General features: G+C 50.2%; 95 protein-coding genes, 1 tRNA gene, 1 other RNA gene and 1 pseudogene. 70 read left to right on the forward strand and 28 right to left on the reverse strand.

Going from position 1 to position 100,796, the window contains the following annotated elements:
- Nucleotides 1-192 precede the first annotated feature (192 nt).
- From A3842_RS07685 to A3842_RS07755, 15 genes are all read left to right on the forward strand, one after another.
- Nucleotides 193-741, forward strand: a complete 549-nt coding sequence (locus A3842_RS07685; protein ID WP_083609516.1) for a hypothetical protein — start codon at nt 193-195, stop codon at nt 739-741.
- 614 nt (nt 742-1,355) lie between these two features.
- Nucleotides 1,356-2,555 (forward strand): saccharopine dehydrogenase family protein, encoded by a 1,200-nt coding sequence (locus A3842_RS07690; protein WP_074087477.1) that lies wholly within the window; start codon nt 1,356-1,358, stop codon nt 2,553-2,555.
- Between the two features lie 20 nt (nt 2,556-2,575).
- Entirely contained in the window at nt 2,576-3,712 is a 1,137-nt protein-coding gene (nspC, locus tag A3842_RS07695) for a carboxynorspermidine decarboxylase (protein ID WP_074087479.1), read from the forward strand.
- 265 nt (nt 3,713-3,977) lie between these two features.
- Nucleotides 3,978-4,958 carry a phosphotransferase enzyme family protein gene (locus A3842_RS07700; RefSeq protein ID WP_074100975.1) on the forward strand — a complete coding sequence of 327 codons (981 nt, stop codon included), beginning with the start codon at nt 3,978-3,980 and terminating at the stop codon, nt 4,956-4,958.
- 240 nt (nt 4,959-5,198) lie between these two features.
- Nucleotides 5,199-5,822, forward strand: a complete 624-nt coding sequence (locus tag A3842_RS07705) for a deoxynucleoside kinase (protein WP_074100976.1) — start codon at nt 5,199-5,201, stop codon at nt 5,820-5,822.
- Nucleotides 5,819-6,472, forward strand: coding sequence for a deoxynucleoside kinase (locus A3842_RS07710; protein WP_074086031.1), 654 nt, complete (start codon nt 5,819-5,821; stop codon nt 6,470-6,472). The genes A3842_RS07705 and A3842_RS07710 overlap by 4 nt, the downstream gene beginning before the upstream one ends.
- Nucleotides 6,473-6,728: 256 nt before the next feature.
- Nucleotides 6,729-8,054 carry a sensor histidine kinase gene (locus tag A3842_RS07715; protein ID WP_074100977.1) on the forward strand — a complete coding sequence of 442 codons (1,326 nt, stop codon included), beginning with the start codon at nt 6,729-6,731 and terminating at the stop codon, nt 8,052-8,054.
- A complete protein-coding gene (locus tag A3842_RS07720) occupies nt 8,051-8,794 on the forward strand; it encodes a response regulator transcription factor (protein WP_074086033.1) in 744 nt (247 codons plus the stop codon). The genes A3842_RS07715 and A3842_RS07720 overlap by 4 nt, the downstream gene beginning before the upstream one ends.
- Before the next feature lie 205 nt (nt 8,795-8,999).
- Complete coding sequence (locus A3842_RS07725) at nt 9,000-9,914, forward strand: ABC transporter ATP-binding protein (protein WP_074100978.1); 915 nt, start codon at nt 9,000-9,002, stop codon at nt 9,912-9,914.
- Between the two features lies 1 nt (nt 9,915).
- Nucleotides 9,916-10,620: an ABC transporter permease gene (locus tag A3842_RS07730; RefSeq protein WP_074100979.1), complete on the forward strand. Its 705-nt coding sequence runs from the start codon at nt 9,916-9,918 to the stop codon at nt 10,618-10,620.
- A 3-nt stretch (nt 10,621-10,623) separates the two neighbouring features.
- A complete protein-coding gene (locus A3842_RS07735; RefSeq protein WP_083609517.1) occupies nt 10,624-11,496 on the forward strand; it encodes a DUF4097 family beta strand repeat-containing protein in 873 nt (290 codons plus the stop codon).
- Nucleotides 11,497-11,577: 81 nt separating this feature from the next.
- A complete protein-coding gene (locus tag A3842_RS07740; RefSeq protein ID WP_074100981.1) occupies nt 11,578-12,756 on the forward strand; it encodes a MalY/PatB family protein in 1,179 nt (392 codons plus the stop codon).
- A 104-nt stretch (nt 12,757-12,860) separates the two neighbouring features.
- Nucleotides 12,861-13,811 (forward strand): nucleoside hydrolase, encoded by a 951-nt coding sequence (locus A3842_RS07745; RefSeq protein ID WP_074100982.1) that lies wholly within the window; start codon nt 12,861-12,863, stop codon nt 13,809-13,811.
- 115 nt (nt 13,812-13,926) lie between these two features.
- Nucleotides 13,927-15,171 (forward strand): stalk domain-containing protein, encoded by a 1,245-nt coding sequence (locus A3842_RS07750; protein WP_074100983.1) that lies wholly within the window; start codon nt 13,927-13,929, stop codon nt 15,169-15,171.
- A 213-nt stretch (nt 15,172-15,384) separates the two neighbouring features.
- A complete protein-coding gene (locus A3842_RS07755; protein ID WP_074100984.1) occupies nt 15,385-16,344 on the forward strand; it encodes a radical SAM protein in 960 nt (319 codons plus the stop codon).
- Nucleotides 16,345-16,497: 153 nt separating this feature from the next.
- Here the strand turns inward: A3842_RS07755 and A3842_RS07760 are convergent, their stop codons facing one another.
- A complete protein-coding gene (locus A3842_RS07760) occupies nt 16,498-18,057 on the reverse strand; it encodes an IS1182 family transposase (RefSeq protein ID WP_074100985.1) in 1,560 nt (519 codons plus the stop codon).
- A gap of 809 nt (nt 18,058-18,866) precedes the next feature.
- On the opposite strand from A3842_RS07760, the gene A3842_RS07765 reads away from it, so the two are divergent.
- The 4 genes from A3842_RS07765 (at nt 18,867) to A3842_RS07780 (ending at nt 24,303) form a co-directional block, all read left to right on the forward strand.
- Nucleotides 18,867-20,891 carry a methyl-accepting chemotaxis protein gene (locus tag A3842_RS07765; RefSeq protein WP_256701578.1) on the forward strand — a complete coding sequence of 675 codons (2,025 nt, stop codon included), beginning with the start codon at nt 18,867-18,869 and terminating at the stop codon, nt 20,889-20,891.
- Between the two features lie 205 nt (nt 20,892-21,096).
- Nucleotides 21,097-22,395 carry a helix-turn-helix domain-containing protein gene (locus tag A3842_RS07770; RefSeq protein ID WP_074100987.1) on the forward strand — a complete coding sequence of 433 codons (1,299 nt, stop codon included), beginning with the start codon at nt 21,097-21,099 and terminating at the stop codon, nt 22,393-22,395.
- A gap of 274 nt (nt 22,396-22,669) precedes the next feature.
- Nucleotides 22,670-22,936, forward strand: coding sequence for a CD3324 family protein (locus A3842_RS07775; protein ID WP_074086043.1), 267 nt, complete (start codon nt 22,670-22,672; stop codon nt 22,934-22,936).
- A 218-nt stretch (nt 22,937-23,154) separates the two neighbouring features.
- Nucleotides 23,155-24,303 (forward strand): amidohydrolase family protein, encoded by a 1,149-nt coding sequence (locus A3842_RS07780; RefSeq protein WP_074100988.1) that lies wholly within the window; start codon nt 23,155-23,157, stop codon nt 24,301-24,303.
- A gap of 20 nt (nt 24,304-24,323) precedes the next feature.
- Here A3842_RS07780 and A3842_RS33745 read toward each other — a convergent pair whose 3' ends face one another.
- Both A3842_RS33745 and A3842_RS07785 read right to left on the reverse strand, forming a co-directional pair.
- The gene (locus tag A3842_RS33745; protein WP_143186203.1) at nt 24,324-24,467 is read right to left on the reverse strand and encodes a GNAT family N-acetyltransferase; all 144 of its coding nucleotides are present in this window, start codon (nt 24,465-24,467) and stop codon (nt 24,324-24,326) included.
- Nucleotides 24,464-25,738, reverse strand: a complete 1,275-nt coding sequence (locus A3842_RS07785; protein ID WP_074100989.1) for a histidine--tRNA ligase — start codon at nt 25,736-25,738, stop codon at nt 24,464-24,466. The genes A3842_RS33745 and A3842_RS07785 overlap by 4 nt, the downstream gene beginning before the upstream one ends.
- A gap of 274 nt (nt 25,739-26,012) precedes the next feature.
- On the opposite strand from A3842_RS07785, the gene A3842_RS07790 reads away from it, so the two are divergent.
- Together A3842_RS07790 and A3842_RS07795 are read left to right on the forward strand one after the other, a co-directional pair.
- The gene (locus A3842_RS07790; RefSeq protein ID WP_074100990.1) at nt 26,013-26,675 is read left to right on the forward strand and encodes an HD domain-containing protein; all 663 of its coding nucleotides are present in this window, start codon (nt 26,013-26,015) and stop codon (nt 26,673-26,675) included.
- A 36-nt stretch (nt 26,676-26,711) separates the two neighbouring features.
- On the forward strand, nt 26,712-28,157 hold the full coding sequence (locus tag A3842_RS07795) for a DEAD/DEAH box helicase (RefSeq protein WP_074100991.1): 1,446 nt from the start codon (nt 26,712-26,714) through the stop codon (nt 28,155-28,157).
- A gap of 699 nt (nt 28,158-28,856) precedes the next feature.
- On the opposite strand, the gene A3842_RS07800 is transcribed toward A3842_RS07795, so the two are convergent.
- A complete protein-coding gene (locus A3842_RS07800; RefSeq protein ID WP_074100992.1) occupies nt 28,857-31,118 on the reverse strand; it encodes an FAD-dependent oxidoreductase in 2,262 nt (753 codons plus the stop codon).
- Nucleotides 31,119-31,248: 130 nt separating this feature from the next.
- Here A3842_RS07800 and A3842_RS07805 point away from each other — a divergent pair, with 130 nt between their 5' ends.
- Nucleotides 31,249-32,001: an AraC family transcriptional regulator gene (locus A3842_RS07805; RefSeq protein ID WP_074100993.1), complete on the forward strand. Its 753-nt coding sequence runs from the start codon at nt 31,249-31,251 to the stop codon at nt 31,999-32,001.
- A 310-nt stretch (nt 32,002-32,311) separates the two neighbouring features.
- Here the strand turns inward: A3842_RS07805 and A3842_RS07810 are convergent, their stop codons facing one another.
- Entirely contained in the window at nt 32,312-34,027 is a 1,716-nt protein-coding gene (locus tag A3842_RS07810) for an ABC transporter ATP-binding protein (RefSeq protein ID WP_074100994.1), read from the reverse strand.
- A 226-nt stretch (nt 34,028-34,253) separates the two neighbouring features.
- Here A3842_RS07810 and A3842_RS32900 point away from each other — a divergent pair, with 226 nt between their 5' ends.
- The 3 genes from A3842_RS32900 (at nt 34,254) to A3842_RS07820 (ending at nt 36,087) form a co-directional block, all read left to right on the forward strand.
- Nucleotides 34,254-34,355: a YjcZ family sporulation protein gene (locus tag A3842_RS32900; protein WP_208619463.1), complete on the forward strand. Its 102-nt coding sequence runs from the start codon at nt 34,254-34,256 to the stop codon at nt 34,353-34,355.
- Nucleotides 34,356-34,557: 202 nt separating this feature from the next.
- Nucleotides 34,558-35,787 (forward strand): CynX/NimT family MFS transporter, encoded by a 1,230-nt coding sequence (locus A3842_RS07815; RefSeq protein WP_074100995.1) that lies wholly within the window; start codon nt 34,558-34,560, stop codon nt 35,785-35,787.
- Between the two features lie 216 nt (nt 35,788-36,003).
- Nucleotides 36,004-36,087 (forward strand) — tRNA-Leu (locus A3842_RS07820).
- A gap of 110 nt (nt 36,088-36,197) precedes the next feature.
- On the opposite strand, the gene A3842_RS07825 is transcribed toward A3842_RS07820, so the two are convergent.
- Nucleotides 36,198-38,105, reverse strand: a complete 1,908-nt coding sequence (locus A3842_RS07825; RefSeq protein WP_178382313.1) for a serine hydrolase domain-containing protein — start codon at nt 38,103-38,105, stop codon at nt 36,198-36,200.
- Between the two features lie 167 nt (nt 38,106-38,272).
- Here A3842_RS07825 and A3842_RS07830 point away from each other — a divergent pair, with 167 nt between their 5' ends.
- The 4 genes from A3842_RS07830 (at nt 38,273) to A3842_RS07845 (ending at nt 43,849) form a co-directional block, all read left to right on the forward strand.
- Nucleotides 38,273-38,989: a response regulator transcription factor gene (locus A3842_RS07830; protein ID WP_074100996.1), complete on the forward strand. Its 717-nt coding sequence runs from the start codon at nt 38,273-38,275 to the stop codon at nt 38,987-38,989.
- A gap of 56 nt (nt 38,990-39,045) precedes the next feature.
- Nucleotides 39,046-40,050 carry a HAMP domain-containing sensor histidine kinase gene (locus A3842_RS07835; protein WP_256701579.1) on the forward strand — a complete coding sequence of 335 codons (1,005 nt, stop codon included), beginning with the start codon at nt 39,046-39,048 and terminating at the stop codon, nt 40,048-40,050.
- Nucleotides 40,051-40,157: 107 nt separating this feature from the next.
- The gene (locus tag A3842_RS07840) at nt 40,158-43,631 is read left to right on the forward strand and encodes a PAS domain S-box protein (protein ID WP_074100998.1); all 3,474 of its coding nucleotides are present in this window, start codon (nt 40,158-40,160) and stop codon (nt 43,629-43,631) included.
- Between the two features lie 29 nt (nt 43,632-43,660).
- Entirely contained in the window at nt 43,661-43,849 is a 189-nt protein-coding gene (locus A3842_RS07845; protein ID WP_074100999.1) for a DUF6954 family protein, read from the forward strand.
- A gap of 25 nt (nt 43,850-43,874) precedes the next feature.
- On the opposite strand, the gene A3842_RS07850 is transcribed toward A3842_RS07845, so the two are convergent.
- The 3 genes from A3842_RS07850 to A3842_RS07860 are packed head-to-tail and all read right to left on the reverse strand — an operon-like array spanning nt 43,875 to nt 46,807.
- Nucleotides 43,875-44,750, reverse strand: coding sequence for a TIGR03943 family putative permease subunit (locus A3842_RS07850; RefSeq protein ID WP_074101000.1), 876 nt, complete (start codon nt 44,748-44,750; stop codon nt 43,875-43,877).
- A gap of 30 nt (nt 44,751-44,780) precedes the next feature.
- A complete protein-coding gene (locus tag A3842_RS07855) occupies nt 44,781-45,770 on the reverse strand; it encodes a permease (RefSeq protein WP_143186201.1) in 990 nt (329 codons plus the stop codon).
- Nucleotides 45,767-46,807: a CobW family GTP-binding protein gene (locus A3842_RS07860; protein ID WP_074101001.1), complete on the reverse strand. Its 1,041-nt coding sequence runs from the start codon at nt 46,805-46,807 to the stop codon at nt 45,767-45,769. The genes A3842_RS07855 and A3842_RS07860 overlap by 4 nt, the downstream gene beginning before the upstream one ends.
- Nucleotides 46,808-47,006: 199 nt before the next feature.
- On the opposite strand from A3842_RS07860, the gene rpmG reads away from it, so the two are divergent.
- From rpmG to A3842_RS07905, 9 genes and pseudogenes are all read left to right on the forward strand, one after another.
- Nucleotides 47,007-47,156, forward strand: a complete 150-nt coding sequence (rpmG, locus tag A3842_RS07865) for a 50S ribosomal protein L33 (RefSeq protein ID WP_074086058.1) — start codon at nt 47,007-47,009, stop codon at nt 47,154-47,156.
- A gap of 66 nt (nt 47,157-47,222) precedes the next feature.
- Entirely contained in the window at nt 47,223-48,428 is a 1,206-nt protein-coding gene (locus tag A3842_RS07870; RefSeq protein WP_074101002.1) for a GTP-binding protein, read from the forward strand.
- A 306-nt stretch (nt 48,429-48,734) separates the two neighbouring features.
- Nucleotides 48,735-49,442 (forward strand): metal ABC transporter ATP-binding protein, encoded by a 708-nt coding sequence (locus A3842_RS07875; protein WP_074101003.1) that lies wholly within the window; start codon nt 48,735-48,737, stop codon nt 49,440-49,442.
- Nucleotides 49,388-50,221 (forward strand): metal ABC transporter permease, encoded by an 834-nt coding sequence (locus A3842_RS07880; protein ID WP_074101004.1) that lies wholly within the window; start codon nt 49,388-49,390, stop codon nt 50,219-50,221. Before A3842_RS07875 ends, A3842_RS07880 begins: the two co-directional genes overlap by 55 nt.
- A 20-nt stretch (nt 50,222-50,241) precedes the next feature.
- Complete coding sequence (locus A3842_RS07885; protein WP_074101005.1) at nt 50,242-51,315, forward strand: metal ABC transporter substrate-binding protein; 1,074 nt, start codon at nt 50,242-50,244, stop codon at nt 51,313-51,315.
- A gap of 42 nt (nt 51,316-51,357) precedes the next feature.
- The gene (rpsN, locus tag A3842_RS07890; RefSeq protein ID WP_074101006.1) at nt 51,358-51,627 is read left to right on the forward strand and encodes a 30S ribosomal protein S14; all 270 of its coding nucleotides are present in this window, start codon (nt 51,358-51,360) and stop codon (nt 51,625-51,627) included.
- A gap of 179 nt (nt 51,628-51,806) precedes the next feature.
- A pseudogene (locus tag A3842_RS07895) lies at nt 51,807-52,223 on the forward strand (DUF6157 family protein).
- 18 nt (nt 52,224-52,241) lie between these two features.
- Nucleotides 52,242-53,000: a GNAT family N-acetyltransferase gene (locus A3842_RS07900; protein WP_074101007.1), complete on the forward strand. Its 759-nt coding sequence runs from the start codon at nt 52,242-52,244 to the stop codon at nt 52,998-53,000.
- 14 nt (nt 53,001-53,014) lie between these two features.
- Nucleotides 53,015-53,641: a class I SAM-dependent methyltransferase gene (locus A3842_RS07905; protein WP_074101008.1), complete on the forward strand. Its 627-nt coding sequence runs from the start codon at nt 53,015-53,017 to the stop codon at nt 53,639-53,641.
- A 59-nt stretch (nt 53,642-53,700) separates the two neighbouring features.
- On the opposite strand, the gene A3842_RS07910 is transcribed toward A3842_RS07905, so the two are convergent.
- Both A3842_RS07910 and A3842_RS07915 read right to left on the reverse strand, forming a co-directional pair.
- Entirely contained in the window at nt 53,701-54,507 is an 807-nt protein-coding gene (locus A3842_RS07910) for an MBL fold metallo-hydrolase (RefSeq protein WP_143186202.1), read from the reverse strand.
- Between the two features lie 296 nt (nt 54,508-54,803).
- Nucleotides 54,804-55,388: a helix-turn-helix domain-containing protein gene (locus A3842_RS07915; protein WP_074086067.1), complete on the reverse strand. Its 585-nt coding sequence runs from the start codon at nt 55,386-55,388 to the stop codon at nt 54,804-54,806.
- Between the two features lie 201 nt (nt 55,389-55,589).
- Between A3842_RS07915 and A3842_RS07920 the strand changes: the two genes are divergently transcribed.
- The 10 genes from A3842_RS07920 (at nt 55,590) to A3842_RS07965 (ending at nt 62,387) form a co-directional block, all read left to right on the forward strand.
- Complete coding sequence (locus A3842_RS07920) at nt 55,590-55,877, forward strand: Dabb family protein (protein ID WP_074086068.1); 288 nt, start codon at nt 55,590-55,592, stop codon at nt 55,875-55,877.
- Nucleotides 55,878-56,098: 221 nt separating this feature from the next.
- Nucleotides 56,099-56,539 (forward strand): DUF86 domain-containing protein, encoded by a 441-nt coding sequence (locus tag A3842_RS07925; RefSeq protein WP_074086069.1) that lies wholly within the window; start codon nt 56,099-56,101, stop codon nt 56,537-56,539.
- A gap of 74 nt (nt 56,540-56,613) precedes the next feature.
- Complete coding sequence (locus tag A3842_RS07930) at nt 56,614-57,279, forward strand: helix-turn-helix transcriptional regulator (RefSeq protein ID WP_178382024.1); 666 nt, start codon at nt 56,614-56,616, stop codon at nt 57,277-57,279.
- A 103-nt stretch (nt 57,280-57,382) separates the two neighbouring features.
- Entirely contained in the window at nt 57,383-57,835 is a 453-nt protein-coding gene (locus A3842_RS07935; protein ID WP_074086070.1) for a YtxH domain-containing protein, read from the forward strand.
- A 223-nt stretch (nt 57,836-58,058) separates the two neighbouring features.
- Nucleotides 58,059-58,865, forward strand: coding sequence for a glutamate racemase (gene racE, locus A3842_RS07940; RefSeq protein WP_074086071.1), 807 nt, complete (start codon nt 58,059-58,061; stop codon nt 58,863-58,865).
- 242 nt (nt 58,866-59,107) lie between these two features.
- Entirely contained in the window at nt 59,108-60,316 is a 1,209-nt protein-coding gene (locus tag A3842_RS07945) for a M14 family metallopeptidase (RefSeq protein WP_074101009.1), read from the forward strand.
- A gap of 134 nt (nt 60,317-60,450) precedes the next feature.
- The gene (locus tag A3842_RS07950) at nt 60,451-60,702 is read left to right on the forward strand and encodes a hypothetical protein (RefSeq protein ID WP_074086073.1); all 252 of its coding nucleotides are present in this window, start codon (nt 60,451-60,453) and stop codon (nt 60,700-60,702) included.
- Nucleotides 60,703-60,827: 125 nt separating this feature from the next.
- Nucleotides 60,828-61,130 carry a HesB/IscA family protein gene (locus A3842_RS07955; RefSeq protein ID WP_074101010.1) on the forward strand — a complete coding sequence of 101 codons (303 nt, stop codon included), beginning with the start codon at nt 60,828-60,830 and terminating at the stop codon, nt 61,128-61,130.
- Between the two features lie 41 nt (nt 61,131-61,171).
- Nucleotides 61,172-61,411 (forward strand): YuzB family protein, encoded by a 240-nt coding sequence (locus tag A3842_RS07960; protein WP_074086075.1) that lies wholly within the window; start codon nt 61,172-61,174, stop codon nt 61,409-61,411.
- A gap of 151 nt (nt 61,412-61,562) precedes the next feature.
- Nucleotides 61,563-62,387, forward strand: coding sequence for an aldo/keto reductase (locus A3842_RS07965; RefSeq protein WP_074101011.1), 825 nt, complete (start codon nt 61,563-61,565; stop codon nt 62,385-62,387).
- 81 nt (nt 62,388-62,468) lie between these two features.
- Here the strand turns inward: A3842_RS07965 and A3842_RS07970 are convergent, their stop codons facing one another.
- Nucleotides 62,469-63,608, reverse strand: coding sequence for a THUMP domain-containing class I SAM-dependent RNA methyltransferase (locus A3842_RS07970; RefSeq protein ID WP_074101012.1), 1,140 nt, complete (start codon nt 63,606-63,608; stop codon nt 62,469-62,471).
- Between the two features lie 193 nt (nt 63,609-63,801).
- Between A3842_RS07970 and A3842_RS07975 the strand changes: the two genes are divergently transcribed.
- Nucleotides 63,802-64,431, forward strand: coding sequence for an O-methyltransferase (locus tag A3842_RS07975; protein ID WP_074101013.1), 630 nt, complete (start codon nt 63,802-63,804; stop codon nt 64,429-64,431).
- Between the two features lie 19 nt (nt 64,432-64,450).
- On the opposite strand, the gene A3842_RS07980 is transcribed toward A3842_RS07975, so the two are convergent.
- Nucleotides 64,451-65,668: an MFS transporter gene (locus A3842_RS07980; RefSeq protein ID WP_074101014.1), complete on the reverse strand. Its 1,218-nt coding sequence runs from the start codon at nt 65,666-65,668 to the stop codon at nt 64,451-64,453.
- A 223-nt stretch (nt 65,669-65,891) separates the two neighbouring features.
- Between A3842_RS07980 and hemE the strand changes: the two genes are divergently transcribed.
- The 10 genes from hemE to A3842_RS08030 all read left to right on the forward strand — a co-directional run bounded on the left by hemE (nt 65,892) and on the right by A3842_RS08030 (nt 76,560).
- Nucleotides 65,892-66,959 carry a uroporphyrinogen decarboxylase gene (hemE, locus tag A3842_RS07985; RefSeq protein WP_074086080.1) on the forward strand — a complete coding sequence of 356 codons (1,068 nt, stop codon included), beginning with the start codon at nt 65,892-65,894 and terminating at the stop codon, nt 66,957-66,959.
- A gap of 46 nt (nt 66,960-67,005) precedes the next feature.
- The gene (hemH, locus tag A3842_RS07990; RefSeq protein ID WP_074101015.1) at nt 67,006-67,962 is read left to right on the forward strand and encodes a ferrochelatase; all 957 of its coding nucleotides are present in this window, start codon (nt 67,006-67,008) and stop codon (nt 67,960-67,962) included.
- Nucleotides 67,959-69,449, forward strand: a complete 1,491-nt coding sequence (gene hemG, locus A3842_RS07995) for a protoporphyrinogen oxidase (RefSeq protein WP_074101016.1) — start codon at nt 67,959-67,961, stop codon at nt 69,447-69,449. Before hemH ends, hemG begins: the two co-directional genes overlap by 4 nt.
- A gap of 203 nt (nt 69,450-69,652) precedes the next feature.
- Nucleotides 69,653-70,975, forward strand: a complete 1,323-nt coding sequence (locus A3842_RS08000) for a CapA family protein (RefSeq protein WP_305953381.1) — start codon at nt 69,653-69,655, stop codon at nt 70,973-70,975.
- Between the two features lie 39 nt (nt 70,976-71,014).
- A complete protein-coding gene (locus A3842_RS08005) occupies nt 71,015-71,746 on the forward strand; it encodes a glycerophosphodiester phosphodiesterase (RefSeq protein WP_074101018.1) in 732 nt (243 codons plus the stop codon).
- A gap of 40 nt (nt 71,747-71,786) precedes the next feature.
- Nucleotides 71,787-72,410, forward strand: coding sequence for a fumarylacetoacetate hydrolase family protein (locus A3842_RS08010; protein ID WP_074086085.1), 624 nt, complete (start codon nt 71,787-71,789; stop codon nt 72,408-72,410).
- A gap of 24 nt (nt 72,411-72,434) precedes the next feature.
- Nucleotides 72,435-73,235, forward strand: coding sequence for a DUF92 domain-containing protein (locus A3842_RS08015; protein ID WP_074101032.1), 801 nt, complete (start codon nt 72,435-72,437; stop codon nt 73,233-73,235).
- A gap of 74 nt (nt 73,236-73,309) precedes the next feature.
- Entirely contained in the window at nt 73,310-73,915 is a 606-nt protein-coding gene (locus A3842_RS08020) for a TetR/AcrR family transcriptional regulator (protein WP_074086086.1), read from the forward strand.
- Between the two features lie 45 nt (nt 73,916-73,960).
- Nucleotides 73,961-75,886: an ABC-F family ATP-binding cassette domain-containing protein gene (locus A3842_RS08025; RefSeq protein ID WP_074101019.1), complete on the forward strand. Its 1,926-nt coding sequence runs from the start codon at nt 73,961-73,963 to the stop codon at nt 75,884-75,886.
- A 188-nt stretch (nt 75,887-76,074) separates the two neighbouring features.
- Nucleotides 76,075-76,560, forward strand: a complete 486-nt coding sequence (locus A3842_RS08030) for a tetratricopeptide repeat protein (protein ID WP_074101020.1) — start codon at nt 76,075-76,077, stop codon at nt 76,558-76,560.
- Nucleotides 76,561-76,755: 195 nt separating this feature from the next.
- Here A3842_RS08030 and A3842_RS08035 read toward each other — a convergent pair whose 3' ends face one another.
- From A3842_RS08035 to A3842_RS08055, 6 genes are all read right to left on the reverse strand, one after another.
- A complete protein-coding gene (locus A3842_RS08035; RefSeq protein ID WP_083609519.1) occupies nt 76,756-77,586 on the reverse strand; it encodes a hypothetical protein in 831 nt (276 codons plus the stop codon).
- Nucleotides 77,570-78,613 (reverse strand): M42 family metallopeptidase, encoded by a 1,044-nt coding sequence (locus A3842_RS08040; protein WP_074101021.1) that lies wholly within the window; start codon nt 78,611-78,613, stop codon nt 77,570-77,572. The genes A3842_RS08035 and A3842_RS08040 overlap by 17 nt, the downstream gene beginning before the upstream one ends.
- A 387-nt stretch (nt 78,614-79,000) precedes the next feature.
- Nucleotides 79,001-79,321: a LapA family protein gene (locus A3842_RS08045; RefSeq protein ID WP_074101022.1), complete on the reverse strand. Its 321-nt coding sequence runs from the start codon at nt 79,319-79,321 to the stop codon at nt 79,001-79,003.
- Between the two features lie 86 nt (nt 79,322-79,407).
- Nucleotides 79,408-81,198, reverse strand: a complete 1,791-nt coding sequence (gene pepF, locus A3842_RS08050; RefSeq protein ID WP_074101034.1) for an oligoendopeptidase F — start codon at nt 81,196-81,198, stop codon at nt 79,408-79,410.
- Between the two features lie 206 nt (nt 81,199-81,404).
- On the reverse strand, nt 81,405-81,575 hold the full coding sequence (locus A3842_RS32430) for a hypothetical protein (RefSeq protein ID WP_167374752.1): 171 nt from the start codon (nt 81,573-81,575) through the stop codon (nt 81,405-81,407).
- A gap of 6 nt (nt 81,576-81,581) precedes the next feature.
- The gene (locus A3842_RS08055) at nt 81,582-81,815 is read right to left on the reverse strand and encodes a hypothetical protein (RefSeq protein WP_074086091.1); all 234 of its coding nucleotides are present in this window, start codon (nt 81,813-81,815) and stop codon (nt 81,582-81,584) included.
- 172 nt (nt 81,816-81,987) lie between these two features.
- Here A3842_RS08055 and A3842_RS08060 point away from each other — a divergent pair, with 172 nt between their 5' ends.
- Nucleotides 81,988-82,185 carry a cold shock domain-containing protein gene (locus tag A3842_RS08060; RefSeq protein WP_019911834.1) on the forward strand — a complete coding sequence of 66 codons (198 nt, stop codon included), beginning with the start codon at nt 81,988-81,990 and terminating at the stop codon, nt 82,183-82,185.
- A gap of 179 nt (nt 82,186-82,364) precedes the next feature.
- Here the strand turns inward: A3842_RS08060 and A3842_RS08065 are convergent, their stop codons facing one another.
- Nucleotides 82,365-83,600 carry an MFS transporter gene (locus tag A3842_RS08065; RefSeq protein WP_074101023.1) on the reverse strand — a complete coding sequence of 412 codons (1,236 nt, stop codon included), beginning with the start codon at nt 83,598-83,600 and terminating at the stop codon, nt 82,365-82,367.
- Nucleotides 83,601-83,825: 225 nt separating this feature from the next.
- Here A3842_RS08065 and A3842_RS08070 point away from each other — a divergent pair, with 225 nt between their 5' ends.
- From A3842_RS08070 to A3842_RS08085, 4 genes are all read left to right on the forward strand, one after another.
- On the forward strand, nt 83,826-84,908 hold the full coding sequence (locus tag A3842_RS08070; RefSeq protein ID WP_074086142.1) for a tetraprenyl-beta-curcumene synthase family protein: 1,083 nt from the start codon (nt 83,826-83,828) through the stop codon (nt 84,906-84,908).
- A gap of 64 nt (nt 84,909-84,972) precedes the next feature.
- Nucleotides 84,973-85,944, forward strand: coding sequence for a 6-phosphofructokinase (gene pfkA / locus A3842_RS08075; RefSeq protein WP_074086093.1), 972 nt, complete (start codon nt 84,973-84,975; stop codon nt 85,942-85,944).
- Between the two features lie 119 nt (nt 85,945-86,063).
- The gene (locus A3842_RS08080) at nt 86,064-88,520 is read left to right on the forward strand and encodes a CoA-disulfide reductase (protein WP_074101024.1); all 2,457 of its coding nucleotides are present in this window, start codon (nt 86,064-86,066) and stop codon (nt 88,518-88,520) included.
- A 15-nt stretch (nt 88,521-88,535) separates the two neighbouring features.
- Nucleotides 88,536-88,796, forward strand: a complete 261-nt coding sequence (locus A3842_RS08085) for a metal-sensitive transcriptional regulator (protein WP_074086095.1) — start codon at nt 88,536-88,538, stop codon at nt 88,794-88,796.
- 44 nt (nt 88,797-88,840) lie between these two features.
- Here the strand turns inward: A3842_RS08085 and A3842_RS08090 are convergent, their stop codons facing one another.
- The 4 genes from A3842_RS08090 to A3842_RS08105 form a co-directional block, all read right to left on the reverse strand.
- Entirely contained in the window at nt 88,841-90,211 is a 1,371-nt protein-coding gene (locus tag A3842_RS08090; protein WP_074101025.1) for an MATE family efflux transporter, read from the reverse strand.
- A 127-nt stretch (nt 90,212-90,338) separates the two neighbouring features.
- Entirely contained in the window at nt 90,339-91,589 is a 1,251-nt protein-coding gene (locus tag A3842_RS08095; RefSeq protein WP_074101026.1) for a putative glycoside hydrolase, read from the reverse strand.
- A 282-nt stretch (nt 91,590-91,871) separates the two neighbouring features.
- Nucleotides 91,872-92,060: a hypothetical protein gene (locus A3842_RS08100; protein ID WP_178382026.1), complete on the reverse strand. Its 189-nt coding sequence runs from the start codon at nt 92,058-92,060 to the stop codon at nt 91,872-91,874.
- 172 nt (nt 92,061-92,232) lie between these two features.
- Nucleotides 92,233-93,060, reverse strand: a complete 828-nt coding sequence (locus A3842_RS08105) for a YitT family protein (RefSeq protein ID WP_074086099.1) — start codon at nt 93,058-93,060, stop codon at nt 92,233-92,235.
- A gap of 318 nt (nt 93,061-93,378) precedes the next feature.
- Between A3842_RS08105 and cshA the strand changes: the two genes are divergently transcribed.
- Entirely contained in the window at nt 93,379-95,043 is a 1,665-nt protein-coding gene (cshA, locus tag A3842_RS08110; protein ID WP_074086100.1) for a degradosome RNA helicase CshA, read from the forward strand.
- Nucleotides 95,044-95,126: 83 nt separating this feature from the next.
- Here cshA and A3842_RS08115 read toward each other — a convergent pair whose 3' ends face one another.
- Entirely contained in the window at nt 95,127-95,222 is a 96-nt protein-coding gene (locus A3842_RS08115) for a dihydroorotate dehydrogenase (RefSeq protein WP_074086101.1), read from the reverse strand.
- A 179-nt stretch (nt 95,223-95,401) separates the two neighbouring features.
- On the opposite strand from A3842_RS08115, the gene A3842_RS08120 reads away from it, so the two are divergent.
- From A3842_RS08120 to A3842_RS08130, 3 genes are all read left to right on the forward strand, one after another.
- Nucleotides 95,402-96,235, forward strand: a complete 834-nt coding sequence (locus tag A3842_RS08120) for a YesL family protein (protein ID WP_074086102.1) — start codon at nt 95,402-95,404, stop codon at nt 96,233-96,235.
- 93 nt (nt 96,236-96,328) lie between these two features.
- Nucleotides 96,329-96,520: non-coding RNA, 6S RNA (gene ssrS / locus A3842_RS08125), on the forward strand.
- Between the two features lie 164 nt (nt 96,521-96,684).
- Nucleotides 96,685-97,074 (forward strand): DUF1499 domain-containing protein, encoded by a 390-nt coding sequence (locus tag A3842_RS08130; protein WP_074086103.1) that lies wholly within the window; start codon nt 96,685-96,687, stop codon nt 97,072-97,074.
- 167 nt (nt 97,075-97,241) lie between these two features.
- Here A3842_RS08130 and tpx read toward each other — a convergent pair whose 3' ends face one another.
- Nucleotides 97,242-97,760, reverse strand: a complete 519-nt coding sequence (gene tpx, locus A3842_RS08135) for a thiol peroxidase (RefSeq protein WP_074086104.1) — start codon at nt 97,758-97,760, stop codon at nt 97,242-97,244.
- Nucleotides 97,761-97,876: 116 nt separating this feature from the next.
- Here tpx and A3842_RS08140 point away from each other — a divergent pair, with 116 nt between their 5' ends.
- Together A3842_RS08140 and gltC are read left to right on the forward strand one after the other, a co-directional pair.
- Complete coding sequence (locus tag A3842_RS08140; protein ID WP_074101027.1) at nt 97,877-98,503, forward strand: rhomboid family intramembrane serine protease; 627 nt, start codon at nt 97,877-97,879, stop codon at nt 98,501-98,503.
- A gap of 14 nt (nt 98,504-98,517) precedes the next feature.
- Nucleotides 98,518-99,432 carry a glutamate biosynthesis transcriptional regulator GltC gene (gene gltC / locus A3842_RS08145; protein ID WP_074086106.1) on the forward strand — a complete coding sequence of 305 codons (915 nt, stop codon included), beginning with the start codon at nt 98,518-98,520 and terminating at the stop codon, nt 99,430-99,432.
- A gap of 37 nt (nt 99,433-99,469) precedes the next feature.
- Here gltC and A3842_RS08150 read toward each other — a convergent pair whose 3' ends face one another.
- Entirely contained in the window at nt 99,470-100,147 is a 678-nt protein-coding gene (locus A3842_RS08150; protein ID WP_074086107.1) for a zinc metallopeptidase, read from the reverse strand.
- 37 nt (nt 100,148-100,184) lie between these two features.
- Entirely contained in the window at nt 100,185-100,616 is a 432-nt protein-coding gene (locus tag A3842_RS08155) for a MerR family transcriptional regulator (RefSeq protein WP_074101028.1), read from the reverse strand.
- Nucleotides 100,617-100,796 lie beyond the last annotated feature (180 nt).

Raw genomic sequence — 100,796 nt, forward strand, 5'->3', positions numbered from 1 at the left:
CTATTAATTGTATGGTCTAAAAGTATGAATTTATGAGATTATATGTAAGTTGGTGAAAACAAGAAAGGGGGCGATAGTTATAAGCATTAACACGGCTATGAATGCTTTTTCCAAAAGTAAGAAAGAAAAGCTGGTCATGACACCATTATCATTAGTCACAGCGGTCTGTTTTTTTATCATCGTATTAAATGGGTGAATACCACTTTCCAGGAGCCAAACGTTTCAAAGGAGCGGAACAATATCCAATACATAAAATCGTTTTTCGAAGATGAGATTTATTATTTTGAAGTAGATGATGAACAGACTTACCGGCAGATCGTTGCGAGACAAGGAGGCGCCTTCGAAATTTCGGGTAGCCCCGATTTTTTCTTAACGGACCAGGCTGTGGAGATGTTGGAAGAGGATATTTCTATTGAACGGGCTGAATTTGAAAAGGTTTGGATCACGGCTATGGCTTCCTATCAGGAAGAGTGGACCCGGATGAAGCAGAGATATTCAACAGGGCAGCATGTAGCTGGTTCAGTTATGTTTTTTTCGATCCATGGTATTCATATTGCCTTATCTGACGGGGGATTTGCAGTCACAGCTTATGAAGCGGTTCGTTCCCGGGTCGATCATAGCTTCCTGTATCCGCAACATCTCATCGAAGGCACAGTTCAAGGCTGGGATGATGTAAACTGCTGGCTGATTATTGAAAATTGCACGATGAGCGGGAAGAAAGACAACAAGCAGATCATTTAATCACCTGCTGAGCCGTGTGAACCGCAGATTCTGTTTGCTGCTATGGTTTTCCATGGATTTATTGCATATACATTTAGCATGATTTATCCACAACTAACGATCACGAGTATTGGATTACCAGGAATACATATAATAACCCCAACGAGGGGCCGGTTAGAGTAGTCAAGAACTCTGGTGGCGGGTTAACAGTTAATATAGGAAGGAAATCGGGTAAAAGAGAATATTGCGCGATGATGAACAGCCATTTCATAGCTTTTCAAAAAAAATTATGAAGCAGCCAGCTCCTGTGATACAATTATCTAGTTGTCCTGGTCCGTGGAGTCCCATTTCTTATAGTGCTTTTACACACACTGGAAGTTGGGGGAGAAAACGAAGGAAAACAGAGCATTTCAGTGTATTTTAATGTGTTCGTGAGTATTAACAGGGTAATTGTGAGATTTTACAGTCTTGGTATCAATTTTTGTCGTTATTTATTGATTTATTGCGTTGCTTTATGTATAATCAGCCTTGTTGATTTTTCAAATGGAATAGCGATTGCTTCCGAAGCAAGTTTTGTACGAAGCTATTCTTATGAAGCAACGCTAACAAAACTTTTTTTTGGGAGGTAATCAATTTTGGGAAAAGCGTTAATTATTGGCGCTGGCGGTGTAGCGAGCGTTGTTGTTCATAAATGCTGCCAGAACCCGGATGTATTTGAAGAGATCTGCATAGCGAGCAGAACTGTCGCGAAATGTGATGCTCTGAAAGATAAATTGGCCGGAGGCCAGACGAAGATTTCTACGGCTCAGCTTGATGCAGATAACACGGACGAGGTAATCGAACTGATCAAGAGCTTCCAGCCGGATGTCGTGATTAATGTCGCTCTCCCATATCAGGACCTGACCATTATGGATGCCTGCCTGGCAACGGGAGTGCACTATGTCGATACTGCGAACTACGAACCGCAGGATACTGCGAAATTCGAATATTCCTGGCAATGGGCTTACAAAGAAAGATTCGAAAAAGCCGGAATTACCGCGCTGCTCGGCAGTGGCTTTGACCCCGGGGTAACCGGAGTATTCACGGCCTATGCGCAAAAGCATTATTTTGACGAAATTCACACGATTGATATTGTTGACGCCAATGCGGGTGATCATGGTTATCCGTTCGCGACCAACTTCAATCCTGAAATCAACATTCGTGAAATCACGGCCAACGGGCGTTACTTTGAGAATGGCGAATGGATCGAAACCGCACCATTGTCCGAGAAGAAAGTCTACGATCTCCCGGAGATCGGCCCGAAGGATATTTACCTCTTGTATCATGAAGAGCTGGAATCTCTGGCTGCCAATATCCCTGGCGTGAAGAAAATCCGCTTCTGGATGACCTTCTCGCAGAACTATCTGACGCACCTGAAGGTGCTTGAGAATGTCGGAATGACTTCCATCGAGCCAATTGTCTATGAAGGTAAAGAAATAATTCCTTTGCAGTTCCTGAAGGCGATTCTGCCTGACCCGGCTTCCCTGGGACCAAGAACCAAGGGTAAGACCAACATTGGCTGTATCATTCAAGGCACTAAAGACGGCCAGCCCAAAACGTATTATGTGTACAATGTCTGCGATCATGAAGAATGCTACAGAGAAGTGGGCTCCCAAGCTATTTCCTACACTACCGGCGTTCCTGCTATGATCGGGGCTATGTTGATTATAAAAGGCATCTGGAAGAAACCGGGCGTATACAACGTGGAGGAATTTGATCCGGATCCATTCATGGATGCACTTAACAAACACGGGCTGCCTTGGCAAGAAGATTTCTCGCCGACGCTGCTGGATTAGGGCCTTAGATCATGAAGGATATAGATATCGATATCAGCAATCTGCCGTCACCTGCCTATCTAGTCGATGAACGGCTGCTAACGAAGAACCTGGAAACGTTGAATTACGTGCAGGAGCGTACAGGAGCGAAGATTCTTCTGGCGCAAAAGGGGTTCTCCATGCACGCGCTGTACCCGCTGGTCGGCAAGTACCTGCATGGTGTTACTTCCAGCTCTCTATTCGAAGCCCGGCTGGGCTTCGAGGAGATGGGCAAGGAAGTGCATGTCTACGCACCGGCTTACATGGACCGTGAATTCGACGAGCTGCTGCGCTACACCGATCACATTGTGTTCAACTCGTTTGACCAGTGGAACCGGTTCAAGGGGCGGGTACAATCCGCTCCCAAAGCCATCAGCTGCGGTATCCGCGTGAACCCGGAATATTCCGAGATTGAAGTGCCGCTGTATGATCCCTGCTACAACTATTCCCGCATGGGCGTGACGCTGCCGAATTTCCGGCCGGAAGAGCTTGAAGGTATTGATGGACTGCATTTCCATACGATGTGCGAACAGAACTCGGATACACTGGAGCGTACGCTCAAGGTAGTCGAAGAGAAGTTCGGTGAATATCTGCACGGCATGAAGTGGCTCAACTTCGGCGGCGGCCATCATATCACCCGTCCCGATTATGACCTGGAGACACTGATCAAGTGTATTCTCCATATGAAGGAAACCTATGATGTGCAGATCTACCTGGAGCCGGGTGAGGCGGTTGCGCTGAATACCGGGTACCTGGTAGCTACTGTACTGGATACCATGCGCAATGGCATGGATATTGCCATCCTGGACACCTCGGCGGAATGCCATATGCCCGATGTGCTGGCAATGCCCTACCGTCCTGGCATTATCGGTGCGGGAGAGCCAGGGGAATATCCGTACACGTATAGACTCGGCGGCATGACCTGTCTGGCGGGAGATATTATCGGGGATTATTCCTTCCCGGAACCACTTAAATACGGTGATAAGCTGGTCTTCCTGGACATGGCGCATTATTCCATGGTGAAGAACCATATGTTCAACGGTGTGAACCTGCCGGCCATCGCTTCGTATAATGAAGAAGAAGGCCTCAAGGTGATCCGCGAGTTTGAATATAACGATTTCAGCAACCGTTTGTCATAATTCATTTATAGTCAGGTGTTCTGTAAGCCATTGTGATGGCTTGCGGGACGCCTTTTTTGCTTTTTCCTATATCCATTATTCAGAAGTACGGCACGGAGAAAATGGTTATAACGATTCTGTACGTAGCTTCGCAGGATGCAGAGTGATAACCTAATCACAGTGTATAACCGGAAGGGAGTGATTGGCATGCAACGCCGGGCTAATCAAACTACTGCTGCAGTGAAGGTGAAAGAAACTTAAAAATCAAAAGGAGCTGCTGCAGAGCGTGCTAAAATTGAAATATTTGTTCAATAATGAAGAGTTGGCGGAAATGATGCTGCGGAATTGGGCGTATGACCAGGAATCGCTGCATTTGTTCCAGTATTACCGGATTTCCTCCAATGCAATATATCCTTTCGAGAACGGCGGGAAGAATCAGCTGCTCCGGTTCGCGCCACAGACAGAGAAGCTTAAAAGTAATCTGCTGGCGGAGCTTGAGTTCCTCTCGTACCTGCGTGAGCGTGGATATGGAGTGCTTGAGGCTGTGCCTTCCCGGAAAGGTTCAGAGCTTGTAGAAGCGCAGACGCCTTGGGGGACTTATTATGCAACGGTCTTTAAGCGTGTCCCCGGGGTGCGAATGGATGATGCTACTCTAGATGACCAGACCGTATTCCGCTACGGTCAGGCTTTGGGGGAGCTTCATCGGCTATCCAGTGACTACAGCCCTGTGCAGAGTAAAAGATGGACACACAGCGAGGTACTGGAGTGGATTCGCCGGATTCTGGAGCCATTCCCGGAACAAATGGCGGCAAGGGCGGAGACAGAGCTGCTTGCGGATTACTTTGCGGGGGTGTCTGCCACGTCGGGCAATTACGGACTGATTCATTATGATTTTGAGCTGGATAATATCTTTTATGATCAGACACAGGATACGGTTAACGTCATTGATTTTGACGATGCCATGTACCACTGGTATGCCGTGGATATCGAGCAAGCCCTGGACAGCCTGCTGGAAGCTGTTGCAACCGAGGAGCAGGCCCATAAGAAGGGTTGTTTTCTGAAGGGTTACGCCAGCCGGTATGATCTGCCGGAGGATGGACCGTCTTTGGCGGCTTGCAGACGGTTTGCTGATTTGTACAGGTATGCCCGGATCTTGAGGTCTACGGCGGAACAGTGGGAGCATGAGCCGGAATGGCTAACTATTCTGCGGAGCCGTCTGGACAGCTCGCTGAAAGTCGGCAGCAGCCGGTTCGGGGAGAAGCTGTAGCTGGAGAAAAAATGAATGTTGTACACATAAAGAGCCTCAGTCCCCACTGGAAGTGGGGGCTGAGGCTCTTTTGCAGCAGCAGGGAATGAAGAGTGACGAAAAATTAAAATCACTCCTGGCCTGCTCTCTGTGATACAATAATTTAGTCTGTTTTTTAAGGAACCTTGCAGACTTCGGAGTCATGCTCCATACCGGAGCCAGCTTCGGGATTGACCGTATTTGAGGAGGAAATCAGCGTTAATGAAACATGCACCCTTTATAGCAGTAGAGGGCCCGATCGGGGCCGGCAAAACAACCCTCGCCACGATGCTGGCCAGTGAACTGGAGCTACCAGTGATTAGAGAAATTGTGGAGGAGAATCCGTATCTGGATAAGTTCTATCAGAATATGGACGACTGGAGCTTTCAGCTTGAGATGTTTTTTCTCTGCAACCGTTACAAGCAGCTTGAAGATACCGTGAACCAGTACATAGATAGAGGTAAACCGGTCATTTCGGATTATCATATTTATAAGAATCTGATCTTTGGTGAGCGTACACTGAAGGGGACGAAGCGGGACAAATACCGGGAAATCTATCATGTGTTGACGGATGATCTGCCAAAGCCTGATATTATTCTTTATATCCGTGCTAATCTGGATACCCTTATGGCCAGAATCGCCAGACGCGGCCGTCCGTTCGAAGAGGAAATTTCACCTGCATACATGCAGCAATTAATAGAAGATTATGATGACGCTATGGCCTCACTCGCTGTCCGCGAGCCTTCGACAGTCATTGTGACCATCGATGGGAATCAGGTTGATTTTGTAGAGAACAAGGAAGACTTCACTGCGATCGCCGAACACTTAAAGGAGCTTATGACATGAACCCATACAACATCCCGGATAATGCCATTATTACAGTAGCCGGTACGGTAGGTGTCGGTAAATCGACGTTGACCGCAGCCCTGGCCGAGCGTCTGAACTTCCAGACGTCCCTGGAGCAGGTGGACCATAATCCATACCTGGAGAAGTTTTATCATGATTTTGAGAGATGGAGCTTCCATCTGCAGATTTATTTCCTGGCGGAACGCTTCAAGGAGCAGAAGAAGATGTTCGAACTCGGCGGCGGGTTTGTACAGGACCGTTCGATCTATGAGGATACCGGTATTTTTGCCAAAATGCATGCCGATCAGGGTACCATGTCCAAGACCGACTATGACACCTACACCAGCCTGTATGAGGCCATGGTCATGACACCGTATTTCCCGCATCCAGACGTGCTGATCTACATCGAAGGCAGCCTGCCCTCGATCCTGACCCGCATCAATGAACGAGGACGCGAGATGGAAATCCAGACCGATGTCTCCTACTGGGAGCATATGCACGGCCGCTATTCGCAGTGGATTGGCGAGTTCAGCGCCTGTCCGGTACTGCGCCTGAACATCGACGATTACGATGTGAAGGACCCGGGATCGATGGCGGAGATTCTCCGGAAGGTTGGCGCGGCAATTGGCCGGGCACCAGTGGGGAAGTAAGGAAGCGCAGGGATGAAGAGGAAGACACTGTTAGTAATGAGAAGATAATGTATAGTTCAATTGGAGCAGCGCCTTGGAGCGTTGCTTTTTTTTGAATGGATAAGATAATATATGCTTCGTGCAATAAATGATCCTTGTCTTTCTTGATGCTGTTGTTAATAAAAGTTTAGTGCTAGACTGGGGAGTGTCAATAAACTGATAAGGAAATTAGTGGGAACAGGTAACTTTTTTCTTGTAAAGACTGGTGGTGCACAAAATGATTAATTTGATTATGGCGATTCAAATATTAAGCTTCTTTTTTATTTTCCGATCCATCTCACGCTATCACTTTACAATCAAAGAAATAACAGTTTGGCTAGTGGTATTTTTAATGATTGGATTTATCTCTACATATTTTATAGGAGTATGGGGTGCGATTACGCTGTTTTTCTGTTTTGTGGGTATCTCCTACTTTAAAAATCATAGAACGTTTACCGCTTTAGGTGTTTTTTACGGAGCATATGCCTTAGTAATGAATTCATTTATCGGTTATCTGGCTGCAGATCCGATTACAAGCGTGGTTGAATGTATCTTCAAACAATCAACAGCGAATATAGATTATCTTCCGTATCTTTTTACAGCTATTGCACCGCCTGTTATCAATGAAATCGGCCTTAGATTAGTGCGTCATTATGTTCCACAGCTCAACAAAGAAATCCTGCAGGAATCCAGTAAAGTCATTCTTTTTCCAGTGATCGTTCTCTTCATTATCATCATTATCTCGGTGTATCCGATTTTAACCATTGGTAATGAAACGGGTGATTTCAATTCATTTCATAGAGCCTTACTTGTAGGAATGTGGCTGCTATTTATCATTGCGTTGCTGTATATGCAGTTTCAATACACTCATATTCATAAAAGAGAAATTGAAAAAGCTAAAAGTGAACAATTGGTGCAACTTAAGGATTATGCAGCACAGCTTGAAAAAATATACGATGAATTCAGAGGTTTTCGTCATGACTATGCCAACATCCTGTTGACCCTGGAGGATGGGATTTATCGGGAGGATTGGGAGCAAGTCAAACAGGTGTATGAACAAACCGTTAAGCCAACCGGGCAATTAATGCGTAAGAATGAGTATAGCTTTGTTAAGCTGCGAAACCTGCATGTATCAGAGGTCAAAAGCATCTTGGCTGCCAAAATTATAATGGCCCAGCAGATGAAAATTGATGTTGCATTAGAAATTGAAGAACCCATTCATTGGATACACATGGAATTGATTTCTTTCACCCGGATTCTCTCCATTTTATTGGATAATGCGATTGAAGCAGCGGCAAAGACGGAAAAAGCGAAGATTTCGATTGTGTTATTGGAGGACCCTATCATTCAACGAATTAAAATTGAAAATAGCAGCGGAGAGAAGGTCAGTTTACGACGGCTAGGAGAACGCGGATATTCATCCAAAGGCAAGGGGCGAGGTTTGGGTCTATATAATGTGCAGCAAATGTTAAAAGAAAATAACTTCGCGTCACTAGAGACGGAGGTCCAATCGAACTTATTCTCACAGACGCTTATTTTAAGAAAGACTGGAGAACGGAAATGAATATTTATATATTAGAGGATAACCTTATCCAGCAGCAGCGGTTGGAACGAATCATTAAATCATTGTCGATAAAGCATCAGATCCGTTACCGGAATCTATTCTCAACCGCAAAACCGGAGCTTTTATTATCGCAAATTGAAAATGTGGCCGACCATCAATTGTATTTTCTGGATTTGGAGATCAAGCATGAGGAGCATAAAGGACTGGCTGTCGCTAAGGAGATCAGAAAAAAAGATCCATACGGTACGATTGTTTTTGTGACCACACATTCTGAGCTTGCACCGATAACGTTTGAATATCGTGTGGCTGCTTTGGATTTTATTGAAAAAGAGTTACGGGAAGAAGAATTTATTCAAAAAGTTGAAGAGTGTCTATTGATTGCCGATTCGCGCCGGACGATTCCGGTAAGTCCCGATAATTTTTCTTTTGAGAATAAATACACCAGCTTTCAAATTCCTTTTTCAGATATTTTTTATTTTGAAACCATGGAAATTGCACATAAAATAAGATTAATTACTAAGTCTAAAGTTCTTGATTTTTATGCTGAATTAAATGAAATTGCAGGTTATGATGAACGCCTGTTCCGTTGCCATCGAGCGTTTGTAGTGAATTTAGCCAATATTAGATCCGTTGATAAAAAGAACAAATTAGTCTTGTTTGATCATAATGAAAGCTGTCCGGTTTCAAGAAGATTACAAAAGGAAACCATTGAAAAGATAGAAGCTTTAAGGCAACAATAATTTTTTGCTTACATATGAAATCTTAATATGAAGTGCTGGAAGCTATTTCTTAAATGGCGGCCGGCACTTCTTTTCTTTTACAAAGCGTACCGTCTATGAAGGTTAAAGGACTGTTGGTGATGTTACCATCTTGAATGGAGGGCCAAAGCCTTATGCTGGAAACGTAGCAGGGAGTTAGACCACACCGCATAAGGAGCGAGAAATCATGGAAACCATAATCCAAATCAATCACTTGTCAAAAGCTTATAAAGGAAACGAAATTGTTTCAGATGTAACCATGCATATTGAAAAAGGCGAAATTTACGGGTTCTTGGGACCCAATGGTGCGGGAAAAACAACAATAATGAAAATGATCCTTAATTTGGTGAAGCCAACATCAGGTGAGATTGTTGTGCTGAATCAGCCTCTATCACCAACCTCTTTTCAATACTTGCAGCATATAGGCAGTATCATTGAATATCCCGTTTTTTATGACCGGATAACAGCCATTGAAAACTTAAAATATCATTGTGAGTACACTCAGTATCATGGTGAGAATCGCATTCATGAAGTGCTGGAAACGGTTGGCTTAAAAGGAGTGGAGAACAAAAAAGTAGATGAGTTTTCTCTTGGGATGAAACAGCGCCTGGGAATTGCCAGAGCCATTCTTACCAAGCCGGAAATTTTGATTTTGGATGAGCCGATTAATGGTTTGGACCCTGTGGGGATCAAAGATATCCGTCTGCTTTTGCTGGAGCTGAAGAATGACTACGGTATGACAATTCTAGTCTCTAGTCATATTGTTTCAGAGATTGAATCCATTGCGGATACGATCGGAATCATTAATCATGGACAATTAATAAAGGAAGTTAAGATGAGTGAAATCAGAAAAGGAAATACCCAATACCTGGAAATAAAAGTGATTGACAGTAAGCGGGCTTCACTTGTGCTGGAGAGGAAATTGAACATTCAGGACTATGAAGCAATTGATCTGGAAACCATCCGGGTCTATCAACAAGATGTATCACAATCGGTCATAAATAAAGAGCTGGTGCTAAATGATATTGTTGTAAATCGCATCGAAACACAGCAAAGTAACCTGGAAGAATATTTCCTGAATCTTATTCATGGAGGCAAATAACATGTTCAGATTAATGAAGATCGAATGGAAGAGAAATCATCTGGCGGGGTATGGGATAAGGGCTGTGATTTGTATGGTTATTATTTTTGGAATGGTTGCCGGTATGGCTTTAATGTCAAATGCGCAGGATGAACCCATGTTTTTAGATTTTACAGCCTTCATGTCACTGGCTAACATCCTTGTTCGCATTACCTTTGTTGTTTTTTCAGGCATCATTATTTCCAGGCTAGTGATTGATGAATATAAAAATAAAACCATTCAATTGTTATTTTCATATCCCCTGCAGCGCAAAAAAGTGATTCAAGCAAAGCTAATGATTGTGCTTGGTTTCTGTTTCTTCAGTGTAGTGATCTCCACCTTCATCATTGAAGTATTGACCGTCTTATTAAATCCGACAGTACACTTTTTCGAAACAGCAGCGTCAAAGGAAGATGTGTTGGCTACCATTCCATCAATCCTTATTGCTTCAGTAATGACAGCCGGCTTAAGTCTTATTCCTTTGTCTTTTGGTATGCGCAAAAAATCTACTGCCACAACAATTACTAGTTCAGTAATCTTAGGAATCCTGCTAAATTCTATGGTTTCTGATGGAAGCAGTTCTGTATCCATGTTTCAATTTATCGGCGTACCCATCGTATTCTGCTTGCTGGGTTTAGCTGTAGCTTATCTATCGTATCGAAAAATTGACAGAACGGATGTTGCATAAACTATGAAATCAAATAAGTGGATTTGGATATCGATGGCGGTTATTCTGGTGGGAATCCTCGTTATCGGCTTGCAAGATGGATCTCAAGATTTTGAGCTAACAGAAGATATCCCGGCGAAAGAAATTCAGAGCATTGAAATCAATAATGATTCATGGGAGCTTCTTGTGAAGGAATCAACAGACAATCAAGTCCATGTAGACATTGAGGGGAATCAGACGGATAAGAAGAAAGCCCCTGTTGCAGTGACACGTCAATCGAATAACTTAGTTATTCAACAAGATAAGCAAATTGGCGGGGCCTTCTCAGCTTTTTCTTTTCATAAAGAGGGAACCATCACGGTTTTAATCCCCAAAAATACAGTAGAACAAGTCAGAATAGTCAACAATGAAGGAGATATCCATATTCGAACGCTAGCAACCCATAATTTAATCGTTGAAAATAAAGCAGGCAGTATGAAATTAAATCAAGTTGAAGCAGATTCAGGGGACTTAAATTTAATGGAAGGGGACCTGAATGTAAAGGATAGCTCATTTGAACGAATAGACGTAGCTGCCAGGGGGAATGACCTTTATTTTAAAAATGTAACCAGTTCAATCATGAATCTTTATTCTAAAAGCGGCGAAATCGTTCTTAATGGGGTAGATGAAAAAGGTGAAATGAGAGTTGAAACAAAAACTGGGGACATTCAAGTTGATTATCAAACAGCGCCAGCCAGCTTGAAAGTGGCAGTGGAAAATGCAAAAGGAGATACAACGGTTCACTTGGCGAATCTCAGGGCCACGGAGAAAACAGACGAGAAAGTAGATGGTACCATTGGTGATGGGGAGAATTCCTTATATGTCAAAAGTCATTCAGGAAGCATCGGTATTAAATAAAGGTCAACCTGAATGAGGGTGCCGGAAGTGTCGCCCCATGTTACAATAAACGAACAAGCAGAAAGGATGGGGTGATTTTAGTTGAAGTACGATTTTAACCGTATCATTGACCGCCGCAATACCCGTTCCTACAAATGGGACCAGTCCGAAAAGCTGTTCGGAGACAAGGAGATTCTTCCACTCTGGGTGGCGGATATGGACTTTGAGAGCCCCCCCGCGGTACAAGAAGCCATTCTGCGCCGTGTGCAGGAGGGGATATACGGCTACAGCGTGACGAGCGATTCTTACAAAGAGGCGATTACGGGCTGGTACCGCAGACGTCATGACTGGGAGATTCATAAGGAATGGATTACGGATTCCCCCGGAATCGTTACATCACTGAGCCTTTCGGTAGAGCTGTTCAGTAACCCGGGAGATCAGGTGATTCTGCAGTCGCCGGTGTATTATCCTTTTTATGATGTGATCCAGATGAATGACCGCAAGGTGGCCATCAATCCGCTGAAACTTGAAGAAGGCCATTATGTCATGGATTACGACCAGCTCGAAGAGCTGATGATCGGCGGTGCTAAGCTGATGCTGCTGTGTAGTCCGCATAATCCGGGCGGCAGAGTGTGGGAGCGGGATGAGCTGCTGCGCCTTGGGGAGCTATGCCTGCGGTACGGCGTAACGGTAATCTCGGATGAAATTCATTGTGATCTGGCAATGCCGGGCCACAAGCATATTCCGTTCGCCTCCTTGTCTGAGGAGCTGTCGAATATCACACTGACTACACTTGCGGCTACCAAAACCTTTAATCTGCCGGGACTGCAAACCTCATACACCGTTACCTCCAATCCGGAAATGAGAAGGAAATTTGAGTACAAGCTTAAGACGCTCAGTCTGCACATGTCTCCTTTCTTCACGCCAGAGGCTGTAGAAGCAGCATACAATGAAGGCGCGGAATGGCTGGATGAGCTGTTGCAGCATATCAGCGGAAATGCGGAGTATGCCACCCGTTATCTTGGAGAGCATCTGCCTCAAGTGAAGCCAATGACTCCGGAAGCCACTTACCTGTTGTGGATCGATTGCCGTGCACTCGGACTGGACGCTGATGGTCTGAAAAAGCTGATGTACCGTGAGGCTAAGGTCGCATTTAATGAGGGTTCTGTATTTGGCACAGAGGGTCAAGGCCATCTGCGCATTAATCTGGCTTGCCCGCGTTCCGTTCTTGCTGAAGCGCTGGAGCGTTTCTGTCAGGCTGCTGCACCTTATGTAAAATAAGAACACGATATTCATAGGTCCGCCGTATCTCCTTGAACAGATGTTCAGGAGGGACGGCGGACTTCTACAAATAGAGATACATCATAGGAGTGGAGATCATAGAGATGAGTACAACCCGAATGATTATAGACTGCGATACCGGCATTGATGACGCACTTGCTATCCTGTACGCATTGCGGACTCCGGGCGTGGTGGTTGAAGGCATAACCACAGTGTTTGGCAATATTGATGTTGCGCAGGCGGCGGACAATACCCTTAGACTGCTGGCGCTGGCGAATCCAGGGTATGAGGTTCCGGTTGCCATCGGCGCTTCCCGGGCATTGGTCCGTGAGCTTACCGGTTTCTCCACCCATGTGCATGGCGACAACGGCATTGGCGGCGTACAGCTTCCATCTTCAACCCAGCGTCCGGTGAACGAGACGGCGGCAGAATTTATCGTGCGGCTGGCGAATGAGCATCCGGGCGAAATTGTGCTGGTTACACTCGGACGTCTGACGAATCTGTCACTGGCGCTTGATCTTGACCCGGAACTTACAGGCAAGCTGAAGAAAGTAGCCGTGATGGGCGGCACTATTTTTAAGCCGGGGAATGTGACACCTGTTGCCGAGGCCAATATTTGGGGCGACCCCGAGGCGGCTGACCGGGTATTCACTTCAGGGCTGCCGGTGCTGATGGTGGGACTGGACGTTACGCTGAAGACACGCATTACTTCAGAACATTTGGAGCTTCTCAAACGGTTCGGGCGGGAGGATTGCAGGGACATCATTCAATTTATGGATGAATCCCTAGCGTTTTATTTTAAATTTTACCGGGAAGCCAATTATTTGATCAACAGTGCGCCGCTGCATGATCCGCTGGCGCTGATGGCTGCACTGCGGCCGGACCTGCTGACCTGCCGGCAGATGAAGGTGCGCGTGGAGCATCAGGGTGAGCATACTGCCGGTATGGTGGTCGCGGATCTCCGGGCTCAGCCCAAGGTAGGCGAGTTCATCGAGGTGGCAGTGGATGTGGATGCAGAACGGGCAGTGGGGATCTTTCTTAGCGCATTCATGTAAGGGGAGTTATGGTTACAATCTATTAATTTGCTATAAATACCTGGTTTGGTAAAATGATAGAGGTATTGCAGTTGATAGATTTGAAATCATATCCTACAGAATGGGGAATAGAGCAATGAAGCGTATAGCAACAATAGTATTGTGCGCAGCGATTACAGCGGCAGGTTTTAGTTCGCTTCCTACAGACGGAGTTCATGCCGCAGCAGGCGGTGTAAGTATTGTACTCGATGGATACCCGCTACCGTTTCCAGTAGAACCGGCAGTAATGAGCGGGACCACCATGGTGCCGTTCCGGGCGATATCCGAAGCACTGGGTGTCAAGGTGGAATGGAATCAGGCGGCCAAACAGATTACCGCGACAAATAAGGATACTTCAGGCACCAAGAAAGTCATTCTTACTCTGGGTAAAACAAGCGCTTCTGTCAACGGCGCTTCCGTGAAGCTGGCCGTCGCTCCCCAGAATGTCCGCGGCACGACGATGATCCCGCTCAGCTTTTTTGGTCAGCAGTTCGGCGCCGGCGTAACCTGGAATCAGGCTACAAAGACGGTCTCGATCACCTCGCCAAAGAAGGATGTATACACGCTTGGCTTCTACGCGCAGGGCGCTTACAGCGAGGTTTCGCTGATTCCGGATTTTGATGCCGTTGCCTTTGGCTGGAGCCGGATTGACCGCAGCGGCCAATACACGGTCTCGGGTACGGAGTTCCGGTGGCCGCAGGCTGCCGGAGATGTTACACCAGAATCCATTGTTCAGAATGCCGCTGCCGGGGGAACGGCTCCATACCTGATGGTATATTCAGGCGACAAGGAGCTGGAGCTGACCAAGAATATGGAGGATCTGCAGCTTCAGCAGCAGACGATATCCAGTATTGTGGACACCGCAGCGCAGAAGGGCTTTCAAGGGATTGCCCTCGACCTGGAGGGGCTTGGCATGACCGGGGACAAGGCGCTTGTGCAGAGTCAATACAACACCTTTGTCAAGAATCTGTCCGCCAAAGCAAAGGCCGCGAATCTGAAGCTTACCGTTATTCTTCATCCCCTCAACAGCGCATACAAAGGATATGATTACAAGACGCTGGCCTCTCTGGCCGACGATCTGGTCATTATGGCTTACGCTTATGAGGGTGAGACCGGACCGGAGCCGATGAACAAGGTCGATGAATCCATCCGTCTTGCCTTACAGCAGGTCAGCAAGGACAAGCTGATTCTTGGCATTTCGGTATACAGCGAGAACGAAACCTCGGTCAATGCCAAGATTGGCCTGGCCAAACGCTACGGTCTTAAGGGCATTGCCATCTGGCGTCTGGGTCTGATCGGCCAGCCGGTGTTAAGCGAGATGGGGAAGTCGGTAGAATTGTAAAGAATACCAAATCTGCTTCATGCCTATTGCATTCATATAAGCCATTATAGCCACTCATGCACCATAGAGTGGTTTTTTGCGTTTTTACATCACAACAAATGTCACATTAACCTGCGCGGCAAACCTGTATAATTTTTAAGGTTCACCTAAGTAGTACCTGCAACCTTTATATTGTGGGCAGACAACGATGACATCTTATTTTCAGGAGGACTATTGAGCATGAGCATGAAATATAAATCACTTGAACTGGACAAACCGCTAACGTATGAGCTGGAAGGGCTGGAGGTTGGGGTAACTTCGAACTGCAATTTCCGCTGTGATTACTGCTGCGCTTATAACAGAAACGACGGACAGAGCATCAAAGGCAAAGAAGTAATCCGCATCCTGGAGGAGCTGCCCCATCTCAAGCGGGTTCGTCTTTCCGGCGGAGAAGTGACGCTTAAGTTCCAAGACTGCCTGGAGATTGTCAGCTACTGCGCATCCCGGGGCATTCAGACTCAGCTGAATTCCAACGGCAGCCTTCTGACCGAGGAACGGATCGGCCAGCTGGTCCATGCCGGACTGACTACGATACATATTTCCTTCAATTTCACAACCGCCGAGGCCTTCTCGCGCTATTATAATATTCATACCAGCATCTACGATAAAATCAGAGAGAATATCACGATGTTCGCCAAGACCAGTGTGGATGTGGTGCTGGAGACTCTACTGTTCAGCGAGACGCAGGATAATATGCAGGAGATCAGCGATCATGTCTATGCATTGGGAGTCAGAACCCATGAAATCCAGAACAGCATTATTATGGGCCATACCGGCTGGAAGGCGATCGCGGCCCGTGAACAATTGAAGAATGCCGTAAGTGAGCTGATTGCCCGCAAAAAAGAGGATACCACTCTCTACTTCACCTGCATGGACCGTTTTATGGAGGCGCTGGGCTTTCAGGAGCAGCCTGGGGTATATTTCCCGCACTGCATCGAAGGTAAGAAACAGCTGCACCTGCACGGCAATGGCGATATCCTGATCTCCGAGCTGTGTCACCCGGTCATTATCGGCAATATTTATAAAGGCACCTCGTTAAAGGATCTCTACAGCAACATGCCTGCACCGCTGTCTGAGTTCCTTGACAAACAGCCTTGCCCGGCGCTTGATGCTTTGTTCCCGCAGGGTGTCTGAAGCGTTCTCCGCCAGCTCTAACTGCTTCGCGGCTGGAAGTTCAAGGCAATAATCCTATACAAGGGGCTGTCTCATAAGTAGAATTTTCTACGTAAGGGACAGTTCTTTTTTTAAAAAAAACCGTAAAACGACAGCAGAGCAGCGATTCTCCCGTTACTGGAGAATCGCTGCTCTACGTTTTTGGTCATTAGCGGCTTGCTTTAGCAGATTATGAGCAAGCGAAAGCCACCCGACCTCAAGCGTCACTTTTTCCATGCCGCGAAGCAGAAATCGCCGGAATCCCCGGTTGTTTTTCAGTTGTCCAAACACACTTTCGGGCTCAATCATTCGGCGAACCGCCAATCGATATCCCTCTTCACTTTGAAGAAGTTGCCGAGCCTGGTGTTTATACCTCAACCCTTTGAGGCTCACCGTGACTTCCCGATCTCCAGCAGCCTTTGTACATTCGGCTTTTAGGGGACAACCCTGACAGCCGGTACTGCGGTAATGGCGTTGCCGGAGTTCATATCCACTATCTAATGTTTTCTTACTCTCATAACGAAATCGAAGTTTTGTTCCGGCTTTACACGTCCACGTATCTTCGACTTCGTCATATGTCCAGTTCTCGAATTTCCCGATGTTTTCTCTCCACGCCTTGCCCTTTTCTATATGATAGCTACCGTATTTCACCACGGCTTGGATTTCTTCTTTTTCCAAGTAGGCATAGTTTTCTTCACTACCGTAGCCGGCGTCCGCAATAACCGTTTGTGGAAGTCTTCCCAGTACCTGTTTGACCTTCTCCATATGCGGCTGTAAGCAACGTGTATCCGCCCTGCTTTGGTGAACGCTATATGCCAAGATAAACTGGTTTTCCGTTCCGATCTGTACATTGTAACCGGGTTTGAGTTGACCATTTCGCATGTGATCTTCCTTCATTCGCATAAAGGTTACATCCGGATCGGTCTTACTGAAGCTGTTTCGGTCGCCGAGCTGCTTCTGGTACTGCTCGTACTTGTGCAGCCGGGGAAGCAGGTCCTTGCGAAGCTTCCGGATCGCTTTCTTCAGCGGTTTGTCTTTGGGTTTGTTCAGCAGCCGGGCTTCAAGCTCCCGGGTCACTTGTTCGAGCTTCGCACCGCTGATTTCTGAACATTCGCCGAGTTCGGCAAGGTCTTTTCCGTGGTCTTCCTGTTCTTCCTGTTTCTCTGCGGCTTCAATGTCGGCAAATAGCGCGTGCACTTTCTCTTGCAGTTTAGCTTTATGTTTACTGACGGCTTTGCCCCACACGAAAGTATAGCGATTTGCATTCGCTTCAATCTTCGTGCCGTCCACAAAATAATGGTCCAGGGAGACGTATTTTTCGTCCGCCAGAAATTGAAGGACGGCGGTGAATAGCGTTTCAAGAACATCTTTCATCCGCTGTGAACGGAAGCGGTTTATGGTGCGGAAGTCCGGGCGCTGCCGTCCGGCCAGCCACATGAACGGGATGTTTTCCCGCACCACTTTGGCGATTTGGCGAGAAGAATACATGCGCTGAGTGTAGGCGTAGATGATGACTTTGGTGAGCATTTTAGGGTGATAGCTGTCGCGGCCACCGCCAGGGTAAGCTGCGTCAAAGATGGTGTCGTCCAGCCGATTGACGGCTGAGTTAACGACACGAACGAGGTGGTTAGGGGGAATGTCCTCTTCTAAATCCATTGGCAGACAAAGTTGGTCCATGGTATATTGAATGTACAAAGAAATCGCTCCTTTTGAAATGGTTGGGTGGTACCTCCATTTTACCAAAGAGCGATTTCTTTTTTTGTGATTTTAGAAGGATTGTAGTAACATTTTCCGCTTAAACAGCGGAGAGGACGGACTGATTGTGGAAAAGCGGCAGCGGTCGCCTTTGTCTCCGGATTTTCACCGCTTAGGGGAATAAATAAAATCTGGAGACAACAGCGATTGGAACAACGGTCCGTTCGCGGAGCGTCCACACGAGCGTCTACGTACATCCTCGTAAAACAAAGGGGGATGTCCCAGCAGCCATTTCATGGCTTTTGGGACACCCTCGTTTTTCTGATTTTTTTCATTCCAAAATGAAAGTTTTCATGTATAATCATCAAATGTATCGGTACAGATGAAGGGACAAGGATTGGAGAGGATTTGCTGCTCCGAAAAAATTACTGCTTTGAGGGAATATTGTCCTGATATTATCCTGGGTTGTGGTAGAGGTAGCCAACAGTATGGTTTGAATACCCGTGATCAATAAGCCTCTAAGCCGGAGAACTTCCGTGTCCAAGGTGCTTGTTTGCGTTCAACCAGAGATAATAGGTGAGATGCACTGTCTTTAATACTCAAGGGTTTATATCCTTATGACTAAAGTCCTAAAATTTTATCTAAAAATTCGACAAAATTCGAGATTATTCCCTATTAACCTCCAAGAAATATTAACTATTTGTGTCTTGAATCCGATAGTTATTGTAATAAATGTTACTGCTTCAGGGTTGGAAACAAATAGTCATATAGATTAGGGCGAAAGGATGTAGAGAAAAATGAAGATTCGGATGAAGCTTTCGGTTTTGATGATCGTCGTTACACTGATTTCTACGTTATTAATGGGGGTTTTTACGTACAGTAAATCTACTAAGACTATTCTGAATCTGACCGATACTGCAATGGCGCAGGTGAACACCAACAAAGCACAGACCATTGAAGCGATGATTGACAAAGAAAAGCGCAATATGGAGCTCGTTGCAGGTGAATCGGAAATCGCTGAGCTGCTGCTGAAATCGGAAGACGGCAATTTGGCCCGTACGGGGGACCCGCTGCAGGCTGAGGTGAATACCAAACTTCAAAAGATAGTGAAGGATGCAGGCAATCTGGAGCATATGTTCGTGGCCAACATGAAGGGGATCGGGATAGCAGATAGTGATACTAAGCTGGTCGGAACAGACTTCAGTGAAAGAAACTACACCAAGAATGTGATGAAGACCGCCGGACCTGTAATCAGTGAAACGCTGAAATCCAAGTCAACAGGGGCCTATGTTCTGGCATTTGTACATCCTGTAACGAGTGGCGGCAAGATGATCGGTTTCGTGGCATCCGCAGTGAATGCGAATAGTATCATTAAATATTTGTCTGATGCCAAGGTGGCCAATGCGCCCTCCTCCTACGCCTACCTTGTGGATGAGACCGGGAACATCCTGTTTCATCCCGATGAAACCAAGATCGGAACAGCGATAGAGAATGCTCAGATCAAAGCAGTGGTAGAAAAGATCAAAGCTGGTGAGAAGGTTGCAGACGGCAACGTTCAATATACCTACAAGGGTGCTGAGAAAAAAGCTGCCTTTACCGTTCTGCCGGTAACGAATTGGACACTGGTGCTGACAGGTGATCTTGGCGAGATTATGAAGCCTGTTGACAACATGACGAACTATATTATCTTATTGGGTATCGGGTGTCTGCTGCTGACCTTGCTCGTGGGAATCACTGTGGCTACCCGGATCTCTTCGCCGATCATTAAGCTGACAGAAATGATTAACCGCACCGCGGAGCTGGATCTTAAATACGACTCGCAATACGAGTATCTGTTGAAAAATAAAGACGAAACCGGAACCATCGCCAAAGCGATGTTCCATACCCGGTCGGTGCTGAGGGAAATGGCCGGCAGCCTGGTTACCATTTCCGCAAAGGTGCTGGACAATGCGGAGATGCTGGAGAAGCTGTCCGATGACGTACGGGAGAATGCCCATGATAATTCGGCTACAACAGAGCAGTTGTCGGCGGGGATGGAAGAAACCGCAGCCTCTACGCAGGAAATGTCGGCAGCTATTCATGAGATCGAGAGTAATGTCCGCAGCATTTCGGGGCGTGTTAAGGAAGGTGCCGGTGTGTCCGGTCAGATTACCGAGCGGGCGCTTGCGCTGCAGCATGACGCCACTGAGTCTATAGACAATGCCAAACGGATCTATGAATCCGTGCGTGTGGAGATGGAGAAGGCCATTAAGCAGTCAGGCTCGATTCATGAAATCAACGTACTGGCGGACACCATTCTCTCTATTACCAGCCAGACCAATCTGCTAGCACTTAATGCTGCGATTGAGGCGGCACGGGCCGGAGAAGCAGGGCGGGGATTCGCTGTGGTAGCGGGCGAGATCCGCAAGCTGGCCGAGAAGTCCTCCGAAACAGCGGCAGGTATTCAAGGAGTTGTCAAGAATGTATATTCTTCTGTCGAGCAAATGAAGGACAATTCCGAGGCTATACTTGAGTTTATCGATCATAATGTTTTGGGAGATTATGAGCGTCTTGCAGAAGTCAGTGAGCAATATAACAGTGACGCTTCTGCTATTGACGAGCTGATGAATCAGTTCGGAGAAGCCGCCGACCACTTGAGTGAGACCGTGTCCAGTGTAGCGATTGCGATTAATGAAGTTGCGGCTACTGTAAATGAAGGGGCCATCGGCGTGCAGGATATTGCTGAGAAAACGGCAGATATCGTAGAGAAAACCTTGCATGAAGCAACGATGGCCGATGAGAATACGCAAAGTGCAAAAGAACTGCAGGGATTAGTGGAGAAATTCAAGATTTAAGCGGTTTAATGCAATCTTTACCTTACTTTCATCTGGATTTAAGCTTGCGGGTATATATTGATTTCATAACCCCCCTTTAATATAATCTTTGGCCCCGCCGGTCTCCGGCGGGGTCCTTTTTTTGTTTTTTTGAACAGGGAACAGCAATACATCTCAGGTTATTGGTCCATACTGATACCAAGGAGTGAGGATCATATTTGAGAGCATGCTTGTAGATGGTGAAGGAATCCGCAGCAGCATCAACGGCAAAGTGGATTGGGAAGTATTGGGTCCCCGGATTGCCTCGGAAGCGTCAAGCGGGAATGAAGCGCTGCAGCTGTTGCAGGAGAGCTTTTTACTGCAGTTAATCAAGGATGAATGGAATAGTATGGCCGTTATTAGAGAACGTTTGCAGCAACTGCAGCTGAATCCGTTGACAGCAAATGATTTGAATCTGCAGATTGCCGCCCTGGAGATCAAAGTGCCCTCAGAAAAAGGGACAGACCGCCAGGAGTGGAAGGCCCTGCTGAAGTTGGCGTTTCAGAAGCTCTGCCGGGAGACGTCCTCCGGGTGGAAGGGAATCTATCCGTTCAGAGATGAATTTAACTCTGCGCTGATGTACTTTCTCGTTATTTTGAAATCAGGACCGGAGCAGTCCCATAAAACACATCGGTTCATAGAGGAACTGAAGCAGAGTACTGCCAGTAATCTGAGGCTGGAATGTGCAGCAGGGATTGGAGAGCAAGTGAAGGGGCTGAAGCGGTTAAAGAATGCTTATACCTCATGTATGCTCTCTTGGAACCAGAGTCCCAATTACAGGGAAGCGGAAGGTGAAAGCAGACAGGTACGGGAGCTGATGCAGTTTTTTACGCCTGAGGTGGAAAGGATGCTGGCCCGAGTGATCGAAAATATGGACATGAATGCCTTCCGAATGCACCTTGATGCTCTTTTCAACAGCGAAAGGGATGCACCCATGTTTGTATTTACCTTTCTGGCGCTGCGTCTGCTTCTGGTATTCAGTTCGATTGCCCAAAAGTTCGAGCTTGGCAGCTCTGCAGTGCAGAAGTACTTATGGAAATGCCAGATTAGCATTGCCGATTACCAGTCGCGTGAAGGGATACGGGAGAAGATTGAAGAACTGGCGCTGCTTTTGATGGATGAAGTGCAGAAGATCCGCTTATCCAGCGGCCGGCATATGATCGAGGCAGTCCGAAAAGATATTGGGGAGCACTTTTGCTGCGAGCAGGATCTTTCGTCCCTGGCAGAGCGATTTCATTTCAATGAGACGTATTTGTCGGGGCTGTTCAAGCAGCATGTCGGCATTCCCATGGACGATTATGTTACAAGACTGCGGATGGCCGAGGCCGAGCAGCTGCTGCAGGAAAATAAGCTGAAGCTGACCGATATTGCCATGTTTACCGGCTATTCCAGCTTCACCGGTTTCTGCAGCGCCTTCAAGAAATACAGCGGCAGAAGCCCCAAGGATTACCGGGAGCGCTATGTGAAGCGGCATGCCCGGAACTGAAAGCAGGAGACGCTACCCTTTTTTTCTTAACCCAATCAATGGTAGTATAAGGAAAAGGTATTCAGTTATAATGCCTAGGGTTAAGGAGAGGAGGGTATTGGATGAGAAGATTAGGGTTCAGCTCTATGCAAAGTCTACGGATGAACAACAACAGCGGTTGTTTGTATAGAGCTGAAGGTAAGACGCCGCTTTGATTCATGGATAGGGAATCGTTGTTTGTACAGTAGACTTTGCTACCTTAAAAAGTTCATTAATTTTAAGGAGCGGAGCTACCATGAAATATGTAAATGCAGATATTGTACTACCGGAAAAGTTACTGAAGGAAATCCAGAAATATATGCACGGCGGAATGCTGTATGTGCCTAAACCGGAAGGGCAACGGGCCAAATGGGGTGAGCACTCCGGCGGCAGAACGTATCTCTCCAACCGTAATAAAGAAATTAGGAAGCAGTATTCCTCAGGCCTCACCACCCAGGAGCTGGCAGAACAGTTCTGCCTGTCCTGCGACAGCATCAAAAAAATCGTCTATGGTAAAAAGTAGACAGCAAACAGCCGCACCGGATTTCTGCCGATGCGGCTTGTTTATGTGAGTATGAGGTGGTATCGGTCGATACTAAATTCATTCGTGGACATGGAAAAGAGTAGATTTAAAAGTAAGTAAAAAACGAATTATAACGAAATAGTATCTTCGTCTAGTAATTATTGTGTAATATACTTTCTCTGGATGAAAAACAATCTTCACTGAGGAGTTACTCTACCATGAGAAACGAAACATTGTTACTAACAAACGTGACTTTAATCGATGGAACGGGTAGGCAGCCGATAAAAAATGCAACAATAGAAGTTGTAAACGGTAGATTCGGTACCATAACAGAATATCGGGATACCCAGTTTAAGAATGGAAAGGTAAAAGAAATAGACCTGAATGGACTTGTGATGTTACCAGGATTTATTCATACACATGCGCACACCAGCTTTAAATTTTTGCAGAATGAGCCTTTTCATGGGTACCATAAAGAGTATTTAACTGCATGTTTTGAAGAGGGAATTACTACGATCCGCGACGAGGGAATGACTACAAATGCAACGATTGATGATGTTATAGCACATTCGAACAGGCTGGATAGTGTGCTTTTTCCCAGACTTATCACGTCAGGTAAAGTTTTTACGGCTCCCGGGGGATATGGAGGGCAAGAACCCATCGGTGTTGGAAATGTGGAAGAAGCCAGGCTTAAGGTTCGCGAGGTATTAGAAAAAGGGATTCACTTTATAAAGACCGCTCTTGAAGATGGATATGACCCCAGTACGTTCGGCCTGCCTAAGCTTAATCAGGAGATTCTGGAAACCATTTGTAAGGAAGCTAGGGAAATGGGAGCCCATGTGTCTGCTCATGTAACCAACGCCAAAAATCTCCGGATTCTAGTGAATTCGGGAATTCACGATGCTGCACACATGATCTATGACCGTTTAGATGATGACTTGATACGTCAGATGGTAGAAAAAAACGTTCGAATAGTACCTACACTCACTGTATTAAAGATGTTTCAAGACAAATTTGGAGCCCCTCTTTTAAAACAAGGGCTGGACAATGTCCGAAGGTTTGTCCAGGCGGGTGGGGAGATCGGCTTGGGTGATGACTTTGTTGAAGAAGAAAAACCATGGTATAGGTTAGGAATGCCATGGGAAGAAATCCGCTTGTTAGGCGATGCTGGTCTCACACCGATGCAAATAATTGTAGCGGCAACTTCAGTCGGTGCAAAGATATGTAATCTGTCTCACGAGATTGGGACTATCCAAACTGCTAAGAAGGCTGATCTATTTGTTATTGAAGGAGATCCACTTGCCAATATAGACAATCTTCGAAAGGTTAAATTCGTCATGAAAGAAGGCAATATTAGATTCTGCTAACTCCAGCTTCGGATAATAATTCATCGCGTTCGGGGCAGATAACAACAGCATTGCCTCCTACCCAATTGTCTGATCAACACGTTCACCAGCTCCTTGCCAATGCCCTTGCGGTGGTATTCCTCACGTACGGCCGCTCCAGAGCGTCCGCTGGACGCTCCGGTTATTCGGCAATCTGTGCAATTGCCGCTTCTACTGTGACCAGCTCTTCGCTTTGCTGCGACATATCTTTAAGCCGGAGCTTGCCGTCAGCAGCTTCGCTTTCTCCGATCAGTATAACGTAGCGGATGCCCTTCGTATTCGCTGCGGCCAGTGTTTTCTTCAGCTTGCGTTTACCGGTATCCACGGCAGTGTGGATGCCTGCAGCGCGAAGTGCTGCGGCGGCAGTCAACGCCTGCGGCATAACTTCCCCGATCGGTATAACCAGTACCCCTGAAGCTTCTTCCCGGATAGGCCGTTCTCCCAGCAACGCCATAATCGACTCCATGCCGAAGGAGATGCCCACTGTAGGATATTCGATGTCATCTCGTCCCACAAGCTTGCCAATAATAGAGTCATACCTTCCTCCACCGCCAAGACTGGAAGTATAGGCACCGGAAGCGTCGAAGATTTCATAAACGGTACCCGTGTAGAACGACAGGCCGCGGGACAGAAAAGGATCGAAGACGCAGATCTCCGCAAGTCCGATTCCTGCGATCAGCTGCTGCAAGGCCAGCACCTCCAGCAGGCCTGGCTTTCCGTCCAGCTCATATTTTACCGCAAGCTCATCCAATGAAGGGGCATCCATGTCCAGCAGTTCTTTAAGCTTGCCTGTAGCAGCCGGAGTCAGTCCTTTCTCCATAAGCTCCGCAAGTACCCCGGTGCTGCCGATTTTGGCGAGCTTATCGAGTGTCAGCATCACGGACAGGTGATCTTCAAGCGGAACTCCAGTTGCTTCCAGTATCTCGCCAAGGAAGCACCGGTTGTTCCATTTCAGGATGACAGGAATCTCTAGTCTGCGGAAGGCCTCCGCTGCGAGCTGCATCAGCTCTGCTTCTCCCTGCGGGCCGGCGATGCCCACCACATCGGCGTCGCATTGCAGGAATTCGCGCAATCGGCCTTTTTTGACCGGTCCATCCCGGAACACCTTGCCGATCTCATAGCGTTTATATGGGAACTCCATGCCCGGATTCAGGGCGATCACCTTGGCAAAGGGAATGGTCAGATCGTAGCGCAGCCCCAGCTGGCGGCCGCCCTGGTCGGTCAACTGATACATCTCGCGGAGAATCTCGTCACCTCCCGCATATTTGGAGGTCAGCAGCTCCAGCTCATTGAGCAGGGTTGTATCCATTGACTCAAAATCATACAGCTCAAACAGTTCGGTTAGCGTGGAGCGGACTTTTTGGCGGATGGACTGCTCCCGGCCGAAATAATCATAGGTACCTTTAACATTCTGCATGTTTAGCAGCTCCTTATTATTTTTTGTGTATTGCCCATTGTAAACAAAAAACGCGCCGGACCTTTTGGTCCCGCGCGCTTGATATGCGGCAGGGAGGCCAAACGCGAAAAGCGTCAGCCCTCCCTGAAAAATGTTCAGGAGTGCTAACGCTGCTTGTGATGATGAAGCTGATTCAGTATGATGGTTATGCTATTCATGCGAATCATGTCCCTTCAAGGCTGGATTACTGCACATTATATCGAATAATAACTTCAATAACAAGGGAGAATCATTTATGGAGGATACACAAATCATTGCCGAGGCCGAGAACTTTGCCAAAGAGCAGCTGGGACAGGATAAAACCGGCCATGACTGGTTCCACACGGACCGTGTGCGCAACACGGCGGCGCTGATCGCGGAGATGGAGAATGCGGATGTGTTTATCTGCACAGTAGCCGCGCTGCTGCATGATGTGGCGGATGAGAAGCTGAACCCGTCCAAAGAAGCGGGCCTAAATAAAGTACATAACTGGTTGAAGAAGCATTTGAACGATGAGGAACAGAGCGGGCACATCATGCAGATTATTGAAACGATGTCCTTCAGCGGCGGCGGAGGCGAACCCATGTCCACACTCGAAGGACAGGTAGTACAGGATGCAGACCGGCTGGATGCACTGGGTGCCATCGGGATTACACGGGTGATGGTTTTTTCAGGGGCTAAAGGCCGCCCGGTCTATGATCCGGAGATTCCTCCGCGTGATGAGTCTCTACAGAAGGAGTACCGCGACTATTCCAAAGGTACGGCGGTCAATCATTTCTACGAAAAGCTGCTGAAATTGAAGGATTTGATGAATACTGCCTACGGACGCAAGCTGGCGGAGGAACGGCATGGGTTCATGCTGAGCTTTTTAGAGCAATTTTATAAGGAATGGAATCAAGGGGGCCAGAAGCTGTTATAATAATAGAATGCACAATATGGAAGGAATAACAACTACATGAGTGAATTGCAATTTAGAGATTATGGTTTGAATGAAGAGATTATCCGCGCGCTGGACGTACTGAACTATCTGGAGCCGACTGAGGTCCAGAGTAAGGTCATTCCTGTAGCCCTGAAAGGTCAGGATTTGATTGTTAAATCACAGACCGGCAGCGGCAAAACCGCATCATTCGGCATCCCGCTCTGCGAGCTGGTGGATTGGGCGGAGAACAAGCCCCAGGCTCTGGTGCTGACGCCGACGCGCGAGCTGGCTGCACAGGTCAAAGAGGATATTACCAATATTGGCCGCTTCAAGCGGATCAAGGCGGTCGCATTGTTTGGCAAGCAGCCTTTTGCGCCGCAGAAGATTGAACTTACGCAAAAAACACATGTCGTCGTAGGCACTCCGGGACGGGTGTTTGACCATATCGAGCGCGGTACGCTGCCGCTGAACCGGATTAAATATCTGGTGATTGATGAAGCGGATGAGATGCTGAGCATGGGCTTTATTGAGCAGATCGAGCAGATTATCCAGAAGCTGCCCCGTGATCGCGTTACAATGTTATTTTCCGCCACATTGCCGGATGCAGTGAAGAACCTGTGCCGTAAATATATGACGGAGCCGGTGGACATTGAGATTGAAGCCAGCGGCATCACGACAGCGACGATTGAGCATGCACTGATTGAAGTGAGACAAGCTGCGAAGTTTGGCCTCTTATGCGACTTGCTTACGGTGGAGAACCCGGACAGCTGCATTATTTTTTGCCGGACACAGGATCAGGTGAACGCGCTGTTCCGGGGGATGGCCGATCTGGAGTACCCGGTGGACAAAATTCACGGAGGCATGATGCAGGACGAGCGCTTTGAGGTGATGAACGCTTTTAAACGGGGCCAGTTCCGCTATCTGATCGCTACTGACGTAGCCGCACGCGGCATTGATATTGAGAACATCACCCATGTGATCAACTACGATATTCCGATGGAAAAAGAGAGCTACGTACACCGTACCGGACGCACCGCACGTGCAGGCAAAAGCGGCAAAGCCATCACCCTCGCTACACCGAACGAGCACAAATGGGTGAAAGACATTGAGAGCTATATCGGCTTCAGCCTGCCGGTGATGAAAGCTCCTTCGGAGGATGCCGTGGCTTATGCCAAACCTGCTTTTGACGAGAAGCTGGGCAAACAGCAGGTCCGCAAGAAGGGCAAAACCGAGGTCATGAACCAGGACATCATGAAGCTCTATTTCAACGGAGGCAAGAAAAAGAAGCTAAGAGCTGTTGACTTCGTCGGCACCATTGCCAAGCTGGAAGGGATCACCGCTGAAGACATCGGGATCATCACGATCCAGGATAATGTAACCTACGTGGATATCCTGAACGGCAAAGGGTCGCTGGTATTGCAGGCGATGAAGGACACAACAGTGAAGGGCAAGCTGCTGAAGGTGCATCTTGCGAAGAAGTAGAGCAGCTGGCAATCCGTTAAGTAGCTACCCAATGTATACAGTTGATGTCCGTATGGACGTAGATGTGTAAGCTAACAGATATCACCGGTAATTACGCAGAACCATTAATATATTGCCGTATGAAAAAGCCTCCGCATAGCCTTATGGGCAAAGCGGAGGCTTCGTTTTATTTCAAAGAACTTGAGAAGGCATAGTGATATTTGAGGAAGCTCATTGAATATCGAGGCATTCCTCATGTATGAGCCTGACATGCTCAAGTTCACGTTCTGTTCTGTATTCCCGTAGATGTGGGTCCGTTTACTTAATCAAACTAAGGACCTGCACCCCCCGCCCCCCGGAAAGCCCCTCGAAACTCTTAAAGTGAATCTCACGTATTCAAGCCTCCCGTCCTAGTAACGGAGAAATAGATGGAAAAAGTAAACTTAATATGTGGAAAATAAACTTTTTTGGACTTTTATGTGGAAAAAGTAGACCTGTTTTAACCAAATACCCGGCAAGAGGGTTCAACAGGCGAATTAATGATCCTTTTTCCACCTAGCATGCTGAAGTGCATGTATACCTCAGAATTAGTGAACCTTTTTCCACCTAGCTTTTTAGCCGCGTACTTGGTTTCCAGTAAATTAAACTGTCCCTCGTGCTCAGCATGCCCAGTAAATTAATATTTCTGTTACTACTTAGCAGCTGCCGCAGATTGAAGGTTTAGTGAGCTTCCTTATACGCCCGGATCTCGATTAGCTCCGCGTGCCGGCTTCCGTTGGTTGCGTCTATGAGGACTCTTATACGCTGTGCCTGCACAGGTTCCGGCAACAGATGGATTACTTTGCGTTTGCGGTTGCCGGTGCCGCCAGCAATCTCCGTCCACTGTCCGCCAGCACCCTGGGCTTCCACCCGGTAATCACGGATCAGCTCGGGGATGACCGTAAAAGGGGTGCGGTGATGGTGCAGATTCACCAGATCTTCGTTCACATCATCGTTGAAGGTCAGATGAATCTCGGCTATACTCTGCTCTGTATCCCATTCCAGCTGCAGCCATTCCGGCTTACCGGCCGTGATCGGCTCCGACATCCACTGCTGCGGACCGCCGAACGGGCGGTGATAGCCGTTCACAGCTTTGTCCGCCGCGAACGCCGCCGTCGGTGAGCTGAGCCGGAAGCAGAACGGCCGCCTGGCCTGGCCCTTCATCTTCCAGAGGACGACGAGCTGATCCGTCGAGTGGTCCTCCAGATCCTTCGAGATCTGCGGGTGCTCATCCTTGAAGAAGACCAGCACGCCGCTGTGCGGCTCCAGCGAATGATGAAGGCTGACCGCAGGGTTCGCCTTGATGACTACAAAAGCGTTCTGCGGCACCTCCGGCTGCCACTGCAGATCGAAGGCAACCCACTGCCGCCGCCCGGCTCCGGCAGGTGCCGTTGCCCGTGCCCGCAAGGTATGCGGCACGTAATTCTCCCCGCGGCCGGTGTCCCACAGCTCGGCCGTCACTTCCGCTGCCTGCTCCGCGTCCAGCAGCAGCTCAAAGCCGTGGATTCCCGGGTCTGCCGGGAATAGCACGGCAACATCCCTGCGCAGCGGCCAGGCTTCGCCCGGCTGCGTCAGCCCGAGCGCGCAGCGCGCGCTAGAGGCGCTTACCCGCGCCTTCCGGGCCAGATCTGCTTCATCGCTGCTCTGCAGGCCGATGATCGAAGCGTCCTGCCGCAGCAGCGTCTGCCGCAGCTCCGGCAGGTGCCGCGCTTGCAGCTCGCGCGGCGTAAGGCCTAGGCGGCTGGCGAGCGCCGCCCCGGTGCCGGCGGCTTCGCCGATGACGGCGCAAGTTGCCATCACCCGCGTCGTGCCGAAGGCGACATGGGTGGCGCTGATATTGCGCCCGGCCATGAGCATATTCCGCACATTTACGGAATACAGGGATCGGAAGGGGATGTGATACACCCCGTCCGCATGCATATGCTTTGAGCCGCTGGCATCAGCGTACATCCCCTGCGGGGGATGGAGGTCGATCGACCAGCCGCCAAAGGCCACCCCATCCGCGAACCCGCGCTGGGCGATAATATCATTCTGGTTCAGCACGTAGTCACCGGTGAACCTCCGGTATTCACGTTTGCCGGGCAGGGAGCCGACCCATTCCAGCGTCATGTTCTCCGCGCCGAACTTGCCGGAATTTTTGATATAGTCCCAAATGCCGTAGATGACCGACCACAGCTCGTCACGGATCATTTCATTGTCATGCACCGTGTCGTGCTCGCCGCCCCACTCAATCCACCAGTAGTGGCAGCCGGAGTCGCCGCTTTTAATAACCCGGCGGAGCGGAATCGTGGTCTCCGAGATATCCTTGGCAAAGGAAGGCGGAACAAAGTTTACCGGTACCCCCGTATCCTTCGTATAAAAGAGAATGGTACTGCCAAGCGTAATCCCGTCCGCAATTTCAGGAGCCCACTCCTCGCCGTATTCACTGCGGGCTTCCCGGCCGAGGGCGAATGTGGCCCCGGCCAGAAAGCCGATCAATCCATCGCCTGTACAGTCCAGATACAGGCTGCTCTTGAACGTGATCCGCCGCTCCGAGGCCATCATCCAGCCCACCACGGCGGTGATCGTCCGGTCATGCTCCGGGCCTTCAGCCATTACCTCATGAATATCTGTATTTAGATAGAGTGAAATATTCGCTTCAGCTTTGACGGCCTCCAGCACAACCAAATCCCATACATAAGGATTGCCTTCGGGGTTCCGGTACTGGTTCTCGATGAACAGCTCGCCCATAATACCGGTTTCGCGTGCATATCGGTTCGTACCATGTGCAGTTGCTCCGCAGACCCAGACACGCACCTCACTGCTGGAGTTGCCACCGAGCACGGGGCGGTTCTGCACCAGCGCCACTTTTTGCCCCAGTCGGGCTGCTGCGATGGCTGCACATACCCCGGCCAATCCGCCCCCGATCACCGTAATGTCATTGTTCACTAGCTCCTGCTTCATCCCTACAGCACCTCATATCGGTTGATATTTGAACATATCTATAGTTTCATAATGAAGCTGTCACTTTACTTTTTAAATGCATGTATTTATCATTTAGCATATACTTTATTTCAGATCGGAGAGGCGGGGCATGGAACTGTTGGACCATATCTACTGGAGGCAGAAGAGAGAGTTTGCGCTGCCGTGGGACCGCTATGAAGCATGGGTGGTTTTTGCTGTTGAAGAGGGTGTGTTCCGCTTTGAGATTGGCGGACACTCGGGGGAAGCGGGATTTGCAGATCTAGTGGTCTGTCCGCCGGGAGTCCCCTTCGTTCGGGAAACGGTCACGCCCCTGACCTTTCATTATATCCAGTTCACTGCGGATGCCGGATGCCGGCTTCCTCCGGGTCTGCTTCATTTGAATGACACGAAACGGCTGAGCTCCACTTATGCCTATCTGCGCCAGCTTGCCGAGGACAGCAGCCCTGAGTCGTTGGGATGGAAAACGCACCTCGTTGCGGATTTGTGGCAGCTGTACCACATGGAGAGCAGAGAGGCCGCAGGGGTGGGCAAATTTACGGAAGATGCCCTGATGGCGGATGCGGCAGCGGCTATTACTGCACAGGCCTGGGAACCGTTAAGTCTGCTGGACACCGCGCGGAGCCTGGGACTGAGTCCTGTGCAGCTGACTAGGCGGTTCCGTGAAGCATTCGGGGAGACGCCATCCTCGTACCTGAAATCCATACGTCTAAGCAAAGCACGCACGCTGCTGAAGGACAGTGAGCTAACCCTGGCACAGATCGCCGAACGCTGCGGCTATGAGAACGGATTTTATTTAAGCAGAGTGTTTACGAACGCCTCTGGAATGAGTCCGGCAGAGTACCGGAAGCGGCACAGGGTATAGCGGAGAGGCCAGAAGGTGACTTTTTCGGCTGCAAAACCTTGGGGAATACCGTTGATTTTAAAAAAAGTAATCGGGTCGGGCCGGGTCTGGAGCTATAAACTGCTGTACCTGCTGCCGCGCTACGCATCTCATTATTCGGGCGTAGCGCCCATAAGCTGTTTAAGACTTATATGATATTACACCACAAAAAACCTTCCGTAATCGCCTTTATGCTGAGGCGTCTCACGGAAGGTTTTGCTTGTTCAGCATGCTCATGAAGAGCTACAGATAGACATTCTGTAAGGACGTTTGACTTTATGAAGTCTTTCGCCTATGCATTATACTGCGCCTGATACAGGCGGCTGTAAGTGCCTCCGGCATTTACCAGTTCCTCGTGACGGCCTTCCTCGGAGATGCCGTCCTCGTTCACGACGATGATCCGGTCAGCATTTTTGATGGTTGTCAGACGGTGGGCGATCACAAGGGTTGTCCGTCCAACAGACAGGTCCGCCAGCGACTGCTGAATCGCGGCTTCCGTCTCCGTATCCAGTGCCGAGGTCGCTTCGTCCAGAATTAGGATCGGCGGATTCTTCAGGAACATCCGGGCGATGGCGAGCCGCTGCTTCTGCCCGCCGGACAGCTTCACACCGCGTTCGCCAATAACGGTATCCATTCCGGCAGGCAGGCCGTTAATCAGTTCCTCCAGATGCGCGCGTCTCGCTGCCTCCCAGATTTCCGGCAGCTCGGCATCGAGTTTGCCGTAGGCGATATTCTCGCGGATCGTGCCGGAGAAGAGGAAGACATCCTGCTGCACAATCCCGATTTGCTTCCGCAGCGCATTCAGCTTCATGCTGCGGATATCGGTTCCGTCAATGGAAATATAGCCGCCGGTCACATCATAGAAGCGGGGCAGCAGGCTGCAAATAGTGGTTTTACCTGCGCCGGAGGGCCCGACGAAAGCAATGGTCTCACCGGCATTTACCTTCAGACTGATGCCATCCAGCACCGGACGGCCCGGATCATAACCGAAGCTGACACGGTCAAAGACGATATCTCCGCGGAGGGCGTGGACATCCACAGCGCCGGGCTGATCGGCGATATCGGGCTCTGTATCAATGACCTCAAGGTAGCGTTTGAAACCGGCAATGCCTTTTGGATAGCTCTCAATGACCGCATTAATCTTGTCAATCGGCCGGAAAAAGATATTGGACAGCAGAATAAACGCAACAAATTCGCCAATCTCAAGCTCACCCTGAATGAAGAACCAGGCACCGCAGACCATCACGACGATCGTAATCAGACGGGTCATCATATAGCTGACTGACAAGCTTTTGGCCATCAGCTTATACGCCATGAGCTTGGTCTTGCGGAACATCTGGTTGTCGACGGCAAACAGCTGTTTCTCATACTCCTCATTGGCAAAAGATTGAACCACGCGGATTCCCCCGACATTGTCCTCAATCCGGGCATTGAAATTGCCCACATTGCTGAAAAGCTGGTGATACGTGGAGGTCATGTTACGGCCAAAATGGATAATGATCCAGGCCATAAGCGGAACAATGATGAAGGTAATAACCGCCAGCTTGAGATTGATATCGGCCATCAGGATAAATGCGCCCACAAGGGTCATCACGGCGATGAACACATCCTCCGGCCCATGATGCGCCACCTCGCCGATATCGTTCAGATCATTCGTAATCCGGCCGATCAGATGACCGGTTTTGTTGTTGTCAAAGAACCGGAAGGATAATTTCTGAATATGATCGAACATTTTTTTGCGCATATCGGTCTCGATGTTGATCCCCAGCATATGCCCCCAGTAGGTTACAATATATTGCATTGCGGTATTTAGCGCGTAAATGGCCATCAGGGCGATGCAAGCGATCAGAATCAGCGGCCAGTCCTGCCCGGGCAGCAATTCGTCGATGAATTTATTAACCGCCACTGGAAATGCCAGCTCCAGCAGACCGGCTCCCACCGCACAGGTGAAGTCGAGAATAAATAATTTTTTGTATGGACGGTAATAGGAAAAAAAACGACGCAGCATCTCTTATTCACTCATTTCTGTTCTGTATAGTGATATTTCACTGTTGAGAGTCATTCTCAATAAGAACCTCATGTTAAGGATACTAAAGAGGGTGAAGTGTTTTGTCAACGGAAAGATATTTTAAGTGGAGAACGAAACAGTACCTGCGTATTTTTGTCTAATCACCCAATCCTCAGCTGCTTTATGTACATAGTGTAGTGTATACAAGCATAAAGGAGGAATTTACATGAGTGAAAATGGAAGAGGATACGGTGCATTTACTTCCACTGGCGCAATTCTGGTACTGTTCATCCTGCTCGTTATCATTTCTAAATCCCTCTGGGTATAATTAGTGATGTGTCTCCAAATGTAAAGCCAGTCCCACAGACTGGTTTTTTTTATTGTGTATGGCAGAAACTTTGCCGGAAAATTTGTGCAGAGCATTCTTGGAGGGGATATAATGTAACAATGTGATTATTACATAGAACAGCCTTATTACCTGGACAAGCCTTTGGGGTGTAAGGGTGAAAGACTGCAATCGGGAGGACAACATGAAAGTAAAACATCAAGATGCTGCATTACCGGAACTGGGCAAGGCCCGGCCGGACAAGGAAGCCAGCCGTATTCTGCTGATCGTGGGGATTATCTGCGTCGCTGCGGCTCTTCGGGCTCCCTTCACCTCCGTTGGACCATTGCTGGGCATGATCCGTGATGATCTGGGATTGTCAAATACACTGGCGGGAGCGATTACCACGTTGCCGCTGCTGGCATTTGCTATGCTGTCACCTTTTGCGCCACAGCTGGCCCTGCGGTTTGGCACCGCCAATGTTCTTGTGCTGGCCATGCTGGCCTTATCCATGGGCATTCTGATCCGCTCGGGTTCGGGAACGGCCATGCTGTTCGCAGGCACAGCGATAATCGGGTTGTCCATCGCCGTCTGCAATGTACTGCTGCCGGGACTGATCAAGGGAAGATTCCCGGAGAATATCGGACTTATGACTGGGGTTTATACCCTATCCATGAATATCTGTGCGGCTGCTGCCTCAGGCATCAGCGTCCCGCTGGCACAGCATGCCGGATTCGGCTGGCGGGGGACTCTGGCGATGTGGTTTGTGGTGGCCGCGCTGGCGACCCTGTTCTGGATTCCTCAGATGCGGAATATGACGAGGGGCGGCAGTGAGGGTAAACGGCAATCCTCCGTTCAGCTCTGGCGGTCTCCGCTAGCCTGGCAGGTTACCCTGTTCATGGGGCTGCAATCGCTGCTGTATTACGTGCTGATTGCCTGGTTTTCCGTGATATTGGTTGAACGGGGGATGACCTCCAGCCATGCGGGCTGGATTCTTTCTCTCATGCAGCTGGCCCAGCTGCCGTTTACTTTTTTCGTGCCCCTTTGGGCGGGCAAAATGAAAAACCAGCGCAGCCTGGTGCTCATTACATCCATTCTTTTTATGATTGGAATTCTCGGGGTATGGCTGGGCAGCAGTGGCTGGATGGCAGTTTGGGCTATCTGCATAGGAATTGCCGGCGGGTTTGCCTTCGGCCTCGTCATGATGTTTTTCAGTCTGAGGACCCGCAGCACACAGGAAGCCAGCGGGCTGTCCGGTATGGCCCAATCGGTGGGGTATCTGCTTGCTGCAATGGGTCCCGCCCTCTTCGGACTGCTGCATGACGTGACCCATAGCTGGAACGTGCCGCTGGCATTACTCGTTGTGGCAAGCATTTTATTGTTCATAGTAGGACTTGGAGCGGGCAGTAGCCGTTTTGTGGGCGACAAAAGATAAACTCAGTAAAGTGTACCTGTGATAATTTTATAATCAATGGCATCCATGAAGACCAAGTGATATCTTGTGTAATGCAGTCCAGAATTCGCTATCCACTTTAGCTTAGTAAGATATTCGTTCTTTGCTCCATAAGCTGCAACAAAATTCTCTTGCAATTGATTGGCAAAGAGAGTATAGTCTTATATACAGCGATCAAAACGCTGAAGTTCATAATGTGCGGTCATGGCGGAATTGGCAGACGCGCTGGCTTCAGGTGCCAGTGATAGCAATATCGTGGAGGTTCGAGTCCTCTTGACCGCATCACCTTACAAATATGGTTCGTAGTTGCTTAGGCAATTACGGACCTTTTTTACGTGGATTGGAGACTTAAGCTATTGCTCATGACTTGAGCATGGGCATGATCTTGTTCTTCAAGAAAAATGAATGGAGAGCATATTCCAATAGAATAAGAAAAAAGTATAACCAAAGCTCATGAGTGCCAGCAAATAACGGCCGTACATAACAAGCCGGTGCTGAGCAGGATTCGAACGATGGAGGCTCGCAGTCCTAACAGCAAGGGCGATCGCAGCGGCGGAAGCAAGAAAAGGCAGAGAGGAGAAGCCCCAGGCATACCATGCCGGGTATCCGAATGTCATTACTTGTGAGTTCCCATACAGGAATTGGCCTATCAGGAAGACTGAAAAGACTGCCGCGATACATCCCACATGTCCGGGACCGTGTGGTCTCTTGCGCAGCATCAATCGCAGCAGGCTTCGAGCCAGAGCAATAATTGTGATGAAGATCCACAACAAGCCAACACCTGCGTAGACGGCAAGGAGGGTGGAGGGTTGCTGTACAAACGGCGGCTCTTCCTTAATGGTTACCCCTTGGATAAAGGTCAGCTTCCAGGGGCCGTGCTGTCGATGGAACCAGATGAAGTCTCCGCTGTCCTTGTCACGAAACAATCCTGTTCCTGCAGGAATATAGGTTTTGGTTTGCTCCGATCCAGTTCCTTCGGGAAAGACTCCATTAACCAGCAGCGACTTCCCGGTGCTTTGCACTTCAAAGTTTCTTCCGCCCAGCCATCTAAACCATTTGCCCCAGCCATGCTGAGGCCCCAGACCGATGGTGTATGTCCGCACATATTGCTCCAGATCGGGGGAGGGGGTAGAGACAATTGGAGCAGCCTGTTTTTGTTCCTCCGGCAGCAGGCGGACAATGGCATCTGTCACTTGATCGCGAAGAGGCTTTCCTGATGAGACTGCGTTGCTCACAACAAATATACCAAGTCGATACTTGGGTATAAGCTCCATCTTGGCAGAATAGCCATCGATGTCGCCAGTATGCGACAGAGAAAGCAGGCCACTTTTTAAGCGGTTTCGAAATAAGCCGTAGCCTACGCCCTCCACATCCGGATGCTCTGTAAACTGCCTTGCCTGCATTTCATTTATGCTGGTCCGTTTTAGAATATGCTGTTCCCGGTAGCCTCCTTCGTTCAACAAAGCCATCATGTAGTGAGCCCATTCATCGGGTATCACACTGAGGGCTCCCGCCCCCGGCAGATTCAAGTAAGAATAGGGGATTTCCTGATACTTTCCCTTCTGATACTGATAGGATTTGGCCATGTTCCTGTCGTTCTCCTGATGCAGCAGGCTGGCACTTGGCATTTGAAGAGGATCGAATAAGCTATGTTTCATATAAGTCTCAAGCGTGCCTCCCGTCACCTGTTCGATGAGGAAGCTGGCAAGCCCCACTCCGGCATTACTGTAAGCATATTCTGTCCCAGGCTCCCGAACAGGAGGTTGCTTGTCGAGATATTGCCGCAAAAAACTCCCAGCCGGTATAACCTTGTCCGGTGATTGCGCTGCCAGATGATAGATAGCTTCATCCAGGCCAGCCGTGTGAGTCAACAACTGGTGCAGGGTAATGGGGTGATTCTTGTAGAGGGGCACCTTGAAGCTGGTGAGATAGGTGTTAATATTCTTATCCATGGACAGCTTCCCTTGCTCTTGCAACTGCATGGCTGCTGCTGCCGTGATGGACTTGGTGAGCGAGCCGATCCGCATAACTGTCTGAGCGGGATTAACAGGAATCTGCTTCTCCATATCGGCATAGCCATAGCCTTTGCTGAATACAATGCGATTGTCCTTCGTCACTACGACAGCAGTGCCTGGAATATGATCGGCCTTCATGATTCCGCTGAGGAGCGGAGTCAGAGTCGCTTCCAGTCGTTCCTGCGTCATTGCGTCATCTCCGCTGGCTGCTTGCGCAGCAGACACCCCTCCGAAAATACTCATCCACACCATAACAGAAATACTTACTACAGATTTCAAATTCACTATCAGAACCTCCCAGACAGATATGTGCAAGTCTTCTGGAATAAGAATAAGGGAGCATTCTTTCAGAGCCATGTCGCCAATCTTACAATAACCTTAAATCGCTGAAAACAGCCCGGGATATGATAAACTAATGGTCATGGAAGCTGGATGAATGAGGAGGTTGGGATGTGCAGCGAACGGTACTGCTCGTCGATGACAACCCGGAAATTGTAGAGCTGTTGAGACTTTTTCTGGAAAAGGAAGGACTGCGCGTTATAGAAGCCTATAATGGCGCTCAAGCATGGGCATGCATTCAGCAGGAGCCCGTTGATCTTGCCGTGCTTGATATTATGATGCCTGAGCTTAACGGTGTTCAATTGCTGCAGTTGCTCCGCACGGAGTACAAGCTGCCGGTAATATTGCTGTCTGCCAAGAATCAGGATAGTGACAAGATTCTTGGCCTTCGTCTTGGAGCCGATGATTTCATCTCCAAACCGTTTAATCCCTTAGAGGTTGTGGCCCGGATTCATGCAATGCTTAGGCGTACATATGACTTAAATGAACCGGCAGCACTTGGTCAGGAACCTCCGGCGCAGAGCAGTATCGGTGAGCTGACGCTTGACCATGGGGACTGCGTGTTATACAAGTCAGGGCGGGAGATACCGTTGACCGCAATCGAATATAAGCTGCTGTCCACGTTTATGAACGCGCCGGGGCGCATTTTTACCAAGAAGCAATTGTTTGAGCAGGTCTGGTCGGAACATTACTATGAGGATGCCAACACCATTATGGTCCACATCTCCAGATTGCGCGATAAGGTGGAGGAAGCTCCGAAGCAGCCCGTGTACATTCGCACGATCCGGGGACTGGGGTACAAGTTTGCCAAAAAGGATGATTTCCGCTGAAAAAAACAAAGCTGATCTCCAAGCTGATCCGATCCTATGTTTATTTTGCCCTTACTTTGGGGCTGGTTGTTGTAGTCTTCCTGATGCTGGTTATTGACTTGAACAGCCAGACTATTGAGCTGACATTACCCATGCTGCTTCTGCTGCTTGCGCTGTTTGGCATGAGCATTTACATATACGGCCTCTGGACGGCGAAACGGGTTACCAGGCCACTGGAGCATATCGCAGAAGCCATAGAGAGAATGGGCAAGGGACAATATAACGAGCGTCTCCTTATAACGGGGGATTATGAGTTCTCGGTAATTCAGCACCGGTTTAATGAAATGGCGGAGTCCCTGGAACAGGCGGAGAAGGAGAATCGCAGGCTGCAGGAAGGCAAGCAACGGATGCTGGCCGATCTGTCCCATGATCTCAAGACACCGATAACAACCATACAGGGTTATGCCAAGGCATTCCAGCTGGGGCTGGTTGATAATGAGGAAAAGAAAGAGCGGTATCTGCAGCTCATGTACAATAAGGCAACTCTGGTCACTGAGCTGATTGATGATCTGTTTAGACTTTCCAAGCTGGAGCGTACGGACTATCCTGTGTTGTTGGAGCAGGGAGATCTAGCAGAATTGCTGAGAAAAATTGCGGCTGATTATTATGATCCCTTTGAAGAAAAGGGTATGGCTATGGAAATGGATATACCCCCGGGTGAGGTATTGGCCAATTATGACTCTGCTCTTATGGGTAGAGCCATAGGTAACCTGCTGTCCAACGTTCTCCTGCATAACCCTGAGGGTACAGAGGTCTTTATCGCACTTGAAGAATTGGCTGATGAAGTAGTGATAACGGTTCAGGATAACGGTGTTGGGATCTCTGATGAGCTGAAGGATGTAATTTTTGAGCCCTTTGTACGTGGAGATGCGGCCCGGCCGGGAGATGGGGGAACCGGATTGGGGCTGGCTATCACCAAGCAAATCATGGAGCTGCACAGAGGTGTGCTAAGACTTGATAACCGGAACGGCTTGACCGTATTTGAGCTGGTTGTCTGCAAAAAGCTCAGTGCCGGGGAGTAAGCACCGGGAGTCAAAAACGAGACTGTTACACCAGAAGCATCTTTTCCGAAAAAAAGGTATACTAGGATTAGTTTCAGTCCCCACTTTCACAGAGGAGGCTCTATCACTTGACCGACATACTCTTTAAGCATCTATTTTTGCGGTCCTCTATAGGGTTCGCAGTAGTCTCCACGAAAGACGGTACCATGATTATGGCGAATCCCGCGCTCTGCAGTATGTTCGGGTATTCGGAAGCAGAAATGATGAATCTCCGTTACCTGGATATTGCGTACCCGGAGGATAAGCCTGCTGCTGATCATGATATGATCATGCAATATTTGCTGCGCAGTCCCGGTGCGGCTGTAAATAAAGAGAGACGTTTTGTGCGCAAGGACGGCAGGATCATTTGGATTGCATTACATATTTTCTTAACGTTTGATGAGACTACCGGTGATCCTCTTCACCTAATCGCCGAATTGACGGAAATTACAAGCCGTAAGCTCGCCGAGAAAAAGATTGAGGAGGACCGGCTGCTCTATAATCTGATTACGCAGAATACACCGGATATGATTTCCTTTGCGGATGCGGACGGAACGGTACGCTACGTGTCTCCATCCGTTGAGAAGCTGCTTGGTTACCCGATGGAAGAGGTGATCGGCAGGAAAAGACCGGATTTCTATCATGAAGAAGATGTGATAGAAATGACTGAGCACGGGAAGGCATATTCCGACAGTGATGTGTTTACCCGCCGGGCCCGGCATAAGGATGGGCATTATCTGTGGCTCGAAAATTCATTTCAGGTGATGCGTGACAGCGATGGGAATGTAGAGCAGGTACTGACTATTGCCCGTGATATCACAGAACGCAAGAAATATGAGAATATGCTGGCAACTGCCCAGGCGCTGGGCCAGATGGGTTCATGGGAATGGGATTCCCCAAGCAGGCAAATGACCGTTTCGAAACAGCTGCGGTTAATTTTTGATATGTGCGAAAATGGCGAAATTGGCACGCACAGCCATATTGATTATTTGCAGCTGTTAGCCCGCGTGGTTCCAGAGGACCTGGCGCAGCTGCGGGTGGAGCTGCACAAGACATTGAAGTCCGGGGTTAATGGTCAATATGTGTTTAGAATTGAGAACGAGAAGGGCGAGCGCAGGGTTATTTATACCTACTGGGAAGTCGTGCTGGATACAGCAGGTAAAACCTTACAGGTGAATGGGATTGTACAGGATATCACCGAACGCTACCGGATGGAGGAGCAGCTTCGTGAGAGTGAGCGGAACTACCGGCTGATTTCTGAGAATTCATTGGATTTTATCTCCCGGAATACCACGGACAGCGAGGCTGCTTACCTGTATGCATCGCCAGTTTGCCAGCCTATGCTAGGTTACACACCAGAGGAGCTGGAAGGCTCGAGTGGCATGCAGTACGTTCATCCGGATGATGTTGACAGAGTTCATTCTTATCTGCAGAAGAGCATGGAGGGCAGCAAGCTGGAGCCAATCAATTTCCGCTTCTTGTGCAAGGATGGCTCTTACTTATGGGTGGAAACGACGCTGCGCCATATCAGTGCAGGCCCGGGTGGCATGGCCGAAATGGTCTGTGTCACCCGCAATGTGTCCGAGCGCAAGCAATATGAACTGAAGCTGCTGGAAAGTGAGAACCGTTATAAATCCCTGTTTGAGTATAATCCGTCCGCGATCAGTGCGATGGATCTGGATGGGCATATCCAGTCACTGAATGCCAGTCTCCAGCAACTGAGCGGCTATCCGCGCGGGAGTCTTCTGCATTCCAGTTACAGCGAGATTATTGACCCGGAAGAGCTGGATTTTGCCCAGGAACGTTTTGAGCAGGCAGCGCAAGGATTACCTCAGACCTTTGAGAGCAGACTGATCCACAGGGGAGGTTATCCGGTTGAGGTCAGCGTGATCTATGTGCCGATTATGGTGAACAGCCAAGTCGTGGGTGTGTTCGGTATTACCAGTAACATCACAGAACGCAAACGCCATCTGCAGCAGATTGAGAAGCTCAGCTATGAGCATGCGCTGATTCTGAATTCGGTCTCCGAAGGTATCTTTGGTATGAATCTTGAGGGCGAAACGATGTTTATTAATCCGGCTGCATCGACGATGCTGGGGTATGAGCCAGGTGAACTGGCGAGGAATATTAAGCTGCATACCGTGGAACAGACATGGCTGGACGCCGAACCGTATACCAGCGGACGGAGGTCGCTATCGGACTCCCTCGCAAGCTATCTCTCATACGAGGACAAGGAAGGGGTGTTCTGGAGACAGGACGGTTCCAGCTTCCTGGTGAAATACCGCATGTCTCCAATATTTGATCATGGGGAACGGAAGGGCGCGGTTGTCGTCTTCCGGGACATTACGGAAGAAAAGGCTATTGTAAGGGCAAAGGAATCAGCGGAGCAGGCAGACCGGGCCAAGTCGGAATTCCTGGCAATCATGAGCCATGAGCTGCGTACGCCGATGAACGGAATCATTGGCATGGCGGATCTTTTGGCTGGAACTGAGCTTGATGAAGAGCAGGAATACTACACACAAATTATCAACAAAAGCAGCGAGACCTTGCTGCATATTCTGAACGAGGTGCTGGATTTCAGCAAGATTGAAGCCGGGATGATGACGCTGGATCTGCAGACAGTAGATCTGTCCCAGGTGCTTCAGAATGTGACCGAGCTGTTTTATCCAAAAGTCAAGGAAAAGGGCCTGCTGCTTCATACTGAGCTGGACCCGGATTTACCGCTACTTGTGGTGACGGATGAGGCCAGATTGCGCCAGATTCTGGTGAATCTCCTCGGCAATGCAGTGAAATTTACCGAAGAGGGCGAAATTCACATTACTGCGAAGCTGCAATCCATTGCCGATACCGGTGATCTGGTTGTTAAATTCACTGTGAAAGATACAGGAATCGGCATTCCGCAAGGCAGCCAGGGGCTGCTGTTTCAGTCCTTTTCCCAGCTTCACCCCTCGATCAACCGCAAGTATGGCGGCACAGGACTTGGCCTGGCGATCAGCAAAAGACTGGTGGAACTGCTGGGCGGAATGATCGGTGTAGACAGCAGCGAAGGAGAAGGGGCGGAATTCTTTTTCACTATCCATGTTTTCCTGCCGCTGTCGGAACTTACCTATGATCAACTCTCCATAAGTCCAACTGATACGCGTAATGAGAAGAATGCAGGGGACAGAACCTCCTCGGAGGGTGAATACGGTCCGTTGTCTATCTTGATTGCTGAAGATCACCCGGTGAATCTGCAATTGCTTCAGGCCTACCTCAAAAAGCGCGGATATTGCGCCGATGTGGTGTTGAACGGCGAGAAGGCTGTTGAAGCGGTGCGCTCGCATCATTATGATCTGGTATTCATGGATATTCAAATGCCGCTCATGGACGGGATTGAAGCGACCAGCATCATTCGCCACGAAATGGGGCAGACTCCGGTTATTGTTGCTGCAACAGCTTTTGCCCGCAAAGAGGACAAGGAGCTGTGTCTTAGAGCAGGTATGCAGGACTTTATCTCCAAGCCGATCTCACCGGCTGAAGTAGATAGAGTGCTGCGGGAATGGTCCGCCCATATCCATAGATAAGGTGTGTTTTTTTGAAAAGGGGCTTGTGAATGAGAGGGCTTGTGTATGGGCTGTTTGCAATACTGTATCTGTTGACCACATTCTTCGGCCTCGGTCCGGTGCTGTTCGCCGACGGCTCCGCCAAAGAGCGGACGCTCACCCTAATCGTGGTTCTTGTGATCTATGCGGCGATTACAGTCTGGCTGCGGATCATCCTGAAGAGGCTGCGCAGGCGTTGACACGTGAAGATTTTAAAGGCTGCGGTTATTTAGCCACGTGTCCGGATTCGTGGATCTCAGCCCAGGTTGCCACCGAGTCAGCATTGGTATAGACATAGGGAGTGGAGGGGGACGGAACCGGAACAATGCTATCGGGTATTATTTTTATGACTTCCTTGCCTTGATAAAACGACATATGAAGCTTGCCCCGAACCTCAATCCAGGTATCGGCCGGCAGGCTTATTTGCGTTGCGGGATCAAGGAGGATGCCTAGGGGAGTTGCGTCTGCCGTACAGCACTGCACCAGGAAGCGGCTAACCGCGAACGCCTTTTTGGCCCCTTTTCCGTTCTCCTGATATAGAAATCCGGTCACAGTTATCGATTTGCCCTCAAATTGCGGTTTGTACAAGTCGATAGCTCCCAGGGTTTCCGAAAAAATCTCCGGATACACCTGGATTACAGGCTGCGCATACAGCTTCCCGGCGAGCTCGGCGAACTCCTCCAGGTAAGGACTTGCGGCATTGAATTTCACATGCTCAGCGGCTTCCTCGGCAATGTAGGATAAGGCGATACCTTTCTTGGCCGCTGCCTCGCTGCCTAGCGAACGGTCGGGAAGCAGGAAGCCTAACAGCAGCGGGAACAAAAACAGGCTGTACAGCATAGCGCTGCCCAGTCCGGATCGCGGCAGGCGGTGCTCACAGTCGCAGAGCAGCGTGCTTTTGCCGAATAACGCCTGGATTCCGAGACTTAGCGCCATCAGTGCCAGCGGTACCGGACAAAGGCGAATCCAGCGTGCCAGCTTGGGGGCGACATAGTAATGCAGCGCATCCTGCTGAACCAGGTGCCCGATATAGAGCGCGAAGAGCAGCAGGACCAGCGACCTGAATCCATAGTGCATCCGGATGCTCCGGGAGTCATTCATATGCGGACCTCCTGAACGTTCTTGAGGGTATCATAGCCACAGCGAGGCTAGAACGGAAGTGATAAACACAGCTGAAAAGATCAGGAAAAACAAATAAAAAGCAAATTTGGTCTTGAATAGCGAGAGCAGCATCAGCGAGTTTTTGAAATCGAGCATCGGTCCCAGCACCATAAAGGCAAGCAGGGAGCCGCTGGGAAATGTATGCAGAAAAGTGGAGGCAACAAAGGCGTCCGAGGTTGAGCATAGCGAGAGCACATACGCGAGCCCCATCATGAACAGATAGGAGCCCAGCGGCTTCCCGCCAATGGCGGCCAGGCTGCCTTGATCCATGAAGGTCTGAATGCCAGAGGTGAGCAGACACCCGATAATCAGATATTTGCCCATTTCAAAAAACTCCTCCGACGTATGCACGAATACAGCAACCAGTTTGCCGCCGCGCGTACTGCGCTCATGGATTTCTCCGCCCTCCCGGCTGATCGAGAGCCGGAGCGGTGATTTGCGGACGGTGGCATACACCACCAAACCGATCACGAAGGCCACGAGAAAGGCCAGTCCCATCCGAGCATAAGCCAGCTCCGGATGGGCGCGGAAGGCCGTCAATGTAGCCCCGTAGACCACTGGATTCAGGATTGGACCCGACAGGATGAAGACGATGGCCACGTATAGCGGCATCCCTTTGTGCATCAGGCGGCGGACCAGCGGAATCATCCCGCATTCACATACAGGGAAAAGAATGCCAAGCAGGCAGCCGAACAGGATCGCCGGGACCGGCCGCCGCGGAATCCAGCGTGAGATCATCTCATCCGGTACGAATACACGGAGAAGCGAAGAGAGTAGCGCGCCCAGAAGGACAAATGGCAATGCTTCCAGCAAAATGCCGATAAATCCGGTTTTGAAAGCTACGGTATAGGCATTGTCCAGCATCCGCGGGTGACCCGGAAGCCAGAGGACACCCGCTGTAATCAGGAAAGCGGCAGGAATCAGCAGGGGCAGCATTTTGAGCGGTGAAAGGGTGCTCAAGGCTGCTGGAACAAGGCGGACCAGCGGTCTGTCAGCTGCTTCTCGTCCAGATGTAGTCCGATGAATACCAGATAAGGCTGGCCGGGATAGCGCGAGAACTCCCAAGTGCAGCGGTTTCCTGCGTATTGGACCAGTTGGACCCCGTCCTGCCCGGCGAGCCGGACATGCCCCTTGGCTCTCACCAGGCTGTCTCCCCATTCACGGAAAAAGCCCTCAAGCTGCTCCATCCGGATTCCGCTTGCCGCTTCTGGCGGAAAGGTCAGTGTCACCGCAGCTACTTGCGAATACGAGGCCTGCTGGGCAGATTCCGGTTCCTGCACAGCGGTTGCTCCTTGTCCGCCGTGGAGACTATTCATCCGCTTAAGTGTGGTGCCGTTCATATCACTGCGCCCGCGCTGTGGTCCTGAAGTACGCTGTTCACGGGGGATGATCCCTGCCAGCAGCGGAGTGAGATTGATTTCGCTGTAATGTGTAAATACAATTTCGGATTCTGCATTATGACGGCTGGCCATTTTTTCAATCCGCCATAGGGTTTCCGGTTCCACGAGATCGCTCCTGTTGACAATAATCAGATCAGCACTGGACAGCTGGCGGCGCAGTGTCCGTACAAGCTGCTTGTCGGCGGAGAAGCGGCTGCCATATTCCAGCACATTCTCCGCATCCAGCACGGTTATGGAGTAGTGCAGCTTCAGCCGCTCGCTAAGCGAAGGTTCCAGCAGTGATTTGGCGATTTCCTCGGGATCGGCAACGCCGGTAAGCTCGATGAAGATCACATCCGGCCGACGTGAGAGCAGCAGGCCCAGCGTTTTTGGAAGTTCCTCCTTGCGGCTGCAGCAGACGCAGCCGTCCAGGAGCTTTTCCACAATGGTGCCGCCATGCTCCTGCAGAATGTAGCCATCGACATCCTTTTTACCCAGTTCATTCATTACAACGCCGGGATTCAGACCTCTTGCTTTACTCGCCTTAAGCAGCGTGAGCAGCAGAGTTGTTTTGCCGCTCCCCAGAAATCCGCTCAGGATGATTACCGGTATCTTCATGTTTCTCCCTCCCGCTACATTCCTGCTATTGCAAGAATCATATTTTCATAATTCCATCTATACGTAATGGATCTGCCAGAAAGACCACAAATCTAAGAGAGTTGAAATTTTTTGGGATTGCTGTTGACATTGAGCAGAACAAACCTGTAGAATGTGTAAATCGTAAAGATTACGATTAAATATAAAGGAGCTGATGTTAGTGAGAGTTATCGTGACACTGGCCTGTACAGAAACCGGCGACCGCAATTACACCACCACCAAGAATAAGAAGACTCAGCCGGGCCGAATCGAGATGAAGAAATACAGCCCCCGTCTGAAACGGGTTACGCTGCACCGTGAGACCCGATGATCTACGGATCGTTGTAAGACAAGCTGTAAACCTATAACATCTCAGGCGAGATTAAGGAGATAACCTATGAACCCCATTCCTGTTACCGTGCTCAGCGGATACCTGGGCTCAGGCAAGACTACATTGCTTAATCACATCCTTCACAACCGGGACGGCCTGAAGGTGGCCGTAATTGTGAATGACATGAGTGAAGTCAATGTGGATGCGGGCCTGGTGAAATCAGGCAACACTCTTTCCCGGACGGAGGAGAAGCTGGTTGAAATGTCCAATGGCTGCATTTGCTGCACGCTGCGCGATGACCTGCTGCGTGAAGTGCAGAGTCTGGCGGCAGAGGGGCGTTTCGATTATATTCTGATCGAGTCCTCCGGCATCAGTGAACCTGTGCCTGTAGCCCAGACGTTTACCTATGCCAATCCTGAGTTAGATATTGATCTGACCGCTCTGTCCAGACTTGATACTATGGTTACCGTAGTCGATGCCAACCGCTTCTGGCATGATTTTGCTTCGGGCGACAGCCTGATTGACCGTGGAACTGTTGCCGGCGAAGAAGATGCACGCGATATTGTCGATCTGCTTATCGATCAGATTGAAACCTGTGATGTCCTGCTCTTGAATAAATGTGATCTGGTGGAGGAGCGGGAGCTGAACAAGCTGGAATCTGTGCTGCGGAGACTACAACCTGCCGCGAAAATCATCCGTACGGTTAATGGTGTGGTTGATCCCGAAGAGATTCTGAATACAGGACGGTTCGATTTCGAACGAACCAGCATGTCCTCCGGCTGGATTGCGGAGCTGAACAAGGAGGAGCATACGCCGGAGACGGAAGAATACGGTATTGGTTCCTTTGTGTACCGCCGCAGAGCGCCCTTTCATCCGCAGCGGCTAAGCTTCTTCTTCAGCAATTGGCCGGAAGAAGTGGTACGGGCCAAGGGGCTGGTATGGTTGGCGGCCAAAGGTGATCTTGCCGCAACGATTAGCCAGGCGGGGCCCTCGATCCAGTTCGGCCCTGCAGGCTACTGGCTGGCAACGCTGCCTGAGGAGCAGCAGCTTGAAGTACTTGCCACGGAGCCCGATATGACAGCCAGATGGGACGGGCGCTGGGGCGACCGCATGAATGAGGTCGTATTTATTGGCATCGGTATGAACCGGGCGGATATTGAAGCCCGGCTGGACAGATGCCTGCTGACCACCGTTGAGATGCAGCAGGATTGGAGTAGCTTCAATAACCCGCTGCCTTGGCCAGCCGGGGAAAGGGTTGCAGCCTTGGAGTAAGCAGACTTAAACCACTCCCAATGGGAGCGGAATCTAGAGCTGGAGCTTGAAGTCATAGAATGAGCCGGGATCATGAATCTGTGATTCCGGCTCTTTTGTATGAGAATAACCTGACCAGTAGAGCGGGCGAAATATGACGTTGATTTATCAATGGTTAGTGACTCTAATCATAATTATTACGATTAATTATTCATTTTGTATTTACAAATCGTAATTATTACGATAATATCATTGGAGTTAATACGTAATTATTACGAATAAACCCGTCCGAAACAGACGCGAAGTTATAAAGGGAGGGGATACGCCGTGATTTTATCATCCATGAAGGATGTGGTGTTCGGTTACGGACATGAACCGGTCATTGACAACCTGTCGCTCGATATTGAAGCCGGGCAGTTTATCGGGATCACCGGTCCGAACGGAGCAGCCAAAACCACACTGCTCAAGCTTCTGCTCGGTCTGCTTCGCCCTTGGAGCGGAACCGTTTCTCTTAACAAAGAGATGACGGAGGGAGGGAAGCTTGTCATCGGCTATGTTCCGCAGCAGGTCGCTTCCTTCAACGCCGGATTTCCGAGCAAGGTCATCGAGCTGGTCCGGTCCGGCTGCTATCCGCGGCTGGGGTTGTTCGGACGTTTTACGAAGGAGCAGGAGGAGCTTGTGGAGCGGAGTTTGCGGCAGGTGGACATGTGGGATTACCGGAACCGCAGGATCGGGGAGCTGTCCGGCGGGCAGAAGCAGCGCATCTGCATCGCACGGGCACTGGCCCAGCAGCCGCAGGTACTGGTACTGGATGAACCGGCAACAGGCATGGATGTTGGGAGCCGCACCGGATTTTATAAGCTGATGCGCCATTATGTGAGCAACCACGGCCGGACGGTCATTATGGTCACACACGGTCTTGAAGAGACTAGTCCCTATCTGGACACCACGATTAGTCTGGAACGAAAAGAGCAGGAGGGCTGGACATGCTTGGTTACGAATTCATGCAGCGCGCATTTTGGGCCGGGGGCCTGATCGGCATTATCGGTCCGCTGCTGGGTGTATACCTGATGCTGCGCAGGCAGGTGCTAATGGCCGATACGCTATCTCACGTGTCGCTTGCCGGCGTAGCGCTGGGTTCAGTGCTGCAGCTGAATCCGGCGCTCAGCGGATTTGCAGTGGCTGTGGCCGGTGGCCTTGTCATTGAGCAGCTCCGCCGTTCTTACCGTACATACAGTGAGCTTCCGGTAGCGATCATAATGACCTCCGGCCTTGCGCTGGCGGTAGTACTGATGAGTCTGAAACAGAACCTGAGCCGGAGCTTTACCTCCTATCTGTTTGGCTCCATCGTCGCCGTCAGTAATACCCAGCTGGGGCTGATAGCCATAGTGGCTGCAGTGGGTCTATTGTATTTTATTCTTCTTCGACGTCCGCTCTATAGCCTGACCTTTGACGAAGAGACCGCCTCGATCAGCGGTGTTCATACCGGCTTGTTGTCATTCTCATTTGCTGTACTGACCGGCATGACGGTTGCAGCGGCTATGCCGGTTGTCGGCGTATTGCTCGTATCCGCGCTGATTGTCCTTCCGGCGTCCATCGCTCTGCGGATTGCATCCGGTTTTACCGCCGCCATTCTGATTTCGGTCAGTGTTGGCCTTGCGGGTGTTTTCAGCGGCCTGACCGCTTCTTATTACATCAACACACCGCCCGGAGGTACGATAGCCCTCATTTTATTATGCTTTCTTTTGGGTGCCATCTCCTTTCAGAAGCTGTTGGCAATCCGAAGACGCCGCAATGTCCGTAAGTCTACATAAAAAAGGAGCTTGATCCCACTATGCTGAGTTTTAAAATCCGTCACCTTGCCGTTCTTTCCCTAGCCCTAACCCTGATTGCCGCGGGCTGCAACAATAACAAAACCCCAAGCAATGCGGAAAGTGCCGCCCCTGCTTCATCTGGAAGCACAGAGCCGACAGCCGCCGGTACCGATGTCAAGGCTGACAAGCTGGACATCAAAGTCAGCTTTTACCCGATGTATGAGTTCACCAAAAATATTGCCGGCGATTTGGCCGATGTGGAAACGCTGATTCCAGCAGGTGTAGAGCCGCATGACTGGGAGCCAACAGCTCAGGATATGGCTGAAATATCTGCTGCCGACATGCTTGTATACAACGGTGCCGGTATGGAGGGCTGGGCGCAGCAGGTGATCGGCAGTGCTTCCGGCACCCCGCTGATTGCTGTTGAAGCCAGTAAAGGGCTGAATATTATGGAAGGTTCGGAAGAGGAAGAAGAGGATCACACCGGAGCGGAAGATGATCATGCTCATGAAGAAGGTGAACATACTGATGAAGAAGGCGGGCATACCGATGAAGGCCACGACCATGGCGGTCTTGATCCGCATGTCTGGCTGGCACCTTCCCTTGCCATCAAGGAGGTTCAGACGATCACCGCCGCTTTGACGGCAGCTTCTCCTGAGAATGCTTCAACCTTCAAATCGAATAGTGATGCCTATGTCGCCAAGCTGGAGCAGCTTGACCGGGATTTTAAGGAAGGTCTGAAAGATACAAAGCGCAAAGATTTCATCACCCAGCATGCTGCCTTCGGCTATCTGGCGAAGGAGTATGGCCTGACGCAAGTCCCAATCGCCGGTCTTTCTCCAGAGCAGGAGCCTTCCGCCGCCCAAATAGCCGGTATTGTGGAGTTCGCCAAGGCGCATGATGTGAAAACCATCTTTTTTGAAACCCTGGTATCATCCAGTGTCGCAGATACGGTCGCCCGGGAGATTGGTGCCAAGACCGCGGTGCTCAATCCGATTGAAGGCTTGACCGATGAGGACCGCAGCAGCAATCTGGATTACTTGAGTATTATGCGTAAGAACCTCGAAGCGCTGAAGACAGCGTTGAACGAATAGAGTTAGATACAATACACCTATGAAGGGGGAAGTTGAAGCAGCATGGCCAAGAAATCGAAGATCGTGAAAGAAATGAAGAGGCAGAAACTTGTAGCAGAATATGCTGACAGACGGAGAGCGCTGAAGGCAGAGGGGGATTATATGGCTCTGCAAAAGCTGCCGCGCGATTCGTCACCCACCCGGCAAAAGAACCGTTGTGCCGTTTCCGGCAGACCCCGGGGATACCTAAGCAAGTTTCAGGTTTCAAGGATTATTTTCCGGGAGCTTGCGCTCAAAGGACAAATCCCCGGCATTACCAAATCAAGCTGGTAACCGGTTCGACTGTATACCCGTTTCAGATAGAACGGCTGTTTCTCTGCTTAAGCGGAGAGATAGCCGTTTTACTGTATATATAAGGTTTTACCAAATATAGGGCGGTTAGGCTTTGCCTGATGAAGCAGGGTGAATTATGATAGTAGACAAATGTAACCGACCTTGAAGGAGGCCAGATCATGAGTTATACCGATACGTTCATCCGTGTAGCTGTCGATTGTCCGGTCGAGACAGGTATTATTCCTGTGTCTGCACGCCTGCACCCGCCGGTCCATGTCATACAGTATGAGCTGCTCTCAGGGTCGCCTTATACTTATACCCATGAAGAACTGCTGTACGAGGTACATGTGCGCCATAAGGAGATTCCTGACCAGGAGAGAGCGGAGCATAAGGAGTAGATCTGGACTGAGCTTTTCTCCAAAAGCCACCCTTGCTTGCGCGCCTCCATGCTGCCCAAAAGATATGGCTGGGGTATCCACTATAATCATGAGGGGAAAATCGCCCTGTATGGCAAAGAGTCCCCGGAGTATGATCATTTCACATCCGATAGCGTGAGCTGCGTCAGGCAGCTGAATGCGATGCGCAACCAAAAATGACAAAGAGGAGCACCGAATTTGCATAAATATATTGAAGAGATCACGCTAAATACCTGGCCTGCAGAGCAAAGTGTGCTGCTGGAGGGCTGGATACTCCGCACCTCGGCAGGCTACACCAAACGTGCGAATTCAGTAAATCCGCTATATGGACTGGATGCCCAGCAGGGCGGACTGGAAATCATGGACAAAATCCGCCTCGCCGAGCAGTATTATGCGGGAGCCGGGCTGAACACCGTATTCAAAATCACTCCCTTCATCCAGCCTGGAGACCTGGACGGACGTCTGGCTGAGCAGGGCTACGAGATCGTGGAGCCTTCTTCGGTCAGAACTCTGGATCTGCAGGATCTGCCCGTTCCAGCTGGAAGGTACAATGTCCGAATCTGGGAGGAACTGACAGAAGACTGGCTGGAGGCTTTCGCGGGAATGACAGATCTGTCGTCTGCAAGCCGGGATACTCTGCGCAGAATGCTGTCCGCTTCCTCTTTGAAGCAGGGATATGCCCTGTTGCTAAAGGATGAGATGCCAGCGGCCTGCGGGCTCGGTGTTATCCAGCACGGGTACATCGGACTATATGATGTATGTACAGCTCCTGCATTCCGCCGGCAGGGGATGGCGGAGGAAATGCTGTGCAGCCTGTTGAACTGGGCCAAAAATCTGGGGGCGGCCCATTCTTTTCTTCAGGTGGTGCAGGCCAATGCAGGGGCTTCAGCACTATATGACAAGCTGGGCTACCATGAAATTTATCAATACTGGTACAGAGTGAAGAGCCGGCATTAGGAGGAGAAAACCGTATGTCAGAGTATTGGAGTACAAGATTTGCCCGCGAGGGTATGATCTGGGGGAATCAGCCCAGTCCATCGGCTTTTCAGGCCAAAGCATGGTTTCTTGAGCATGGAGTAAAATCCGTTTTGGTTCCCGGTGCTGGATATGGACGCAACACCAAGGTGTTCTCCTCTGATATGGACACTTATGGGGTAGAACTCAGCCATGCTGCCCTGGAACTTGCCGCAGCGTGGGACGGTGGAACCCGATTTATTGAAGGATCGGCATTGAAGCCTCAACTGGACATTACGGTAGATGCAGTATATTGCTATGATGTTCTTCATTTATTTCTTGCCGCAGAGCGCCGACGGCTCATAGACGCCAGTCTTGCGCAGCTCCGGCCCGGAGGCCTGATGTATTTCACCAGCTTTTCCGATGAAGACCCAAACCATGGCCACGGGATAATGCTGGAGCCAGGCACATATGAATATAAGGAAGGGAAGTACGCCCACTTTTTCAGCGATGCGGATTTGCGGGAGCATTTTGCCGCAGTGGAGATTGTGGAGACGGGAACCTTTACTGAATCGCTGCCAAGCCCCGGAAGCGGGACGCATGAGTACATATTGAGGTCTATCCTCGCGCGTAAGAGAAAATAAGGATGAAGGTAAATCATAGCAGGGCGCGGCCCTATATTATTTACAGGCCGCGCCGGGAATCAGACGAATTTCCCCTGAGAGGGGACGGATAGCTCCTTGAATGTCTTGCATAAATGGGCGAATTCCGTGGACAGCTCGGGCACGGACATGGGCAGTCCATGCCCGGTCATTACGATCCGCGGGTCAAGGAGAGCCAGCTTGCGGACGGACTTCTCCGCCTCTACCCAGTTTGTTGTGAAATAGGCCGGAGGACCGTGCAGCTCCTTGTGCTGGGTGATGACTGCAAAAGCTGACTCCTGCTTGACAGTGATCACGGCATCCCCGGCAATTAGCACCTTGTCGTCAGGCCGGAAAAGTGAAATATGGCCAGGGCTGTGGCCTGGTGTATGCACCCAAGTCCAGCCTTCCGCGTAAGGGACTGTACCATTTTGCGGAAGCGGATGAACAGCATCCCCAAGATTAATCCCCCTGTGCGGGTATAGCGGCGATACGGTTGCCATGAGGCCTCCACCCACAGCAGGATCAGCCGGAGGATAATCCCGGGAGCCTGTGAGATAAGGGAGCTCCAAGCGATGTGCGTACACCGGAACCCCTTTCCATTCCTCCAAAAGCTCCTTTAGATTGCCAACATGATCAAAGTGACCATGTGTCAGGATAATGGCTGCCGGCGGCTTGCCGAACCGCTCCCAGGAAGTTTGCAGAATGCTCCCTGCGAAATTGCCCAGTCCGGTGTCAACCAGGATCCAATCTGATGCAGAATGACCTATATAGACAACGTTGACAAATAATGTCCGAAGACCGGCTACACCCTCTGCTACATCCCAAGTGTCGGTCAGGCCGGCCGTCAATATTCCATTCAATTCCACCCGCGCACCTCCTGTGTTTTTATGAAGATTAATCTGGACGTCTTCTTGTAGTATGACCTTTTATTAACATATACATTAAAGGTTTCACGCTGAGGAAGCAGGAGTAACACCAAAAGGCCCTCTTCCAAAGGAAGCAGGGCCTGGTGATGGTATAATAAGCAGTTATGCGCAGTTGCAGTATGTAGCTTGCGGCTTTGTTGATTTCTCGCTGAAACGGATACCTGAAAGCGAATCGCAGTATCCCTGCTTCGAGAGCATTAGCTTTTTTAACAGACGGCGAAGCCGTTTTCTTCTTGTTATCGCCGTTCGCAGTCAGCAAACAGGATATGGCGCGGAATATGGAAGAAATTCTCGGCTTTTTCCTGCAGCGCCAGTGTAGGAAGGTGGCATTGATGCAGCCATTTGCGGAACGTTCCGGGATGGACCCCGATCCAAATGCTGACATCCGTAACGGAAAAATCATATACCATGCACAGCCCCGTAAGAATCACATTACTCTGGGGGGAATGGGCATTGGATCTTTTCATGAAGCGTGAAGGCGTCGGCTGGCATACAATCGGACTTTGCCGCAGAAGAGCCTCATTGAACAAGATATGGGACGGATAGCCTAGAATACGGCAGACCTTCTCCAGATTGGTTCTGGAAGGAATACGTCCTTCATAGACCCATGCGCTAACGCTGCGTGAAGAGACGGAGAGTTCTTCCGCAAGCCGGGACAGCTTCATGTCTTTAGCCATTAGAATGGCAAGCAGCACGCGGTTGCGGATCTGGCTGCGCTTCGGCCGGCGGAATCGTTTGACCCGTACACCTTGTCCAAGATATTTGCGGTTGATCAGAGACCAGGCCTGAATTTTATGTGATTCTTGCTGATTCTTAGGCATAATTCCTCCGATATACTGATTTAATAATTTAGTAAATTTTCTGGTTCGGCTTTATATGACTTTAACATTTCGGTTACACTTTCGTCCAGGGTGAAATGCTTGGCGGTCCGCCTGTGCTTAAGTTTCTTTCAGAAGTGATGCTGGTATGATATATTTTTAGTAATCTATTTTACAATACTTAAGGCGCAGGGAGCGATATAGATGATTAAGCACATTGTATTCTTCAAATTAAAAGACCGTGCTCCGGAAAAAGTCCAGGAAACCGTAGCGGTGCTCCGGAACATGGAAGGCAAGATTCCACAGCTGATCTCCATCGAGGTGGGGGCTGATCTCGTTCACTCTGAGCGTTCTTTTGATATTGCGCTGGTGACGGTAGTCGCTTCTATGGAGGATTTACAGGCGTATCAGGTGCATCCGGCTCATAAGGAAGTCATAGCACACATCAACGAGGTCAAAGAAGTCTCATTTGCCGTGGATTACGAAATCTAGGAGAGAATGCAGAATAAGGCGGCAACCGCCATCAAATACCGGAAGGTGTGACGTCTATGCGAGAGCTTGAATACCCGATGGAAGCGTTAACCTATTTGGTCGTTTTTCTGGCCGCGTGCATCATTATGCTGTTCTGGCTGAAACGCCGTGGCAAACGGGGGAAATAGTCCGGACTCTGCTAGCCGCTCAATTGCCACATCACCTGACTTGGAGGGTCTACTGTGTACTATGTTAACCGGAAACAGATCGAAACTATACTCGGGCAGATACCCGATATCAATACCGGACTGCGGGGAGCGTCAGCCTCGTGGGATGGCGGAACATTCATGGGATTAGTTCAGGAAAGATGTCTGCATCTGGCGATCGAGGTTGTTACCGATGTAGGCAGCTCTTTGATTGACGGATTCATTATGCGTGATGCCGGAAGCTACGAGGACATTATTTCCATCATCCATGAGGAAAAGGTTTTTGCCGGCAGCGGCCTATATGATTTGCTCATCCAGCTTGTGGCGCTCCGCAAGCCATTGGTACAGGATTACTATGTATGGGACCGTACGGCACTTCACCCGCTTGCCGCGCTGTTGCCGGAGGCACTGGAGCAATTTGCGGCCGAGGTGCGAAGCTATCTGGATCAGGAGCTGGGCGCACAGGCTCCAGTGTAACGTTACAGCGGCAATTGGGATATAACGATATAAAGGTGACCACAGGCGTCAGCTGTGAAAGGAAGGGGTCCTTGATGATGAAGAAGGGGCAGGAAAGCGGATCTACGAGGCGCATGATTATGACGCTCCTGAAGATGAAAGGCCCGCTGACGATCGGTGCGCTCGCGGAGGAACTGGGAATAACCGAAATGGGCGTCCGCCGGCATGTACTGCAGCTGGAGCAGGAATCGCTGGCCAAAACCAAGGTCGTCCGCCAGGCGATGGGTCGTCCGCTGCATGTGTATTCGCTGACAGAGCGGGCAGAAGACCATTTTCCCAAAAACTATCATAATCTGGCACTGGAGCTGCTGCGTGAGCTGGATCACGGAAGTGGGCTGGATGCGGTTAATGTGCTGTTTGAAGGCCGTAAAAGGCGTATGCTGGCCCAGTATTCACCCATGATGGAGAACCGTGATCTGGAGGAACGGGTTGCCGAGCTATCCTCCATTCAGAATGCAGGCGGCTATATGGCCGAGTGGAACCGGGAAGAGGACGGCACATTTGTGATGCAGGAGTACAACTGTCCGATCCGCCAGGTTGCAACCCAATACCGCAAGGCATGCCAGTGTGAACAGGGGCTGTTCGAGGAACTGCTGAGCGCGAAGGTTACCCGAACGGAATGTATGGCTGAAGGCGGTCAGAGCTGCCGGTATGCCATAGCGCCCCTTAAGAAAGACAAAACTTCGGAAATGAGCGGATAATCTGTCACAAGACAAACTCTCTTTGCTTATGATGTAGCAGAACTAGGCGATAGCCCGGATGGCCGGGCAGAGGCTCAAAACGAATCCAAGGGAGAGATGAAAGATGAAAAAAGACAACAAAAGCTTGCTGTGGGGTATTCTTGCAGGTACTGTGGTAGGTTCTGTAACGGCTTTGCTGTTCGCCCCTAAGCCAGGCAAGGAGCTGCGCAAGGACATTGCGGAAGGAACTGCTGGAGCCCTAGATAAAGTGCAGGAAGTTGCCGGAACGGTAAGTGAAAAAAGCACGGAGCTGTACAGCAAAACCAAAGACGCTGCCCTCACTGTCGTCACTGAAGTCAAGGAATGGAGCAAGCAATATACCTGTGCCGATGAAGAGGAGAAGGCTGCAGTAAGCGGTATTGTTGCTGAAGGTGAAGAGACTGGCATCATTTATGATGAAGCTGGTGAAGAGCTTGATGAGCTGGTAGAGCTGGATGTGCTGGATGCTGAATCCGATGCCGAAGCGGCTTTGGAAGATGACACCGAAAATGACAAAGATGGCAGCAGCATCGCCTAGGCGGGCGGATATCACCTTTTCAAAAAAAAATTCACATGGTTCACGCCATCAATCATACTTGTACCTCCCGGCCATGAGCCGCTTTTCGCATTCCGGCGGAGGGCGGCTCTTGAACTGTCCCGCAAATTGGAGTATTATCTGCAATTGGGGCTGAAGCCCAGGTACATTTTGTTTTTGCTCTACATAAGCTACACAAAACAAGTAAAAAGGAAGCGGTGTGTTCGTGCAGCAAGCTATCGCAATACTAGACTCAGGTGTAGGGGGACTAACAGTTGTCAAGGAAGTGATGAGACAGCTCCCGCGGGAGAAGATCATTTATTTTGGCGACACCGCAAGGGCCCCGTACGGACCCCGTTCGACAGAAGAAGTGAAAATGTTCACCGAACAGATTGTGGACTATTTAATTCAATTTAATCCAAAAATGATTGTTATTGCCTGCAATACAGCAACTGCGGCCGCACTTGACTATATCTCAGCGAAAGTATCTATTCCCGTTATCGGCGTCATCCATCCCGGCGCACGTGCAGCCATAAGCGCAAGTAAAACAGGGCAGGTGGGTGTCATTGGCACTGTGGGCACAATCAAGAGTGGCGCCTACACCGCTGCTCTGAAGCAGCTCTCCCCGTTCGTTCAGGTGGTCAGCCAGGCCTGTCCGGCGCTTGTCCCCTTTGTGGAGCAAGGCATGTTCCGTTCGGAGGAGAGTCATATCGCAGTGGCGGAATCGCTCAATGGCATCAAATACGAGCCCATCGACACGCTGATTCTGGGCTGTACCCATTACCCGTTCCTGGTAGAACCCATAGGCAAGGTGATGGGACCGGGGGTGAAGCTGATCAGCTCGGCGGACGAGACCGCAAGAGAGATTAGCACGATCCTGTATGACAAAGGAAAGCTGTCCAGCGGGGACGAAAGCCCAATCCACCAGTTCTTCTGCAGTGGAGATGCGGAGATGTTCCAGCGGATCGCCCGGGATTGGCTCGGGGAGCAGATAAAGCGCACGCCCGTGGTATGGCAGGTGTCTTCGCTCTAAGAATCGCAGCAGTGAGTTGATTAGGGACAAACCCCTGATTCAGGGGTGATTTTAGAACTGAAACTTGAGGCCGGGACAGCAAATGTTCCGGTCTTTTGCTGCATCTGGCTCATCAAAAATTTCATGGTGGACAGCACAGTCTGCATAGAATGGATTAGTGGGCTGTGTCCGAATGTCTCCCGTGAACTTTCCGGCTGATGGCATTGGATGACACTAACTAGAGGGCCGGGAGGATGAGACATATGCAGCAGTATATTGCCCGCAAGGGAGACACTGTTCACCGGATTGCCGCGAGGCATGGACTTACACCGGAGCACGTGATACAAGGAAATCCATGGGCAGGGAAGCAGCCGTATTTATACCCGGGGCAGGTTTTATATCTGCCTTCTGCTCCGCGCAAACGCTATGTTGTGCAGGAGGGCGATGATGCCTTGAGTATTTCCGCCTGGTTTGGAGTGGGTGTAGGGGAACTTGAAAAGCTGAATCCGGGCGTGAATTGGGCCTACGGGTGTTCACCCGGCAAAGTGTTGGTCATTCCTGAGGCAGCACCTCAAACGGTTGTGTTTCTGCGCGGGGAGTACGGACCTGCGGACATGGAAGAGGATATTCGAAAGCTGCTCATCAAATATCCTTTTCTCCATGCTGAAAGTATAGGCACCAGCATTCTGGGTAAGCCGCTCCATCTGCTGCGGATTGGCAGCGGGCCGCGCCATCTTCACGTCAATGCGTCACTGCATGCGAATGAATGGCTGACATCGCCCTGTCTTATGTCTTTTGTTGAGCAGTATGCGGCGGCCTATGCTGCAGGCGAGGACTGGAATGGCCATAATCCTGGAGCGTGGTACAACAACTGGACATTATGGGCTGTGCCCATGGCTAATCCCGACGGGGTGGAGCTGGTTCAGGAAGGGGGATGGCCTGGTCATCCCTATTACGATGAGCTGAGAACATGGAACGGTGGACGGCGCAGCTTCCGTCACTGGAAGGCCAACATCCGCGGGGTGGATCTCGGAGACCAGTTTCCCGCCCATTGGGAGGAGGAGCGGAATCGGCGGGCCGTGTCAGGTCCAGGACCGCGTGATTACAGCGGAAGGGCTCCATTAAGTGAGCCGGAAGCTGCTGCCCTGGCGCAGCTGGCGGAGAAGGTTCCCGGCGATGCGGCCGTATCACTGCACAGCCAGGGAGGTGAGATCTACTGGAATTACCGGGGCTATGAGCCTCCGGAGAGCAAGGCGCTGGCAACCCTGCTCGCGGCAGCCAGCGGCTATAGGGCGGTTGAATTGAACGGCAGTGATGCCGGATACAAGGATTGGTTCATTCAGCGCTTTCGCCGGCCCGGCTTCACCGTGGAGCTGGGGAGTGGCAAAAATCCGCTTCCGCTGGCTGATTTTGAGGATATGGCACTGGAGACCGGTCTTGTTTTAGCAGCCATTCTTTCAAATTTCAAATAAAAATGAAACAATTCCTGCAAATTTGCGTAATATACCAGCAAAGGGTACGGCCGCAGTCATTCCTAGATGCGCTTCGCGGCTGGATCCTTTTTTTTGATGAGGCTGCCGCATACAAAACTTTTAGGAGGACCCATATGAAACTGAGAAAACTGCTGTCGCTTAAGCAATGGTCCCATATATTCCGCAGCTCCTGGCAGTATGTCATCTCTCCGAATGTGGCAATGCCGGACAAGCTGCTATTCACAATACCGGTAATCTTATATTGGGTGCTGCCTGATTTCATGCCATTTCTGCCGATTGATGATATTGGTGTAACGATGCTGCTCATGGGCTGGTTCGTCTCGCGGATGGAACGCAAATACCCGGCTCTGGAGACTGGAAGATGAAGGTTTAGAGAATTTTCCCCGCCTCATCCGGATCTATTTCGCCATTATGGTTGCTTTTACGGGCTGATTTCCTTAAAATAAATTATTGAGTATTTAAACTATAGATGCCTGGGAGATGGATGAGGATGAACGTCAAAATTACCCGCAATGCGGCTAAAGTGATAAAGAAAACGATGGAACTTGAAGGCAACAGCGAGTTGAAGCTGCGCGTAGCTATTACACATGCGCACGGCGATCATGCTCACTACGGCCTTGACCTGGACACGCCTAAGGAAAACGATGTTATCGTATCCACGGATAAAGAAATTGATGTAATTCTTGACCCGAACCAGCCGTTGCTGGACGGTGTGAAGATCGATTATCTGTACTTCCCAGAAGAAGGTTTTGTTATCACTAATCCGTCTAAAGGAAATCTTGGCGATCACTAAGTGTTCGCCCGTATTTTACGGACATAAAGAAGGGTTGCTCCATGGCTAACGATATACGTATTTGTGACGAATGTAATCATATCAAGATGAAAAGTATCCTCCCCAAGCTGCGCAAGATGGCGCCGGACGCCGAGATCAAAACCGGGTGCATCTCCTATTGCGGCCCTTGCGGCAAGCGGCCGTTTGTCTATATTAACGGACGGTATGTCAGTGCCCCTACTGAAGATGAGGTGCTGGCCAAAGCCGAGGCATTTGTCAAACAGCCGGTTACTAAGGACTAGGCACAGTGTTGCAGCATCACCTCCGCTGAGAGAAGCGGGGGTTTTTTTGCTTTTTCCGCCCCTATCCTGCGTGTTTGGGTTTGCGCGGAGGCCCATGATATAATGGTGAGGTTCTCAAAATCAGATAGATACATAGGAGGTAATGGAGCCAATGAAGCATATTGCCGATGGAACGATTCTGAATAACGGGATTGTCATGCCCCGGTTTGGACTGGGTACTTACAAGGCAGAGGGCGAAGAGGTAGCCCAGGCTGTTGCAACTGCGCTGGAGCTGGGCTACCGGAGTATTGATACCGCTGCGGTCTATGGCAATGAGGAAGAGGTGGGCCGCTCGATAGCTGCCAGCGGCATTGCGCGGGATAATCTTTTCGTCACGACAAAGGTATGGAATTCCGATCAAGGCTACGATGAGACATTAAGAGCCTTCGAAATCAGCAGCAAAAAACTGGGTCTGGACATCATTGATCTCTATTTGATCCACTGGCCGGGCACGGATAAATATAAAGCTACCTGGCGTGCACTGGAACGGCTGTATGCTGAAGGCCGCGTCCGGGCAATAGGTGTGAGCAATTTCCAGATTCACCATCTGGAAGAATTGCGTAAGGATAGTGAAACAGTGCCTGCGGTGAACCAGGTGGAGCTGCATCCGCGTTTTATCCAAAAGGAGCTGCATGACTACTGCGCCAGCCGCTCTATTCAGATTGAAGCCTGGGCCCCTCTGATGAAGGGCAGACTGCAGGATAATGAGCTGCTGCAAGGAATTGCAGGCAAGCACAGCAAGACGGTATCCCAGGTTATTTTACGGTGGGGGCTGCAGAACGGAATCGTGATCATCCCGAAATCGGTAACTGCATCGAGAATTAAGGAAAACAGCGAAATCTTCGATTTCGAGCTGTCGGCGGATGAGCTGGCTGCCATCAGCGGACTGGATGCCGGTGAGCGAGTGGGCTCCGATCCGGACAAGGTGCTATTCTAAATACAAAAACGGACATATTCCTTATTGGGAAATGTCCGTTTATTATTTTTGCAGAGTGGTGTTGCCTGCCTGTATGCTGGTTTATTGCGGATTGCGCGGAGGGAGGGGGCCCAGGTATTGATAATACTGGCACTCGATACGACCGTTGTACAGCTTGCGCCGTTTGTCCGCCTTGCGTCCGTAGAATTGTTCGAATTCCTTATAGGGGCTGATGGCGAAAAAGGACCATGTCGGAAGATACAGCATCATTTCACCGAATTGGCGGGTGAGCTTCTCCACTTCCTTGTCATTACTGATCCGTTCCCCATAAGGGGGATTGGTGATGATGCAGCCGTATTCGCCTTGCGGTCTGGCCTTAGCGGCAGCTATAGCCTGAAATGTGATCTCGCCGGCAAGTCCGGCACTCTTGGCATTGGCTTCGGCGATTTCAATCGCTGCGGGATCGATGTCTGTGCCGGTCAGCTGCAGCGGATAGTCGTCGCGGACAGCGTCAAAGGCTTCCTCGCGTGCTTCTTCCCAGAGACGCTGCGGGATTTCCGGCCAATGTTCGGATGGAAATGAGCGCCGCAGGCCTGGCGCAATATTCCAGGCAATCATCGCCGCTTCAATCAGGAGCGTGCCGGAGCCGCAACATGGATCATACAGCGGACGGTGGCCGTTCCAGCGGCTGATCTGGATCAGCGCGGCAGCCATGGTTTCCTTCAGCGGTGCTTCCGTTGCCTGGCGGCGGTATCCGCGTTTGTGCAGCGCAGGACCGGTGGTATCCAGCGTAATCAGAGCGGTATCATTTAGAAGAATCACTTCTACCACATACCGTGGGCCGTTTTCGGGGAACCATTCGGTATGATAGGATAGCTTCAGCTTTTCGACAATAGCTTTCTTGACAATGCCCTGACAGGCAGGTACGCTGGTAAGCTGGGATTTATGCGACCTTCCTTCTACAGGGAATTCTCCGTTTTCGGGAATCCAGTCCTGCCACTCAATGGCTTTCACGCCTTCAAACAGCTCGTCGAAGGTTTTGGCCGGGAACTGGCCCATTTTCACTAAAACACGGTCAGAAGTCCTGAGCCAAAGATTACAGCGGCAGATATCGATGTAATCTCCACTGAACAATACCCGGCCATTCTCGACCGTAGTCTCATAACCCAGTTCGTTTAATTCACGTGCTACAACAGCTTCCAGCCCCATGGGGGCGGTAGCAATCAATTGTAATTTGCCCAAATTCGCTCAACTCCGTTTAACTTGTGGATGAATACATATAACCTTTACAATAAGGGAAGCGGTGCTTCCGGTAGTCCTCATACGGCTTGCTTATCAAGTATAGGGGAATGATGGACGCAGCACAATGCCCGTCCTGCCGTATTCTGCCCGCTTGATGTTCTAGGAACAGTACTAACCACAAAGGAGAATACATATGCCCCATCAAGAAGAATATAGTGAACAATTATATACAGAGGATATGCTCCTGCTTAAGGTGAAGCAGGCTATTAAGGAGAGCGGTATGCCCGAGGTGTCCATCGCGCCCGGATATGGACGAATGCTGACTATGCTGGTTGCGATGTCCCGCTCTACCCGTATTTTGGAGATTGGGGCACTCGGCGGGTATAGCGGTATCTGCCTCTGCCGCGGACTCCAAAACGGGGGGCGGCTGACCTCGCTGGAACTGAAAGCCGAATATGCAGAGCTTGCCGGACGGCACCTGGAAGAGGCCGGATTCGGTGAAGCCGTAGAATACAAGCTCGGCCCTGCGCTGGACAGTCTGAAGCTGCTGGAAGCGGAGGGACGGACCTTTGATTTCTTCTTTATTGATGCCGATAAGGAGAACTATCCGAATTATCTGGAATATGCCATCAAGCTCGCATCACCGGGTGCGGTAATCGCCGGAGATAATATTTTTCTGCGCGGACGCACTTTGAATACAGAGAAGAACGGACCTGCCGTACAGGCTATGCGCCGCTTCAATGAGATGATTGCCAGTGATGAACGGCTGACAAGTACACTGCTCCCCGCCTACGATGGCCTGGCACTGGCGATTGTCAAATAGCATGCAGCCGCTGGACTTATCAGCGGAATAATCGCGGCGCTGTGTCTTTGTACAGCTTCAGCCGTACCCATACCGTATTGACCAGCAGGAAGCCGCCGGAGATGAGGAATAATCCTTCAATGCCGATATAGCCGGACAGAAAGCCGCCGATAACTGCTCCAAGCATGTTCCCAAGAGCCAGCATGCTGCTGTTGAAACCGAAGGCCCGGCTCTCCTTGCCGTCAGGCGTATAGGAGCGGATGAGAGCGTTGACGCTCGGCAGCAGGCCGCCCATGAAGACACCCATGAGAAAACGGACGACAACCAGCTGCCAGACGGTTGTCACAAAAGCCTGCGGAATGATAAACAATGCAGCGCCGATCAGGGCGTAGGTAAGAATCCGATGAGCGCCAACCTTATCGCTCAGCTTGCCGAGTACAGGTGATGCCAGCATGTTGGACACGCCCGTAACCGCGCTGACGACTCCTGCCCAGAAGGCAATGTCCACGGCGGTGCCATGCAGCTTCTCTACATAGAGCGGAAGCAGGGTCATCGGGGCGATCATGGCAAACTGCAGGAGAAATGTTACACCGAACAATGCAGGAAGCTGCGGGACCTTGGACAGCTCCTTGAAGCCTGCAAAGACAGAAATCTGCGGGACCTGAGCAGCTTCGGCCCGGTCGAACTTCTCTTTCACGAGAAATAATGCCAGCAGGGATGCGGCAAATAATAAGGCGCCCACGATATAAAAGATCGGGCGGTACCCGATCCAGTCGGCCAGAGCCCCGCCGATCAGCGGACCGAGAATGGTCCCGGCCACCGAGCCGGACTGCATCAGCCCCATGGCAAAGCCCATGCGGGCTTTCGGGGTATTGCCCGAAACAAGTGCGATGGAAGCCGGATTGAATCCGGAGATCGTTCCGTTGAGCAGACGGAGCAGCAGCAGTTGCATAGGTGTCTGGGCAAAGCCCATCAGCACTATAACTATCGCCATGCCAAAGCTGGAGCGCAACAGCATGATTTTGCGTCCGTATTTGTCGGCCAGCTTGCCCCACAGCGGCTGGAACAGGAATGAGGTCATAAAGTTAGCTGCAAAAATAAGTCCGGCCCACATCCCTAGCGCATCCCCATGAACTCCCAGGTCTTTAGCCAGATACAGGGACAGGAATGGGGTAATCATGGTCATACCGGCATTAACCAGAAATTGACCGAACCAAAGCACAATGAGGTTGACTTTCCAGGTCTCCCAATTCTTCAAAGTGCTTTCACTTCCTTTCAAGGGATTCAAAGATTCACGAGCTCTCAAAAAAAGACATTCAATCAGTATATCATAGTTTCAGGGATTGTTGATGCAACACTTGTCATAGTAATGTCATGGGATTGTCATTACCTCGCGGGTTCGGCGGTTGTTCCGAACTTTTAAAAAGAGCATAATAAAGGATAAGCGTTACCACATTCTATCAACTAATGGAGATCTTATCATGACCTACAATGACACTTTTATCCGCGCCTGCAGGAAGCAAGACACGGAGCACATTCCCGTATGGTACATGCGGCAAGCTGGCCGGTATGATCCCGAATACCGTAAAATTAAAGAAAATTACTCGCTGCTCGAAATTTGCGGGCAGCCGGAGCTGGCAGCGGAGGTCACTATGATGCCTGTACGCAAGCTGGGCGTGGATGCAGCCATATTGTACTCTGATATTATGAATCCGGTAGCTTCGCTGGGGATAAAGTTCGATATCGTGAAGAACATCGGCCCCGTTATTGAGAACCCGATCCGCAGTGCTGCCGATGTAGACCGCCTGAAGCCTATTGATGTGGAAGGAGACCTCAGCCACATCCTGAAGACCATTGCCATTCTGGACAAAGAGCTGGAAGTGCCGCTGATTACTTTCGCGGGAGCACCCTTCACCATTGCCAGCTATTTGATCGAAGGCAGGCCTTCAAAGAGCTACCACCGCACCAAGGAGCTAATGTACAGCCAGCCTAAGGTATGGTTCAAGCTGATGGATAAGCTTGGCGATATGGTGATCGCTTATTTGCGTGCCCATGTAGCCAGCGGAGGCAAAGCCGTTCAGCTATTCGACAGCTGGGTAGGTGCACTCGCACCACTTGATTTCGAGCACTACGTGCTGCCGACCATTTCCCGTATTTTTGCCGGGCTTTCGGATCTTGATGTGCCGAAGATTTATTTCCCTGGTGTCAGCTCAGGAGAGCTGCTGTCAAGCCTGAGGAATCTTCAGGCGGATGTAATCGGACTCGACTGGCGCGTCAGCATTACGGAAGGCAGACAGCGCACCGGCGGCGGGTTTGCGGTTCAAGGCAATTTGGACCCTTATCTGCTGACGGCTCCGATGGATCTGCTCAAGGAACGGGCCAAGGCGATTATAGATGAAGGCATGCTTGAGCCGGGTTACATTTTTAATTTGGGGCATGGATTATTTCCCGAGGCATCTTTGGACACGCTAAAGGAACTGACGGAATATATCCACGACTATTCCCGCGAGGTTCTGAAGAAAACCCCAACCCCTCGTCTTTCATTATAATCAGATCACCTGTTGCGCCTATTATCCGCAGAAAGGGATGGAATCCATGACTACCAAAATTGGTGTACTCGTTATGTCTTACGGCACTCCTGAAAGTCTGGAAGGGGTAGAAGCCTATTATACGCATATCCGACGGGGCAATGCGCCGTCTCCGGAGCAATTGAAGGAATTGAAGGACCGCTATGAAGCTATAGTCGGCGGGGTTTTTCCGCTGCGGGAGAACACGGACCGTCAAGTGGAAGCGCTGCAAGCCGCGCTGAACAGCGGTCATACCGGTGAAGAAGTAGAATATGTCTGCTATCAGGGGCTCAAGCATGCACACCCTTTTATTGAGGACGGTGTAGAAGCGATGGTCCGGGATGGAATTACCCATGCTGTGGGCATTGTGCTCGCGCCGCATTATTCCTTCATGAGTGTAGGTACCTATATCAAACGTGCCAAGGAAAAGGCTGAGGCAAGTGGAATCGAAATGGCATTCGTGGAGAGTTATCACCTTCATCCGGAGCTGATCGATGTTCTTAGCCGCAGAGTGTCGGCCAAGCTGGACCTGTTTGAGGAAGCAGGTGCGGTGCGTGAAGAGGTGCGAGTCTTGTTCAGTGCACATAGTCTGCCTGAGCGTATTCTGTCGATGGGAGATCCCTACCGTGACCAGCTGCTGGCCACCTCTGAAGCTGTCGCCAAGCTGGCGGGAGTCAGCTCCTGGCAGTTCACCTGGCAAAGCGCCGGCCGTACAGCCGAGCCATGGCTTGGACCGGACATACTGGTGACGCTGCATGAGCTTAGTGAGGCGCAGGTGAAATATGTGCTGGTTGCTCCGGTTGGATTTGTCTCCGACCATTTGGAGGTGCTGTATGACCTGGATATTGAAGCGCAGGCTTTGGCTTCTGAGCTGGATATGCGGCTGATGCGTATTGATTCGCTCAACAGTGACCCTGCGTATATGTCTGTGCTGAGTGATGTAGTGCGCACCAAGACCATAGGGCTGAAGGTGGGCCGATCATGACTGGCACTGCCCGTAAAGTAGTGATTATCGGCGGAGGCCTCAGCGGCCTCAGCGCCGCTTTTTATGTCCGCAAATATTACCGGGAAGCCGGGATACAGCCGGATATCGTTTTGGTCGAGAAGGAAGGGAGCCTTGGCGGCAAGATAGAAACGCTGCACCGCGAGGGTTTTGTGATTGAGAAGGGACCAGACTCTTTTCTGGCCCGCAAGACGGCTATGAGCGAGCTGGCGAAAGAATTAGGAATCGATCATGAGCTGGTAACCACGAACCCTAATGCCAAGAAGACGTACATACTACAGCGTGGCAAGCTGCATCCCATGCCAGCCGGTCTTGTGTTGGGTATTCCCACAGAGCTCAAGCCGTTTCTGAAGAGCGGTCTCGTCACTTTTGGCGGCAAAATGAGGGCGATGATGGATTTCATCATTCCGCCGCGGCGCAGCTCTGAGGATGAATCGTTAGGTGATTTGATCGAACGGCGGCTGGGGACAGAAGTTCTGGAGAATATGACTGAGCCGCTGCTTGCCGGCATTTATGCCGGAGATATGCGCAAGATCAGCCTGCAGGCTACGTTTCCGCAATTCGGTGAAGTAGAGCGGCGGTACGGAAGCCTCATTCGCGGGATGACGACGGGACGGAAACCGGCTGAAACGCATACAGGCACCAAAAAAAGCGCTTTTCTCACCTTCCGTAAAGGTCTCCAGAGTCTCGTCCATGCCTTGATTCATGAACTGCATGATGTCGAGCAGCGGACGGGAATGGGAGTTACAGCCATAAAGGCCTTAAGCGGAACAGAGTCCTCAGTTTGGGCTTCACAGACTTCGGAAACCGTGCCTGCACCTCGTTATGAAGTAGTATTGGATAACGGGGAGCGGCTGACGGCGGATGATATCTACGTCACCGTGCAGAATTATGCTGCTGCGGAGCTGCTTCGTCCGCATGTGGATGTGTCAGCGCTGGACAATGTTAACTATGTATCGGTTGCGAATGTAGTCATGGCTTTTGCGAAGCAGGATATTGTGACTGAATATGACGGTTCCGGCTTTCTGGTTCCGCGTAAGGAAGGACGTAATATAACGGCTTGTACCTGGACCTCCACGAAATGGCTGCACACCAGCCCGGATGACCGCGTCCTTTTGCGATGCTATGTGGGCCGGTCTGGCGATGAGCAGAATGTAGACTTGCCGGATGAGGGACTGGCTGAGCTGGTGCGCAAGGACCTGCGGGAGATTATGGGTATTTCCGCCAAGCCGCTGTTTACGGAAATTACAAGGTTGAAACATTCCATGCCGCAATATCCCGTGGGACATCCGTCCAGGATTGCCGGACTGCGCAGCGAGCTCGGACAGAAGCTGCCTGGAGTGTATGCTTTTGGCGCAGGCTATGACGGCATTGGCATGCCGGATTGCATCAAGCAGGCCAAGCTGACGGCGGAGAATGCTGCCGGAAGCCTCGAAAGTCAGCCGGAGCAGGCTGCTGTAATGAGTTAATCGTAACGGTGAAGTGCACCATAAGGCGCGCTTCACCGTTTTTACTTGTCCGCTTTGGGTGAGCCTCTCTATTTGGAGGATGGGGTTGGACTTATGCTATAATAGAAACAATTTTAGGGCAAAGGAGATTACTTGCACTCATGTATCCGCCGCGTTCACGTACCCGAAAAAATAACAAGCAAAGCAGTAAGCGCCGGCGCAGAATGGTTTGGGCATGGATTAACGCAAGCCTGCTTCTAATGATCGCTGCACTGCTGACTTATGCTTTTATGGGCGATCGAGATTCAAGCGACAATCCCCCGCCGGCTGCAGCAATATTTAGTTCTCCATCACCGGAGCAGGGAGAAGCAGTACCCGAGGCTACAGTATCCTCTCAGCCGACTCCGGAATCTTCACCAGAACTGGAGCCTTCATCTGAACCGGCTGTGCAGACAACTCCGGCACCTACGGACCCCGTTCCTTCGCTTGCTCCTGAAGTAAGCACGGTACCGGAAGGGACAGATAATCCCGATGGTAAGGGCTCCGCTCAGAATTCCGGAAGCAGCCCAATTTCAGGCCTTCCAGAGAATGCCGGGAAGACCGTGAAGCTGAATTTTGCGGGAGATGTCATTTTCTCAGGCAAAGCGGGTGAGATCCTGCAGCAAAAAGGCTATGACTACTCTTACACCGCTCTGGATGGCATGTTCAAGAAGGATGATCTGACTGTTCTAAATCTGGAAACGCCAATCACCAGCGGAGGGGTTGGTGCCGCTAATAAGCAGTTTGTATTCAAGGGAGATCCCAAGGCATTGGATTCCTTGAAGGCTGCTGGTGTGGATGCGGTGAATCTGGCGAACAATCATACGCTTGACCAGGGTGAGGAAGGCTTGCTGGACACTATTGAACATTTGAGCAAACGCGGCATTCCGTATGTAGGGGGCGGAGTGGACGCAGCCGAGGCATACGGCGCAAAATATTTTGAGCGAAATGGCATTCGTATCGCTTTGCTTGGATTCACACGTGTAATGCCTGTGATGGAATGGAAGGCAGAGGCTGGCAAACCCGGAGTGGCTTCAGTATATGACAGTGCTGAAGCGCTGAAGGCTATCGCTGCCGCCAGGACCCAAGCAGATCTGGTCATTGTAATGGTTCATTGGGGCAAAGAACGGATGGAACAATATGATTCCGTCCAGCAGGCACTCGGGCACAGCTTCATAGATGCGGGAGCGGATCTGGTCATGGGCGGGCATCCGCATGTGCTGCAGGGGATTGAGCCCTATAAGGGCAAATGGATCGCCTACAGCGCGGGCAACTTTATTTTCACCCGTTCCCAAACCCGGGCCACCTGGGATACCGCTGTGTTTCAGGCGGAGTGCAGCGCACAAGGGCAGTGTTCGATGAAGCTCAGACCGATGAATGCGGAGCTGGCACAGCCGGTGCCGATGAATGAAGTGGACGGCCAGCTGCTGCTGCACAAAGTGGAATCCCTGTCCTCCGGACTTGTGAGGATCGGCAATGACGGAAGCGTAGTTGAGGTTGTCAAGTAGGCGCAGGCATAGACCATACTTCTGCCGGAGGTGCTAACGATGAAAAATATGTGTGTAGCCCATCGCGGATTTTCCGGAAAAGCTCCGGAGAACACCCTTGCTGCCATAAGGATGGCCATTGCACTCCCTTTTGTACGATGGATGGAGATTGATGTTCAGCTTACCAGAGATGGTGTCCCCGTAGTCATTCATGACTTCTCGCTAGACCGCACCACCAACGGACACGGCAAAGTCAAAAATATGGATTATGAACATGTCCGGCGTCTGGATGCAGGGAGCTGGAAAGGCCGTGCATTTCGCGGAGAACGCGTTCCTTCACTGGAAGAGGTGCTGCAGCTTGCCTCCGGCAGGTTGCGATTGAACATTGAGCTGAAGACTAACGGTGACATGTATCCCGGGCTGGAAAAAGCCGTGATTGATCTTGTCAACACTCACGGCATGCGTGATGAGGTAGTTCTGACCTCGTTCGATGCCGGCGCGCTGCAGCGGATCAAGGAACTGGACCCGCGTTTCCGCACAGGATTGATCTATGATGCCAGGTCTGGCGACCCGGCGAGGAAGCTGAAGGAGCTGGACTGCTCCTTTCTATCCATCAGCTTTGACCGGCTGAATCCGGGTCTGGCGAAGCTGCTTGCCGAGCGCGGGGTACGGGTGATGGCCTGGACGGTGAATAAGGCAAAAGAAATGCGCCGTCTGGCTGCGATGCATTCAGATATCATGATCTGTACGAATCGTCCCGACATTTGGGGTGATACCTTTCTGGAAGTATAGCTTAAGCTTACAATTGACGGGAAAGAGAGCTGAAGAATGAATGTGCGCGGATGTTAACAATATCTACTGCGTTGGACGAAACTACAAGCAACATGCGGAGGAGCTGGGCAACAAGGTACCGGTGGAGCCGCTGATCTTTCTGAAGCCTTCCCATGCGGCGGTTCCCCTCGACAAGGCTATGATTCAGCTTCCGAAGGATGCCGGACTGATTCATTACGAAGGTGAGATTGTTCTGCGGATTGCTCGGGACTATGTACCTGGCATGAGTGTGCAGGAGCTGGTAGATGTCATGGCCCTGGGGCTGGATTTCACCCTGCGTGATGTGCACAACGATCTGCAAAAGAAGGGTCTGCCCTGGACGCCCGCCAAAGGCTTCAAGAATGCTGCTCCGTTGACCCCCTATATTGCGTTTCCGGAAACGGATGAGCTGGAAGCGACGGATTACACCGTTCGTAAGAATGGTGTGGAGGTGCAGCGCGGGAACATTAAGAACATGATTTTCTCACTGCAAAAAATTGTAGAGTTCATTGCAGCCCGATACGGGCTGGGTAAAGATGATATAATTTTTACTGGTACCCCGGCAGGTGTGGGCCCTGTGGCTTCAGGCGATTCGTTCGAATTGTTCTGGGGCGATCGCTTAATGGGCACCTGCCTCATCGGTTAGCATATGCCAATGGGACTTGAAGTACTGCAATGGGTGATCGGCTTCTGCGGTGCCTTGCTGGTGGCTGGGTCGGCCTATTATAAGCAATCGCTCAGCTTTTCCGGGATGCTGGCCGCAGTTGCAATGGGGACGATCTACTTTGGGGCAGGGAATGCTTTTTGGTTTGGGATTTTGCTGTTGTTCTTCATCTCTTCCAGCCTGCTCTCGAAGCTTCACCATGAGAACAAGGCAGAACTGGAAGCCACCTATGACAAAACAGGACGCCGGGACGCCGGCCAGGTATTCGCCAACGGCGGGCTTGGCATGCTGCTGGTGCTCTTGAACGCCATATTTCCCCTGGAGCTCTGGGGATATCTGTTCATTGGCGTCATGGCGACCGTGACGTCGGACACTTGGGCGACGGAGATTGGCACCCTCGCCAAGAAGCCGCCCCGCTCTGTGCTGACGGGGCGTATTCTGCCGCCCGGCACCTCGGGTGGTGTCTCGCTGCCGGGCACCCTGGCTGCCGCTGCAGGCGGCGCCCTGATCGGTGCTGCCTCCTGGCTGCTGAGGGCAGCCTCCGGCATGCCTGAGCACTCCGTCCTGCTGCTTACGCTGGCAGGACTTCTAGGGGGGCTCGTCGGCGCTTTCGCCGACTCGTTCCTGGGGGCAACGGTGCAGCGCATGAACCGCTGCACCGTATGTGGCCGCGAGGTGGAAGCCTCGCGGCATTGCGGTCAGCCCACGGTGTACGCCCGCGGCTGGCGCTGGATGGACAACGATGCAGTCAATGCCGTCAGCTCCATTCTGGGCGGTCTTGCCGCCTTGCTGGTCGGCGGGCTATGATGCGAGGCGGCAGATATTTGTGCTTTTCATATTAGTTATAAACCTATATTCGCAATATCGAAGGAGGTGAACCGGTGAGCAGCGCGTCCATTCACAAACATACAGCTATTCTGGATGCCGCTTATGAGCTCTTCGGTTCAGGAGGCTTCTACGAAACGAAGATGTCGGAAGTGGCAGAACGTGCAGGGATTGCTAAGGGCACGGTGTATTTATATTTCAAAAATAAAGAGGATTTGTTCATGGCGGTCACCCGGCGGGACTGTGAAGGTTTTCTTCAGCAACTGGAAGGCAAGCTGCGGGCCAGCGGCAGTCTGACCGGGAAGCTGTCTGTCATTGCAGAGCATCATTTATTTTACTATTACGAGCGCAAGCAGCACACGAAGCTTTTTTTTCGGGCGCCGAATAACAATCCTGAGCTGGTAGCCTACATGGCGCTTTTTATGGACGAGTATATGCAGGCTGTAGTGAAGGTGCTGCTGGAAGGCGGGGCGTCCGAGCCGGAGCTGATGGCGAAGTCGTACATCGGCATGCTGGACCGGCTGAAAATGGATATTCTGTTTGACCCCTCTTTCTCGGAAGAGGACGTGCACAAACGGACGAAGTTTGCAGCCAGCCTCTTCATCGGCGGTGCCGTCGCCAACATGAATGCTTCACTTGGAGATTTACCGGCAGGACAATAAGGAATACAGATCCGGTTTAAAATATAAGGCAAGCGAGGACAGAGCATGAATATTATGACCGTGGAACATCTTTCCAAGAGCTATGGGGAAAAAACACTGTTCCGGGATGCATCGTTTGGAATGGATGACAGGGATAAGATTGGCGTTATCGGTGTGAATGGTACAGGGAAATCTACTTTTTTGAAGATCATCGCGGGTCTGGATACGGCTGATGACGGACAAATTTCCATAGGAAATTCGGTGCGGGTGCAGTACCTGGCACAGAATCCTCCGTATGAGCCGGACAATACCGTGTTGCAGCAGGTTTTTGCCGGGGATGAGCCAGAGCTCGCTACTATGCGGGAGTATATGGAGACTTTGTCTCTTCTGGATAAAAGCCCGGGCGATTCTGTCCTGGAGAGCCGGCTGGTACAGATCGGACAGGCCATAGACGCCGCCGGGGCGTGGCAGCTGGAGAGTGAAGCCAAAACCGTGCTGACAAAGCTTGGCATCACGCAGTTTGATGCGCGCATGGAGACGCTGTCCGGTGGTCAGCGCAAGCGGGTTGCTCTTGCAGCAGCCCTGATTACACCTTCTGAGCTGCTGATCCTGGATGAGCCTACGAACCATATCGATACAGACTCGGTAGCCTGGCTGGAGCAATATCTTCAGAAGCGGCGCGGCGCGCTGCTGATGGTAACCCATGACCGCTACTTCCTTGAGCGGGTAGCGAGTGTCATGCTGGAGCTGGATGGCGGACAGCTGTACCGTTATGAAGCGAATTATTCGCGCTTCCTGGAGCTGAAGGCTGAGCGCGAGGAACGTGAGGCATCCATGGAGCAGAAGCGCAAGAATCTGCTGCGCACCGAGCTGGCCTGGATCCGCCGGGGCGCCAAGGCCCGTTCGACCAAGCAGAAGGCCCGAATCGACCGTTACGAGAAACTGAAGGACAGCCAAGGCGCGGCTTCAACGGGCGCACTGGACATTTCCGTGGCTTCGACCCGTCTGGGCCGCAAAATCATCGAGATCAAGGATCTTACCAAATCAATGGATGGACGGACACTGATTAAGGATCTGACCTATATCGCGGTGCCGCAGGACCGGGTTGGCATTGTGGGTCCGAACGGCAGCGGCAAATCAACCCTGCTGAATCTGATTGCCGGCAAGCTTCAGCCGGACAGCGGAGAGGTGCAGCTGGGGGCAACCGTCAAGCTGGGGTACTTCACCCAGGAGCATCAGGATATGGATGACACTATGCGGGCCATAGAGTATGTAAAAGAAGAAGCGGAGATCATCCGCACAGCGGACGGGAGTGTAATTACAGCCGGACAGATGCTGGAACGGTTCCTGTTCCCGCCGGCTATGCAGTGGACGCCCATTGCCAAGCTCTCCGGAGGAGAGAAGAGACGCCTCTATCTGCTGCGCGTCCTGATGGGAGCGCCCAATGTACTGCTGCTGGACGAGCCGACCAACGATCTGGACATCGGGACACTTGCCGTGCTGGAGGATTATTTGGATGAATTCCCGGGCGTAGTGTTTACCGTATCCCATGACCGGTTTTTTCTGGACCGTACGGTGGATAAGCTGATTGCTTTTGAACAGGGAAGTATTCGTCTGCATGTAGGGGACTACAGTGAATACGAGGAATGGATGGCGAAGAATGTCCCGGCTGGTGGAGCAGAAGAGAGTGCCGGCAAGCGCGGCTCCGCACCGGAACAAGGACAGGCAACACCAACTGCATCTCCTTCCAGAGAAAAGCTGAAATTCACCTTCAAGGAACAGCGTGAATATGAGGGGATTGACGGGGCCATTGAGCAGGCGGAGCAGCTTCTGGCGGACATCAGCGTACAGATGGAAGCAGCCTTTGCAGATTCTGGTAAGCTTCAGGAGCTGGTGGAGAAGCAGCGGCAGGCAGAAGCTGAGCTGGAGCGCCTGATGGAGCGCTGGACGTATCTGAATGAGCTGGCAGAGAAGATTGCTGGCAAAGCTTAGGACTCGGGTATCCGTTAATCTGTGGATACCAAGCGACATTTTTACGTCATCCCAGAGATGGCTACCCTGCTTTTATGCTTGATGACTCACCAATTTGTGACACTAGCACAGCAATCAGAGCTCCTGCCCTGGTTGCTGTGTTTTCGTATAGCGTGCGGCTTTACCGCGCAAAGAGGAGGCAGAAGAGATTGACTTATTCGATTGAAACCGCGGTGGCCCTTCGCACCGCCGGCAAGGCTGAAGAGGCAAGAGAACTGCTCCTTGCCCTGCTGTGCGGGGATGAAGAGAATGCTGAGCTGCATTATCAGCTGGCCTGGACGCATGATGTGCTGGGCCTCGAACGGGAGGCCATCCCTTACTACGAGCGCAGTCTGTCACTGGGCCTGCCCACCGAGCAGCGCATGGGTGCACTTCTGGGACTTGGCAGCACCTATCGAACACTGGGGGAATATACCCTGTCCAAGGAAGTGCTTGAGCAGGGGCTGCACGAGTTTCCGCAGCAGAAGGAATTTGCGGTTTTTCTGGCCATGACGCTGCACAATCTGGGCGGTCACAGCGAAGCGATGAAGCTGCTGCTTACATTGCTTGCGGAGACTTCTGTCAACGAAGGAATCAGCAGCTACCGCCATGCTATCCTATACTATTCGGACAAAATAGATCAAGTTTGGGAATAAGCATTCAGAAATCCAAGCAGGCAGGTTTCCGTGATTTGGAAACCTGCCTGCTAACTATAAAAAAGCGGGCGCCAGCACCAGCCGGTAGACACCTGGCTGTGTAAAAACGTCCGCCTATACGAGCCAACAGAAGACTCCTGTTGGCTATTGATGATGCTAATCCGTCATTTCATCCGGTGGGTCCTGCCCGGCAGGCTAGCTGCCGCCTGCCACGGCAATCATCTGTACGACCGGGCGCGAGTCGCCGGTCAGCACAGCCTCTTCGGCGTTCATCTGCGAGGAACCATCGCCGTCGAGGAAGATCCCTTCCCGCTCTTCGCCGGGGACGGTCTCCAGAATGGCTGTACGGAATGCCTCTGCCGTACAGCGCGATGGCGTGACGATCAGCCATAGCTTCCCGTCCCCATCGTAGACCAGCCCCGATCGCATCCGCTGCTCGTCAGCATAGGGCAGATGCTCTGCGGCTGCCGTGGCCTGCCACAGCTCTTCATGCTGCAGGTTCATGCTGATCCCGCCCTGCGCCCAGTAATGCCCACGGTCCGTGACGGACAGGTCATCTCCCGAGGAGACGACCTGAACCGACATCGTCCCGCTCGCCCCGTCCCATACCAGCGTTCCACGCGGATATTTGGCGTTGAACCAGCCCGAGCCATACGCCCCTTGAACGCCGTTCACCGGGCGGTCATTCAGAATCGCCACCGACAGCAGGTCGCTGCCGTAGAAGAAGCCGCCGTTAATCCCGTAGGCGGCAATCGGGCGCAGCGGCGTACCTGCGCTGCGCAGCACGATGTCAGCAGGTGCCACTGACATCATATGCAGCTGCACCTTGCTGGAGCTGTCCGCCTGCAGGTAGCTGTATGTGTGAGGGAGGCCATGAAAGGCCTCCCTCGGTTGCGGCTTCGTCAGCATCACGATAGCCGCCACAGCAGCAACAGCCGCCGTCAGGAGAACGGCGGCTGTGAGCCATGGCCTGCGCTGTGAAGCCCGCTGCAGGCCAGCAAGTGCGGCCTCAGTTCGCGCCCGCATATGCGGCTAGCAGCTTGGCCGTGTTCAGCACAGCCTGCTTGTGAGTGCGCTCCATGGAGTGGGAGGCATGTACGCCCGGTCCGATCAGCGCAGCCCGGATATTGTTCCCGCCACGCAGGGCGGCGGAAGCATCGGAGCCGTACTGCGGGTAGATATCGACTGCGAACGGAATCGCCAGACCATTCGCCAGTTCGATCAGCCGGCCGGTCATGGCATAATCATACGGTCCGGAGGAATCCTTGGCGCAGATGGAGACATCGGTCTCCTTACAGCTTAGATCATCACCCATGGCACCCATATCGACCGCGATCATCTCGCTGATCTCTCCAGGAATCCAGGCAGCACCGTGACCCACCTCTTCGTAATTGGAGATCAGTAGAGAGAGGTTATGCAGCGGTTTCCAGCCTTCGCGTTTGATGCTCTCCAGCAGCCCGAGCAGAGCGGCTACACTGGCTTTGTCATCCAGATGGCGTGATTTGATATAGCCGCTGGGTGTGATAACCGCCCGCGCATCGAAGGAGATGAAGTCACCAACGGCAATGCCGAGCTTCAGGACATCGTCTTTGGTGGAGACCAGCTCGTCGATCCGGATCTCCATATTTTCCTCTGAGCGCTTGAAGTCACGCGCATCTGCGTAGACATGGACTGAAGGATGGCTGCTCAGAATTGTGCCGGTATAGGTTAATCCGGTGCGGGTGTGAATGATGCAATATTCATTTTCGATGCTGTTCATAGTAAATCCGCCGACAGAAGTTAGACGCAGCGTACCGTTCGGTTTGATTGAGCGCACCATGGCTCCAAGCGTGTCCACATGGGCGCTGATACCGATGGTGCGTGCAGGATCAAGTCCGGGAACGGTCAGAATGACTCCGCCTTTTTCGTTCCAGCTCAAAGGTACACCCAATGCTGCCGTTTCCTCAGCCACAAGGTTCATGGCCGCAGTCGTGAAGCCGCTGGGGCTGGGAGTATCGAGCAATTTTTTGAGAATGGTTAGAATGTACTCTTCATTAGGTTGTATGGTAAGCAAGGTAAATGTCCTCCTGTTCTTTATAAGCGATGTAATCAGCACATGCTAATTTGGGTTATGGTCATTTATATAACTTTTCTATGAAACTGTGGATCTACATTCTATATAGATTGAACTTGGAAAGTTGATGAAGGGGACTTCAGCCTTAGCCGGAAAAAGGTTCACTAATCCAACCCATTCAGCTTAAGAAGTATCCTATGTGGGAAAAAGTATCGCTAATTCAGCTGAAAGCGGCCGGATGGGATGATGATGCATGAAGCCAGGGCTTCAACCAATTTAGTTATACTTATTCCAAATAGCTTCTGTTCCTTAAGAGACTCATTGCGTTCTTCAAACTTGTGTGTCCTCAGTTCAACACATATATTAGATTCTCTTACGGGCTATCTCTTATAGCTGGGACGTGCTGTTAGAGGACAAGCTGTCCTGATTTACTGGCACCGCATCCAGGGAATTCCCTGCATCACGGAGCTTGTTTAGTTCTGCCGTAAGGCCTTTGATCTGCTTCTGCAGCTTGTATTGGCGAAAAATGCCGTAAGAGCCGACAATCACCCCGCCGATCAGCGCACAGCCAAGTATGACCAGGATCAGCGGAATGCTGACAACATCAAAATAGAAATTAACCTGAACCGGGTCCACATTGATGACTGCGAACACGGCGGTGAGCAAGGCGAAAATCAGGCCTAAGATAAGTGACCATTGCAATCTCATGTAACTTCCTCCTCTAAGCATAGATGACAAGATAAATCCCCTGCCCGCAGAGGGCAAGGGATTACAGTAATACTAAGCTTTTTGCCTTATTTGGTCAACTGTTCCATTTGTTCAATCACGCTTTCGAAGACACTCATCGCTTCGCGGATCGGTGCAGGAGAGGACATGTCAACGCCTGCCTTGGAGAGAATGTTGATCGAATAATCGCTGCCGCCGCTCTTCAGGAAGCCGAGATATTTATCTACCGCCGGTTTGCCTTCTTCCAGAATCTGCTTGGCGAAGCTGGTAGCCGCCGAGAAGCCGGTAGCATATTTATAGACATAGAAGCTGTTGTAGAAATGAGGAATCCGTGCCCATTCCATTTCGATTTCCTTATCTACCACCATATCCTTGCCGTAGTACTTGACGTTAAGGTTATAGTAGATTTCTGACAGATCCTGAGGTGTCAGGGATTCGCCTTCTTCAGCACGCTGGTGGATGATTTTCTCGAATTCAGCGAACATGGTTTGCCGGAACACCGTAGTGCGGAACTGGTCGGCATAATAAGTAAGCAGGTACATTTTTTCCTTCGGATCGGTTGACTTCTTCAGCAGATAATCCATCAGGAGTGCTTCGTTGGTAGTGGAAGCTACTTCTGCGAGGAAAATTGTATACTGTGCATCCCGGTATTTCAGCGTGTTGTCCGAATAGTAGGAATGCAGGGCGTGGCCCATTTCATGAGCCAGTGTGAACATGCTGTTCAGGTTGTCGTTATGGTTCAGCAGCACATAAGGATGGGTACCGTAGGCTCCCCAGCTGTAAGCGCCAGTGCGTTTATTCTCATTTTCGTAGACATCAATCCAGCCCTTGTCATAACCTTCCTGCAGCACACCCAGATAGTCCTCGCCGAGTGGTTTCAGGCCTTCTTTGGTAATCTTCTTGGCTTTTTCAAAAGTGATATCCAGCTTGTATTCGTCCACGAGCGGTGCGAACAGGTCATACATATGTAGCTCGTCGACACCCATCAGCTTCTGGCGCAGCTTCATGTAACGGTGCATCAGCGGCAGGCTCTCATGAATGGTATCGATCAGGTTCGTGTAGACCTCTTTGGGGATGTTGTCACCATAGAGCGACATTTCCAGAACAGAGGGATATTTACGGACACGCGAGTAAAAGACATTTTTGTTGACGTTTGCGCTTAGCGTGGCAGCAATTGTATTTTTTTGCTTACCGTATGTCTCATACACCGCTTTGAAAGCATTTTTGCGGACCTCACGGTCGGGACTCTCGAGGAACTGAATGTAGCTGCCATGCGTCAACTCTACTTCCTTGCCTTCCTCATTCTTGATCTTCGGGAACTTAAGGTCCGCATTATTCAGCATACTGAACACGGTTTGCGGCGCTTGGGCAAGCGTACCCACCTGGGCCAGGAGAGCTTCCTCCGCTTTGGACAGAACATGCGCTTTCTCGCGCTTCATTTCCGTCAAGGTGAAGGTGTATTCCGACAGGGAAGGGTCGGCAATGAACTGGTCGAGCTTCTCATTTGGCAGGGCAAGGATTTCCGGTGTGACAAAAGAAAGAGCTTCCCCGGCTTCCACTCCAAGCTTCTTCGCTTTTTGGGAGAGGGCCTGAAAGGTTGGGGCAGCCGTATCCTCGTCCTGGCGCATGTGCGCGTAGACATAGAGGCGTTCGGTCAGCAGGGACAGCTTATCGTCGAGCTCAAAGCATTTTTTGAGTGCTTCGGGAGAGTCAAGCTTGCCCTGGAAATCGGCCGCGCCATTAATAAGCTCCTTGACTTCCTTATATTCTGCATCCCATTGCTCCTGTGAGGCGAACATATCCTCAAGCTTCCAGCGGTTTTCGGCGGGCACTTCACTTCTCTTCAATAATTGTTCCATAGAAATCCTCCTCGGATGATGGGATGTAATAGGCATATTCTTCTGCGGTGCCGCATAAGCAGCGGGATCGCCCGGCAGCAGGCTTAAGGCAAGCAGAAGCGGGAGGGACTTGACAGCAAAGGACATAACGGAAGCCTCCTTAACACTTTAAGGTTGACTTAGTATGCCCTCCCAAATCCTGATTATGAATGATCCAGCCTCAGAAGCTATGCCACCAAGCTATAAATAATGAAGATAAAAGCCATGGCAATGAGAATGACCGCAGTCAGGGCCATGCCGCGCTTGAGGCGCGGCGGCACTTTTTCCTTGCCCATGATCAGCACTGCTCCAAGACAGAGAACAACAATAATGAAAATAACTAAATTCTCGTTATCCATTCCCGGCTAGACCTGTTTGAAGGCAGCGATGATATTTTTGTACTCTTCTTCATTATCTTTATACGATTCTTTGTTGAAACGGTTGTTGACCCATTGCATCATAGCTGGACGGCTCATAAAGGTATGCGTTTCTTCTCCCCATTGATCAGAAATTTCGCGGAGAACAATATAGCGCCCCTGAACTTCTACCGTCATCATATTCCATTTGTCTGTTTTGTATATTTCATGTTTTTTGATCATTATCATTACCACCCTGGCGATTTTTGGCTTTTGGCTCAATGATAACGCACGGGGGAAGTGAAAAGCAAATATTATCACTGGAGAAGGGAAATGATGGATTGATTTGGAGGTATAGTTGGGGTATAATGTAAGCATTCGTCATATATGGCGGTATTTTTAGGAGGTTGTTCATTTGAAAGGTACAGTAAAATGGTTTAACGCAGAAAAAGGCTATGGTTTTCTTCAAGTAGAAGGCGGCGAAGATGTATTCGTTCACTTCTCAGCAATTCAAGGCGACGGATTCAAGACTTTGGATGAAGGCCAAGCGGTAGAATTCGATATTACTGACGGTAACCGTGGTCCTCAAGCAGCTAACGTAGTTAAACTATAATAAACGGCTGGACAGTTTGTCTGTCAGTCACAACATATATTTTTGGAATGGCAGCACTTGCAAGAGTGATAACCAGCAACTTCAAAGCACACAGTTCTTTCGGGAACTGTGTTTTTTTATTTTACTTGTTAGAGCAACGAAGGGCCGCCGGTAGCAAGAAGTGCAGCCCCTTGATAGAATTAATTGCCTTTGCGGCGGGAATAACGGACGATACTGAAGCCAGTGTCCACCAGGTGCTTGGATAAAAAACCGACGAAGGCGAGCAACGAGAAGCTCATCGCCACCACATAGAATACCGTCCGTCCAGCATCCGCATAGAGGAACCCGCCAAATGTTCCGCTGAGCAGACCTGCCGCACTCGACCATACAACTGTGAAGATTGCCATGCCGGTTGCACGGAGATGATCGGGGATAATGCGCGTAATGTACCGGACGGCCGTTACGTAGTATATGCCAAATGAAATGCTGTGCATGGCCTGTATAGCAATCACAGTACCGGGTTCATTCGCCAAGGACATGAACAGGAACCGTGCAGCAAACATCAGACTGGCAAAAGCGAGCAGCGGCAGCTCTTTGAATTTGTCACCGTATTTGCTCAGGACGAAAAAAACGGGAATTTCACTCAAGGCTGAAGCCAGCAGCGACCAGCCGATAATTTCATCTCCGGCATTCATGGCTTTGAGGCTGAGTGTTAAGAAGGCTTCATTCATCCGGTATCCGATCGCAAGCACGAAGACACTGCCGAAGAACCATAGGACTTCCTTTTGCAGCAAAATCTGTTTCAGTCCTCCACGCTTAAGCGGCTCCTCTTCGGAACCGGCGATCATGGCCTTGTTGTTTTCTTCGGTCCGTTTGACATCCTTCAGTCCAAAGGTAATGAGTAGCGCAATCACTACGATTACTATGCAGACCGCTATGCTGGACGATGAGCCCAGAGCTCTCAGCACATATCCGATGGTCAGTGCGAAGAAGGAGTAGCCAAGTGATCCGAATACCCGGATCGTAATGAAGTTGCGCCCGTGGCGCTGGGCAATTTTGATCGCCATCGTATCCGCAAGCGGGAATAACGGGTAATAGAAGAAATAGAAAAGGGACAAAATAAACATCACGGCCCCAAAATCCGTAGTTCTTGCCAGCAGCAGTGCGGTAACCAGTTGGCCGGCCAGAAGAATGGCCAAGATTTTTTTGATGGTGCCCAGCCTGTCACTCATCATGCTCCAGAACAGGTTGGACAGAATGGAGATCAGCGGTCCTATAGAATACAGGATTCCGATCTGGGGACTGCTGAAACCAAGGTGAGTATAAAATAATGGGAAATAAGATACTACCAGCACACTTGTGCCGTAGAGTGTGAACATAAAGGATCGCAGCCAGTTTTGATCGCTGTACTGGCCTCCGGTCCGTCCTGATAACATGAAATTGCACTCCTCCGAATATGAGATACGGCTTCGTAATCCATACTTTAGTGTTGAACGCGTTCTAGTATAGCACAATGCAAACGCCGGATGTCCGCAGAAATCAGGAGATTTCTGAATCTTTCAGCGTTTTGCGAAAGTGATTTTGTTGTTTGTACAAATACGCTCTGCATATTATAATAATGATGATTTGGATAAGGAGACAACAATGTGGAGGCACTGTCATTGAATGAATTTGAGCAAGGCCGTTACCTTAGCCCACGCGGCCCAATCGGGCTGATGAGCAGGGTCTACAAGTACGTGCTGCCGGAAGTGCGGGAATGTCTCCATTTCTGGCGCCAGGATGCGGAAGGGATTCCCGACCCCGAGCTACGGAAGCAAGCGCTTGCCAGCATTGAGACCAAAGAGTTTCACTGCCAGGGTGGCGGAATATATGCCGCCGGCAATTTGTCGATGAGACATATACTGATTCCGCTTATTGTTGCTTATCAAACGATCAGTGATTATTTGGACAACCTGTGTGACCGCAGCACATCTCTTGATCCTGCCGATTTCAGGCTGCTGCATCAATCCATGCTGGATGCCATTAACCCTAAGGCTGAGCTTGGTAATTACTATGCGCTTCGCACTGAACAGAATGACGGAGGATATCTGCACAGACTTGTCCGCAAATGCCAGGAGATGACTGCACTCTTACCCGGCTATGCTGCCGCAGCTGAAGAAGTGCATGGTTTGGCTGTGCTGTATACGGATTTGCAGGTCTATAAGCACATCCGCCCCGATCTCAGGGAGGCTGCCCTGAAGGAATGGTGGGAGGTGGAAGGCAAGCGGGCCCCGCATTTGCAGTGGAATGAGTTTGCGGCGGCAACAGGCTCAACCCTCGGCGTATTTATGCTGTTTTTGGCTTCATGCGACCCCAAGCTGAGCACATCGGCAGCGGCCTCCATTCGGGCGGCATACTTTCCGCATTTATGCGGTTTGCACATTATGCTGGATTACCTGATCGATCAGGATGAGGACCGGGCTGGCGGGGATCTCAATTTCTGCAATTATTATGACAATAGTGATACCATGCTGAATCGGATCGCTTCCATTGTGGAGTGGGCCCGCAGGGATGTCCGGAATCTACCCGAGACCTCAATGCATCGCATGGTCATCGAGGGCTTGCTGGCACTTTATTTATCCGATCCGAAAGTCAGCGAACAGCGGGAGGTTCGCTCAGTATCCAGACGTCTGATGAGAAGAAGTCCTCTGACAAGATTATTCTTCTTCGTGAACAGCCGCTGGATACGCAGACATATGTATTAGAGGCTGCGGGGCGTTATTCTGATCAAGAACGGGCTCCGCACAATTTTAAGGAGGAACTAACAGGATGGCAAACGTAAAAAAAATCGCAGTATTAACCAGTGGAGGAGATTCGCAGGGCATGAATGCCGCTGTACGCGCAGTAGTACGTAGTGCAATCTACTACGGTATTGAAGTGTTCGGAATCCAGCGTGGATACCAGGGCCTGCTGAACCGTGACATTTTCCCTATGGATCTGCGCAGTGTCGGTGATATTATCCAGCGCGGAGGCACCATTCTCCAATCGGCCCGCTGCCTCGAGTTTGTGACCCCCGAAGGTCAGCAAAAGGGTGCGGATATCCTGAACGAGATGGGAATTGACGGATTGGTTGTTATCGGCGGAGACGGCTCTTATAAGGGAGCTAACAAACTTAGCAAGCTTGGCATTAATACTATGGCTTTGCCGGGTACCATCGATAATGATATTTCGTTCACCGACTATACCATTGGCTTTGATACTGCGGTAGGTGTTGTAGTTGATGCCATCAATAAGCTTCGTGATACGATGTCCTCGCATGAGCGTTCATCGATCGTAGAAGTTATGGGCCGCCACTGCGGGGATATTGCACTACATGCCGGTCTTGCTTCCGGAGCCGAAACGATTCTAGTACCGGAAATGCCTTATGATCTGAACGAAGTAGCCGACCGTATGCGCGACAACTTTGCCAGAGGTAAACGTCACAGTATCGTAATTGTCGCTGAAGGTGTAGGCAAGGGCGAAGATGTGGCTCAGGCGCTGAAAGACCGTCACGCCTCCCTGGACGCGCGCGTTACAGTTCTTGGACATATTCAGCGTGGAGGTACTCCGACTCCAGGAGACCGTAATCTGGCCAGCCGTTTAGGCGACTTTGCTGTACGTTCCCTGATCGAAGGTCAGTCTGACAAAGCTTGCGGCATTATCAAGGGTGAGCTTACGCTTACAGACATCGATCTGGTTGTTAATACCAAAAAAGACTTTGATACCGAGCTTTACGAGCTGGCATCCCGTCTTTCCCAATAGTCTTATAGATATTTTTCATCAAGGCCGCCTAGCGAAGGCGGTCTTTTTTACACTTGACTATATACCCCCGCCCGTATATTATATACCCCATAGGGTATATAAATGAGGAGGCAAACGGAATGAGTAAGAGAATTGTAATTGTTGGCGGTGTAGCGGGCGGGGCTTCAGCGGCTGCCCGTCTGCGGAGATTGAATGAACAAGACGAGATTATCCTGGTGGAGCGGGGAGAGCATGTCTCTTTTGCCAATTGCGGACTTCCATATTACATTGGAGAAACTATAGACTCCAGGGAGAAGTTGTTCCTCCAGACTCCCAAGGGGATACAGCAGAGATTTAATATCGATGTACGGACATTGACTGAGGTTACAGCCATTGATCGTGAGAGCAAGCAAGTGTTTTCCCGTAATGTGATCACAGGTGAAGTTGTTCAGATTCCTTACGATATTCTGATCCTGTCTCCCGGTGCACGACCGGTTGTTCCTCAAATTCCTGGGATCACCAGTGCGGATAATCTGTTCACACTGAGAAACATTCCAGATACAGACCGGATCAAGGCATATGTCGATCATCAGCATCCGAAGCACGCAACGGTTATCGGAGCTGGATTTATCGGGCTGGAAATGGCGGAGAATCTGCGGGAACGCGGGCTTGAAGTGACGGTAATTGACCGGGGTACACAGATATTGAACCCGCTTGATCCCGAAATGGCACGACCGGTTGAAGAACACATGCGGTTGAACGGAGTGGAGCTCCGGTTGAATGAGGGTGTGGAGGCGATCATGGAGGGTGGCCGATTGCTACAGCTCGCATCTGGTACGACTTTTGCTACGGATATGATTATTCTAGCCATTGGAGTTACACCGGAGAATGAGCTGGCCAGAAACAGTGGACTGGAGCTGGGAGTCCGGGGGGCTGTAAAAGTTACCGCCACACTGCAGACAAGTGATCCTGCGATCTATGCAGTAGGGGATGTTATTGAAGTCAGAGATAAAGTTCAAGGCTTTGAAACCATGGTATCACTCGCTTGGGGCGCCAACCGTCAGGGCCGTCTTGCCGCAGATCATATCAATGGCCGGTCCATTGCTTATGAAGGCGCTTTGGGCACAGCAATTATCAAAACCTTTGGCTTGACCTCGGCCCTTACCGGGAATAATGAGAAAACACTGAAATCTCTGGGAGTTCCATATGAATCCATACACATCCACCCAAATTCACATGCGGGCTATTACCCAGGTGCAGCCCCAATTGCTATTAAACTGCTGTTCAGCCCCCAGACAGGAGAAATATTTGGGGCTCAGGCAGTGGGAAGTGAAGGCGCCGACAAACGGATTGATGTGATTGCTACGGCTATCCGGGGAAAGCTCAGAGCAGACGAACTGGCGGATATAGAGCTGGCCTACGCGCCACCTTATTCTTCTGCCAAAGACCCCGTGAATATGGCCGGATATGTTGCTTCGAATGTAATGGAAGGTATGGTGAAGAATCTTCAATGGTACCAAGTGGATGACTTCACCCGGTCCGGGGGGCTTATTATCGACGTCAGAGATGAGGTGGAGCGTCTTGCCGGTTATATTCCCGGTTCCATCAACATCCCTCTTTCCGAGCTGAGAAACCGCCTTGCTGAAATACCTTCTGATCAAAAGCTTGCGGTATCCTGCCAAGTCGGTCTCAGAGGGTATATCGCGGCAAGAATGCTGATGCAGTATGGATACGATGTGCAAAATGTTGACGGGGGCTATAAAACCTACGCTGTGATGGCCATAGACAGAGGTGTAGATCCAGAAGGAGAAAAGAAAAATCGGATTAATGTTCCAGAAGTTTCCAGTCTTACTGAACAGCGGCTTATGCTGGATGCTTGCGGATTGCAGTGCCCTGGCCCTATACTCAAAGTATACGAGACCGTGAAGTCTATGGAAGAGGGACAGCAGCTTGAAATTGTAGCAACAGATTTTGGTTTTGCCGCGGATATCCGGCAGTGGTGTCTCAAGACGCAGAATACACTGGAATCCTTGGATGTCTCAGGGGGCAAGGTTCAGGCCCTTGTGCGTAAAGGAATTCAGAAGCCAGTGGAGGCAGATGCGGCTCCTCTTACCTCAACAGCGGAGAAGGAAGGAACGTCTATGGTTATCTTCAGCGGGGATCTGGATAAGGCGATCGCTTCGTTCATTATTGCCTCCGGGGCAGCTGCTATGGGCAAGCAAGTCACGATGTTCTTCACCTTTTGGGGATTAAATCTGTTGCGTCGCGAGCAGGCTCCAGAGGTTCACAAAAAGGGACTGGACAAAATGTTTGGCATGATGATGCCTCAAGGTACCCGTAAATTGTCCCTCTCCAAAATGAATATGGGCGGTCTCGGGGCAAAACTGATCCGGCACACCATGAAACGAAAGAATGTGGACTCTCTTGAACAGCTGATGTCGGGGGCCATCCATGCAGGTGTAAAGCTGATGGCCTGTACAATGAGTATGGATATCATGGGAATCAAGCAGGAGGAATTAATAGCAGGCGTTGAATTTGGCGGCGTCGCCAGTTACCTAGGGGCCGCTGAGGATTCAGGCGTCAATTTGTTCATCTAAAGGAAGTGTATAGCAATGGAATATGATAAAGGGATCAAGAATAGACTAAAACGCATTGAAGGACAAGTGCGGGGCGTGTTAAGTATGCTGGAAGAAGGACAAGACTGCAGGGAGATTGTTATCCAGCTCACCGCAATACGAACAGCCGTAGACCGTACGGTAGGTGCCGTCATCGGAGCCAACCTGGAGCATTGTATCCAGGAGGAGCTGCAGCAAGGGAATTCGCCCAATCAAGTCATTCAAGAGGCGGTAGAACTGCTGGTGAAAAGCCGATAACTAAAAGAACAGCTGCGGAATTGATTCCGCGCTGTTCTTTTTTGTTATATCCGGGTAGGATTGGTTTTGGTATGTCCGTACTGGCGCTGTACTTTGACAAGACGGGACAGCAGGAGGATAGCCCCGATGGCAAGCCCGGTGATCAGGCCAATCCAGTATCCGTAAGCACCTAAATCTGTATAGGTTGCGAGTAGATATCCCGTGGGTAGACCGATTACCCAGTAAGCAACAAAACAGATAATAAAAGCCGGATTCACATCCTTGTAGCCCCGAAGTACCCCTTGTGTAGGAGTGGCAATTGCATCGGAAATCTGAAAGAAAATGGCGTAAATTAGGAAATGCTGAATAAGTGAAATGACCTCGGGCTCATCTGAATATAAGCCGGCGACGTGATTACCTGCGAATAGCAGCACGAGAGCTGTAACCAGAGAGAGTACAGCAGCAGTCCCGATGCCCAAAATTCCGTATTGCCGGGCATCCTTCAATCTGCCGGACCCGCTCTCGAAGCCGACGAGGATCGTCAGGCTCATGCAAATGCTCAGAGGAATCATATACAATGTGGAGGCAAAATTGATTGCCGCTTGATGGGCAGCAATGGTTACGGTATCGAACCGGCTCATCAGTAGCGTAACTGCGGAGAAGACTGCCGTTTCGAAGAAAATAGAGAAGCCGATGGGTACTCCGATCTTAAGCAGTTCTTTGAAGCTCCGCCGGGACATGGAGTAGAATCTGCGGAACAATTGCAGACTGCGGAACGGCTCGGACCGATAGACGAAGAACAGAGAGATGGCAAAAATCACCCAATAGGTTATAGCTGATGCAACGCCTGCACCAACGCCGCCAAGACGGGGGAATCCAAATTTTCCAAAAATCAGTAGATAGTTGAGGCCTACATTTACCGGTAATGCAATTAGCGTGATGAACATAGAAACCCTTGTCTGCCCGAGAGCATCAATACAGCTGCGAATTACGGTGTAGCCAAACAGCGGAATGATTCCTACGGAGATGGCGCAGAGGAAACGGAAGGCAATATCACGCACCTGTGGTTCCAGGTTCATGAAATCAAGTACGGGCGATAGGGCAAACGCACCGAATACCAGCACCAAGAGCGATATGAGCAGGGACAGCCACATGCCTTGAGTGACCTGATAAGCTACGTCTTTTTCATTTTTACTTCCCATCAAATGAGAAACTATGGGTGTAATCCCCATGAGGATGCCACTGAGTCCGGTTTGGATGGGAATCCACAGGCTGGTTCCAATCGCTACACCGGCCAAGTCGTTCGTGCCATATTTGCCTGACATATTCGTATCAAAAAAAGTGATGGCGGATAACGCAACCTGTGTAATAAGGATAGGGAATAAAATATACAGGAATTGTCTAGCCTTTTGTTTCATTGAAGTCGTGGGTATCATTGTACATAAGCCTCTTCATTCTTATATTTAATTTCCGGGACCAATCCCAGTAAAATGACCCCACAATGTGGGGTCTATAAAGGATGCTTGTAAAATTAGAATTTGAAAATGGCTGAAAACTTTTTTCTTATTTTTCGTAATCTACACCGGAAGTATAACGGTTATTGGCATTCCAGAGCAGGAATTCATCGACGTTCTTTTCTTTTAGGGCACGTATCTGGTCCTCAACCTGCTGTTTGCCATATTTGACATAATGCCCGCTTCCGAGCCAGCTTGCGGTGAAGTCCTGAATCCAGGGACGGATGATTGGTTTGAAGCTGCCTAGGGGATCAAGCTTCTTATGTGTATCCACCATGGAGCCTTTGATAGTGGCGTATGGGTTCTTATCCGGATCTTTCACATCAAACCAGCCGGTTGAGTAGTGGCTTGGATAGACCATTGGGCTGATAACATCGACATTCTTGGAGATTTTTACAAAGTCCTGGCCGATGCCTTCCGCAGCAGGGACAGAGGCTGCATAGCCAAAAATATCAACCGAAACACGTACGCCGAGCGGGCTAAGTTCGGTTTTGGCATATTTAACAAAATCAGAAATGATCTCTACCCGTGGACGGTCGCTTTTTGTGTATTTGAGTGTGTCTGCGCGTTTTTCGAAGCCTTCAGGAAAACGAACATAATCGAACTGGATTTCCTTGAAGCCGAGTTTGGCGGCTTCTTTGGCGATATCTACGTTGTATTTCCATACATCCTGATTATATGGATTCACGAAGCTGTCTCCGCCCTTATTGGTCCATACTGAACCATTGGCAGTAACAAAGGACATCTCAGGTTTTTTCTTGGCGAGTACGGAATCCTTGAATACAACAATCCGTGCAATGGGGTAGACGTTATGCTTCTTCAAACGTTCCATCAGTTTGTTGATGTCACCAATGAACGGCTGAGGATGGCCCATCTGCTGAAGCTCTGCGTTATCTGTTTTATATGTGATGTATCCGGCATCGTCCTTAATATCAATGACCATAGAATTCAGCTCGGTTTGGTCGAGCAGGTTGAGCAAAGTCTCCATCCGGGATCCACCAGCGCTATAGGCTGTTACGTAAATGCCTTTGACCTTAGGGGCATCCGGCTGAGGATCGGTTAGAAGTGCGGTGTCTGTAGCACCCGGGGAAGCTTCGGCGTCCGGCGTAGCGCCTGGAGCAGGTGTTGCTTCGTTTCCTCCCGCGGTGTTCGGTGAAGCGTTAGGATTTGATGAGTGCTGTGCGGCGATGGATGGGTTTATGGCGGACTGTAGTGCGGCGGTCACGTCGGCTTCGTGTGAATTATGCTGTACGCCGACGCTTCCCAGAGCCATCATCAGTAGAGCCCAGGTGATATTCATTTGTTATTCTCTCCCTTTATGTACATTCCCTTAAAGTATAAAGGAACGGCAGCGTCCAAAAAGAACAGACTTGTAACAATCCCCGTAATTTTGTTCGCATAAAAACCGTTCTTGTTGTTTATAAACGGGATGTACAGATTTTAAACCATACAATTCATAAGAATGATTGCCCTGGCCTTTAAAAAGGTGGTACCTGAAGCTTTAAAAAAGTAAATGCCGCTCGGGTCCGGCCACGGCCGAATCCAAAGCGGCAACTATTAAAACGGGTTCCAAGCATTTTACTTATTGAAGATACGCAGAATTCTGATGCTCGTAAATGCTGTAATGGATAATATCCATCGCATCTTCCGGTTCCAGAATACTCAGACCGTCACGCAGAACAATCACAGAGTTCAATTCATCCTGCTTCAGAAAAGGTATCATATCCGGATACCATCTCATGACGATTGCTGACAGTTTTACCGTTTCCATTTCCACAACAATCACCCTTTCCTTTTTCGAATAGTGCTGAATTGAATTCAGGTTTCATCGGAAAACGAAGTGCCAGGAAAAAAGAGGGTAAATCACAATCTTCATGAAATTTGTAAGGTCCTGCGTGAGTCTAATATATCATAATTTTAAAGTATGCGCATTTTTTTTGAGCCTATCTTTTGCGGAAGGAACCCATTACCCCAACTGTTTCTACGATGTTCACAAAAGCCTGCGGGTCACTGTTTTTGATAATCCGCTTTAATTCAGCCAGCTCATAACGTGTAGTCACTGTCATTAGCATGTCCCGCTCCACATGAGAATAAGCACCTTCAGTTTTAATCTTTGTCACTCCGCGCTGCAGTCCAAGAAGCTGTTGAAGCAGTTCATCGGTGCGTGTGGTTACAATGTAAACCGTCACTTTAATGTGGCTGACGTGAATCAGATCCACGACCTTGCCTGACACGTAAATAGAAACCATCGATGCCAGTGCTAAATTCCAATTGTTGTCAAAATAGGCTGCAGTTAGAATGACAAGCCCATTCAGTCCAACGAGCACATTACCAATTGGAAAGTCACGGTGCTTAATAATTATGGAGCCCAGAATATCGAAGCCCCCTGAAGAACCGCCCACCCGGAAGGATACACCGGCGCCGACACCAACAAGCACTCCCCCAAATACGGAGGCGAGTAACATATCTGAAGCTACAGTGGCCGTTGGGATTAAAGCCATAAGCCAGGTAGTAGCACCTACCGACAGGATACTCAGGACAATAAATCTCCGTCCGAGCTGAAACCAGCCTGCTACCAGTAAAGGTACATTGAACAACAGATACATTAAGCTGATATTGAACGGGGTAAAGTATCCGACCAACATGGCCAGCCCTGAAACTCCTCCGCTCAGCAGTCTGTGAGGAATTAAAAACAGGTTAAAGCCGCATGCAATCATCGCTGAACCGAAGATAATTGCAAGGTAATTCCCGATTTGTTTTAGTCTTGACAAGCAAATTCACCTCTGACGCGTAATGTAAGTAATGAAAGTAAGGAATACACTGGTATTCCTAATCGAGTTTGTGATATAATGTATAGGATATTCTTGAGTAGGACGTTACAATAGTGTTTTTTGCATTGATTAGAGTGCAAGAACACAATTGTTCAGGCATATTCACCCAGGCCTGATCAGGACATCTTTTGGTCCCAATGCGAGCTAAACCATGCAGAGAATCCGGCATGATTGGACAGCCTATAAATGTGTTTACCGCTACTTAAGAATACAGACAAGCATGTGGAATGTCCACTGTATAGAAGGAGCATGAATAATTTGAAAACATTCGCAGAATTCGGCTTGGAGCCAAAAGTGCTGCAAGCAATCACAGAGCTAGGATTTGAGGAATCTACACCCATTCAGGAGCAGGCTATCCCAATTGCAATGGCAGGATCGGACCTTATCGGCCAGGCACAGACAGGTACCGGTAAAACTGCTGCTTTTGGTATTCCCCTCATTTCCAAGATTCCCCGGGAAGAAGAGAAAATCGTAGCTCTCATAATGACACCGACCCGTGAGCTTGCCATTCAAGTCGCCGAAGAAATCGGCAAACTGACCCGTTTCAAAGGTCTCCGTTCCCTGGCTATTTACGGCGGTCAGGATATCGGCCGTCAAATCCGCGGTCTGAAAAAGAAACCGCAAATCATCATCGGTACACCGGGACGCCTATTGGATCATATCAACCGCAAGACTATCCGTTTGGATGATGTTCAAACCATCGTCTTGGATGAAGCGGATGAAATGCTGGATATGGGATTCATGGAGGATATTCAATCGATCCTCAAGCTTGTACCAGAAGAACGCCAAACCATGCTTTTCTCAGCAACAATGCCCCCTAACATTCAACGTCTTGCCCAGCAGTTCCTGAAGAATCCACAACATGTTTCTGTAATTCCTAAGCAAATCAGTGCACCTTTGATTGATCAAGCTTACATCGAAGTGCCTGAACGGCAGAAATTTGAAGCGCTGAGCCGCTTGATTGACATGGAGTCTCCTGATCTGGCTATCGTATTCGGCCGTACCAAACGCCGGGTTGATGAGCTTGCTGAAGGATTGCAGAAACGTGGTTATTCTGCAGACGGCCTTCATGGTGACCTGTCCCAGAATCAGCGTGATGCTGTAATGCGCAAATTCCGCGATGGCAGCATTGACGTGCTTGTAGCTACCGACGTAGCGGCACGCGGTCTCGATGTTTCCGGCGTGACACATGTTATTAACTTTGACCTTCCACAGGATCCGGAGAGCTATGTACACCGTATCGGCCGTACTGGCCGCGCCGGCAAGGAAGGTACTGCCTGGTCTTTCGTGACGCCACGTGAGATGGATCACCTGCATTTGATTGAGCGTGTTACCCGTCACCGTATTACCCGCAAACCTCTTCCAACGATGGCTGAGGCTATCGAAGGCAAACAACGCATTACAGCTGAACGTTTGCTGGCAATGGTAGAAGACGGCGGTGAGCTGAACGAATACAAAGGCATTGCTATTCAGCTTCTGGAGCAATATGATTCAGTTCAACTGCTGTCTGCAGCAATGAAGCTGCTTACCGGTGACACCAAAGATGCTCAGATTGAATTGACACCGGAAGATCCTATCCGTGCTAAACGTCGTGGTGGCAAAAATGATATCCGCAGTGGACGCAAGCCTAACGGCGGATATGGCGGTAACCGCACAGGTTCAGGTACAGGTACAGGCGGAGGATACAGAGGCAACCGTGACAATGCAAGCGGCGGCACCAGCGGCAGCAGCAGCAGTCGTGGCGGTTATAGCAGCGGCTACGGTAGCAATAGCAGCGGCGGATATGGCGGCGGCTACAAAGGCAACCGTGATTCCGGTGCGAGCCGTGATGCAGGCGCTGGACGCAGCAGTGACCGCAAACCATCCACACGCCCAAGCAGCACTAGCACACGCCCGGCTAAACGCGAAGATTACGATATTTAATTAGCAGGCCTGATAACACAAGAAGACGAGAAGCCTTTAGATCGGCTCTCGTCTTCTTTTTGGTTTGTAGCAAGGTTTTATTTTTAGACAAAAGTACGAGTGATGATTACGAGCAGAATGAACAGTACGAGAATGGTCCCAGTGGAAGTCCAAGGATTGTAGCAGCCAGGTGCGGACATGAGGTCAACCTCCTTCAAAAGTTGTTGATTTGAGTGGTTACATTTCTAATATATGGACTCTCCGTCAAGGATGCATAGACATTAACCCAGAATCTCAAACTTGGGCGCTGGAAAAGTTCGGGTCAAATAAGGTATAGTTAAGATACGCAGTATGTGCGAGACAGACAGGAGGAAGGAAATTGGAGTTTAAGGGAGCAATGGGTGGTTTATATCGCATCACGGAGTGGATTTCGCGTATCGCCTTCAGTAATATTTTGTGGGCGTTATGTTCGGTTCCGTTTCTGTTCATGGCAGTAACTAAGATGATTATGCTGGGTTCAGGTGCAGGGGGCCCTAATGAACAGATCACACTCAACTGGGCACTGGGTATTTTGGCGCCTTTTACCGTATTTCCGGCAACGGCAGCACTGTTTACCGTTGTTCGCAAATGGGTTATGGGCAATACGGATGTAAGTACATTCCGCACTTTTTTTCAGGGGTATAAAGAGAATTATTTGAAGAGCATGCTAGGAGGGGCGATCTATACCCTGCTGTTCGTCGTTATGTATGTAGATGTGACCGTATACATGACTCAGATGGCCAATTTCAGAATTGTCGGTATATTGATGCTGGTGCTGATGATTATTTTGTTCGTCTCTATGTTTAATTTCTTCTCGATTGTGGTTCACTACCAAATGACCTTCAAAGAAGTGGTAACGAATTCGATACTGCTGACCATCGCCCGGCCGATCCGTGTGTTCTCGACACTTATTGGCTCAGCGGTTCTAGCCTACATAGGTTTGCGGTATACAGTGCTTTATGCCATTTGTATTCCTACACTGATTTCTATGCTGGCCTTCTTTAATTTCTATGCTACCTACAATAAGCTTCAGGAACAGGTGGAGAAGAAGAAGCAAGAGGAAGAGCTTGCGGCGCTTGAGGCAGCTGAGAGAGAAGCGGAAGACGATCTGGATGAAGAAGATGAAGATGAAGAGAACGACAAAAGACCTCAAACGGATTTAACAAAACGATAATAAAAACCGGGATTTATAGGCGAAAACTGTATTCAAGTGTTAAATAAAGCGCATACAGGTTTACATTTTCGTCAAAACGCAATATAATAAGGGTAATTCCTGCGATGTACGTTACGGTTGCTCGTTGTTTTGAACCAATGATAATGTCTTGGGAGATCTATATGAAGCGCAGCTGAAATGCCCTGTCTATACGACTTGGGGAATTCAAAAACGACTTCTGCGGTCACCCACCTGCTCTAGCAGGTTCAGAAGACACTGTAGCCGGACGGCATAGGCGGGTTTTCTACTGTTATTGACAAGGTGCCCTGTTTTCCCGCTTTGTTGCGGATACGGGGCGCCTTTTTGTGTATGAGAGCAATAACCCGAAAGTGAGCTATGCCCTTTTGTTCCGGGGTTAAGAATGTTACACTTAGACTAATGAACTTGGGATTTGAAGAGGGGGAAGTATTTTGTCGTTGAAAAGAACCTTGGTCGGATTATTTCGCAGTCATGACGGAACAAGCGACCGTGCTAAAGACCCGGCTTTAAAGACGCGTTATTACAATCTTTCAAGAGACAAGGCGTGGGATGAAGTATCCTCTACGCTTAAGAAGGTTCCTGGATTCAAAGTGCTTCATGAAGTGCAGTCTGTTGGCGAAATCACCCTGGAAAAAAGGACGGGCTTTGGGCGGACGCTTGATATCACGGTGTCAGTACTGAATACTTCTCCGGTACGCTGTGCCGTTGATATTTATTCGGCATCCAGAGGATCGCTTGGCGATTTGGGTGCCAACTACCGTGTTATTCAGCGCTTATACCAGACACTGGAGAAAAAGCTGGGCAAATATAAAGTGGACTAAGCGTAAACCATGGGAATTTTTCCTGTTCATGGATTGTATACGGTTTCGGGCTTTGCCCGAATAACCTTTCATGTTGGATCATAAACCAAAAGCGGGAGAAGGATGACCTTCTGCCGCTTTTTTTAAAAGATGGGCTATTGCTATATGTGATTTGGTTCTCTTTCCAATTACAGCAGTGCTTTTACGGCAGCTACGGCAGCTTCATAATTCGGATGCTCGGACATTTCAGCCAGGTATTCTACATAAGCCAAGGTATTGTTTTTGTCTACAACAAAGATAGAACGCATGTCCAGGCGGAATTCCTTGATCAGTACACCATAGGCTTGTCCGAAGGATGCCTCTTTGTGGTCAGACAGTGTTACAACGCGGTCAATACCGGCTGCGCCACACCAGCGGGCTTGAGCGAACGGAAGGTCCATGCTGATGGTTAGAATGACCACATCATCACCGAGCTCAGCGGCTTCAGTATTGAAGCGGCGGGTCTGTGCATCGCACACTCCGGTATCCAGAGAAGGTACAACACTGATCAGCTTGATTTTGCCGGAATAATCGCTGAGGGAAGCTTCTTCCAGAAGATTCTTGCCTACCACAAAATCGGGTGCGGTATCTCCGGCTTTTAGCTCAGGCCCTACGAGAGTAATGGGGTTGCCCTTGAATGTGGCTACACCTGTTCTTTCTTGCGTCATATCCTTGTTTCCTCCTTGAATTGCATGATTGGATTCATACTGCCAACATAAATTATAATCTTTTTAGAAGCTGGATGTCCAACGAGGACAAATTATGTTACATAAGGGATGGTGCTATGATATTCATAAGGTACGAGAAATGGAAAGGGTACATCCGTTATTATCCGGTAACCTGTATTCTGATTCTGCTAAATGTACTTATGTTCATTGTATTGACGGTCAATGGCGGTTCGACCAATCTGGAGACACTTAAGAAGTTTGGAGCGACCTTAAATGCGGGGCCGGAAAAGGATGAAATGTGGCGTTATGTAACAGCAACCTTTTTACATAACGGGTTTGCCCATTTATTCTTCAACTGCTTTGCCCTTCTGGTATTTGCCCCCCCGCTTGAGCGCCTGATGGGCTGGTGGCGTTACGCCCTGCTCTATATGGCTGGCGGATACATCGCCAATTATCTGTCCGTTGTTATCAGCAGCCGTTCGGTTGTGGATACAGTGATGGTCTCCGTGGGGGCCTCAGGGGCAATCTATGCTATTTATGGCGCGTTTCTATATATTGCTCTGATACAAAGGGAGATGATGGACGAGAGCTCACGCAAGACGCTCTACGGCCTTCTGGTGATGGGGGTCATTATGTCCTTTGCGACTCCGAATGTGAATTGGATGGCCCATCTCAGCGGGCTGGCTGCCGGCTTTTTCCTCTATGGACTCATAATTCGCATCTTTAAAAGAAGCCGACGATAACGGGAGGTGCTCAAGTGGAGCTCAGACAGCTGCAATATTTTCTAAAGGTGGCCCAGAAGGAACATGTAACAAGAGCAGCGGAGGAATTGCATGTCGCCCAGTCCGCAGTCAGCCGCCAGATTCATCAGCTGGAGCAGGAGCTTGGTGTCGATTTGTTCATGCAAAAGGGGCGTAACCTGCAGTTGACCCCGGTGGGGCAGCTCTTTTGCAAAAGAGTGGAGTCTGTGCTTAAGGAACTGGAGCGCTCCGTTGCTGAGGTGCATGAATTTCTGGACCCGGAACGCGGCGAGATCCGGATCGGATTTCCCCACAGTCTGGGAACTCATCTAATACCAACAATCGTTGCTGAATTCCGCAAGCATTATCCTCATGTGAAATTCCGGTTTAAGCAGGGGGCATACCCTTCTCTGATCAAGGATGTAATCTCAGGAGAGGTGGACCTGGCGTTTATCTCGCCTTTCCCGGAGGATGATGGACATGTCGCTGGAGATATTGTCATGACCGAGGAGTTGTTCGCGATTCTTCCTCAGAATCATCCTTTGGCCGGGGAGGAGGTCATCCGTCTTGAACAGCTCCGGGAAGAAAAGTTTGTCCTGTTCAGCCAGGGATACTCCCTGAGGCCCATTGTATGGCAAGCCTGCCTGCAGGCGGGGTTCAAGCCGCAAATCGCTTTTGAGGGCGGAGAAACAGACACGATACGCGGTTTGGTTGCTGCAGGAATGGGAGTAAGCCTCCTGCCGGAGATGGCACTATATCAGACCAATCCGATGCAGCCGGCCCAGGTTCGGATCGTCGACCCGGCTATAACGAGGACGGTAGGGCTTATTCACAGAGCCGATGGGAAACTGCCGCTGGTGGCCCGGTCTTTTCGGACTTTTCTGCTGACCTATTTCAAAAACAGGAATAACAATACCCCGGTAGGCTCTTAGCCTCCGGGGTATTGTTATGAATAAGGTCAATTAGCGGTTAGTCGCGGTTTCCGAGGAACATTGTGATCAAACGCAGGAGTTCGAGTAAGGATACCAGGGCAGCCGCCACATATGTCAAAGCTGCCGCATTCAGTACTTTGGCTACTCCGCGTTCTTCCTCATTACGGATAAAGCCTTGCTCTACCATGACCTGACGTGCCCGGTTGCTTGCATTGAATTCAACAGGCAGCGTTACAAGCTGAAAGGCAACAGCGGCGGAGAAGAAAATGATGCCCAGGCCAATAAGGTTAAAGGAACTGAACAGAAAACCCGCCAGCAGCATAAAGGGTGCGATTCCCGAGGCAAAGTTGACCACCGGGAACATCCGGTGACGCAGCGTAAGCATGGGATAATGGACTTTATGCTGAATTGCATGCCCTACCTCGTGACAGGCCACAGAAATGGCGGCTATGGAGCGCTCATAATACACGGGCTCTGACAAACGGACAACCCTGTGGATAGGGTCATAGTGGTCAGAAAGGGAACCGCGTACGGGCTCAATCGGCACATCTCCCAGGCCATTTGCATCAAGCATGCGACGTGCTGCATCATAACCGGTCATTCCGCTTGTGTTGGCTACCTTGGCCCATTTATTGAAGTTGCCCTTCACACGGAACTGGGCCCATAAAGAGAATAGAAAAGCGACTATTACCAATAGAAACATAAAAGAATTCATATGTCATTCCTCCGAAGTGATTTATTAAGCGGTTTACTTACATTGGCGGCCCCTGTGTGAGCAGGAGCTTAATTGCCTCCATGCAGGCAACTCCTTGAGGAAGCAGGGCTGCAAGTGCACGTCTGGCTTGACCAGGCTTCAAACCGCTAATGACGGGCTCCAGTGCCTTTACCTCACGCTCCAGGCGCTGCATTTGAAGCTCAAGCTCGACTAACCGGTCTGAGACGTCATTTTCAGGTGTAGCCTCATTCCACTTGCTCATCATGGTCTTGATCTCGTCCAACGTATATTTCTCTTGCTTTAATTGATTAATACGTTCCAAAGTAACCAGGGTTTCATGGCTGTACAACCGGTAATTTTTATCACTTCTTGATTCCGGTGCAATGAGTCCCAGCTTCGTGTAATAATCAATCGTCCGTTCGCTGGTGTGGGCAGCTTTGGCCAGCTCGCCGATCCGGTAAAGGGTCATATCCCCATGGGTTCTCACCTCGATGAAAGAACTTTAGTTCTTCTGAATTTTAATATGTTCTTTCTATATAATAGAGCATACTTAATGATACCAAAATAAAAACCATACAGTCAAACGTCACACTTACTTTAAGTATATGCTGACAAAGCACGATCAATGCTCGGTTAATGCACTCTTACA

The sequence above is a fragment of the Paenibacillus sp. P3E genome (genome assembly GCF_001909045.1).
Classification (GTDB): domain Bacteria; phylum Bacillota; class Bacilli; order Paenibacillales; family Paenibacillaceae; genus Paenibacillus_AQ; species Paenibacillus_AQ helianthi.

Bases quoted from the DNA above. Each gene is read 5' to 3' on its own strand.
- A3842_RS07715 (WP_074100977.1), top strand. From the start codon at position 6,729: ATGATTAATTTGATTATGGCGATTCAAATATTAAGCTTCTTTTTTATT.
- A3842_RS07795 (WP_074100991.1), top strand. From the start codon at position 26,712: ATGAGTGAATTGCAATTTAGAGATTATGGTTTGAATGAAGAGATTATC.
- A3842_RS07955 (WP_074101010.1), top strand. From the start codon at position 60,828: ATGAACGTCAAAATTACCCGCAATGCGGCTAAAGTGATAAAGAAAACG.
- hemH (WP_074101015.1), top strand. From the start codon at position 67,006: ATGACTACCAAAATTGGTGTACTCGTTATGTCTTACGGCACTCCTGAA.
- A3842_RS07800 (WP_074100992.1), bottom strand. From the start codon at position 31,118: ATGAAGCAGGAGCTAGTGAACAATGACATTACGGTGATCGGGGGCGGA.
- A3842_RS07705 (WP_074100976.1), top strand. From the start codon at position 5,199: ATGAAACATGCACCCTTTATAGCAGTAGAGGGCCCGATCGGGGCCGGC.
- A3842_RS08095 (WP_074101026.1), bottom strand. From the start codon at position 91,589: ATGAATATCACCTGGGCTCTACTGATGATGGCTCTGGGAAGCGTCGGC.
- pfkA (WP_074086093.1), top strand. From the start codon at position 84,973: ATGGCAAACGTAAAAAAAATCGCAGTATTAACCAGTGGAGGAGATTCG.
- A3842_RS08100 (WP_178382026.1), bottom strand. From the start codon at position 92,060: ATGGAAACGGTAAAACTGTCAGCAATCGTCATGAGATGGTATCCGGAT.
- A3842_RS08115 (WP_074086101.1), bottom strand. From the start codon at position 95,222: ATGTCCGCACCTGGCTGCTACAATCCTTGGACTTCCACTGGGACCATT.
- A3842_RS08055 (WP_074086091.1), bottom strand. From the start codon at position 81,815: ATGATCAAAAAACATGAAATATACAAAACAGACAAATGGAATATGATG.
- A3842_RS07815 (WP_074100995.1), top strand. From the start codon at position 34,558: ATGAAAGTAAAACATCAAGATGCTGCATTACCGGAACTGGGCAAGGCC.
- A3842_RS08150 (WP_074086107.1), bottom strand. From the start codon at position 100,147: ATGAATTCTTTTATGTTTCTATTGGTAATAGTCGCTTTTCTATTCTCT.
- A3842_RS32900 (WP_208619463.1), top strand. From the start codon at position 34,254: ATGAGTGAAAATGGAAGAGGATACGGTGCATTTACTTCCACTGGCGCA.
- A3842_RS08090 (WP_074101025.1), bottom strand. From the start codon at position 90,211: ATGATACCCACGACTTCAATGAAACAAAAGGCTAGACAATTCCTGTAT.
- A3842_RS08065 (WP_074101023.1), bottom strand. From the start codon at position 83,600: ATGTTATCAGGACGGACCGGAGGCCAGTACAGCGATCAAAACTGGCTG.
- A3842_RS07905 (WP_074101008.1), top strand. From the start codon at position 53,015: ATGTCAGAGTATTGGAGTACAAGATTTGCCCGCGAGGGTATGATCTGG.
- A3842_RS08000 (WP_305953381.1), top strand. From the start codon at position 69,653: ATGGTTTGGGCATGGATTAACGCAAGCCTGCTTCTAATGATCGCTGCA.
- A3842_RS07710 (WP_074086031.1), top strand. From the start codon at position 5,819: ATGAACCCATACAACATCCCGGATAATGCCATTATTACAGTAGCCGGT.
- A3842_RS07785 (WP_074100989.1), bottom strand. From the start codon at position 25,738: ATGCAGAATGTTAAAGGTACCTATGATTATTTCGGCCGGGAGCAGTCC.
- A3842_RS07810 (WP_074100994.1), bottom strand. From the start codon at position 34,027: ATGCTGCGTCGTTTTTTTTCCTATTACCGTCCATACAAAAAATTATTT.
- A3842_RS07720 (WP_074086033.1), top strand. From the start codon at position 8,051: ATGAATATTTATATATTAGAGGATAACCTTATCCAGCAGCAGCGGTTG.
- pepF (WP_074101034.1), bottom strand. From the start codon at position 81,198: ATGGAACAATTATTGAAGAGAAGTGAAGTGCCCGCCGAAAACCGCTGG.
- A3842_RS07745 (WP_074100982.1), top strand. From the start codon at position 12,861: ATGAGTACAACCCGAATGATTATAGACTGCGATACCGGCATTGATGAC.
- hemG (WP_074101016.1), top strand. From the start codon at position 67,959: ATGACTGGCACTGCCCGTAAAGTAGTGATTATCGGCGGAGGCCTCAGC.
- A3842_RS07860 (WP_074101001.1), bottom strand. From the start codon at position 46,807: ATGAAGATACCGGTAATCATCCTGAGCGGATTTCTGGGGAGCGGCAAA.
- A3842_RS07790 (WP_074100990.1), top strand. From the start codon at position 26,013: ATGGAGGATACACAAATCATTGCCGAGGCCGAGAACTTTGCCAAAGAG.
- A3842_RS08085 (WP_074086095.1), top strand. From the start codon at position 88,536: ATGGAATATGATAAAGGGATCAAGAATAGACTAAAACGCATTGAAGGA.
- A3842_RS07915 (WP_074086067.1), bottom strand. From the start codon at position 55,388: ATGCCTAAGAATCAGCAAGAATCACATAAAATTCAGGCCTGGTCTCTG.
- A3842_RS07950 (WP_074086073.1), top strand. From the start codon at position 60,451: ATGAAACTGAGAAAACTGCTGTCGCTTAAGCAATGGTCCCATATATTC.
- A3842_RS07960 (WP_074086075.1), top strand. From the start codon at position 61,172: ATGGCTAACGATATACGTATTTGTGACGAATGTAATCATATCAAGATG.
- A3842_RS07735 (WP_083609517.1), top strand. From the start codon at position 10,624: ATGAAATCAAATAAGTGGATTTGGATATCGATGGCGGTTATTCTGGTG.
- A3842_RS07930 (WP_178382024.1), top strand. From the start codon at position 56,614: ATGATGAAGAAGGGGCAGGAAAGCGGATCTACGAGGCGCATGATTATG.
- A3842_RS07725 (WP_074100978.1), top strand. From the start codon at position 9,000: ATGGAAACCATAATCCAAATCAATCACTTGTCAAAAGCTTATAAAGGA.
- hemE (WP_074086080.1), top strand. From the start codon at position 65,892: ATGACCTACAATGACACTTTTATCCGCGCCTGCAGGAAGCAAGACACG.
- A3842_RS32430 (WP_167374752.1), bottom strand. From the start codon at position 81,575: ATGGATAACGAGAATTTAGTTATTTTCATTATTGTTGTTCTCTGTCTT.
- A3842_RS08025 (WP_074101019.1), top strand. From the start codon at position 73,961: ATGAATATTATGACCGTGGAACATCTTTCCAAGAGCTATGGGGAAAAA.
- A3842_RS08010 (WP_074086085.1), top strand. From the start codon at position 71,787: ATGTGCGCGGATGTTAACAATATCTACTGCGTTGGACGAAACTACAAG.
- A3842_RS07885 (WP_074101005.1), top strand. From the start codon at position 50,242: ATGCTGAGTTTTAAAATCCGTCACCTTGCCGTTCTTTCCCTAGCCCTA.
- A3842_RS08005 (WP_074101018.1), top strand. From the start codon at position 71,015: ATGAAAAATATGTGTGTAGCCCATCGCGGATTTTCCGGAAAAGCTCCG.
- A3842_RS07805 (WP_074100993.1), top strand. From the start codon at position 31,249: ATGGAACTGTTGGACCATATCTACTGGAGGCAGAAGAGAGAGTTTGCG.
- A3842_RS07920 (WP_074086068.1), top strand. From the start codon at position 55,590: ATGATTAAGCACATTGTATTCTTCAAATTAAAAGACCGTGCTCCGGAA.
- A3842_RS07775 (WP_074086043.1), top strand. From the start codon at position 22,670: ATGAAATATGTAAATGCAGATATTGTACTACCGGAAAAGTTACTGAAG.
- A3842_RS07850 (WP_074101000.1), bottom strand. From the start codon at position 44,750: ATGAATGACTCCCGGAGCATCCGGATGCACTATGGATTCAGGTCGCTG.
- A3842_RS08035 (WP_083609519.1), bottom strand. From the start codon at position 77,586: ATGCGGGCGCGAACTGAGGCCGCACTTGCTGGCCTGCAGCGGGCTTCA.
- A3842_RS07765 (WP_256701578.1), top strand. From the start codon at position 18,867: ATGAAGCTTTCGGTTTTGATGATCGTCGTTACACTGATTTCTACGTTA.
- A3842_RS07965 (WP_074101011.1), top strand. From the start codon at position 61,563: ATGAAGCATATTGCCGATGGAACGATTCTGAATAACGGGATTGTCATG.
- A3842_RS07870 (WP_074101002.1), top strand. From the start codon at position 47,223: ATGAACCCCATTCCTGTTACCGTGCTCAGCGGATACCTGGGCTCAGGC.
- A3842_RS07750 (WP_074100983.1), top strand. From the start codon at position 13,927: ATGAAGCGTATAGCAACAATAGTATTGTGCGCAGCGATTACAGCGGCA.
- A3842_RS07945 (WP_074101009.1), top strand. From the start codon at position 59,108: ATGCAGCAGTATATTGCCCGCAAGGGAGACACTGTTCACCGGATTGCC.
- A3842_RS07935 (WP_074086070.1), top strand. From the start codon at position 57,383: ATGAAAAAAGACAACAAAAGCTTGCTGTGGGGTATTCTTGCAGGTACT.
- A3842_RS08045 (WP_074101022.1), bottom strand. From the start codon at position 79,321: ATGAGATTGCAATGGTCACTTATCTTAGGCCTGATTTTCGCCTTGCTC.
- rpsN (WP_074101006.1), top strand. From the start codon at position 51,358: ATGGCCAAGAAATCGAAGATCGTGAAAGAAATGAAGAGGCAGAAACTT.
- A3842_RS08080 (WP_074101024.1), top strand. From the start codon at position 86,064: ATGAGTAAGAGAATTGTAATTGTTGGCGGTGTAGCGGGCGGGGCTTCA.
- A3842_RS07780 (WP_074100988.1), top strand. From the start codon at position 23,155: ATGAGAAACGAAACATTGTTACTAACAAACGTGACTTTAATCGATGGA.
- A3842_RS07975 (WP_074101013.1), top strand. From the start codon at position 63,802: ATGCCCCATCAAGAAGAATATAGTGAACAATTATATACAGAGGATATG.
- A3842_RS07730 (WP_074100979.1), top strand. From the start codon at position 9,916: ATGTTCAGATTAATGAAGATCGAATGGAAGAGAAATCATCTGGCGGGG.
- tpx (WP_074086104.1), bottom strand. From the start codon at position 97,760: ATGACGCAAGAAAGAACAGGTGTAGCCACATTCAAGGGCAACCCCATT.
- A3842_RS07770 (WP_074100987.1), top strand. From the start codon at position 21,097: ATGCTTGTAGATGGTGAAGGAATCCGCAGCAGCATCAACGGCAAAGTG.
- A3842_RS07845 (WP_074100999.1), top strand. From the start codon at position 43,661: ATGAGAGGGCTTGTGTATGGGCTGTTTGCAATACTGTATCTGTTGACC.
- A3842_RS08140 (WP_074101027.1), top strand. From the start codon at position 97,877: ATGATATTCATAAGGTACGAGAAATGGAAAGGGTACATCCGTTATTAT.
- A3842_RS08155 (WP_074101028.1), bottom strand. From the start codon at position 100,616: ATGACCCTTTACCGGATCGGCGAGCTGGCCAAAGCTGCCCACACCAGC.